The following is a 114706-nucleotide window of genomic DNA, read 5'->3' on the forward strand; positions in this document are numbered from 1 at the left end:
GACGTACGGAAGCGGTGCGGTGGGACGATACAACCGCACCACCAAGGCTCGTGATCTATTGATTCAGATCAGCGCGTCGAACAATCAGCCTCGGGTCGACGTCGTCACTGGACTCGGCACGGCGGGCACGCTCCTCTACGCGAGCGACTTCTATGGCAACCGCGTCCGGATCTTCACTACCGGCGGTGTCTGGCAGCGGGACATCAACATCACGGGCCCGGGCGCTCTCGCACTGGATGGCGCAGGCAATGTTTGGGTCGCGCAGAAGAGTGAGGGCTCGATCGTCGGGTTCAGTCCGACCGGCGCCCTGTTGAACACCATCCGTATGCCAAGTGGGTCGCTGCCATCGGCGCTCTATTTCGATGCGTCGTCGGGGCAGCTCATGGTCGGCGACGAAGGTCCCGATATGAATATCAAGCGCTACAAAGTTTCGGGCACACCGGCGCTGGCCGGCACGTTCGGCATTCAGGGCGGTTATCTCGACACCACGACGGGAATCAAAGGGCAGGTTGGCGACAAGCGCTTCACACGCGTCGTTGGCATCGGCAAGGACACCGCAGGCAACCTCTATGTGCTCAACAACCCGTGGGGCGGAAGCTGGGACCTCGGCCGCGACGGCGGCACCGACATTCACTCCTACAACACTTCGGGTCGCTTGCAATGGAAGCTTCAGTCTCTCAACTTTGAGGGGATCGCTGCTCCGGACCCGGGTACCGACGGCGTCTACTTCTATGGCGGCACCAACATCTACACCGGCACCGCTGGGGGAACCTTCGTAGCGAACACTGTCGATCCGATCGCCTATCCATCCGATCCGCGCATCAACATCAACGATCGCTCACGAGATGAGCACTTCGGTCAACTTGCCTCCGTCGGCGCCAACCGAATCCTTGTAGCGTCCGGCCAGAATCCCGATATCTACTACTTCTTCCACTTCAATGCTGCGAATGGCTACATTGCAATACCGGACGCCACGCTTCCCGGTCCGGCGTTCAAGACGACCGCATCGGTCAGGGACGGATTCTGCATCGACAGCAAAGGAGGCGTGTGGGCTGGCCTCGACAAGACCGGTTACATCTACCACTATCCGTTGATCGGCTTCGACGCTAGCGGCAAGCCAACATGGGGACCCGGTGTCCCTATTCGCATTCCCGATAGCATCAAGCCGTTGACGCGAATCGTCTACCTCGCGGACAGCGACACGATGATTCTCGGACAGGGCGTTGTTGGGGGGACGGACTGGACAGCGATAGGCACGCGGATCGAGGTGTATCACGGCTGGAGCGCGGGCAACACCACGACACCCAATCCGGTGATCAAGCTCCCCCATGTCGGCGCCAAGTCGATTGACGCGGCCGGCAGCTATCTCTTCGTCGGCTACTGGTTCGGCACCGGGCAAGCTTTGCCGAACATCGATGCGTTCAATCTCGCTACAGGGAATCTCGACACCACGCTGGTCAACACCAATACCGCTAAAGTCGACGCCAGCAGTGCTATCGATTCGATGTATGGCGTCAGGGCATACCTTCGATCGACGGGTGAGTACGTGGTGACGAAGAACAACGTTAAGGGGTCCAGTATTACTGTCTATCGGTGGACGCCCTGAATAGCACGAGGTTTTTCAACAGGCTGCTAGTTAAGTCCTTGAAGGAAATCGGGGACCGCGTTTTCAATCGAGGCAAGATATCCCGCCATAGCACCGGCAACTTTTCGCACGGCAGGACGTGCGGTCATCCGTTCACGCCAAGCCAGCAGGTTGGGCGTTTCTCCTGTCATCGGCGCGCCCTTGCGCGCGCCGAACAACTGCGCCATGTAAAACGCAATGTCGGCATAGGAATAGGTCTCGGCCAGAAATTCTCGATTCGCGAGAACTCGTTCCATGCGTCGATAATATTGCAACGCTTCGTTGCGCGCGGTCTGCGCCGCAGGATCATCCGGCGCATCTTCAAGACCCATCAGTCGGACAATGTGAGGGAAATAGATTTCATCGCTGCAGTGTTCGAGCTGACGCGCGATGGCGCGCGCCTTTGGATGCGCCGGCCATAAGGCGGGATCGGGCTTCAGGTCCTCAAGATACTCGAATATTTGCGTGGAATCGAAAATCTCCAGGTTGCCGTCTATCAGTACCGGCACCTGATGCTTCGGATTGACGCGCAATACATCTGGATGTTTGGGGTTGTAACCGCGCAGCTGGTCAAACGGCGCCATCACCAGTTCGAAGTCGATGCCCTTCTCATGCGCCGCGATCTCGACCTTGGCGCCGAACATGCTCAGGGGTCCGGAAATTATTTTCATTTGTCTCTCTTCAAGTGATTTGATGATCGAGCAGATTAGGGGTGTGGCAGATAATAAGTCCGTTAACATGACACCTTATGTCATGTATTTTTAGGTAGGGTGTCGTTTATGAAAGCCAGCCGCCTTTTGTCGATCATGATGATGCTGCAAGCGCGCGGGCGTATGACCGCACCGGCTTTGGCTGAAGCACTGGAGGTTTCCGAGCGCACGATCTTGCGCGATATCGATCAGCTCTCCACTGCTGGCGTGCCCATTTGGGGGGATCGAGGCCGCAATGGAGGATTTCAATTGCGCGAGGGTTGGAGTACCGATCTCACAGGGCTCACGGAGCACGAAGCGCACGCGCTGTTTCTGGCAGGTTTGCCTGGGCCTGCGACAGAACTGGGCTTGGACGGCATGGCAAGCTCGGCGCGGCTAAAGATGATTGCCAGCCTGTCTCCGGACTCGCGCGAGCAGGCTGATCGTGTCGCCAGCCGACTGCACATTGACACTGTGGATTGGTACCGTGCGCAAGAAACGCCGTTATTTCTGCGTGAAGTCGCCAATGCCGTTTGGGGCTCGTACCGTATCGAAGTGAAGTACGAGAGTTGGCAAGGTTTATCCAGCCGCGAACTTGAACCGCTTGGTTTGGTGCTCAAGGGAGGTACTTGGTACCTGATTGCCAAGATGGTGGGCAAGCCCGGCGCACTGACCTTTCGGCTAGCGAATATTAATGAACTCAAGACCTCCCGCCGTCGTTTCAAGCGTCCTGCGCGATTTGATCTGGCGAAGCACTGGCGTGACGCCATGAACCGGTACGAGACTGATCTTTATCGGCTGACGGCACATATCGCCGTGTCGCCGCGCGGCGAGAACTGGTTGGCCAACGCACGTATTAAAACCGCTCCAGTTTTGCAGGGTGCAGGTAGTGCGGAGGTGCCATCAGGATGGAAAGAGTTTTTAATGCCCATCGAATCCATCGAGCACGGCGCGCGGAAGCTGCTGGAATACGGTTCAAATTTGAAAGTCATAGGGCCGCAGGAACTTAAGAATAAATTTTTGGAAGAGTTGTCGCAGTTGAAAGCCCTCTATAAGAAGGGAACATGAGATCCGCTACGCGGCAACCACGCCGGACTGATGCGCAACGAGGCGCGCATAGACTCCTCCGGCACTCAGCAACGCGTCATGCGAGCCCGCCTCGATGACTCGCCCGGCATCCATGACCAGAATCGTGTCGGCGTTCTGAATCGTTGACAGACGGTGCGCGATGATGATCGAGGTGCGCTCCGCCATCAATTCGTCGAGCGCGGCGCGGATCTGTTGCTCGCTGATGGTGTCGAGATGCGAGGTCGCTTCATCCATGATCAGGATCGGCGCATCCTTGAGGACGGCGCGTGCAATCGCAACCCGCTGACGCTGCCCGCCTGACAACTGCACGCCACGCTCGCCCACCCGAGTGGCGAGACCGTCCGGCAAACGGTCGACGAACTCGCTCAGCGCGGCCCGGTCCAGGGCGCGGCGGACATCTGCATCGGACACGTCGCGTCCGGCGAGACGGATGTTTGCCTCCAGCGTGTCGTTGAATAGGTAGGTATCCTGTGCGACCAGCGCGATATGGTTGCGCAGGTCGGCGAGGCGCAGTTGGCGCAAATCGATGCCACCCAGCTTGATCGCGCCTTGCTGCGGATCCCAGAAGCGCAGCAGCAGATTGGCGACTGTCGACTTGCCCGCGCCCGAGGCGCCGACCAGCGCCACGGTGCTGCCGGGACGCACGGCAAAGCTCACCCGGTCCAACGCTGGGGCGCTGCGGCCCGGGTAGGCGAAGCTCACCGAATGGAGCTGCACTTGCGGATTCGCGGGCACCGGCAGGTCGCCATCGGTCACTGGCTCGGCCTCCGCTTCGACGACATGCAACCGGCGCGTGGAGGCGATCGTATCGGCCAACTGGCGCGCCACCTGGCCAATCTCCGCAACGGGCATGAAGGCGGCGACGGCGACCAGCACCAGCAACGGCAGCCATTCGTGGGCAAACCAGCCCCGCGAGGCGAGCACCGCGCCCAGCAAGGCGACCGCAAGTCCTCCCAGTCCGGTCGCCACTTCGAGGGCGGCGCTCTGTCGCGACAGGTCGTCCAGCAGCGCCGAGCGCTGCTTCTGGTAAGCCGCTATATCGGCGAGGAATACGGCGCGGCGTCGCCCCGTTGCCTGGAAGGCGGCGAGTTCGGCGAGGCCCTGGATCGTCTCCGTGAGATGCGCGCCAAGCTGCCCCAATGCAGCGCGTGCGAGGCCGCCGAGACGGTCGATCTTGCTGCGTGCGAACACCGGCGTCAGACCGGCCCACGCGAGGAAGGGCAGCAGCACCAGCGCGAGCGGCCAGGCCGCCCATGCCAGCAGCGTCAGCACGCTGGCGGGAATCAGCACCGCGACGAAAGCCGGGGCCACGGTATGCGCGTAGAAATACTCGACCGTCTCCACGTCCTGGGTGGCCAGCGCCACCAGGTCGCCGGAACGGCGGCGCAGCAGATAGGCAGGCGCGAGACGCTCGAGCTTGGCGAACAGGGCGATGCGCATTTCCGCCAGCAGGCGGTAAGCCATGTCATGGGCGAGCCAGGATTCCAGCCAGTGCAGCGTCGCCGCGACCGGGGCCGCGCACAACAGCCCGACGATCAACCCCAGGACCGGCCGTCCCGAGGCGACGCCGGCAACGATGAGCGCGCCCAGCACGCCGACTCCGATGAAGCTCAGCACCCGGCCGATGCCGCACAGCACGGTCAGCGTCAGCTTCATTCGCCATGGCCTGACGAAGCGCAACAAGGTGCGCAATGTATCGCCCCAGCCGATCGCGGCGGCGTCTTCGGAGAGCGGCCGCACTTGCGGCCCCGACGACACCGCCGCGGCGCGCGCCGGTTCGATTACCGCCGGGCGTTCGCCTGCTGCGGCGACCTGCGGTCCCATCAGGCGGCGATACGCGCCCGGACGGGCGATCAATTCGGCATGCGTGCCGCTCTCGACCACGCGCCCTTGCTCCAGCACGAGGATCCGGTCGGCGCCGATTACGCTCGACAGGCGATGTGCCAGGATCAAGGTGGTGCGGCCTCGCATCAACCGGTCCAGCGCTTGCTGGATGACCGCTTCGTTCTCGGCATCGACGGCGGACAGCGCTTCGTCCAGCACGAGGATCGGCGCGTCGCGCAACAGTGCGCGAGCAATCGCGATGCGCTGACGCTGGCCGCCGGAGAGCGTGGCGCCCCGCTCTCCGATGCGCGTCGCATAACCATCGGGCAGCGCGCTAATGAAGTCGTGGATGTTGGCCGCGCCGGCCGCGGCGATCATGTCCGCGTCGCTGGCGTCATGCCGGCCGAGCCGCAGATTGTCGGCGATCGTGCCGTCGAATAGCGTGGTGTCCTGCGCCACGATCGCGATCATGCCGCGCACCTGATCGGGGTCGAGCGTGCGGATATCGTGGCCACCAATGTTGATCGAGCCGGCCTGCGTATCGTGCTGCCGCAACAGCAGGCGCAGGATGGTCGATTTCCCTGCGCCGCTCGGTCCGACGATCCCCACCGTCTCACCGGCGGCAATCTCAAAGCTCAACCCGGCATGGGCGTCCGCGCGGCGGCCCGGATAGGCAAAACCGACGTTGTCGAACGCGATACTCGGTGTCAGGTCCGGCACGTGCGCCGCGCCTCCGGCCGGGGCGTCGCTGCGGGCTTCCAGCAGCGTATGGATGGCGTTCGCCGCCGACTGGCCGATCATGCCCTGATGCAGCACCGAGCGCAGATCGCGCAACGGCCGAAAGATCTCGGTGCCGGCCATCAGGATGATCAACAAGGCTTCCAGACTCATTTCGCCGTGCTGCACCCGCCATGCACCCACCGCAATCGCGGCCGCGGCTCCGAGCCCGGTGCCGAGGTCGGTGAAGAAGCGCGTGAGCAGACCCAGCGCGAGGACCCAGAATGTGCTGCCGGACAGGGCTCTCGCACGTTCGGCAAGCTTGCGCGCGAAGGTGTCGCTCTGGCCGAAGGCCTTGAGCGTCGGCAGACCCTGCACCGCGTCGAGGAACTCTTCGCCGAACGCCTTGAACGCAGCCGCGCGGGCGATCGCCGCGTGCTTGTCGGCGTTGTGGACCAGCATCGGCAGCGCGAGCGTCGCGAGCGCGGCGACCAGCAGTACTGCGGCGGTCGGCACGTCCCACCATGCCAGCACGGCGAAGATCACCACCGGCGCGCAGGCGGCGATGATGAGCTGCGGCACGTAAGCGCCGAAGAAGGTCTGCAACTGCTCCACGCCGTCGATGACGGCGAGCATCACGCCGCCGGTCCGCTCGGCGCCGAACCAGGCGGGGCCAAGTTCGGCGATGCGATCGAACAGGCGCGCGCGCAACACCGACTGAACGCGTCCGGCCGTGCCCTGCGCGAGGACGACCCGGCGATGGTCGAGCGCGGCCCGCAGCAGCATGCAAGCCACCGTGCCGGCTGCGGCAAGCGCAATCTGCCGCGGCGGCGCGCCTTCGAACGCCAGCGCGAGAACCCGGCCGAGGAACACGAAGCGCAGAACGCCGAAGCCCATGGCGATCAGGCCCAGGGCTACTGCGCCGGCAACGCGCAGCCGCAGCCCCGCCATCATCATCCATAGCCTGCTGTCGAAATACATTCCTGCCTCCGGTCGGATTAGTGCCATATCGGCGTTATGCGACGTTACCTCGCGCGACAGGGACAGGCAAAAGATGGTTTTTCAAGGGGTGTTGAATATCCTACAATACCTCCCTATGTCCAATATCCCTCCACTCACAGCGTTGCGCGCCTTCGAGGCGGCGGTGCGGCTCGGCGGCTTCGCCCGCGCGGCGGCCGAGTTGAATGTCTCAACCAGCGCCGTGAGCCATCAGATCCGCGGGCTGGAAGAGTCGCTGGGCGCGCGCCTGCTGGAGCGCAGCACGGGCCTCGGCGGCATTCGCCTGACACCGGCGGGGGCCAGCCTGTTGCCGGCGGCGAGCGGGGCGCTTTCGCTGCTGGAAGAGGCCTGTGCGCAGATCAAAGGCGTCGCCAGACGGCTGACCGTGTCGGCAAATGTGCCGTTCTCGACGATGTGGCTCGCTCGCCGTCTTGCCGAGTTTTCCGCCAGCCATCCGGACACGCCATTGAACGCCATCATTCAGGATGGCGAACCAGATTTTGCTGGACACGCCATCGACCTCGCCGTCGTGCACGTACCTGAACGCGCGCTGCGTCCGGATGACGTCGTCCTTTTACGGGAGGATGTGTTTCCGGTGTGCAGTCCTGAGCTGCACCCATTCGCATCCAAGGCGGTTTGTCGTTGTCGCCTGCTTCAGGAGGTGCACGAGAATGCCCCTGAAATCGATTGGCGTAGCTGGTCGGGGGAGTTCGGTCTGCCGGACGATTTTGAAACGAAGATCGTTCGCTATAGCAGCTTCAGCCAGGTGATTGGTGCGGCAGTCGGAGGCGCTGGACTGGCGCTCGGACGCTCGCCGCTGATTGACCCGGAACTGCGCAGTGGGCGTCTGGTACGCCTCTTTCCTGTTCTGTCCCGACCGGCTTCCTGGCGCTTTGTCTTGCGTCGCGGACCAACGCGCAGGCATCGAATGCTTGATACCTTGATCGAGTTTCTTCGCGCGGAGGCGACAGCGCACGGCGATGTTTAATCGGTACGCGCAGGTGGTGTGCTGCCCGAGACACCGCGTTGCGTGATGTCCTGACACAATCGATCGCCTGAACCTTTGTCCGGTGCGGTTTAAACGACGGCCCCTAAGCTAAACGAAGCCCGAGTGGCTCAGAACAATGCTGCACAGGAGATTACATGAACCCAGTTTCCGATCTTTCTGTTTTACTGAAAACCTTGGAGCCGGCGCTTAACCCGGGCGTGTTTGTGTTTGCTTCGGTCAAGGACGGTCATGCCATTGACCCAGCCGTCATCGTGGCGTCAATCCGGGAGCCGGAGGGCTTGTCGGTAATTACGAGTGAGGCAGACGCGGCGATCAGCGGCTTGAATCCGTTGTTCAAATGCGCGTGGATTACGTTGACCGTGAACTCAGCTTTGGAGGCGGTGGGATTGACCGCAGCATTCGCCACTGCATTGGGGCGTTCCGGCATCAGTTGTAACGTGGTAGCGGGCGCATACCACGATCATATTTTTGTTCCTCTCGAATCGGCACAGACGGCGATGCATGTACTTCATCAATTGCAGAAGGATGGCGGCATCGCGTAACAGCTAGCACATGGTGTTCAGTTTGTTCGAATAGAGAATCAAGAAAGTCACCGACGGACGCGAACCGGTCAGGAAGGGATACTCGACCTAGGCACATGGATCGTTGACGATTGGTATCGTGTTAAAACGAAGCAACGGAGCGTGCGATGAACAACTCGAAGAAGTTCGCTCTTATTGCCGTGGCATTCACGGCATTCGGTCTGTATAAACTGTTTGTGGTCTTTCAAGACATGCAAACTGGTTGCATCCAGTTTCAAACTCATCAGACATGCAGCTACGAAAATGCGGAGAATTTTCAAGGCTTGCTCGATCTCGAACTGATGTTCGCATGCGGTTGGGCTGCGGGTGCGGTGGTCTGCTGGATGGTCGCTGCACAGGCGAAAAAGAAGGAGCGTTAACTGCCTTTGGCGCTTGGCTGCCGGCAATACAGGAGGAAGGGCCTATGCCATAAGCCCCTTGTCTACGTTTGGCCCATCCGTTGGATATCGTGCCTTGAGGGCGCCCCATAGACTGGTCTCGTCCCGGGTGGTCCGGGGTGCATTGGGCCGCATGTCGCCCAATGCTTCACGTATGTCGATTGGGGCTCATATCATGTCAGAAATCCAACTCTTCGCATCGCGCAACGACTACTACAGTTCGCAAACCGAGGCCGGCGACCGCAGAATTCTTCGCCGTTATGGCTGGTGTGCGGCGGCCAGCGTGCTGTGGACGAAGAACGCGCTCGATCCTGCTGTCGCACCTAAGGACTCCAATCCGGACAAGTTGCGCACAGGCATCTTGCAAGTGAAGTACCGCTGGAACGTGGGAACCGAACGAGAGGCGACGCTCGACCTCCTGCAGCAGGCAGATCTGCAGGGTGCTCAGGTGGGCGATCAGGTGTCGCTCACGGCATTGTTCGGAATCGTCTTGGCCACACCAGGGGTGTACCTGATCACCAACGATACCCACGTGATGGCGGTGGACACGCGCGTCGGGCGGCTGGACTTCTACGACATCGAGGAGGGTCTGTTCCAATATGGCAGCACGGCTGAATTGGAACAGGGCATAAGGGCACGTTATCAGGATCCGCGTTGGGACGTTTACAGCGTCGCGCATCACTGAGTCGCCGGGAAACTCAAGCGGCCGTCACTTTTGTGTCGGCCTCTGCGCTTGCCTCAAATTTTTGTGGCTTATGTGCGCACCGGGAGCGCTCGGCCACAAGCTGCTGATCGATTGTCTCGTTCAATCGAAACCGCGGCAACCATGCAGAGGACCCGTCCTCGCGTCTTCCTGTGGGACTACCCGGCGGAGCTTACTATCGCCTCCTGCTGTTGGAGTCTCACCGACAATTGGGCCAGACGCTCAACGGCTGATGCAAAAGAATCATTGAAATACAGCCGGGGAGAACCGCTTAACAAGCGTTACTTTTGTATAAGCAACGCTAAACCCGGCCCGTTCAGTATTGCGAGCGCTAGTGTTGTAAGGCCGAGCGGTAATGCTCGCCATTGCGCAGCCCGCTTGCCGTGCTGCGGCCAGTCTCGCACGGATTAGTGCGAGTTGAATTCCGCGACCACGATGGGCAGGATGCGTGCTGGCAATGTAGAGATGCGCGATTTTTCCCACGGGCGTTTCAATGACGCTCATGCCGCCGGTGCCCGCGAGAGAGCCGTTTAGCTTTGCTGCAAACAGCGTAGTATCCGTTCTCGCAACGGCGATCTTCGCCAGTGCTTCAAGCAGGATTGGCGATCGACGTCCCGCCTGTATTTCAAACCCTGCAATCGAATGTGCCGCAAAGACGTCCTCGACGACAGCGCGATCGGTCACGATCTCGATCCCGTCAGGCGGCCGTGCCGTGAGATCCTCATCCAGAAGCATCCGGACTTAGGTGTTGCTGAATGCTTTGGCCGCGTATCCACGCGCTGTCAGCACGGCGAGCGCAGTGTCATCTGCATGCGGGCAGAGATCGATCTCTACATCGAGCGCCCGCTCGTTATAAGCCGTTTCAAGCCGCTCAACAGCGTCCGCGCTGACCGGCGTACCCATACCAAGGCCCGTGACGTGATTCAGCTTTCTCCCGAAGACATTATCAGTCAGCGCTGCAATACCTCCGCAAACCTCGAGCGTACGGATGTCCTTACGCTTCGTCAGTCCACGGTAAGCTTCGACTTGCAGCGCCAAATGCCGGGCCTCGGCATTCTCTAGTGCAAAGGCAACTTCAGGGCCGGTCAGAATCATGGAAATCACATTGGGACGTTTCGAAACCCAGAAATTTATCACCAATGCCGCACCAGCTTGACGGTCTTTTCTGACTGGATGATCTTCTGCGCAATCTCTCAAGATATCTTGCCGAGTGCCGTAAAGGATGATTAGACGCGCTTGCGTGTTCGAGCGCGGTTACGTGATTTTGGTCTGCACATATCCCTAATCAATAACCATGAAATTTAGCGGCAGCTAATAAATTCGGGGAACATCGATGTCGTTGAGCTCTTTTCGCTGGACCGTCTTTCTCCTCACGGTTCTGTCGGGATGCACTTCTATCTCCAGTACTTCCAGCCTCAACAGCCGGCCGTCTGCACCGGCATCAGTTGTGAGTGTTCGATACATTCAGAATTCGTTGCGAGCGACAAACTCGCGCATGCCCGGCATCGCATATTCGCCTTCCGCACTACTTGAGAGAGATGGTTACTATGACCTCGGCAATGAGATTAGAGTCATCGCCCCGGAAGTTGCAAGTGACAGAGGCCTCGAAGCAGACGTCACCGTCTCGGAGGCCGATATTCGGCGGAACAATCATACGAGTGGGGTTGGTGCGAATCCCTACGCTTCCCGGGAGAGCAGCAAGGAACTCGTGCTGTTTGTCAGCGGTGGGCGGTCAACGCAAAATTCGGCCGATGTCCAGTTTGTGTTCCACGCAATTTTTCGCGACACCCCGCCAGGCACCGAGTATTGGCATGCGGACTACCGGGTAAAGGTCAGTACGCTAACGCCATGGGATCCGGCATTTGATAGCGATACGGTGAGGAAACTCATCTCCAGAATCTTTGACGACCTTGAGAAGAATGGATTAGTCCTTGGAGCACGACAACAATTTGCCACCGCGTCCCCGCAGCAGCCTGTGGTGACGCAGTCGCAGCCCTTCGTGCCAGAAGAAAAAACAACCATCCCCCAGGGCCCGGTCCCCTACATTGATGCGCGAGGGCAAGAGGGCTACCGTAAATGGTTAGCCGGTGGGCTGCATCGAGCGTTCGCGATATCGACCGACGGTCACTGGGGATATTCAGCGGATGCAACTGAGGTTTCTGGTGATAAGCGGGCCGCAGAGCAGCGTGCAATTTCCATTTGCCAGATATTGGCGAAGACGGAATGCTTCATTTATGCGCTGGACGACCGTATCGTTTGGCATGGTGCCGATGGGAGCACAGAGCCGTCAGCCAACCGCTGACGCGAATCTCGAAAGGCGACGATCAACGACCTCATGACTCGCGGTGTCAGCACACGAAGACGAGAAGTTTTCTATCGCAGCCTTGCCTGGAAAAACTGCACCACATCGGCGTTGAATTGTTCATGGAACGCCGCGCGGTCGAAGCCCGGCAGGCTGTCGCAGACTTCTGGCTTCTTCCCGGACAGACCCGCGTCACAGGGTGGCAGGAAGTCGTAATGGCCTGCGTTGGCGACCACGTGGTATTCGGGCGTTCGGGGCAGGTCGGCGCGTATGGCCTCATCGTAGTACGGGTGCGGCTGATGACGATCCTCGGCAGCTCGCCAGAGCTGGATCGGAGCGCGCACGCTGCTTAGCCCTGCGCGGCCGAACGCGAAGCCGAACGCGGGCGCGGCGATGACCACAGCCTTGATGCGCGAGTCGTGGATCCAGCCACTGGCGGGAACATCCGCGCCGACATGGGGATCGACGCCGGCATGCTTCAGAGCAGCGCACAGATCATGATCAGGGTGTGCCTCGCAATATGGGGCGATCTCCGACAGGTCTGGGACCCCGCCTGCGGCCACGAGCACGGTGAAGCCGCCGTTGGAAAAGCCGAACGCGCCAATGCGGGCCGCGTCCAGCCGCCGGCGCCAACGCCACTCGTCGAGCATGTAGTCAACCAGCCGGCGAAGCTGGGCCGGACGGCGCCACAACTGCAAGACGCCGCTCTGGTCATCGAAAGTGTCGCCGGCGTGACTGACCGCCGCCACCACGAAACCCGCGTGAGCCAAGGCGAGAGCCGTGTCGTAATGGCCGCCATACCACCCTGCGCCGCCATGCGACATCACCACCAGCGGCAGTTGTTGGCCGATGATCGGAGCATCCGGCGCCACAGTCTGGGTGAAATTGCCCAAGGCGTGCGGTGTCGCCGGCGCGTTAGTCGGGTACCAGATTCCGGCAGTTAGCGGCCGCTCCGCACCGTTCGATATCTTGACCTCCTCGAAGCCGACATCGGCGGCGAGGGCCGGCGCGGCAACAAGGGCCAAAAGGATGGCGATCATGGCCATCAATTTCACAGTTGTCTCCTTTGTTGTCGTCGCTCAGGCCGAATCCAGATGCAGATCGAGCTACGATAACTCATTCTGAAGAAGGACAAAGCTGAACTGCATCTGTCGCAGAACAAGAACCATAAGGCATCGCTAAATAACGTAGCCCACCTCATGGTCGAAGACGCAACTGTCCTTTATGAGCACTGCACGACCCACAACGTTCGGATCATCAAGGCCTTGCGCGATGCTGAGTTCGGGCTCAGGTGTTTCGTGCTGGCAGATCCTGATGGGAATCGCATCGATATTGGCCAGGTTCTCCCAAACCCCGGGGGCACGGCCTGATCGCTGCGGATGAACGCATGACTGGTGGAAAAGCGGTGGATGCGCGATTGACGTGACGACGTCGATCGCGCATTACGCCTGCACGTCGATCAACACACCGAGCGGCCGCCATTGAACCCCCTTCGTCTCGTCTGACAATCCGTCGAGCACCGCAACTAGCGAGACTTTCGCGTTCGCATCCTGCGCGAGCGTCGTGACGTGATCCCGTAACGCCTGATTCAATTGTCCGATTGCGGCTGTCATCGGGTCGCCTGACTCTGTGACGGCGCTCGGTGTGTTTTCGAAATCGTCGATATCGAAATCCCATTCGTCCGTATCGTTATCGTCGTCGCTTACTACCGTGCGGGACGTCTTCGCCAGATCGGCAATCTGAGCGCCGAGATCGCGATAGCCGCTTACGGCCGAACTGGATGGCTGGATATCTGTTGCGGGGGAAAGCGCGTCTTTCGTTTCCTTACCCGACGTGCTCAGGCCGTTAGCCACGGCAATTGACCGCTGCAGCTCGAGCGCCTGATAGAGCGCCGCGACCAGTGACGTGCTCGAGGCACTCACACGCCTGTGCAACAAGGCGTCGGAGTCGTCGTTGGTGCTGTCGCTGATGGCTAAGCCCGTTGATGCATCGATGCCGAGCCGCGTCAACGTCTGCTTGAGTGCTGTTATCAGTGCATCGTTGCTGCGGTCGGACGTGCTGGCTGTCGACGATGCATCCTTTGATGGAGGAGGCTCGGGTGGTGGCGGTGTGGTGACTGACGTGTTCGTGTTGATCGGATCAGGCGACATGGGCTGACGCTTCCTTTGTCCCGCGCTTGGCGAGACGGTCGAAAATCGAATGCACGGTAGCGACGTGCAATCGAGTTATCGGGACCATCGCGCGAGACTTGATGTTTTGTAAGTGCGCGAAAGGAAGCCAGCCGTGCTTGTCCAGAGCAATAGAGTGATAGAAGAGCTTATACCCAAAAATAAGGCGCCTGTCCCAGCCAATGTCACCTTCGTGTTCCTGGCGTCTCGATCAAGAATCCCTTGCGTTAGTCGAAGGTGGTCGGCGCGACGCTGAAGTGCTGGTCGACAGCTTCCAGGGCGCAACGCCAAATCATCCCATCGAGACAACCGGTGTGCCCGATGTCTCGGAAGGTGCATATCGCGCGGTAGCAAGTACCTGAGGCGGCACAGGGACGTGTGCGCGTCTGACCAGGGATCCTGCGCGAAACATGAGCAGATCGCCCGGCTGGCACGTGGTCCATGCTTCATCGGTGAGTGGTGTCGTCGCGATCACTGCCGTGTAGTCTTCCGAGGTCGCATAAGCGGAGAAGTCGACCGACATATCGGCATCGACGAGTCTCGCGCTTGAGAACGGCCAGCGACGCATCACGTAGGCCAGTCGCGTGGAGCAGTAGGCAAACTGCGATTGTCCGTTCGACAGCAGGAAGTTGAAAATTCCATACTGATTCAGGTTGCGAGTGATGTCCTCTATTACGTCGAACAGTTCGTCTGGCGTGGTATCCCGATCGACGCCACGCTTGTGGATCACATTCATGATCGTGCAAAAGGCCGTTTCGCTATCGGTTGTTCCCACCGGCGCGTAAGGACCGGACACCCACCAGTTTCGCTCCCGCAGGTCACCGTTATGTGCGAACACCCATTGCTGTCCGTTATGTTCGCGCATGAAGGGATGACAATTCTCGGCACTGGCGCCACCTTGCGTCGCTTTCCGGATGTGCGCGATGACATTGCGCGATTTGATCGGATAACGCTTCACAAATTCGGCCATGGGCGAACGGCAGGCAGGTTTGTCGTCGATGAATAAGCGGCATGCCCGCTCCTCATAAAACGCGATTCCCCATCCATCCACATGGTGATCGGTCAGACCGCCTCGCGCCGCAAATCCCGTGAATGAAAAGGTCACATCGGTCGGCTCAGCACAACTGAGAGCAAGGAGTTGGCACATGGGTAAAGTTATGTAATGGGCGGTAAGAATTAACTATTGCATTCGAAACGATAAACGAATGCTACCTTTCCTAATTAGTCTTCAAAATAGAACGTTATTTCAAATTGATCTATTTGAACGAAGGGTTTTAGTTTTTTCTTCTCCCGGCCCCGCGATACAGTGATTCCCGTTCCCCGATGGACGGGAATGCAGCTCCGAACCCGGTGTGCAGCGCATTGCGGCATCACGCGGGTTCCGGTCTGGCTTCTATGGGATCCACACAAAAATATCGCACATGAAATCAAGATTCTTTTTCGGGTTTGGAGTTTTAGGGATGACTGCGATGCTGGCAACATCGGCGGCGCGAGCGGACAACAGCGTGACGCTCTATGGGCGGATGGACAACGGGGTGAGCTATATAACGGACACGGGTGGGCAACACCAATACAAGATGGACAGCGGTGTTGTGTACAGCAACTACTGGGGGCTGCGCGGCACGGAAGATCTTGGTGGCGGCACACAGGCCGTATTCGACCTTCGCTCAGGCTTTCGTGTGACCGATGGTAGTTCGAAGCCCAGCAGCGGCTATATGTTCGGCAAAACTGCACTGGTGGGACTGAGCAACTGGCTCGGCACGCTGACGCTCGGCAGGCAATACGACTTCATCAACGACTACACGTCTCGCTATAACATCAGTCAGGACGGCGACGGCTATGCGATTCACCTCGGCGACCTCGACCGCATGAGCGGCGACACAATGATCAACTCGGTCAAGTTCGCAAGCAAGAGTTTCGACGGTCTGAGCGCGGGCGCGATGTATTCGTTCAGCAATACGGCCGGCAGTTTCCATACAGGTTCAGCGTGGAGTGCCGGCGTGCTTTACACCGCGGGCGCGTTCAGTGCGGCAGCGGCATACTCGCAGCTGAACAGCACGACAATCGATCCGTACAACGCGCTCGGCCTGTCGTCATTCCTGGGCACCACGACCGCCAGGGTCAGCAGTTCGACCGGTCAGCTCACGTCGCTGTATTCGAGCACCGGACTGACGGTGAGCCACCTCGATACGGGCGGGATCGGCGCAAGCTACAGCTTCGACAAGCTCACGATCAAGGCCAACACGACCCTGACCAAGATCACGTCGGCCGATGGCAATGTGTCGTCTTTCATGCACGTGTACGAAGCCGGCGGCGCGTATCAGCTCTCGCCTGCGCTGGCGCTCCGCTCGGGCTACCAGTACACGACCTTCGAGCATCACCACTGGAACGAACTGTCGGTCGGTCTCTACGAGAGTCTGTCGAAGAGTACGCGGATCTACACGTCGGCGGGTTACCTCCGCGCATCGAGCGGTGTGAATGCGGTGATCGGCTATGCATTCACCCCGTCGAGCACGCAGACACAAGCCAACGTGCGCGTTGGTATCGCCCACAACTTCTGAACTTCTGAGTGACCCTGTGCTGGATCCCGGCCGTGGCGCGCGTGCCGCAGCCGGGATCAAGTCAAACGAGAAACATCCAATGAAACTGCGATTTGCCGCTATTGCGTTGCTCATGGTTTTGCCGCTTGCGAGTGCCTTTGCGAAGCCGTTGGTCGTCTGCACCGAAGCCAGTCCGGAAGGATTCGACCCGGTGCGTTACAGCACGCTGACCATCACGAATGCGTCTGCCGACGTTATTTTCAACGGGCTCGTCACGTACGACGATGCCACCGGCACCGTGCAGCCAGCGCTCGCGCAGAGTTGGGACGTCAGTCAGTCCGGCGCGGTCTATACGTTCCATTTGCGTCCCAACGTCCATTTCCAGACGACCGATTACTTCAAACCGACCCGGACGTTCGATGCCGACGACGTAATCGCCACGTTCGACCGCATGCTGAATCCGGACAACGCATGGCGCAAGGCGTTGCCGACGGTGGTGATGCCGAACGTACAGTCGATGCAGATCACGAAGCTGATCAAGTCGGTCGACAAGGTCGACCCGCTGACGGTCCGCATCGTTCTCAATCATCCGGACGCCACCTTGCTGCCGATCCTGACGATGAGTTTCGCCTCGATCTATTCGAGCGAATATCTTGCGCAACTGCTAAAGACTAACGCGATCGCAGACCTGAACGCCAAGCCGGTATCGACGGGTCCATTCGTTCTCAAGAGCTATCGTCCGGACGCGACGATCCGCTACACGGTGAACCCAGACTACTGGGGGCCGAAGCCCAAGGTCGATGGACTGATCTACGCGATTACGCCCGATCCGACCGTGCGAGCTCAACGGGTCAAGGCCGGCGAATGCGATATCGCTCTCGCGCCGAAGCCGGACGACATTGCATCGGCGCGCCGGGACCCGTCGTTGAAAGTACTCGACGTGCCCGGTTTCATGACGGCGTTCGTCGCGCTCAATACGCAGCGTCACGGTCTGGATAGTCCGGTGGTGCGCCGCGCGATCAATCTGGCCTTCGATCGCGATACGTACGTGAAGACGTTGTTCGGCACCAGCGCAGTTCCCGCGACGGATCCGTATCCCAGCAGCACGGAGGCGAAGACCGGCTATGCGTACGATCCGGCGCTCGCGAAAAAGCTGCTGGCCCAGGCGGGCATGGCGAATGGATTGAGCCTGACGATCTGGACCCGCTCGACCGGCAGCACGCTCAATCCGAATCCGAAGGTGGGCGCCGAACTGCTTCAGGCTGACCTCACCAAGGTAGGCATCGACGCACGGATCAAGACCCTGGAGTGGGGCGAGTTGCTTCATGAAATCAAGCAGGGACAATATGACCTGCTGTTCATGGGATGGGCCGGCGACAACGGCGATCCGGATAACTTCCTGTCACCGCTATTCTCATGTGACGCTGTGAAGGGCGGTACCAACTTCCAGCGTTACTGCGATGCGTCGCTGGATGCGTCGATCGCGAGCGGGAAAGCTACCAGCACCGCGTCGGTTCGCGCGCAGGACTACGACCGTGCCGTGAAGATCGCGCACGATCAGGCGCTCTGGATTCCGCTTGCGCATCCGCTGGTGGCTGCGATCACGCGTCCGAACATCGATGGCTATCACGTCAGTGCGTTCGGCCGTGTGAACTTCGGGGCTGTGTCGATTCGGTAACAGCGTCCGGAAAACCTTCCCATATCGCTCTTTCACCGGATGACGGTCGTGCAGTTGCACGACCGTTACTGGAGACTTGCGCGCGTTTTCTCTGCGCCACGCCATCCGTATACGCAAACCTTGATGGCCGCCACGCCCAGGCTCGATTTTTCTGCCTCGCAGGAGTCGCGGCATCGAGATTGCTGGAATAGTCGGCAAATTCCCCGGACATCAAACCATTTAGCGAATTTTTGTGCGATTATTTATGCGGTGGCTTTCAGAAAGACAGGTGCCTCGAGACGCAGTCTGAAATAAATTTGGCGCCTCTATGATTGTGGCTTCAATCGAAAAGGGGATTCGCCGTGGGAGAAAACCGTCGTAGGGCACTCATCAAGTCGACCGCCGCGCTCGGTCTGGTTCATCTTTGTGGCCTTGGAAGCCTGAGCGCTTTGGCAGCGTCGGCTGCATCAGGCAAACACATCACGCCCGGCAGCAAATCCGCATTGATCGTCGTGGACGTGCAAAATTGTTTCATCGATGGCGGAACGCTGCCGGTGAAAGGCGGCGCCGAAGTCGTGCCACTTATCAACGAGTTGGCTGGCAAGTTCGAGAACATTGTCATTACGCAGGACTGGCACACGCCGGGACACGCGTCGTTCGCCAGTTCCCATCCTGGTAAGAAGCCGTTCGAGACGGCGCAGTTGTCGTACGGTACACAGGTCTTGTGGCCGGATCATTGCGTGCAAGGCACTGACGACGCCGCGCTCGACAAGGACCTTAAACTGCCGACTGCGCAAGTCATCATACGCAAGGGCTTTCACAAGGACATGGACAGTTATTCCGCGTTTGAGGAAGCCGATCACAAGACAGAAACCGGCCTCTCGGGATATCTGAAGCAGCGGCATATCGACACCGTGTTTGTGACCGGACTGGCGACTGACTTCTGCGTTGCATGGACAGCAATGGACGCCCGCAAGGCAGGGTTCAAAGCTTATGTCATCGAAGACGCAACGCGCCCGATTGACCTCAACGGCTCACTTGCGGCGGCGCGAAAAAACATGGATCGCGTGGGCGTAAAGCGGATTCAGTCAAAGGATATCTTGTCGACGTGAGTGGGCGGCTCAGATCACTGCCGTGGATATCGCACACGCGTCGCGGCTTCGTATGCCCGTCCTCGACAACCACGCGCAGCCAGCCAACTTGACTGCGCTCCGGAATGCCGAGGACGGTGGCACTCGTCACTACCCTTACTGCTGCTTTGTCAGATCCTGCCCAATTACGGCGACAACTGCCTGCTCGCAATCCTTGAGACCTGCGACCGACTGATCGAACTGGTCGATCAGGGTGCCGAAACTGCCATAGTGATATTTAGCGTCCGCTTCGACATGAACAGAGTTGGCCTTGATGTCCCAGCCGCAGGCGAATGTCTTGAAGTACAAGTCTTCCTTGGACTTCGAGTCAAGCAGGCGAGCACGAACGACGACCCACGGAATGAAATCGCTCGATTCCGGCGGCGATACGTAACCAAACGAAGTGATCCACACGCTCAGGATGGCGTCGGCGTTGGTCTTGACATCGGAAAAGTCGTCGGACTTGCCGTCGCTCGAAAGCTTGGCATGCTGGTCGTGCAACGCAACGATTTCATAGCCGTTACCGGACAGTCGGGTTGTCAGGCTATCGTTGACGACGGGAGCGAAGGTGATTTTTCCGCTCGCCACTTGCTGCGTGTACGTACTCGTATGATTGGCGTTGATCCCGGCTTGCACCAGTCCACCAACCAATCCAAATGCTCCGCCAGCACCACCGAAGTTGACCACACTCTCTCCGTGCGGTTCATTGACGTCCAGCACAGCGATCGAATGGAGCTTTTCACGATTGCTGGCGGCGAGATCTGTTTTCGGAAGCGTAGAACAGCCCGTGAGTAGTGTTGTTGCAACAATAAAACCCGCGAGTGCAGAAGTTGAAAGCGTTTTGTTATTCATGATCTTTTAAGTGTGGATTGAGAGCGCGGACGCCATTGGCCAGTGTCTTTTGTTGGGGGCACCCTCACGGAAAATTCAAACACGGGCGAACTATTTATCGGCGCTGTTTGCGTGAACTTTAGATTTTCAACTGAGGTGTATTACGCTCGATAAAAGGCCATGCGCTATTGCTCGTTGGCGGAAAGTAAATCGGTGGCGGTCCCGTGGCAGGCGTGCGGAAAGTTGATTGTTTCTTGTAGGGTGGATTATGCTTTTTGCATTGAATGCGCGGCCTAAACGATCGTTGCGCCTGATCGTCGGGGCGAAGTTTGGCGGCAACCGGTCGTTCGACATCCCCGCTCAGATCGCTGACAATCTCCTACGCGCACCCGAGTCCACCGGCACAACTTTGAATCCAAAAGAGCCTTAAATGACGGGAATATCCATCAGAACCGCAAATATCGACGATGCTCAAATGATCGCCGATTTTCATGTGAAGGTCTGGAGGCAGACCTACCAGGAGCTTGCGCCAGCGGAAGCATATGCCGTCCTCGACGAGCAATATCGTGGCAAGCAGTGGAAGGAAAAACTGTCCGCGAATGACAGCAGCCAGGTCGTGCTCATTGCTGAGATCGACGGTAGAACCGTTGGCATCGGAGCCGCCGGGAGGCCTTCAGAATCGATATTCGACGGTCGCGGCGAGATCAAATTCCTTTATGTCGATCCTGACTTCAAGCGCCGCGGCATCGGCCGCGAGTTGCTTGCACAACTTGCAACTCATTTGAGGAAAATGCACTACCAAGGAGCCGCTTTAAGCGTCGTCAAGGGAAACGAATCCGCGATCGCCTTTTACGAGGCGCTAAATGGCCGACCGGCAGGCGAATACATCGATCCGGGACCGATGTGGCGATCGGAAAACATCGTCTTTGCGTGGGACGACGTTGCGAGTCTGATTGGTTGAGAGACGTCGTCAGAGTTCTCAAATGATGAGAAATCGACGGACTAACTTTCAATCAGAACTCCGATACGCCCACGCTTGTTGCTTCGAATCCACCCGCCGCCAGCCTCACCCCACCCCCAGCCGCAATTTCCGGTAAGTCCCGCAACTTTCGCGATGCGACCGAACAGACGGACACACCGCGCCGGATTTCTCTAGAGTTGAATGTCGGCAGTCAATCCTGACTGACGATGCTGCGCTGACTTTCCAGCGTAAGTTCAACTTAAGGGAACCCAAATGAGAACGTCTCCTCAACAGGAAATTACGATCGATTTCGATGAGCAGGCCAACTCCAGTCTGCACCCCAATAGTGCGCCTTTGACGCTCAAACACACCATTCACCCAGAAGAGATAAGGGACAACCTGTCAGCGGGCCAAGGTGGCATTGGGTTTCTGTTTCACGCTACGGACTGGGATACGCTTTCATTTTCATTTCATAATGTGAAACGCAGAAATGCGTCATTTGAAGAAGAACTTTGGAAAGCAAAGCCTTTTATCGCATCGCCTATCTATTCGGGATCTCAGGTCATAGGGGCCAATATTGCGTGTCCAGTTCCTCTCGAGTTGTGGCTTGGGAGCCCGCGCGGTATCAAGCGGTTTCGGGAGACGCAATTTTTTCCGGCTCTGGAACTGGCAAGGCAAGCGGGATTGAGTATGGTGGCGATGGGCGCGTCCACGCCCTATGCCTGCAACTATGGCGCACTCCCCCGGCATACGAAGCCGCCCCACATCACCACGGGTCATGCCGCCACCGCCTCGATGCTGAAAGACTGGGCCATCCACTGCTGCAACGAACTTGATCTCGAATTCGGCAAGACGAAGCTCGCTCTATTCGGCGCCGCTGGGCGACTCGGCGTCACGGCGGCTAAATACCTGCTTTACAAAGATGCACCGAAAGAGCTTGTTCTGATCGATTTGCCGGACAAGGTGAACCTGCTCAAGGAGCAAGCAAAAGAACTGCTGGCAACTGATCTGCTGGGACGAACCCGGATTTCGGTACACACCTTCAGTCCGGACACGCCGTTGCCGCAGTTCGATGGCGCAATCCTCGTCAGCAGTACCAGCGTTCCCTACCTCACGTCTTCTGACCTCAAACGGGCGCAGTTCTGGATCGATGATTCTCATCCCAGGGCAGCGAGCGTCGAGGCTGAACTCGCGTCGCGGGCCCACACGCTATATATTGAGTGTTTCGCCCGTGGCCCTGCCGGACTCAACACCGTGTTTCCGTTCAGACTGCCGACCACCCGCGATTGCTATACCTGTTTCGCCGAAGGCTACGCAGCCTGGCAGGAAGGCATTGCTTCCGATTTCATCATCGGCAGCCCTCCTGTGTGGTCCGTTTCATATACTCACGGTCTTCTGAAGAAGTACGGGTTTTCGGTCGGACCTTTTCACGGTAAAGACGGTTCGGCGATCATCCAGAGTACCCAGCGTCGTGGCAAACACGAACTGATAGGGTCGTGAACGTCATTGGAGGCCAGATGGTGATGCCGCGCGAGAGCATGCGGGATTTGCTGGAACGAAGCCGGCTTGCAATTCGATGGGGAGGCATACTTGGCCTCCTGTGCCACCCCATTTACTACGTCGTCTGGACCTATGTCCTGCCGCAGCCGTACGACAACCTTTTCCTCCGGTTGAGTGCGGCTGTGATCTGCATTCCCTTGATCTTTCAGGCGCGTTGGCCGAGGCGATTTAACAATTACCTGCTGATCTACTGGCATTGCTGCCTGATCTACGTATTGCCATTCGTTTGTACTTTCCTCGCGATCAGAAATTCATTCTCCACTATGTGGATGATGACCGAGGTCATGATGCTTTTCATCATGGCGCTGTGTATCGACAACCCGCTTTTGCTGATGGGCTGCATAGGCATCGGCATTCTTTCCGGTTCGCTGGCTGCGGTGGTCAGCTCACCGGCTCCGATCGTTCTAAGCGCGGCCAACCGGTCGGATCTCGCCGTGCTGCCCGTCGTGGTCTTGTGCAGCATGGCTTTCAGCTATGCGATCAGCAAAGGGCGCATCTTTGTCGAAAGAAATCGAGCATTGCAGGCCCTTGCGGGCTCGATCGCCCATGAAATGCGTAACCCCCTCAGCCAGCTGAAGCACGTTCTGGATCGCGTGGAAGATGCGCTGCCTGCGAGGACTGAATCCACTCCGTCGCCGGCGTTGTCGCAGGACGGGGCGGCGTTGCTTTATCGTCATCTCGCCCACGGACAACTGTCGATTGAGCGAGGCCTGCGTATCATCGCGATGACACTGGACGAAGTCAGCGCCAAACCCATCCGCTCCGACTATCTGACCTATCTGAGCGCGGCGAGTACCACACGCAAAGCGCTGGACGAATACGGTTTCAGCGATCAGAAGGAGCGCAGCAAAGTCAGACTCGTGGTGCTGGAGGATTTCACCTTCAAGGTCGACGAAACCGTCTATCTGTTCACACTGTTCAATCTGATCAAGAACGCGCTCCATCACATTGCCGCGCATCCTCTAGCGACGCTCACACTCACGGTCGAGCGGCAAACGGTGATCGTTCACGACACAGGCCCGGGTATTGCGCCCGAGATTCTGCCGCATCTGTTCGAGCCTTTCCGCACTGCTGGCAATTCGGCGGGTACTGGGCTCGGGCTCGCGTACTGCCAGCGCGCGATGCGCGCCTTCGGCGGCACCATCGGCTGCCGATCCGAAGTCGGAAAATTTACGCAGTTCACGCTGCAATTTCCGGTCGTTTCTGAAAGCGAAGTCGCGAGCCATGAGCAGAAGATTCTCGACCACGCCACGCCATTTTTCAGGGAGAAACGCATTCTTGTCGTGGACGACGATGCCGGTCAGCGGGCGAGAACCCGTCGTGCGCTGTCGAAGGTCGGCGCGGACGTGAGCGAAGCCGCAGACGGCGAGACGGCGCTGAACATGCTTCGACAGGCAACGCCGTGGGACCTTGTGCTGATGGACATCAACATGCCGGGTCTGGACGGCTACACGACCACCGAGAAAATCCGCGCTGGCCGTCAAGAACCTAACTGGAATGTCCTGATCGTCGCTTATACGGCAGAGCCAAGCAATGTGGCGCGCGTCCTTGCACGGCAAGCCGGCATGGACGGACTCATCAGCAAATCCTGCGGCGTGGTGGAATTGGTTGGCACCTTGCAGACGATCTTCGAAAACGGCAAACAGCATCATTCGAAACAGAGCTTCGATGGGTTCGCCGGCAAAACGATCCTGGTGGCGGACGACGACACCTACAGCGGGCTGGTTGCCAAAAGTTATCTGGAGCGATGCGGCGCGAGCGTCGTCGAGGCCGAACATGGGCTGGCTGTGCTGGCGAGGCTGCAGGAAGACGACACTATCGATGCCATCGTGATGGACCTGAATATGCCAGGAATGGGCGGCGTGGAAACGACCACGTTGATTCGGGCCCGTACCGATGCGTATGCCCACGTACCGATCATTGCCTTGACCAGCCAATCCGATATGGAAGCCGTACAGGCATGTCTCGCTGCAGGCATGAACGAGGTCATGATAAAACCCGTACAGGTCGGTTCCCTGTATGCCTCCCTCGCAAGACAGTTTGCCCAGCAACGAACCTTGCACGCGCCGGCGAAGGCAGATTTATCTCAAACATTGGCCAGCCCAATCGGCAAGCCCGCCACTGTCGCGGAAGGCGATCTGCTTGACAAGAAACACCTTGAAGAGCTTATGGCGCTTGACTTGCTGGATCAGTCGTTCCTCAACGGCATTGAGCAGATTCGCGTGCTTATGGCGCAACTTACTATCAGTGTGACGGCTCGTGACCTTCAATCGGCGCGCGGAGTATTGCACCTCCTTCTTGGCGTCAGCGGCAATATCGGAGCAAAGGGGCTGCACCAATTCACGAGGCAGATTTATCCGCGAGTGGTAGAAGGCGCATGGCCTTCGGAGGCTGACTGGCTTGCGCGGATTTGCGTGTTGGGTGAGCGTTCAGCTAACGCGCTGGAGACGTATTTCGATTCGGCCAAAGCACGTCGCGATCATCGGGACGTGCTCAGCGATAGGTAACCGTCTGACGGCTACCCGGTGTCAGTGATGTGCATTCATTTGATTTCTGAAACTGGGAAACCCCATCGTCACGGTCGTGCCCACACCCAGGGTGGATTCGATACGGAGGCACCCACCGAGAGACTGCATGATGCGGTTGCAAAAGATCATGCCCATACCGTGCCCGCCGGACCCTGCGTAAGTCGTGACGGGGTCCAGCAACAGACGTGCTTTTATCTCCGGTGCAATCCCCGGACCGTTGTCGTGAATACGGATCTCAGGTTCGGGAGTGTCCACGACTTCGAGGCGCAACGAAGGCGAGGGCGCACCGTCGAGCGCACGCAACGCGTTGGATAACAGCGAAGAGATGACGAGCGCCACGCAATTGGGCATGGCGTGCACGGTAAAATCCCCTTGCACGTCGACCTGTATCCAGTCGCGCTGCGAGGCGGCAAACGGATAGGTATCGAGCAAGGTAGCGATCAATCGCGTCGCGCGGATCTCGTGGGTTCCAATGCCCGACGCGGCCTGTTGGCCTCCGTTCTTGTGCACCGCCGCCCAGAAGGACGAGATCAGCGTCAGGCAGTACTGTGCATTATTAAGCATTGACGCTGCCGCCTGGCCGATCGCCATTTGACGCTCCGGATCGTATTGCTCAGCAACGTCGGTTTCGACGCTGCGTGCAAAAAGGGAGATCGTTGCCAGCGGCGTGTTCAGCTCGTGGGCGAGGAAAGCAAGCGTCTCATCCATCGCCAACAGGCGCTGTTGACGGGCTTCTCGCTCAGCGTAGCGTGCGGTTGCCAGTTGCAGAACCTCGCGCACCGTTTCAGCCCGAAGCGGCTTTTCGAGGATTCGGAATACGTCACCGGTATTGACCGTCTGCAACAGCATGTCTTTATCAGCATACGCGGTCACAAGTATCCGCACGATTTGCGGATACTCTCGCGCCACCTGACGCAGCAGATCGTCTCCGTCGCGTTTTGGCATGCGGAAATCAGTGACCAGTACGGCAATCTCCGCTCCGTATTCACTTAGCATAGCCATCGCTTCGTCTACGCCTTGAGCGACATGCACACAGTATTCTTTACGGATCGCGCGTGCGAAGTGATTGCGCGACATCTCGTCGTCGTCGACGAAGAGAACGGAAAAAGGTGGCTGCATAGTGTCACTCATCGCGTTCCCAGCAAGTTTCGATGTTAAGCCGGCGGCGCAGCCGTGTCGGCGACATGGGCATACGGTTGGGCCACCAGTTTAATGCTCCCATCCGGTTTGCCGATGACAGCCGGCGGCATTTCGGCGCGATTTTCGTGCTTACAAAAAAGATCGACGATTTCCCGCGTCGGTATGCTTGCGACTAGCGTTGAAATTTTGGCCGGGTTGAACCACCGGCAACGCGAAATTTCGTTACGCGCTTCGGGGACCGCGTCCTGAGGAACATCGGCGCGGAAAACATGGTGGTGTTTGCTGAGGCCGCCAAACTGGAACAGGTACGTAAGTTCCACTCCAACTAGCGAAGTCTCTTCTTCCAGTTCGCGCAAGGCGGCGTCCTGCGGCGACTCGGATCTCCGGATCGTGCCACCTGGTAAAGACCACCGCGAGCGCGTGCGGGCAACGAGAAGGATTTTGCCATTCTGGACGCATACGACTGTCGATCTATCTTTCATGCTTTCCATGTAAGCATTGGCACTTCGTGAGCAAGGGCCTAATTATGAATCACGCGTTGGGTGTTCAAACCGCCGAATAACCTGCGCTTTGATGGTCAGTGTTAGGGTTCAAGCGATGGTACAAAACCCTATCGGTTAATACCTCCAAAATACGCTAATCTAAAATAATAAGATCCGTTATAAAGGGGGCGAAAGCAAAATGAAAACCCGCTCGCCACTCACTATCTGTTTGCCGCTTGCGATATTTGTCACCGCATGCGTTCTGTCGCTTCCGACTCTCGTGATCGCCGTTGTCTGGATGACAATTGGTGTGATGGCGCTCGGCCATCGCAGCCTTGAAAGCTTCCCTGTGACTGGCATAAGCCGCAAGTGGCTCCGGGGATACCGCGGAGCATGCCTGTGGTTCTGGCATCTGGCCTGGTGGCCCTGGTACATGCGTTCGTCTATCCACGATGTCGCCGGACAGATCGGAAACTCGCTGCATCGAACGAGGAAATCAGGGGATAAAGAGCCGAGGCGTTCGTCGGACCGGCGGTCAAATGGCGACCATGATTGACATTGGTAGACAAAAGGCAATCAAGACTCGGCGGGGCGTGCGTCAACGGTGTTGCTATCGAGGTTGCCGTGCGTACGACACCCACAGTAGCGAAGAAATTCAGTGCTTCCAGGGCGCGGGTTGGTTTCATTGGGCATAACCATCGGACGTTGCACGTCGCATTGGTCAGCAAGGTCCGTTCCTGGGGGATAGGTGTCGGCTGCGCGCGACCGACACATTGGGCGCCGCCACTGATGGGTCGAAGTCGGCGAGCCCAGTTGTCTTCGGCCTCGCCCACTCCGTTTCTGACTACGGCGGATTACATGCCGCCAAATGGCTTCTTCACCGTCAGCTTGTTGGTCACTGACATCACGCCGGGAACGCCTCGAGCGATCGCCTCGACCTTGCTGATCTGGGTAGCTTCCGTGACCGTGCCATTCAGTGTCACCGCGCCGTCTTTCGCAATGACGCTGATGTCTCCGGCGTTGATCTCCTTGTATTTCCCGATGGCGGCATAAATCTTCCGGCGCAAGGCACGATCCGCTTTCCTGCCCGCGGGTGCCGCTGCGCCCGTTCCCGCCGTCGTGGACGCACCTTGCGCGCTGGAAGGGCTACTGGCTGCTTCACCGGCATGGCACCACGTGGTCACGGACATTGCAACGAACAATGTGGCGACAGCCAGCCCAAGTGTCTTGATTGTTTTCATGGATTGCTCCGCTTGAAGAGTGTGACGGAATCAGAAGTTATGGCGGAGGCCGATCATCGCGGCAGTGGTGGACATGCCTGGCGCAACCGGTGCCCCATAGATGATCGTCTGGTTCATCGTCCCCTTGTTGTCGACGTAGCCGACTTGCGCGTATACCTTGGTCCGTGGGGACAGGTTGTATTCGGCACCCACTGCGATTTCGCTCGAGTGATTCGCTGAATGATTCCGGTCCTTCAGGTAGTAGTAGCCGGACGTGATCTTGAGTTGCGGATTGAACTGGTAGCCGAGGCCACCCGACACCATTTCGAAGTCAGCAGTGTTGCTCTTCGCCGGGTTTTTGCCGATGCCGTACGAGGCGGACATAGAAAATCCACTGATCGTGTACATCGCACCGAAATAGTAGAAGCGATTGTTGCTCTGGCCTGTCGCAGGCACAGCCGGCGCCGCCGGATAGGTCAGCGGGAACGGATTGGTGTCATGTCCGTTGTAGTACACAGCGGACAGGTTCAGTCCGTAGTTCGAATATTTGAGCACAGCCGATTCACGCGTGCCGCCCTGGAACTGTCCGGCGACGCCACCCGGCGCGTACTCAAGCGCAAGCGATGCACCATAGAATTTCGGCGAATTGTAGACCAGCGCGTTGCTGTCATAGAGGGCGCCGATTGGAGCGTTCGTGCTGGTGCCGGGCCAGCCGGCCGCCTGGTTGATGCCGAGCCACGCAGTCAGGATGCTGCCGAAATACTGTGCGCCGCGTACGTCGGTTTCCGCCATGGCGTAGATCATCGGGATGATCTGCCGGCCGGCGTCGAACGTGCCGAACGGCCCGGTTGCCCCGATCGTTGCGAACTGGTTGAAGATTGCGGTCGTGCCCGGCGTATCAGACAGCCCGGACTTGCCGTTCGTGGTGTTAAACGTGCCTTGCAGCTTGAAGGTGATCTTGTAGCCAGCGCCGATGTCCTCGCTTCCTTTCAGACCCCAGTAGCTGGAATAGATGCCACCGTCCTTGAGTTGATAGGAATGCCCCTGGTTTCGCGCGGTCGGCTGGAACGTTGCCGCCGAGGTGCTTTGATACAGGAGTCCGCTGTCGAGTACGCCATAGAGCGTGACTGAAGACTGGGCGTGGACCGCGCTGGAAAAAACTATCAGCACTGCCAGGCTGCTTGATTTCAATTTCATTGTGTCTCCTCCTGGTTTGAGGCGTGCCGGGTGGACCCGGCAGTTTATGGTTTGTTACTCGAATGAAACTGTGTTGCTGCCGTGCCAGTGTTTCAGGCCGACAGGTAGTAATCGCCGAACTGATCCCGCAACCGGTTCTTGAGGACCTTGCCCGTTGCACCGAGCGGAACCGAGTCGACAAACACAACGGCATCGGGCTTCCACCACTTCGCAAGCCGGCCGTCGAAAAACGTGAGCAGTTCGTTCGGGACGAGCGCGCTGCCAGGCTTCTTCACGATCAGCAGCAGGGGCCGCTCGTCCCACTTCGGATGCCGCGCGGCGATGCATACCGCCGTCGTGACTTCGGGGTGCAGGTACGCGATGTTTTCGATGTCAGTTGAACTGATCCATTCGCCACCGGACTTGATGACGTCCTTGCTGCGATCTGTAATCTGCATGAAGCCGTCGGGATCGATCCTGGCCACGTCGCCGGTCGGGAACCAGCCGTCGCGCAGCGGCGGTGCGTCGTCACTGCCGAAATATTCCCGCGTGACCCAATGACCGCGCACGAGAAGGTCGCCCGTTGCGGCGCCGTCCCATGGCAATGCCTCGCCTTCCAGGTCGACGATTTTCATGTCCGTGCCGAATACCGGGCGACCCTGCTTCGCTTGAAGTGCGTAGCGCTCTTCCACCGGCAGAGACGCCTGATGTGCCTTGAAACTGCAGATCGTTCCGACCGGGCTCAATTCCGTCATGCCCCATGCGTGCACGACATTGACGCCATAGCGCTCCTGGAACGCTGTCGTCATCGCTGTCGGGCAGGGCGCGCCGCCGATAATCGTGCGCTTCATTGACGAAAACGAACCCGTGATCGCGTCGACATGTGCAAGCAGTCCCTGCCAGACTGTCGGCACGCCGGCCGACAGCGTGACCTGTTCATTCTCGATCAGCTCATGGAGCGACTTGCCGTCCAGCGCCGGCCCTGGAAACACCAGCTTCGCACCGACCATGCAGGCGATATAAGGCAATCCCCACGCGTTCACATGGAACATTGGCACGACGGGGAGGATCACATCGCGGGCCGAACAATTCAGCGAATCCGGCAGCGCCGCGGCGTAGGTGTGCAGCAGGGTCGAGCGGTGGCTGTATAGCACCCCTTTAGGATTGCCTGTCGTACCGGACGTGTAGCACAGCGACGAGGCGCTGTTTTCGTCCAGCAACGGCCAGTCGAATGCGTCACTGTGACCGTCGACGATATCCTCGTAGCACAGCAGCGTCGCCGACAGGCCATGGTCTCGCGGCATGTGCGCGCGATCGGTCATTGCAACGAAGATCTTTGGGCTCCTGACCCGCGGCGCGACGCTCTCGATCAGCGGCAGAAACGTCAGGTCAAAGAACACCACGCGATCTTCCGCATGTTCGATGATGTACGCGAGCTGGTCGACGTGCAGCCGCGGGTTGAGCGTGTGCAACACGGACCCGGACCCCGACACCGCGAAGTACAGCTCCATGTGCCGGTAGCCATTCCATGCCAGCGTCCCCACCCGCTCGCCCGGCTTGATGCCGAGGCCTGCCAGCGCGTTTGCCATGCGGCGCGCGCGTTGCGCAAGATCCCGGTACCGATACCGGTGAATGTCACCTTCGACCCGTCGCGACACGATTTCCTGTTCGCCGTGATGGCGTTCAGCATGCGTGAGCAGCGAAGCGACCAGCAGCGGTTGTTGCATCATCAAACCTTGCATCCTTGTTCCCCTGAATGGATGTGTGTTCCCGCGCGGCCCGGATCACGATGCCGCATTGCACGCCGGTACCGGCGCGGGACTGGCGACTGGATCCTCGAGACTCACGAACAGCTTTCCGTCGATGGTCCGGACTGGGAATGTCGTCAGGCTCAACCCACTTACACCCGGCATGCAGCCGGTGCGGAGGTCGAAGCGCAGGCCGTGCGCCGGGCAGCTCAGCACGCACCCGTCGAGATGGCCGTTTGCGACCGAGGCCCCCTGGTGGGGACACGCGTTGTCAATCGCGTGGATCGTGCCGTCGATGTTAAAAAGGACAACGCCGCGGCCATTGATGAAGGCGAGTTTTCGCTGGCCTGGTCCGAGTTCATCGACCGCACCAACCGGTATCTGATCAGACGAGTTCATGGATCAGTGTCTCCGCCATGGGCCATTCACCAAACCCTGCGGCCGGATTCAGGTGACCGACTTCGCCAAGGTCGACAAGACGGCTACCCCAGTGTTTCGCCATCGCCGCCACACGCTCGAACTGCGCAAGCGGATCGTTGCGGCTCGCGCCGACGATGCTCGGAAACGGCAGCGGCTTTCGTGGAATCGGATGCCAGCCGTTCCCGGCCAGTGCATCGATGTCCGGATAGCCCGCCGGCAGCGGCGTCTCGAGATCGGCGGGAGCGGCGAGCAGCGCACCGTGAATCTTGCGGCTGTGCTGCTCGGCCCAGTGCACCGTAATCATCACGCCTGCACTGTGCGCGACCAGGATCACCGGGCCATCGATTTTCGCGAGGGCAGCATCGAGCGCCGCAACGCGCGCAGCGCAACTGAGTTTGTCGTGCTCGAGCGGTGGCACCGAGGTGGCCTTGGGCAACTTCCGCTCCAGCAGTGTTTGCCAGTGCTCCGCGACGTGGTCGCGCAAGCCGGGCACCATCAGAATGGTCGGCGTCGTATCGAGAGTCATGAAGCGATCCCATGCAGGTGGTTGCGGTCCGATCAGTACGGCTTGTCGCCGACAATTCCGGCGCGCTCCATCTTGCGGTGACACGGCGGGTAGTCCATCACCGCATAGTGCTGCGTGCTGCGGTTGTCCCAGATCGCGATGCTGTTAGGTTTCCAGCGCCAGCGGACCTGGTACTCGGGGATGTAGGCCTGGCTGATGAGATAGCGAAGCAGTTCACCCGCACCCGGATTGGCGTCCTGCCCGAAGCGCACGCGCGCCGGTGTGTGGTAATTGGTGAAATGGGTGGTGAAGGCGTTCACGAACAACACCTTCTCGCCGGTCTCCGGGTGCGTGCGCACGACCGGATGCTCCGCGTCAGGGAATTGCGCTTTAAGAGAGAGACGTTTTTCGATCGGCATTGCGGCGCCGAAGCTCGCCTCGATGCTGTGGCGGGCGCGCAGGTCCGCGATCTGGGTCTTGACGTGGTCCGGCAGGTTCTCGTAGGCGAGGACCATGTTTGCCCACATCGTGTCGCCGCCGACCGGCGGGCACTCCACGCAGCGCAGGACAGCGCCGAACTGCGGCGCCTCGCGCCAGGTGGCGTCCGCGTGCCACGCGTTTTCATACCGGTCGTTGGGCTGGTCCGGGTTCTTGTAGATGCGCACGAGGCCCGGATGTTCCGGGTCGCTGCCGGCGACGGGATGGTCTTCCAGCGCGCCGAAACGGCGAGCGAATGCGACGTGCTCGCCGCGCGAAATGTCCTGATCGCGCAGGAACAGCACCCTGTGCTCCAGCAGCGCCGCCCGGATTTCGGCAAACAGGCTGTCATCGTGAATGGCATCGGCGAGATTCACCCCGACCAGTTCGGCACCGATCGCACACGTCAATTGTTCGACTCGCATGACCTGCTCCTCAGATAACGAAGACCGACGAGCCGGTCGTCTTGCGCGATTCGAGGTCGCGGTGGGCTTGCGCCGCGTCCTCCAGTGCGTAACGCTGGTTGAGTTCGATCTTGATGCGGCCTGCGGCGACATGCCCGAAGAGTTCGCCGGCAAGTTCGTTCTTCTCGACGGGGTCGGCAATGTAGTCCGCCAGCGCGGGCCGCGTCAGGTAGAGCGAGCCCTTCATCGCCAGCATCTGCGGATTGAACGGCGGGATGGGCCCGGACGCCGTGCCGACGCATACCATCAGGCCACGGCGCCTGAGCGAATCGAGCGACGCCTCGAAGGTATCCTTGCCGACGCTGTCGAACACGACGTCCACGCCCGTTCCGTTGGTCAGTTCGCGCACACGCTTCGCGACATCTTCCCGGCTGTAGTAGACGATGTGATCGCAGCCATGCGCGCGGGCCACCTCGCCCTTGGCCTCGTTCGACACCGTGCCGATCACGGTGAGACCCAACAATTTCGCCCATTGCGACACGATCAGACCGACACCGCCGGCGGCGGCATGCAGCAGGATGGTGTCGCCCGCCTTGAAGTCGTGAATGCGGCGCATCAGGTACGAGGAGGTCAGGCCTCGCATCGTCATGCCGGCAGCTGTTTCGCAGGAGATCGCATCAGGCAGCTTGATGAGCGACGCGGCCGGAATCAGGCGTTCTGTACTGTAAGCGCCTAGCGTGTTGAGAAAGCCGGTGTAGGTCACGCGATCGCCGACGGCGACGTTGGTCACGTCGGGACCGATGGCCTCGACCACACCTGCGGCCTCAACACCCATGCCCGCAGGCAGCGGTACGGGGTACAGGCCGGTGCGGAAGTAGGTGTCGGCGAAATTCAGGCCCACTGCTTCATGGCGCAAGCGAACCTGTGCGGGGCCGGGGTCGCCCACTTCAACGTTTTCATAGCGCAAGACTTCGGGACCGCCGGTTTCATGGAAGCGCACTGCTTTTGCCATGTCAAATCTCCTATTCATTACTCGAACTGCAAATTTATTTCGCCTGTGAAGTGCTGCCCGATTTGTTCTCGGGCGCACTTGCCAGGTCTAAAGCTCGCGGGTGACCGTCGAGTCAGCTCCCGGCCTGCTCACGCAGGGCACTCAAGCGATCGAGGTCGACGCCATAGTTCCGCTTGCCGATGAAGAAGGCGACTGCCGCGACGAGAGGTGCGAACGGCACGAGTTGCAACGCGCCGAGCAACCCGATCCGGTCGGCCACGATGCCCGTCAGGACCGCAGCAGGTGCCAACCCCAGCAGGTTGTTCGCCAACGTCAGGGTGGCAAACGCCGATGCATGGATCGATGGTGGGGTGAGGTTCGCCACCATCGCACCCGAGGGGCCGGTCGCACCGGCACAGAAGAACATGCCGGCGCCGATCACGACGAGCTGTGCCGGCCCCGCCGGCATGCGGAAGCCGATTGTGAGCAGCACGAAGCAGATCAGGCAGAAGGCGACGGCGGTGCTCCACTTCCTTTCCCGCGCATGCTTGCTGAGCCGGTCGGCCAGGTTTCCGCACACCACCATGCCGAACGCGGTGGCCAGCACGAACACGGCCGCGCCCATGGCCGCCTTGCCGGCAGGCATACCGTAGTAGCGGTTCAGGAAGCTGGGCATCCACGCCCATACAGCGGCCGGAACCAGCAGATGGATGCCGCTGCCGACGTAGGCACACACGACCGACTTTGTTGAAAAGAGTCCTTGGATCAACGTGCGCAAGCTCATGCACACACCGGCGCCCTGTGCCTGACGACCCACGTTAGCCGGCTGCAGCGGCGCGAGTCGCTTTTCGGTGATGGCAAACCGGTAGAAAACGACCAGCATGATGCCAAGCGCCGCCATTGCGCCGAACGCCGCGCGCCAGCCGAAGTGAGCCGCGACGGCACCGCCCAGCGCCATGCCCAGCACTGAACCAAACGCTCCGCCAGCCATGAACGCGGCGGTGAGCGTGGCGCGCAGTCGCGCCGGAAAGATGCTGAGGACGACCGCGATGCCGACGCTGCCGTAGGCGGCTTCACCGATACCGACGAAGGCGCGCGCGAGCAGCATCTCGCCATAGTTCGTCGCGAGCGCGCAGCCGAGCGTCGCGAGACTCCACATCGCCGCCATCAGGACAATGCTCTTCACGCGGCCCCAGCGGTCGGCGAGTACCGACAGCGGAAAGGTGAGCACGCCGACCATCAGCGCGACCACGCTGCTGAGCGAACCGAGCCGGGTGTCGGAAAGGTGCCATGCCGCCTTGAGCATCGGAAACACCGCATTCAACACCTGCCGCGACATGTAGTCGGATAGCAGCAACCCCACCGTCAGGACGAATACCACCCACGCATACGCGGGTACGCCTTTTTGCGTTGTCGAAATATCGCCTGTCATGGGCTCGGCATGCGTGAACATGAGTTGTCTCCTTCGTGTCCAGCTCGTTGGCGACCGCCTTTGCCCTACAGGACAAAGGCAGTCTTTATGGATACTGCAAAACTCTCCCCGGCCTGGCCGGCGAGCCCTGCCTTTGAAGCGCGGCGTCCGCTAAACGTCAGCCGCGCTTCAATCCCTTACGCCGCGCGCAACGGCAGGTTCTTCACACCGGCTTTGCGATTCGGCGCCATGCCGTTGGCCGCGAGTGTCTCGTCCACCGTCTTGTACTGCACGCCAATCTTGTAGATTTCGCGCGCTTCTTTGCCGCTCGCGATTTCACGGCCCAGTTCGCGCGCCACGCGCACACACTGCTCGATCTGCTGCACCGAGCTCATGCGATTGCCGTGCTGGTCAATGATCGTGTCCTCGATGCCGCAGCGCGGATGCAGGCCCATGGCCATCGCCATCATGTTGAACGGCAGCACGTTCTTCAGCAACGACTCGGCTGTGATCGTGCCACCGTCCGGCGCACGGTGGACGAAGTTGAAGAAGTTGTGCGGGTTCGGACCGTCGAAGCCGCCGCCGATGCCGATCCACGTCAGGTTCAGCGGCCCCTTGTAGACGCCCTTGCGCACTAGGCGGTCAAGTGTTTCAAGCGCATGGATACCGGTAAGCTGGAAGTGCGGCTGGATGCCCGAGGCCTGCAGGCGGCGCAGATGCTCCTCAACCCAGGCCGGACCCGCGGGCACGGTCATTTCGCTGTAGGCGGCCATCAGCGCAGGATTGGACAGCGACGTGCCTTCCAGGTACTCCGGATAGAGCAGCTCCATGATGTTCATCTGCGTGGTGTTGATCGCGACCGTCACCTGATCGGGCTTCGGGTCGAGATCGGCGAGCATGTGACGCGTGTCGTCGGACAGCCACTTCGCGGCCTGGCCGTCGTCTTCCGGTGCAAACGAGATCGAGCCACCCACCTGGATGATCATGTCCGGCACGGCCGCCCGCACACCGGCGATCAGCTCGTTGAACTTCGACAGGCGCTTGGAGCCCTTGCCATCCAGTTCGCGCACATGCAGGTGCAGCACGGTCGCGCCGGCCTCGTAGCAATCGACGGCCTTCTGGATCTGCTCCTGCATCGTTACCGGAATGTCTTCAGGAAAGTCCTCGGGCATCCATTCCGGGCCGTACGGAGCGGTCGTGATGACAACCTTGTCCTGGTTCTCGGGGTGCAGCGAATCGTCGAGGAATTGCATCGTGTTCTCCAATATGAGTACGGTGTTCCGACGCTCGCGACACGGCTGGCCGCATGAAAACTGGTCGGAACATGATGAACCGTTGAGATCCCACGATACGGCAATCCTGCAGTAGACTTTTATGATATGGCGCCATTCTTTTAGCTTTTCATGCCACTACGCGTTAACACCGGTGCGTGCGGCAGACATTCCAATACCGGACGCAGGAAGGCCGCCTGTAAGGCGTCCGCGGAGACAAAGCAATGGAAACGATGTTGCGCTCGGTGGCCATGAGCGGCTATTTCGATGTGACGCGGCGGGTCGGACTGAACCCGGTCGAGCTTGCACAGCAGGTCGGGATCGATACCGCGGCGCTTGCGAATCCGGACGACCGCATTCCGGCAACCGCCGCGTGCCGGCTGCTGGAACTGACGGCCGAAAAGGCGTCATGCCCAACTTTCGCGCTGCAGATGGCCGAGACCCGCCAGAAGTTCGGTACCGGTGTGATCAACGTCCTGCTCGCGCACAAGCGCACGCTGCGCGAGGTACTGCTGGCCACGGCTGAATACCGGCATCTGTTGAACGAAGCCCTGGCTGTGTATGTCGAGGACGTGGGCGAAACGGTTACCATCCGCGAAGAACTGGTCGTCGAACCGGGTACCCCGACGAATCAGGCGATCGAGCTCGCGGTCGGTGTCCTCTGGCGCCACTCCAGCGCTCTGCTTGGCGATCACTGGAAACCACGCTCGGTCCATTTCGTTCATCAGGGACCGAAAGACCTGACGTTTCATCGACGATTTTTCGGCTGTCCACTGGAGTTCGGCAGCGACTTCAACGGCTTCGTGTGTGCGGCCGCCGATCTCGACTACCCGAATCCCTCCGCTGACCCGGAACTGGTGCGATATGCCGAGAGCCTCGCGGATTCACTCAACGTGACCGGTGTCGATTCGACCGCGTTGGAAGTGCGCAAGGCGATCTACTTGTTGCTGCCCGTCGAGCAGGCCACCGTCGAACTGGTTGCCCGCCATTTACGTCTGAGCGTTCGCACCATGCAGCGCCAACTTGAACTTGCGCATACCAGCTTCTCGCGTCTGGTCGAGGAAGTCAGGGGCGAGCTTGCCGTGCGCTATATGAGCAACCCACGCTATCCCATTGGGCGGGTTTCCGCACTGCTTGGCTATTCGCAGCAGGGCTCTTTCACAAACTGGTTTAGTTCACGCTTTGGTGTGACGCCGCGTGACTGGCGCAACAGCCATTTGAAATGATTGCGCCGGTCCGGTCGATGGGCTTCATTGAATCAACCCGCTTTCACCGGCCGCGTCCCCCAGAACAACACTGCCTCGATCGCGAAGAAAGCAACGAGCGGCACAATCGCGCCCACCGTCCCCGCGATCTCACGCCCGAATCGGCTTGTCACGTACAGCAACGCGATCATGCTGACCGCCATACCCGGCGCCCCGAGTCCGCGCAGCGCAGCGCTGCGATGGTAGCCGAGCCAGAATGCGCCTCGCGCGACGATCCAGACCACAGTCGTCGCCACGACCGCGCGCATGGACGAACCATCGGGGCAGTAGGCTGCCAAGCCGAACAGCGCCGCTGCGAACACGATGATCTGCTCAACCGTGTTCTGCAGGTATCGTTGATTGACGCGCAACCTGCGTGTCTCGAAGCCCGCCAGCGGATCGAATGCGGGCGAGGTCAATCGTTCGTGCGCCACGGCTTCGATGCCCGTCACCAGGCAGAACAGCACCGCGACACAGCAGCATTTGAGCGTCAGAAGCATCCGCGCGCCGAGGCTGTCCATGCCCGGCGGCGGCGACATCAAAAGATCGATGCCGAACCAGAGCCCCGAGGCAAACAGCGACGCGACTGCGATGCCGACAATACCGACGCTGCGCTGCTGTCGAAAGTCGGGCGCGTGATAGGTCGGGTCGGTCATGGATTTTTCCTCCGGGCGTTTCATACGGGGGCATCAGCATTGGCCACCCGCGGAAGGATAAACCCACTCCTTTAGACGAGCGCAATTTTGCCGGTGGCGAGGTCGTACATGCCGCCGACAATGTCGATCTTCTTGCTCTCGTAAAGCTTCTGGACGATCGGTGGTGAGCGCTTCAGTCGAGCCACTTGGCGTCGCACGTTCTCGGCGGCCGCGTTGTCCAGCAAGTTGCCGGTCTTCGTTTTCTCGGCGGCGATGACGGCAGGCTTGATCGCTGAGATGAGTCCCGGCAAATGGCCGGGAAGGACCGCTTTGGCCTTCAACACTTTGATTGCGGCATCGACCGCACCGCATCCGGTGTGGCCCAGCACCATGATGAGCGGCACCCCCAGGAACTGCGCGCCGTATTCGAGAGAGGCAAGCAGATCCGGGTTCACGACATTGCCCGCGACGCGTAAAACGAAGAGATCGCCCGGCCCCTGATCGAACGCGAACTCCGGCGCTACGCGCGAGTCGGCGCAACTCAGGATCGTGGCGATCGGATACTGTGCTTGCACACGGGCGGCACGACCTGATGAAAAGTCGCGCTCGTTCGGCGCGTTGGCGGCATAGCGCGCGTTGCCATCCATGATTCGCTTCAACGCGTCCGCAGGCGGGATCGAGTTCGGCGGTGGCGATGCGCCGGGTGCCGGCGGCTCGGCCGCGAGGGCGGCGCTCACGCTCCACGGCAGGAGTGCCGCGAGTGCGCCAGTCTTCAGGAAATCCCGGCGCGATACTTGAGGCTCGTGCTGCGCATCACCACAGACATCACACATTTGAATGTCTCCAGTCATTGCTGGGCGCATCCGGCCGCAAACAGGCGCCTTGCCGCATCGCAACGCAAATGGCACAGGTCACCTGCTATGTGCACCTCACGCGGTGGTCCAGCGCCACGCGGCGGATCAACCAATGTGCATAGATTTGAGTCTATACCGTCGTCAGGCGCAGTGTCCGGAAAATCCCGCGGCTGCGGGGAGCGGGCCGCCCTTACGCGAACGTCACGCGGCGCGACGCCGAGGTCGACGCCGAAGCCGAAACCGAGGCCGACGCGAACGGTGTACCGCCGCTAGCTTCAGCGTCGTCCACCTGGAATGCAGCGGCGGCGCGTTGCAGGCTCATCGCCTGCTCCTTCAGCGACTGCGCCGCGGCCGCCGCCTGCTCGACGAGCGCCGCGTTCTGCTGCGTCATGCTGTCCATCTGCGTGACCGCGAGATTCACCTGATCGATGCCGGCGCTCTGTTCCGCCGCGGCCGCCGCGATCTCCTGCACGACACCGGTCACACGCATGATCGCGTCGCGCGCTTCGTCGATCGTCGAGCCGGTGTTTTCGACCAGCGTCGCGCCACTGCCGACGCTGCCCACCGCATGACTGATCAGCTCGCGGATTTCCTTCGCCGCGGTCGCGCTACGCTGCGCGAGGCTGCGCACCTCGCTCGCGACGACCGCGAAGCCGCGACCCTGCTCGCCCGCGCGTGCCGCTTCGACCGCTGCATTGAGCGCAAGAATGTTGGTCTGGAACGCGATGCCTTCGATCGTCGCGATGATCTCGACCATGCGGCCCGATTCGTTCGAGATACCCTTCATCGCCGCGACGGCCTGCGTGATCATGTCGCCGCCGCGGTTCGCGATTTTCGCGGCGCCGGCCGCAAGCTCGCTGGCGGTGCGCGCGTTGTCCGCAGTCTGGCGGACCATCGCCGTCATCTGCTCCATGCTCGACGCCGTTTCCTGCAAGGAGGCCGCCTGGTTCTCGGTGCGCGACGACAGATCCGCATTGCCGTTCGCAATCTCGTTCGCGCCGCACGCGACGTTGTCGGATGCATGCTTGATCTGACAGATGGTGCTGGTCAGCGCGTCACGCATCCGCTGCATTACGTGCAGCAGGCTCGACGTGTCGCCGTCGCGCGTGCGGATCGCCACGGTCAGGTCGCCCGATGCGATCGCGTCCGCCACATTCGCCGCGTAGGCCGGATCGCCGCCGACCGTGCGTGCGATGCTGCGGTTCGTCACCGCGACGAGCGTCACGAGCACCGCCGACACCGCCAGGAAGATCGCGCCGATCAGCCACAGCGACGCCATGAACGCAGCGTCGATGTCGTCGACATAGGCACCGGTCGCGATGATCCAGTCCCACGGCGCATAGCGCACCACGTAGCCGATCTTGCCGACCGCCTGTGTCGACGCCGCACCCGAATGTGGGAACACATAGTCGACAAAGCCGCCGTCCGGCGCCTGCGCAGCCGACGCGAACGTCACGTAATGGTGGCGGCCATCGGCATCGGCGCTGCCTGCGAGATCCTTGCCTTCGAGTGCCGGCTTGATCGGATGCATCACCATCTGCGGCTTCGAGTTGATCACGAGGAAGTAGCCGTCTTCGCCGTAGCGGACGCCGCGAAGTCGTTCGAGTGCCTGCTTGCGGGCATCGGCCTCCGGCAGCGCGCCGCTTTGCGCCAGCGCGGCATACTCCGTCACGATGCTGAGCCCGACGTGTGCGATATTCGTGAGGTCGTGCTTACGTTCCTCAATGCGCGTCTCGCGCGACTGCCACGCCGCCGATACGGAGACGGCGAGCAACGCGACGAGGCTGATGATCAGCGGCAGCCACAGCTTCTGCTTAAAACTGAGCTTGTGCATCCTGAGTCCTCGAGCAAACGAATGGAAATCGCGCAGGGCTGCCGCGCGAAGTGGCACGTGAATGGGCGCGCCGGGCGGCGCCGGTGGACTGTCCGGCGGCCGTCCAGGTGGTTCCTGCTCGAGTTATCGGCGGATGCGAGTGAAAGTTTTGTCCTGTGAAACCCTCGGTTAACAGCTTGCCGCTGCCTCTACCCCGGCTTCGCGCAGAAAATGCGTGATCGTCTCCTCGATCACCGATCTGGCGAGACCTTGCACGATAAACACGAGCCGTGTCGTGTGATCGTCGTCAGGCCACGCTTCGAGTCGCAACGGTTCATGCAGCAACTGCTGCACACCATGGAACACGACAGGCCGGGATTCGCCGATGAAATTGCCGATTCCCTTAACCCGCAGGATCCGTTCGCCGTGATAGCCGAGCAGCACGGTCAACGCGGTTTCGAATGCCTGCATCGGCAATGCCTGCGAGTAAGTCAGTGAGAAGCTGTCGATGTCTGGATGGGCCACGCGTGACGCCGTCGCGCCACGCATCAGCAACTTGCGCGGCGCAGGCTCGGCGCGCAACCAGGGCCGCAAGGCACGCGGTGTCAAGATGTCGAGCAGCTGTTGTGCGTCAATCTCGCCGTTGCGCACCGGGATGCGTGGCGCACCCGGATTCAGCGCCTCAAGCGCCGCCTCGAGGTCTGCCAGCGCAGCCGCATCGACCAGTTCAGCTTTAGTCAGCAACAGCCGGTCGGCCACGGCCACCTGCTGACGCGACTCCTCATGCCGGGCAAGTTGCGCGGCGCCGTGTTTCGCATCGACGGTCGTCACGATGCCATCGAGCTGCAAACGACCTTCAAGCGCCGGGTCACCCAGCAGCAACGAGATCACCGGGCCGGGCCGCGCCAGCCCAGTGGTCTCGATCAGAATCCGCTCGAAGGCCGGAATCTCGCCACGCGTGCGGCGCTGCAGCAGATCGGTGACGGTTGCAGCCAGTTCGTCGCGCACGCCGCAACACAGACAGCCGTTTTCCAGCAGGGCGATGGTTTCATCGCGCGAGGTGCTGACGAACAGATGATCGAGACCGATCGCGCCCAGTTCATTGATCACCACCGCACAACGGCCCAGCGCGGGCTGCGGTAGCAGGCGATTGAGCAACGTGGTCTTACCCGAACCGAGAAAGCCCGTCAGCAACGTCAAGGGAATCGCAGCAGATTGCATGGCAGCTTTTCCCGACACTCAAATAACCTGCAGGTCTTTGCCGACGATGATCTGTCCGTCGAAATGCTTGCGCGCATCGGCGGCCCACATCTCGTCGGTAATCGCGGGGTCGCCGCCCGGCACGAAATGGCTCAGCACCAGCGTCTTGACGCCCGCCGCCGCGGCGATCTTGCCGACCTGCTCGGTGCTGGTGTGGCTCTTCATGAGGTGATCGAGCAGCGTCGGTGCGTTGTCGACGGTCTTCATCAGCTTTTCGAGCGCGGGCAGGTACATCACTTCATGCACCAGGACGTCGGCGCCTTTGGCGAACTCGGCAAGCGCCGGGAAATAGGTCGTGTCGCCGGAGAAAACGACGGTGCGGTCCCGCGTTTCGAAGCGGTAAGCGAACGCCGGCTTGATCGTGTAGTGATCGACCAGTGTCGAGGTGACGCGTACGCGGTCGTCTTCCATCACAAGGCGCGGGCCGTCGAATTCATGGATGTTGATCAGCGGGCGGAACGGCGGACGGCCTTCTTCGCGCATGCGCACGTCGAGGTCGATCGCGTTCATATCGACGAAGTCGTCGATCATCTTTGTCATGCGTGGCGGCCCGTACAGATTGACGGGTGTGTGCAGGCCGGTGGCCCACGCGAGGAACACGAGGTTGCCGAGGTCGGCGTTGTGATCCGAATGATGGTGGGTCAGAAAGATGTCCCGGATGCCCGGCAGCTTGATGCCGGCTTTGGTCAACTGCAGCGCGACGCCGTTGCCGCAATCGACCACGTAAGGCTGACCATCGACCACCAGCACGTTCGCCGGCGCCGCGCGCAGGTCAGAAGGCGTAGGGCCTCCCTTGGTGCCAAGCAGAATCAGTTGTGTGCCTTTTGTCGAATGTCCCGCAGCGGGTGCCGTGGTTGAGGAGTTGGCCGGTGACTGCGCGTGGGCGTCCTGCATCCACGGCAGCGCCGCAGTCGTGCCGGCTGTCACGGCAATACGCATGAAATCACGACGGGAACGTCCGAACGGCTGATCACTCATGGTTCTGTTTCTCCTGATATTTTTGGTTGAGGTCTGCTCGATTTTGCTGGGTTAATCCCCTGCGGGCAACACATCGGCCAGTATGCCCGGGATCCAGACCCTGTCCTGCCGGTTACGGTCCGTCGCTGCTCCGGGACAAAATATGTCCTTGAGAGGCGCATAATCCTGGATGAGTTGCGTTCCGTTTGGTCGGCGGACGCGCCGCAAGCGGTCCGCCCCTTACCTGCAACGCTAGTGGACTGACGAGAATCCTGAATCCAAAGGAGTTCGAAAATGACACTTAACGGCGCAACTCCGATCGAACCAATCAACATTGGTCAATTGAAGATTCAGTACCTGATTGATGGAACTGCTACGGGCGGGATGGGTGTTTTCGAACTGACTGTGGGACCGGGTTCACAAGTCCCGCCGCCACATAGCCACACGCGTAACGAAGAGTGTGTCTACGTGCTGGAGGGCATGCTTCGGTACTCGGTCGACGGAGTAGTCCGAGACCTGGTACCAGGAGAATGGATGTTTACTCCGCGTGGGTCGGTTCATCACTTTAGCAACCCGCACAATGACACGGCCCGCGCGCTGATCGTCCTTACGCCCGACATAGGCGCTCAGTATTTTCGTGATGTCGGAGCAATCGTAAGCGCAGGCGGACCGCCCGACCGCTCAAAGCTTATCGATGTCATGTCGAGGTACGGGCTGGTGCCGGCGGCTAGAACCGGTCCGCCCTGAACGGCCGGGTATCTACAAGGGGCTCCTCGCCGGTCATCATCTCCGCGATCAGCCGTCCTGTCACAGGACCCAGCGTCAGCCCGTGATGCGCATGACCAAATGCAAACCACAAACCCTTGTGCTTTGCCGCCGGTCCGATGATCGGCATCATGTCCGGCGTACATGGGCGGCGGCCCATCCACGGTTCGGCGTCCAGACGCCCAGCAAGCGGGAACAGCGTGCGGGCGGAGGGCTCGACGGCGTCAAGCTGGTTGGGCGTCTTCGGTGCGTCGTGCAGCGCGATTTCGGCGCCGGTCGTCAATCGGATACCTTTGGCCATCGGCGCCAGCAGGTAACCGCGTTCGACATCGAGGACCGGGTGATTCAGACGCGCGCCTGGCTGCGCGCCATAGTGCATGTGATACCCGCGCTTGGTGCCGAGCGGCAGGCGATAGCCCAGCCGTGAACTGAGTTGATCCGACCACGGGCCCAACGCGACCACCGCCGACGATGCCATGATGGTGCCCGCCGATGTATCTACCGCCCAATGATCGCGCAACGTATTCGCATCGCCGATGAAATAACGCCCGCCTAGCTGCTCGAAGTATTCTGCGTAAGCCGTGACGAGCGCGTTCGGGTCACTGACGGAATCGGATGCCGTGTAGCGCAACGCGCCGATCAGGCTGCGGTCGAGATCAGGCTCCATCTGTTGCAGACTCGCCGCGTCGAGCGATTCGAATTCGACGCCGTATTCGCGATGCCACTGCTCGACAAGCTGCGTTTCACTGTCGCGAACCGCTTCAGTGCGGAATACCTTCATCCAGCCGATCGGACGCAATAATGCGCTCACGCCGGCATCGGCGGCTAACGCGCGGTGCTCGCTCACGCAATGTTCGATCAGCGTCGAATACGACCGCGCAATCGCCGCATGCTTCACCGGATGAGAATTGCGCCAGTATTGCCACAGGAACGGTGCGGCCTTGAGCATCGCGTTGGCGTGAAATCGAACCTCCGGCGACCGGTTGCGCGCGTATCGCATCAACGTGCCGAGTTCGCGCGGAAACGCATACGGATACACGCCCTCGCGCTGGATCAGCCCCGCGTTGCCAAACGATGTCTCGTTGCCGGGCGGCTTGCGATCGACCAGCGCAACCCGCTGGCCGCGCTTCTGAAGATGGACGGCGACGCACACGCCGACGATGCCCGCACCAAGAACGACGGTATCGAATTTCATCATGCTCATGAGCTCACAGACTGACGATTACGCCGACAGTGCCGTCACCGCGACTTCGACATCGCAACCCGGTTTCATCAGCAGCGCCTGGACGCAAGCGCGGGTCGGCGCATGGCCGGCAGGCACCCAGACGTCCCACACCGCGTTGAATTCGGCGAAGTGCTTCGGATCGCTCAGCCAGATATTCGCCGACAGCAGGTGTGTACGGTCAACGCCGGCCGCTTCGAGCAGCGTGTCAATACGCGCGAGGATTTCGTTGGCCTGTTCGGTTACGGAGACGTTGGCCGTGTCAGGCACCTGGCCGGCCAGATACACCACGCCGTTGGCGATCACCACCTGGCTCATGCGCGCGTTCGTTTGCAGACGTTTGATTGGGTTCGACATGTGTTTAGACCGTTGAAATGCCGGCGCCATTCGGGCCGGACTCGTTGAAAAGAGGCGGCGCCGTCACGATCGACTTCAGCGACGGATCAGCCTGCGTGAGCTTCGACAGATCGGGACGCGGCCGGCGCAAAACCGGCGACTGATCGAAGACCTGTTCCAAGGCGTGCGCGACGGCGAGCGTTTTCCGATCGCCATGAAACGGGCCGACGATCTGCAAGCCGAACGGCATGCCCGCATGATCGACACCGCAGGGCAGCGACACGGCGGGATGCGTCGTGAGTGTGACGACGTAGGTCAGCGCGAGCCAGCGATAGTAGTTGTCCTGTTCGCGTCCATCGATCTGCGCTGCGTACAGTTGTTGCCAGGGGAACGGTGAAACCGGCGTGGTGGGCGAGAGGATCACGTCGTACTGTTCGAACGCACTCTGGAAGCGTTTGAAGATGCGGGTCTGCTCGGCTTGGGCCCAGGCGCTGTCGCCGAGGCTCATGCTCGCGCCCATTTCGTAGTTCGCCCGCGTGTTGGGTCCGAGCAGGTTCGGATCGCGCGTATAGGCATCGTGCAAGCCGGCGACGAAGCTCTCCGCGCGGATCACGTCGAAGCAACGGTGTACGTCGCCGAGATCGAAGCTCACCTGCTCGCAGGAGCGGAATGACGGCGCGATTAGCGCGATGCGCTCGCGGAACACTTTGCGGATTTCGTCGTCGACGTCGCAACTGCTGAAGTCTTCAGTCCAGCCGACTCGCAGCGAGCCGAGGTCGATATCGTCAGGCCGCGCGAAGGCCAGTGGATCGACGTGAAAGCTGAGCGGATCGCCGGCGGAGATGCCCGCGCTTGCGGCGAGCTGCAGGCAGGCCTCGGCGACGGTGCGGCCCATCGGCCCGACCACCGAGATCGGCGACCAGCCGACCAGCTTGCGTGAATTCGGCACGAGGCCGGGCGTCGGACGAAAGCCCACCACGCCGCATTTCGACGCCGGAATCCGCAAGGACCCGCCGGTATCGGAACCGGTGCAGACCGGCAGCATGTCGCACGCGAGCGCGGCGGCCGAACCGCCTGACGAGCCGCCCGCGTTCAACGTGGGGTTGAATGGATTGCCCGTTGCGCCCCACACCGGATTGCGCGTATTGGCGCCCGCACCGAGCTCCGGCACGTTGGTCTTCGCTGTGACGATCGCGCCGGCGGCGCGCAGGCGCTCCACCAGCACCACGTCTTGCGTGGGAATGTTGCCGCGCGACATGGGCGAGCCATAAGTCGTCAGCAGACCGGCTGTATTTTCGAGGTCTTTGACGCCGAGCGGCAAGCCATGCAGCAAGCCGAGCGCTTCGCCGTCGAGAACCTGTTTTTCGGCGCGCTTCGCGGCTTCTCGCGCGGCCGGGAAGTCCGTCGCGGTCACTGCGTTGACTGCGGGATTGATCGCCTCGATACGCGCAATGCAGGCGTCAAGCAGTTCGACCGGCGAAATCTCTTTTGCACCGATCATGCGGCGCAGCTCAACGGCGCTGCGTCCAACCAGTTCATTATCGTGACTCATTGCATCCTCGATTCATCAGGCGAGCGCTTCGCCCGTACGGTCCTTCAGCCAGATTACCGGCACCAGCGAGATGGCGCACGCGGTGGCCACATACCAGGCCGGCGCGAGCGGGTTGCCGGTTTGCGCGACCAGCCAGCTTGCGATGAACGGCGAGAAGCCGCCAAAGAACGATGCGCTCACTACGTAGGTCAGCGCAATACCCGTTGCGCGGACATGCTTTGGAAAGAGTTCCGGGATCATCACGAGCACCGGCACGATCTGCCCCGCGACAAACACGGCGAGTACGGCCGATACGATGCACAGCGCGGTCATCGACGGATGCGCGCTGAGGAAGGCAAAGGCTGGATAGACGAGCAGCAGCATCACGACGCGCGAAATAACCAGTACGCGCTTGCGGCTGAAGCGGTCCGCGAGCATGCCGGCCAGCGGCGCCGCCGCGAACAATACAAGCGAGCTGACAATGCCCGACGTGACAGCCGCGGTGGAGGAGAGATGCAATGTACGCACCGCGTGGCTCGGCAGGAAAAACGCCGTGATGTAGACGGACACGGAGCCGCCCAGTTCAGCAAACGTGCCGAGTATGGTGAGGTTCAGATGCGTGGTCAGCGCCGCTTTTAGCGCGCCGCGCGGCGGCGCTTCGCCTGGCTTGCGCTCGGCGAGCGTTTCTTCGAGCCGCTTGCGGATCAGCATGCCGGCCGGCGCGGCGACGATGCCGAGCAGGAAAGGAATCCGCCAGCCCCAGTCGAGGATCGCCTGTTTGGGCAGCGTGGCGTTGATCAGCGTGGCCACGAGCGCACCGAGCACGAGACCGGCGGCAGTGGCCGCGAAGTTCCAGCTGGCGAAGAAGGCGCGCGTGTTGTCGGTCGCATATTCGACCAGTAGGGTGGTGCCCGGACCAAACTCGCCGCCTGCGGCGAAACCCTGGATCAGGCGCGCGCTCAGCACGATCAATGGCGCCGCGAGCCCTGCCACGGCGTAGGTCGGCGCACAAGCGATCATCGCGCAACTCAGCGCCATCAGCATGATGGTGAGAACCATCGCCTTCTTGCGGCCCGCGCGGTCCGCGTAGGCGCCGATCACGATGCCGCCCAGCGGCCGCACCACGAAACCTACGCCGAACACGCCGATCGACAGCAGGAACTGATTGACCGGCGAAGCGCTCGGAAAAAACAGTTGCCCGATCTGGATCGCGAAGAAACTGTAGATCGTGAAGTCGTAGAATTCGAGCGCCGTGCCGATCGTGGTGGCGGTGATAACGTGGGTTTTCGTCAGACCGGACTTACTCAGAGCAAGGGTAGACACGATAGGGTTCCCACAGGAAGGGTGGAATCGACGTGAGTTATCATATACGAGAAAAAATAAATTCTCGTATGTGAGAAAATTTTCTGTGGAAGTGAGTGAAATGGCCAAAGCAGCAGTGAGGGACAACCAGGCCGAGGCGCCGCATGAGAGGCACGAGGTGCATGAGGCGCCGCCTGCGCTCGACCACAAACTCGTAGGCGGCCATTTGCGGCAGGCGCGCAAGGCGCGCGGGCTGACGCTGACGGAATTGTCCGAGCGCTCCGGCATCGCCGTGTCGACGATCTCAAAGGCCGAGCGCGGCGATATCGCCCTGACTTACGACAAGTTTGCGGCGCTGGCACATTCGCTTGAACTGGAGTTCGACGCGATTTTCAGGCGCAGCCGCAAACTCAATCAGCCGGCGCGCGTGATGAAACCGTCCTTTACGGCGAACGGCAAACAGGAGATCTACGATACGCCGAATTACGAGTACGGCATGCTCGCCAACAATCTGACCGGCAAGCGGATGGTACCGATGCGCGCACACATTCGCGCCCGCGCCGTCTCGGACTTCCCGGAGTACATCCGGCATTCAGGCGAGGAGTTCGTCTTTGTGCTGGCAGGCCAACTGGAATTGCGCTTTGAAAAGGGCAAGTCGTTCAAGTTGATGCCGGGCGATAGCCTGTATTTCGACAGCTCGATTGGGCATGTTTACCTGAGCCTCGGCAAGGAAGATGCGGAGGTGTTGGTGTGCTGCGTAGATACGGATGAGCATCGGCCGAATGACGCCATCTGAGCGGCGTGTCGCAACTCGGGCGCTGAGCCGCTATTCGGCCAGCGCCGCGAGCAATTGATTCTTGACGATCGCGGTGGCCAGTGGCTGCCGCCCGAATTCATACCATCCAATGTGCCGGCGCCACGCCGTGCCCGGAATCGGCCTCACCGACAGCAGCGGATCTTCGTCCCAGGCGGCGTGCCGCAAACGCGGCACGATCGACACGCCCACGTTCTGCCGCACCAGATCCGCGATCGCGGCGATCGAATTCATTTCCAGAATAGGGTTGACCTCGGCGCGCAGCCGCCGAAGCAGGCTCGCCACATGGGTGCCTGTCAGCGATGCGGCTTCGAAGCCGATGAACGGATGACGCTTAAGCAGTGAGGTCACCGACGCATCGTCGGCGGCGATCGCCGGATTGACCAGCAATACCAATGGTTCGTCGTAAAGGCGCTCCCACAACTCGGGTAGCGTGGTCACCCGGAGTTCGCTGACGATCACCGCCGCATCGATTTCCCCGGCGCGCACCTGGCGCCCCAATTCGGCGCTGTCGCCGTGCGTGAGACGTACCTTCAGGCCAGGGTAGGAGACCCTCAGCTGGATCACGTTGGCTGCCAGAAACCCCATCGACGACGCGGTCGAGCCGATCGTGATCGAACCTTCGATGTTGAGTTTGTCGGCCACGCCGCGCAACAGCGAGTCGTACGCGGCCACCACCATGCGCGCCTGCTCGATGATCGAACGGCCGGCATCGTTCAACTGGATGCTGCGCCCGCTGCGGTCGAACAACTGCCGCTGACACACGCGCTCCAGCGTACGCATCTGCGCGCCGACCGCGGCGTGCGTGAGCGCCATGCGATCGGCAGCCGCCGCCATGGTGCCGTGTTTCTCGATGGCGAGAAACGTCCGCAGCATTCGAATTTCACTCATGCGGGATCTCCTTCAGGGCCCTCGGGATGTGCTCGGATTGCACGATTTTTTCCCGTCTCCGCGCGTTGCATGATCGCACGAAACGAAAATTTTTCTTTCCTTTTGGTAAAGAAAATAACGCTTTTTATTTTGTTTGTGGCCAATGAAAATCGATCTGTCACAAATCAGGCCGATGGCGTCAGCGCGGGCTTAGTTCCGCTTCATGTCGTCGGTGGCAGCCAGGGTGAGGAGTCCCACACATGTCGCAAATCCAGCAGTTTCCATTCGTCAGCGTGTCCGGCAAACCGTATGAGCGCGGTTTGCAATATGGCCGTGCGGCGGCGGCGCGGGTGCGCCTGAGCGCATCCCGCTACGGCCAGACGCTGCGCAATCTCGGCTACAGCGAAGCGTCGCAGACGGCGCTGATCCGCTCGCTCGAACAGGTCATCGGCGAATTTCAACCGGAGTATCTAGACGAGATGCGCGGCATCGCCACCGGTGCGGAAGTGCTGTTCGAAGACATCGTGATGATCAATGCCCGTACCGAGGTGCTGGCCAAGGCGCGAGCCGAAATGGCGCTGCAGGCCGACGACGAAGACGGCTGTACCGGCGTGCTCGTGCTGCCGTCGCGCACGTCGACCGGGCAGTTGATCCATGCACAGAACTGGGACTGGAAGGCCGATTGCGTCGATACCGGCATCGTCTTGCGCGTACGCAACGATAACGGCCCCGATTTCCTGACCTTCGTTGAAGCGGGCGGCCTCGCACGCAGCGGGTTCAATGCCGCGGGCGTGTCGATCACCGCGAACTATCTCGAGTCCGAGCGCGACTTCATGCAACTGGGCGTGCCGCTGTCGCTGCTGCGTCGGCGCGTGCTGGAAGAGCCGGTGTTTGCGAACGCGTTGCGGGTGATCGCCACCACGCCGAAATCGTGTTCGAACAACATCATGCTCGGGATGGCCGAGGGCTTCGGCATCGATTTCGAATGCGCGCCGAACGAAGCCTTCCCGATCTATCCGGACGACGACCAGATGATCGTGCATGCGAACCATTGGATCAGCCCGGTCGCCCGCACCAAGTTGCTGGATACCGGTTGCGAGAGCTCACCGGACAGCTATTACCGCGACTGGCGCGTACGTCAGTTGCTGACGGCCGCACCGAAGGTGGATCGCGATGCGGTCAAGGCCGCGCTGTTCGACGCGTTCGCCACGCCGTTTTCGGTGTGCCGTCCGCCGCGTCCGGGTACACGTCACACGATGACCGCGACGGTCGCGATGATCGTCATGGTGCCGGCCGCTGGGGAAATGGATGTCGCACCGATGCCCGCGCTCAATCGCATCTTTACCCGTTACAGCCTGCACCACGAGCCGCTCGCCGAAGCGGCTTGAGCTGTGAACAAACACGCGTGCCTCGCAGCGCGAGGCATACACGACACCGCTGAAATCGTCAGAGAGGAATGACAGATGTTCGAAGCAGAGACGCGATCCGCTCCGGGTCACGAGAAAGCGCAGGCGCTGTACGACCTGGGTTCGACCACCGTGTACGCAAGTCGCCACGATTCGCGCTTTCCGTATGTGCTGTACGTGCCGCCCGAAGTCCTGACACCCGGCAACGATGTGGAACTGGTCGTCGTGATGCATGGCACGGGGCGTCAGTTCACGCAGTATCGCGATGCGTTCGCGCCTTTCGGCCGTTGGAACCGATGCATCGTGCTGTGCCCGTTGTTTCCGGTGGGCGTGCGCGGCGATGGCGAGCGCAGCGGCTTCAAGCGCCTGATCGAAGGCGACATCCGTTACGACAAAGTGCTGCTCGACATGGTGACCGAAGTGGGCGAGCGTTATGGCAAGCACTTCGACAAGTTCGCACTGTTCGGCTATTCGGGCGGTGGGCAGTATGTGAACCGCTTTGCGTACGCGCATCCGGAGCGGCTCTGGGCCGCGTCGATCGGCGCACCGGGCAACGTCACCGTGCTCGATGACACGAAAGACTGGTGGCTAGGCACGGGCGGTTTCGAGCGCCATTTCGGCAAGCCGTTCGATCTGGCCACCTTGCAACGTGTGCCGGTGCAGATGGTGGTGGGCCGTGCAGATCTGGAAACCTGGGAAATCACGGTATCCGAAGATAGCCCGATGTATATGCCAGGTATCAACGATGCCGGCGCGACGCGCCCGGAACGGCTGCGTACGCTGAAGGCGTCGTTCGAGGCCGCCGGCATTCGCGTGCGTTTCGATGAGATGGCGAATATCGCCCACAACGGCATGCAGGTCGTCGAGGTGGTTCAGGAGTTCTTTGCGCAGACGTTGCGCACCCTGCGGGCCGGAGGATAAACACATGAACGCCCAAAGCGACTCAGGGAAGGTCTGGAAAACCATCGTATCGACGGTGATAGGAGGCACCTTCGAGTGGTTCGACTTCATGGTGTACTCCTATTTTTCGAGCACAATCGCGCGGGTGTTTTTCCCTAACGTCGATCGCAGCGGTGCATTGCTGCTAACGTTCGCGACCTTCGCGGTCGGTTTCCTGGTCCGTCCGATCGGCGGCGTGGCGATGGGCATGGCCGCTGACCGGGTCGGGCGGGTGAAGGTACTGTCGTGGATCATGGTGCTGATGTCGGTGGGCTCGCTGATCCTGGGGCTGACCCCGGGCTTCGCGACCCTTGGGCTCGTCGCGCCTCTGCTGGTGGTGATCGGCCGCCTGGTGCAAGGCTTCGCGGTGGGCGCGCAATTCGCGCTGTCGTCGGTGACGATTTACGAGGTTGCGCCGCCCAACCGGAAGATGTTTTACGGCAGCTTCAATATGCTGTCGATCGGGATCGCCGCGATGTTGTCTTCGGGATGCAGTTACCTGCTGTCGCGTCACCTGTCGCATGCGGAACTGGATAGTTGGGGATGGCGCGTGCCGTTCATGATCGGCGCGCTGGTCGGGCCCATCGGCTTTTACATCCGCCATCATGTCGCCGAATCGGATGAATTCAACCGCTTGCAGGCGCGCCCCGCGGCACGGGCGCCCATGGGCGAGCGGCTACGCGATTTCGTGCGCGAGAACGGCGACGCCGTAGTGTGCGCGATGGGCGTGATGATCGCCGGCACGTCGCTGAACTATGTGTGGAATGCCTATCTGCCAACCTACGCGCAGATTCAGTTGCATCTGTCGCTCAGTTCGTCGCTGCAAGGGATATTCGTCACGAGTATCGTGATGTGCGTTCTGTCGCCGGTATTCGGCATGGTGGCGGACCGTGTCGGCGCGTATCGGCTGTTCTTTTTCTTTATCGTGGGCTGGCTGATCTGCGTCTTTCCGTTGTTCGCGTACTTACTGGCCGACCCCACTGAAAGCCGTCTGATGATCGTACGGATTGTCGGCATCCTATTCCTGACGCTGCAGGGTGCCGCGCATCCAGGGATGCTGGTCAAGATTTTCACCGTGCAGGGGCGCTCCACCGGCGTGGCTATTTCGTATAACACCTCGGTCATGCTGTTTGGCGGGTTGGCGCCGTTCTATATCTCGCTGGTGGCGCGTTTCACGGACGGGCACTTCATTCCACCGAGCTACCTGCTCGGTACGGGGTTGCTAGCGATCACGCTGGTGCTCGCTTCGCGCACCGGGCGGCGGGTGTTGCAGGAGGATCGGCTGGAGCGCCGGCAACGGCGTGCGGCACGCGAGGCAGGTATGCAGCGGGCGAATTCGGGCGATCCGGCGGCTTAGGTCGCGCGGACTGGCCGCGCCTGCGGCGTTTCTCACCGTCCGGATCGACGAAGACACCCTCAGGCAGCCAGATGGTTTCTAATTTTCTAATGTCCACCCGCCATCAATACGGCGCTGAAAAAATCAGACTTGCACGCGTCCGCCATCAACGAACAGTTCTATCCCGGTGATATAGCTGGCATCGTCGGAGGCGAGAAAGGAAACTGCCTTGGCGATTTCATCGGTGCTGCCGACACGGCCAAGCGGTGTCGTTTCGGCAACCTCTTTGCAATAGGCTTCGATCTGTTCGTCGCTCAGCTTGAGTTCGGTCTTGTACGCAGGCGTGACGACGACACCAGGCGCGACCACATTGACGCGGATGTCGCGGCCTTTGAGATCCGATGCCCAGGTGCGTGCGAAGGAGCGCAAGGCGGCCTTGGTGGCGGCGTAGACACCGAACGCCGGTACCCCTTGTATCGATGTGATCGATCCTGTGATTACGATGGCGCTACCGGCCCGCATGAACGGCAATGCACTCTGCACGGTTTGCAAGGTGCCTTTCACGTTGATGTCGAAGTACTTGTCGAATTGCGCTTCGGTGATCTGTCCAAGCGGGGAGAACTCGCCGCCGCCCGCATTGGCAAAGAGAATGTCTATCCGCTGATGTTCCGCGGACACCGTGTCGACGACTTTCTTAAGGTCCTCCGCCGACGAAATGTCGCCACGAATCGCGCGTGCCCCGTGCCCGATTTCAGATACCGCAGCGTCTAATTCCGCCTGGCGTCGACCAGTGATAAACACCGTTGCACCTTCGCGAGCGAGGCGTTTGGCGGTAGCGAGGCCGATTCCGGTGCTGCCGCCGGTTACGAGCGCCACCTTTCCCGCATGCTTGGTCGAATGGATGTTGTCGTAGAGAGACGTTGTCATTTCAGGGCTCCTGCTTGAGCTGTGTGGTTCAGTTACGTGGATCGGTTACGTGGATCAGTGAGCCCAGCTTAGTTTAAACACCCACGCAGATAAATATGTATATTGTGGTTTATCTATCCACATGGATGGATAATCGACGAGGTAGATCCATGGATCATCTGCAGGCCATCCGTATTTTTGTTCGCGTTGTCGAGACAGGAGGCTTTGGGCGGGCGGCCCTTTCTCTGAATATGCCCAACGCCACGGCAAGCAAATGGGTCCAGTCACTGGAAGCGCACCTTGGCGTAAAGCTGCTGGAGCGCAATACGCGGCGCGTCAGTGTGACGACCTATGGCGCGGCTTACTATGAGCGCATGCGGCAACTTCTCAGCGAGCTCGATGACATCGAGGCGACGCTGGGTCGGGAGGAGGCGAGCCCGCGTGGTGTGCTCAGAGTCGACGCTGGCGGATCGACAGCAAGCGGCATTCTCATTCCCGCGTTGCCGACCTTTCTCGAGCGTTATCCGGACATACAGGTCCAACTAAGCGTCACTGACCGTACCGCGGATCTCGTCGCCGAAAACATAGACTGCGCAATTCGCAGTACGGCCGACGATCCGGATCTGGTGACGCATCCGATCGGGAAGCTTGCGTGGACCACATGTGCGAGTCCCGCGTATCTCGCGAAGTACGGCACGCCGAAACACCCTCAGGAAATCGTGGACAACAAGCTGCCTGTTGCGGGATATTTTTCTGCCAGTACGGGTGTGACGCAGCCCCTTGTATTTTGCAAGGACGAGGAGACGATCACGCTTGGCCGTGTACGCAATGACGTTCTTGTCAGCGAGAGCAATTCACACATTGCAACTGCACTGGCTGGTTTGGGGATCGTGCACACATTGGACTTCATGGCTCGCCCGTTCATCAAGCAGAAGAAACTTGTACCCATTCTCACGCGATGGCGACCGGACCCGCTTGAGATCTATATCGCGTATCCGCCTAGCCGACGATATAGCACCAAGGTGAGGGTGTTTGCCGATTGGGCCGCTGCATTGTTCGCGTCTGCGTGACTTATGGCTTGCGGCCCGCTTTCTTTTTCTGATCGTAGATCGAAGCGCCAGTTTCGACAGGTATAAACGGTGCTTGAAACCGATCGATCAGAAAGTCGATGAATGCGCGGGCGCGGGCCGTCTGGTTTCGCTGGCTCGGATAGTAGACGAAGAGGTCCGCTGAGGGCAGCACCGTTTCCGGCAAGACCAGTTTGAGCCGCCCACTTTGGACATACTTCGCGAGATCCCATTCGGAACGAATCAATATCCCATGCCCGTCGAGCGCCCACCTCAGCACAATATCGCCATCATTGCTCGATAGTGCGCCTTTGACTTTCAACGCCTCGGTGTGGTCCCCCTGCATATACCGCCACACGCCATAGGCATCATCGTTCTGCCGATGAATGATGCAACGGTGCCGAACGAGATCTTCTACACGCTCCGGTGTCCCGAACCGCTCGAGGTATTTCGGGGAGGCGCAAAGAAAACGACGATTGCTCATGATGCGCCGGGCGCTAAGCCGGCCGTCGGGGAGCTCGCCAAAACGGATCGCCATATCGAACGCTTCCTCCACCAGATCGATAGGCCGGTCGGTTACTTCGAACTGGATCTCCACGTTGGGAAAGCGCTTCGCGAATTCGGACACAAGCGGTGCGATGGTCGTGCGCCCGAAGCCGAGCGTCGCATTCACGCGTAACAGTCCGTGGGGATCGGATCGAGCCCCCGATATCTCGTCCTCCATCTGCCGGACTTGCCCGACGATCTGTGTCGCGTAGCGCAGATAGGTCTCGCCCTCGGGCGTCAGGCTGACACTCCGCGTTGTCCGGTTGACTAAGCGCGCCCCCAGTCTTTGTTCCATCAGCCCCAGGCGTTTGGTCGCGGCCGGCGGGGTGAGATCGAGCGCCCGCGCCGCGCCCGACAAGCTCTTGAGTCTGGCGAGGAGGATGAAAAACTCGAAGTCGGAGGCTGAGTCAGTTGTCACTTCAGTTGTTCACCTAAAGTAAAAAATGAAATGAATTGAAGTGAATTCTAATCTCTCCTTTCGCGGATAAGCTAGTTTCCATTGCAGCCGGACGCATGCAAAACGTGCCCAAAACTCAGGAGACACCGTCATGAGAATCGTTGAAATCCGCGAAAAAACCGTTCCGATCAGTTCCCCGATCCGGAATGCCTATATTGACTTCAGCAAGATGACGCTGAGTCTCGTCGCCGTGGTGACGGATGTCATCCGGGACGGAAAGCCGGTTGTGGGTTACGGCTTCAACTCCAACGGCCGCTACGGCCAGGGCAAGCTGATGCGCGAGCGTTTCATTCCGCGCATTCTCGAAGCCGATCCCGCCACGCTCGTCAACGATGCCGGCGACAACCTCGATCCGCACAAGATCTGGGCGACCATGTTCACGAACGAAAAGCCGGGCGGTCATGGCGAGCGCTCGGTCGCCATCGGCACGATCGACATGGCGATCTGGGATGCGGTGGCGAAGATCGAAGGCAAGCCGCTGTTCCAGTTACTGGCCGACCGTTACGGCAATGGCCAACCCGATCGCAAGATCTTCGTGTACGCGGCCGGTGGTTACTACTACCCGGGCCAGGATCACGAGAAGCTGAAAGACGAAATGCGCAGCTACATCGACCGAGGCTATACGGTGGTGAAGAAGAAGATCGGCGGCGCTTCGCTCGATGAAGATCTGCGCCGCATCGACTCGATCCTGAGCGTACTCGGTGATGGTCAGAAACTCGCTGTCGATGCCAATGGCCGCTTCGACCTCGACACCGCGATCCAGTACGCGAAGGCGCTGTCGCAATACGACCTGTTCTGGTACGAAGAACCGGGCGACCCGCTCGACTACGAGTTGCAGGCTACGCTGCGCAACTACTACGACAAGCCGATGGCGACTGGCGAAGACCTGTTCTCGATGCAGGACGCACGCAACCTGATCCGTTACGGCGGGATGCGTCCGGATCGGGACTGGTTGCAGTTCGACTGCGCGCTGAGCTATGGCCTGGTGGAGTATCTGCGCACGCTCGACATGCTGCGTCAGCACGGCTGGTCGCCGAGCCGCTGTATTCCGCACGGCGGACACCAGATGTCGTTGAACATTGCGGCTGGACTCGGTCTAGGTGGCAATGAATCGTATCCGGACCTGTTCCAGCCTTATGGCGGCTTTCCCGACGGCGTGAAGGTGGAGAACGGCTTCATCACCATGCCGGATCTGCCCGGCATCGGCTTCGAAGGAAAAGCGGATCTTTTCGCCGAAATGCAAAAGCTGTCCGCATAAGCCTTCAAACGGCAAAACGCGCCGACAAAAGCGCCGGCGCAGCGTTCATAAGAATAGACAAAACGAACGCACGCGAAGTCAGTTCGTGCTCGCCGCTGCGGTAGATCCCGCTGCGGCGACTGGTCCTGACTTTCATTAAAAGATGCCACGCATAGGAGACAGTCATGCGGGTTTCAAAGATCGGAAAAGCTCTTTCCAAGCTCTACGTACAGGTTCTGATTGGCATTGTTGCCGGTGTCCTCGTCGGCCATTTCTACCCTGACATCGGTTCTCAGCTCAAACCTCTCGGCGATCTGTTCATCAAGCTGATCCGGATGCTGCTTGCGCCGATCATTTTCGCGTCCGTTGTGGTCGGCATTGCACGCATGAATGATCTTCACGCGGCCGGTCGCGTTGGCGTCAAGGCGGTCGTCTACTTCGAAATTGCATCGACGATTGCGCTCGCTGTTGGCCTTGTAATCGTGAACGTCATCAAGCCGGGCAGCGGTATGAACATTGACCCCGCGCATATCGACAGTTCGGCCATTTCCAGCTACACCCATGCGGCACAGCAGCATGGCATGCTCGATTTCTTCATGAGCATCGTTCCGAACAGCATTGTCGGAGCGTTCGCAAATGGGGATATCCTGCCCATCATCTTCTTTTCGCTCCTGCTCGCCATCTCCCTCGCCAGGCTTGGTCCTCGCACCGCGCCGTTCGTCGATATGCTCGACATGTTCCTTCAGGGCATGTTCGGTGTCGTGCGAATCGTGATGTATGTCGCGCCCATCGGCGCCTTTGGCGGCATGGCATTTACCATTGCGAAGTACGGAATTGGCACGCTGGCATCGTTCGGCCAACTGATGCTGTGCCTCTACCTGACCTCGATCTTCTTCGTGGTCGTTGTACTTGGTGCTGTCATGCGGATGAGCGGACTGTCGCTGTGGAAGTATCTTCGCTACATCAAGGACGAGATATTCATTACCCTCGGTACAGCGTCGACTGAAGCGGTGCTCCCGCAGATGCTCATCAAAATGGAAAAGTTGGGGTGTTCACGCCCCGTGGTCGGGATGGTGCTGCCCACGGGCTATACCTTTAACGCCGACGGCACGGCGATCTATCTGACCATGGCCTCGATGTTCGTTGCGCAAGCGATGAATATCCACTTGACTATCGGAGATCAGTTGCTGCTCCTCGGAGTGCTGCTGCTGACGTCCAAAGGGTCTGCGGGCGTGGCCGGAGCCGGATTCGTCGCGCTGGCTGCCACGCTGGCCTCGATGCACAAAATCCCTGTGTCTGGACTGGTGCTGCTGCTAGGCGTCGATCGCTTCCTCAACGAAGCTCGTGCCGTTACGAACCTGATCGGCAACGGGGTGGCGACGATTGTGGTCGCTCGATGGGAAGGGGCGCTCGATATGAACAAGGCCCGCGCGATGCTCAACCGCACTGACTCGAGCATCGATGCGTTGGAGTCCGCCGACGAGGTGCCGGTGGATCGGACACCTCCGAAAGACGCCGTTGTTCGGTCCCACATGCATTGAATCGTCGGGGTAACTTGATACTGGGCAGATTCCTTCGTCGCGAGTAGCGCAACGCTGTCGCAAGCACTCGTAGAAACAGATCCTTGGCGTATGGCCGATCCATGCACGTCGTGCGATTTTCGCCCCCAAACACCTCGGCGTGTTCCTACAAGCGCTTGCGGCAACCGTCTACGAAAGAACGCGAACGGTAAGGCCGCAGAGACAGAGAGGGTGATTCCGGCCGACTCATTTAGACCCTCGCTCTGCGACCTCGAAATTCTGTCATCAACGGTATAACGAATTTATAAAACTACGGGGTGAGTAGCATAAAGTCAGCATATCTAAGCGCACGTTTTGCTATGGCGCCCGACCCACATACCTTCTTTATCAAGAAGCTCGCTCTTTATACAACGGCTTTAGACACAGCTCGATATCATCGCTCCGCTTGACGCCGCTGCTCTACAGCCAGGCGTCATTCTTCGGAGAAAAATCATGTTTGAAATTGGAAAAGAGTATTCCCGGGAAGACATTCACAGGGTGACGGGAGGATGCAAGCAGGCATTCTTGCCTACGAAGGGCGGCAAGGTCGTCGCTGCGCGATTGCGTCAGGACCTCAACCCCTATGCCCCGGATGTGATCGTCTGCGATAGCAGCGCCGCCGCACGTGCGGCCGGCCGCACGCTCGCGCGACAGACCGAGCCGCTTCCTGTTTTTGTCCGAACAGCAACTGACCGATTCCGTTACATGGGCGAGTACGTCACCGATGAATCGTTCACTGCGCCGCTCGACTACGCCAAATATGTGCAGAACACCGGATTTACGCTGGGTCAGATTTCGCGCGTGATTAAAATGAAACGCCGTTGATCACAACGGCGTCTTCGAGTCGTAATCGTCTCTTCGCCGGCTGGGTTGCTGCTCGAACCCAACCGGCGATTGTCAATGACGCGCCAGACAGCGCTCACTCCTCGCACTTCACATCCTGCCGTCGCACGACGATGATCACCGGGTAAGTCCCGTGCTCGAGTTCCACGCGCGCGACCACGGCCATCGTCGCATTGTCGACGTCGTCGTACACACTGACTTTTTCATTCCGAAGGTTTGTCACGCCGGTACAGGCTGACGCGCGACCTTCGTCTGAGATTTTGCATTGAATCGGGTTATCAGCAACGTAGCGGTACTTGTCCCGGTCGGGGGTCGCAAGATATTCACGAAAACTCTGCGCCGATCCGCCGACGCCGGTGACATACCCGATGGCGCACTGCAGTTTGGGTGTGTCGCTGCCCGCGGAGGTTTGGGCGGTCGCGATCGTGCTGGCGGTTGCAATGACCGCGGCGAGTGTCAATGCAAGGGGATATCTCATGGCGCAAATCACCGTTGTCGGTTCGAAGTGCTGGATTGTAATGGCATCTTGCCCAATGGGTCGGCAGGCAGTGATCTGGGCGCCGGCATGAGATCACTGCTGCTTGCGCGGCTTTCCTTTGCTCGTGGTTTGCGCGGGAGGCGTGTGCGCCTCGTCACGTTCCCGGCTCCAATGCTCGAGCAGCGTGCGAGTCTGATCGCGGACGGTCGCCGTGAGCAGTGCCGCCTTCTCCGCGTCGATGCTCTTCCAGCCGAGCATCGACAGTTTGGACGGATGCGCGAGGTGAAAAATCACCAGTTGCCCATGCAGGCTGAAGGTGCGGATCAAGATGACCGGATCGTCGACAGCGCGCCCGGAAATTCGCGCCACTAGCGCCACGCTGACGTCGTTGAGCGGCTGGCGGATCCGGCAGCCGAAAATCTGCATGGCGCTCTGAGGTTCATGTCCCGCCTGCTCGCGTGCGAAGAACATCCGCCGGCCGGGCTTGCTTGCCTTGACGAAAGCGCCGTGCGCGATCGCTGTCTGAATGCCGATGAAGGCGTCGATCAACGCCGGCGTGTCGGCGTTTTCACGCAGCGCTTCCTGCGCATGTTCGATGGCCGGGCCGAATGTCTCCCATGCGTCGTCAGCGAGCATCTCGACGCAGGCGCGATACACCCCTTCCTTATTCTCGAAGTAGTACTGCAGCGCGGGCGCGTTGACGCCGGCGCGGGCCGCGATGTCGCGTGTCGACGCGCCCTCGAAACCATGTTCACCAAACAGTTCGATCGCCGCCTCGATGATCCGGTGCCGCGTTTCGTCGCCGCGTGCATAGCCGCCTTCCGGCGAGCGGCGCAGCTTCTTTGCGGTGCTCATGCATCTTTCTCCATTACGCGTAGTGCGGGAATTCGTAAGAAATATATCACTTGACACAATTTGATCAACTGGAATAATTGTGCCACGTGGAAACAATTGGACCGATACGATGTCAGCGACTGCAGGCTCTCCCTCCCGCCCGATACCCGCCGAAGATTCGCCCGCAGCAGGCGCGAGGCGTCCCAGCCGGCGCACGGTGCTGATCGCGCTCGGCGTGGTCGCGCTGATCGTCGGCGCCGTCTGGCTCGCCCGCTGGTGGACCGTGGGCCGCTTCATCGAAAGCACCGACGACGCCTATCTGCAGGCCGACAGCGTCACCGTGGCGCCCAAGATTGCCGGTTACGTTACGGAAGTTTACGTCGCGGACAACCAGGTCGTGAAGCCGGGCGATCCGCTTGTTCATCTCGACGCCCGCCAGTATCAGGTCGCGCTCGACCAGGCGCGGGCCACGATCGATGCCCGCAAGGCCGACATCGAACGCGCGCAGGCCGACATCAAGCAGCAGCAGTCCAACATTGCGCAGGCCCAGGCGCAGCAGCAGGTGGCGCGCGTTAGTGCGCAGCATGCGAGCGACGAAGTGCGGCGCTACGCGCCGCTCGTTGCTACCGGCGCTGAAAGCAGCGAACGGTTGGCGGAATTGACCAGCAGCCGCGATCAGGCGAATGCCACGCTTGCCGCGAATGCGGCGGCGGTCGAGGCCGCACGCTCGCAGATTGGTTCGGCTACCGCGCAGCTCGCTCAGGCGCGTGCGCAACTCGAAGCGGCCCAGGCCAGCGCACAGCAGTCGCAACTCGATCTCGACAACACCGTGGTGCGCAGTGTCCTTGGCGGCAAGGTCGGCGATCGCACCGTGCGCGTGGGTCAGTACGTGCAACCCGGCACGCGGATGCTGACGGTCGTGCCGGTCCAAAGCACCTATTTGCTGGCGAACTTCAAGGAAACGCAAGTGGGTGGGATGCGCGTCGGTCAGCCGGTGGAAATGCATGTCGACGCGTTGCCCGGTCATACGCTGCACGGCGTGATCGACAGTTTCTCGCCAGGCACGGGCTCGCAATTCGCATTGCTGCCGCCGGAAAATGCCACGGGCAACTTCACCAAGATCGTGCAGCGCGTGCCCGTGCGGATTCGCATCGACACGGGCACGGAGACGCGCAGCGTGCTCTTGCCGGGGCTGTCAGTAACCGTGGATGTCGACACACGTTCGGCGCGCGATCGTGACGCACGTATCGACAGCGAGAACCATCGTGGCTGAATCGGGAACCACAACTCCCGCCGCCGCACCGCGTGGGGAAGAGCGAGCCAGCGTCGGCGACTGGATCGCCGTCGCCGCGGGCGCGCTCGGCGCCCTGATGGCGACGCTCGACATCTCGATCACGAACTCCGCGCTGCCGCAGATCCAGGGCGAAATCGGCGCCACCGGTACGGAAGGCACCTGGATTTCGACCGGCTATCTGATGTCGGAAATCGTGATGATTCCGCTGGCGGCGTGGCTTACTCGCGTGTTCGGCCTGCGCAACTTTCTGCTCACCAATGCGGCGCTTTTCATTGCCTTTTCGATGATGTGCGGCTGGTCGCACACCTTACCCATGATGATCGCCGGCCGAATCGGCCAGGGCTTCACGGGCGGCGCGCTGATTCCGACGGCGCAGACCATCATCCGCACACGCTTGCCGCTATCGCAGATGCCGGTCGGCATGACCATGTTCGGCTTGATCGTATTGCTCGGGCCGCTGCTTGGACCGGTCGTCGGTGGCTGGCTCGCGGAGAACATCAGCTGGAGCTGGTGCTTCTTCATGAATCTGCCGATCTGCCTTGCGCTGATGACGCTGTTGATCGTCGGCCTGCCGTCAGACCGGCCGCACTGGGAGGCGTTTTTCAAGGCGGATTGGCTTGGCATCGTCGGTCTGGCGATCGGCCTCAGTTCGCTCACGGTCGTGCTCGAGGAAGGCCAGCGCGAGCGCTGGTTCGAATCGTCGATGATTGTGTCGCTCACCTGCGTGTCGCTCTTCGGCATGATCCTGATCGCCGCCTCGCAAATGACCGCAAAGAAGCCGATCGTGCGCCTGGGTCTGATGCGCAACCCGAACTACGCCAGCGTGATCGTGATTGTGTCCGCGGTCGGCGCAGCGCTTTATGGTGTCTCGTATCTGCTGCCGCAGTTTCTCGGGGTGGTCGCGGGCTACAACGCCGAACAGTCCGGCGCGATCATGCTGCTTTCCGGGCTGCCGGCCTTCATGATCATGCCGATCCTGCCGCGGCTGCTTGGCAAGGTCGATTTCCGCGTGCTGGTGATTACCGGGCTGGTGTTGTACGCAATCAGTTGCATGATCGACATTGAGTTGACGGCACAGAGCGTCGGGCACGATTTCATCTGGTCGCAACTGATACGCGGCACCGCCCAGATGCTCGCGATGATGCCGCTCAATCAAGCGTCGATGGCGGCCGTGTCGCGCGAAGATTCCGGCGACGCCGCCGGTCTCTACAACATGGCGCGCAACCTAGGCGGATCGATCGGCCTTGCGATCATCGGTACCGTGATCGACCGGCGCACGACCTTTCATACCGCGATGATCCGCGAGTCGGTCAGTGCCAATTCGCTGATTGGGCAGGAGAGCCTGACGGCGAACGCGGCGAACTGGTTCGCCCATACGGGCGACATGGCGTACTCGCAGGTGCGCGCGCTTGGGCAACTCGGCGCGCAAATCCAGCAGCAGGCCATCGTGATGACCTATTCGGAGACCTTCTATCTGCTCGGCATCGCGCTGATCGCCTGCATTCCGCTTGCGCTGCTTCTGAAAACACCCAGCCGGAACGCACCGCCGCCTTCTTCCGCCGGACACTAATGTTTTTTCATCACACCATGATGTTCAACCGTCCCTCGTCTATCGCACTGGCCGCCGCCGTGCTTTTGTCCGCCTTGTCGGGTTGCACGGTCGGCCCGGATTATCACGGCGCGCCGCCGGTTGCGCAGGACGCCCGCAGCAGCGCGACCTTCGTGCGTGCGCCGGCTGCCGGTACGACCGCGACGCCCGCGCCGAACCAGTGGTGGCTCGCATTCAACGATCCGCAGTTGAACGATCTCATTGCCGCGGCCTTTGCGCATAGTCCCGACGTGCATATTGCGCAGGCCCGCTTGCGGGAATCGCGTTCACAACTGCAGAAGCAACGTGCGAACGAATTGCCGAAAATCTCCGGCGATGCTGCAGCGCTGCGCATGCGCTCGCCTGATCTGAGTTCGCTCAGCTCAGGCAGTAGCACATCGTCGGGTCGCGGCCCGTTGCAGCTCTACACCGCAGGCTTCGACGCCACGTGGGAAATCGATCTGTTTGGCGGCACGCGGCGCGCTATCGAAGCGGCGTCCGCGGATGCGGAAGCCGTCGACGCCGATCTCGCGGACACCCAGGTGTCGCTCGCGGCTGAGGTTGCGCAGGTCTACATCGAACTGCGCGACCAGCAGACGCGGCTTGAACTCGCGCGGCGTCAGGCAGAGACCGAACAGAAGATGTTGACGCTCACGCAGCAGCGCCGGGAGCGTGGCACGGCAGCAGACCTCGATGTGGAACGGCTGAGCACGCAGGTTGAAAACACACGCGCAACGCTGATTCCGCTTGACGCGCAACTCACCGATTCGCTCGATCGTCTCGCCGTACTGACCGGCCGTGAGCCCGGCGCGCTAGACCAGCAACTCGCAGGTACACGGCCGCTGCCGGCGTTGCCCGGGACAGTGGCGATCGGCGATCCGTCGGCGATGTTGCAGCAGCGTCCCGACATTCGCGCGGCGGAGCGGCGGCTTGCGTCGAGCAATGCGCAGATCGGCGAACACATCGCGGATTTTTTCCCGAAGGTGACGTTGCTCGGCGATATCGGCTTCAGCGCGGGCGATCCGGGGCATCTCGTGCGCAAGAACAATTTCAGTTGGATCACCGCGCCGTATCTGCAATGGAACGCGTTCGATTTTGGCCGCACACTGGGCAGCGTGCACGCAGCCGAGGCATCGCGCGACGAAGCCGAGGCGCGTTATACGAAGGCCGTGCTCGGTGCGCTGCAGGACGCGAACTCGTCGCTCTCGCGCTATGGGCATCAGCGCGATCATGTCGTCACGCTGCAAAAGGTGGAAACCTCAGCAAGCCACTCGGCCACGCTGATGCGGCAGCGCTATTCCGCCGGTGTCGCCACGCTGATCGATCTGCTCGACACGCAACGCGAAGAATTCACCGCGCAGCAGAATGTGGTCGCGGGACAGGCCGAATTGCTCAAGGACTTTGTGTCACTGCAGAAGAGTCTTGGCATCGGCTGGCAAGCGCAGCAAGGCTAGTGCGCGGGTTACGCTTTAACGGTAGCGGCGCCCTGCGGATTCGCACGGCGCGCCGCTTTTGCCGCAGCCGCGATACACGCGGCGAGACGTTGAGTAGCAGTTTCAATTTCGGCGTCGCTGAAACCGCCGAGACCCAGTATCAAACCCATTGGACCTTTTCCACCTGAATACATGGGCGACACCGCTCGTACAGCAACGCCGCGTTCGCCCGCTAACGACGCGACCAACCTGTCGTCGACATTCCCTCCGAGCCAAAGCACAAGGTGCATGCCCTGATCGCTCGGCTGCAACCAGGCGACCTCTTTCGGCAGCAGTCGCTCGAGCGTCTCGATGATGCACGCGCGGCGATCCGCATAGACGCCGCGAATACGCCGGATGTGACGATCCAGATGGCCTTCCGCGATGAAAGCCGCCAGTACATGCTGATCTGCGTTCGGGGGATTGCGATCCATGAGCACGCGCGCGCCGCAGAATGCCTCCACGAGGTTCTGCGGGACGACGGCATAGCCGAGCCGCAATGACGGAAACAGGATCTTGCTAAAGGTGCCGAGATAGACCACCCGGTTAGGGTCGAGTCCCTGCAGCGACGGAAACGGGTGTCCCGCATAACGCAGCTCGCTGTCGTAGTCGTCTTCGACCACCCAGGCGTTGTTCGCGCGGGCCCACGCCAACAGCGCGTTGCGCCGCGCCATGCTCAATGGCATTCCGAGAGGATATTGGTGCGACGACGTGACGAATGCCGCCCGTGCGTGTGGTGCCAGCTTGATACCCTCATCGACGTTGAGGCCCTCCGCATCGACGGGTACCCGGATCATGCGTTCCGGGCGACCGGTGCTTTCCAGAATAGCCGTAATGCCCCGATACGCCGGGTCCTCTACCCACGCCGAGGCATCGCCATCGAGTAGTACCTGGCATGACAGGTAAAGGCCTTGCTGTGTGCCGCTCGTGATGATCACCTGTTCCGCCTCGCAACGAACCGAGCGCGATTTCCTGACGTAGTCGGCCACTGCTTCGCGCAGCGCCAACGCTCCTTGTGGGTCGCCATACCCCGCCGGCGCGCCGGGTCCGCGGGCGCGCAGCCGGTTGCCGAGCCGGCGCCAGATATCGTCCGGAGCGGCAGGGCCAATGGGTACTGAAACTGCAAAAGGCGCTTGCGGCACGGCAGAAAATTGACGTGCAACCTGTGCGAAAAGATGGGCGCGTTCTGGAAGCGGGGCAGTTTCAACGGATGAGGACCGCCCTCGGACATCGGCAGGGAGCGTCAACGATTGCGCCACGCGCGTGTCGGAGCCAGGCTGCGATTGCAGAAAGCCTTCGGCGATCAGTTGCTCGAATGCCTCGACGACGGTTCCCCGTGCAACATGCAAGGACGCAGCTAAGGTGCGCGTGGAGGGGAGCACTTCACCGGGTTTGAGGTCGCCACGGCGGACGGCCTCGCGGAGTGCCTGGGCGAGCTGGCGACCCAAATGGCCCGCGGCTCGATCCAGCATGCCGATCGCCGGAACGTCCACCGCTTTCGGTTTGCGAGCCATGGCTTTCTGGTCCAAAGAAAATGATCCAAACTGGTTCTACAATATAAACCAGTTTGCCGCCACAATTCTTTCCAGGCCTGCCGCACCGGCGTTGCCTGCAATGAGGGTTAGCGCATCGCTGCACTCATCACGGAGCCCCTATGTACGTACCCACTCATTTTGATGAACCGCGCACCGAGGTGCTGCACGCGCTGATCACAGAGAATCCGTTCGGCACGCTGATCACGCATGGCAAAAGCGGTCTGGACGCCAACCACATTCCGTTTGATCTGAAAGCCGGCGAGGGCGCGTACGGCGTCCTTCATGCTCACGTGGCTCGCGCCAATCCGGTCTGGCAGGACGTGGCCAACGGGGACGAGGTACTAGTCGTGTTTCGCGCGGGCGACGCTTACATCTCGCCCAACTGGTATCCGAGCAAGCACGAGTTGCACAAGCAGGTGCCGACATGGAACTACAGGGTGGTCCACGCGCACGGCCGGGTGACCATCCGCGATGACGAACGCTATGTTCGCGGGCTTGTCGCTCGCCTCACACGGACTCATGAAGCCTCCCAGACTCGTCCGTGGAAGATGACGGACAGCACCGCCGACTACATCGATATGATGCTCAAGGCGATCGTCGGCGTTGAGATCGAAATCACGCGCCTGGTCGGGAAGATCAAGCTCGGCCAGAACAAGGAAGTGCGGGATATCGAAGGGGCCGGCGCTGCTCTCAACGAGCGGGGAGAAAACGTGATCGGCGAAGCCATGCTTGAGTGCGCCGCCATAAAGGCTGCGAAGGCGGGTGATTCCCCCGCCTGACGCTCATCAAAAACCGCGGCCAGCGCCGGTCTCTGATGCCGGGCAGCAAGGGGACGTAGCTCAGGCAGAAGGGAGCGCGAGCCGCGCGATTTCAGCAAAATATCGCGCACCGGTGAGCAAGATCTCGTCGTTGAAATCGTAGGTGGCGTTGTGGAGTGGCGTACTCCCTTCCTCCCCCGTCTCGCCATTGCCGATGAAAATGAAGTTGCCCGGTACTGCCTGAAGGAACGCGCCGAAATCCTCGGAGATCATCATGGGTTGCACGCCGGCGTCGACGTTATCTGCGCCTACGATATTGCGCGCGGCCGAAACGGCAAGGTCCACATATTCCGGTGAATTCACCGTAGGCGCGAATTCGTGCGTGTATTCGAACGCACATTCAGCCCCGTGCGCGTGGCAGATCCCTTCGCTGATTTCTCGCATGCGGTTTGCCAGCATGGTCTGGACTTCGGGCATGTAGCTGCGTGTGTCGCCCTTGATCGTTACGTTCGACGGGATGACGTTGCGGATGCCATCCGTAATGAACTCCGTGCAGGAGATCACCGCCTGCAGGCTTGGATCGAGGTTGCGGGACACGATTGTCTGCAATGCCAGCACGATTTGCGACGCGATCACAATCGGATCGACGCCCATGTGCGGTCTCGCTGCATGCGTGCCACAGGCTTTGATATGGATGACGAAATTGTCTTCGCTGGCCATAATGCCGCCCGCGCGTGTCGCGAAGGTTCCGGCGGCCATACCGGGCATGTTGTGCGCGCCAAAGATCGCGTCGACAGGATATCGCTCGAAAAGCCCGTCGTTCATCATTGCTTTCGCACCGCGGCCATGTTCTTCGGCCGGTTGAAAAATGAATCGTACGGTGCCGTTGAAATTCTTCTTTTCGGCAAGCAGGCGCGCCGCGCCGAGAATCATCGACATATGTCCGTCGTGTCCGCAGGCGTGCATCTTGCCTTGCGTTCGCGAGGCATACGGGCGGTCCGGTGCGTTCTCCGCGATATTCAGTGCATCCATGTCGGCGCGCAGACCAATCACACCTCGGCCGTTGCCAACCGTAAGATTGGCGACGAGTCCGGTGCCGCCGATTCCTCGGTGCACGTCGAGGCCGAGGGCCTTCAAGGCGCGCGCGACATAGTCCGAAGTCGCGACTTCCTCGAAGCCGGTTTCCGGGTTCTGGTGCAGATGCTGACGCCAACTCTTCAACTGCGATTGCAAGGCGATTTCCATAGCGTCTACCTCTTTTTCGGTGACCATTCAGCTTGTCTTATCGAACCGCGGCTTCGAGCCATTGAGCCTGACGTGAAAGCACCGAGTCGGCCGTTTCACCCACGCATTCACGGTAGACCGACGGCGCCGTTGCTCCCTCGGTGCTGATCACGAGAACGCGCGAATCTTTAACCAGGCCGGCGGCGCGTGCCAGTTGCGAATCCTGCATGAGGACTTCGAGGCCCGCGTAGCCCGCTGCGCCGGATTCACCGACTACCAGCGGAACATCCGCATCCGTTCCAACTGCGAGCGTGCGCATCGCGGTAATCGCGTCTTCGTCGCTGATCGTCATGAAATCGTCGACGCACGACTCGAGGATTTTCCACGCGAGCGGTGAAGCTTCGCCGCATGCAAGGCCGGCCATGATTGAATCGACGGAGCCGGTTGCTTTCGCCGCCCGGCCTTCGCGTGCACTTTGATACAGGCAGTCTGCCTGCTGCGGCTCGACAACAACGAAGCGTGGGCGTTTGCTGCCGTGAATTTCCCAAAGATAGCTAGCGACCCCGGCGGCAAGACCGCCGACACCGCCTTGCAGAAATACATGGGTGAAGGCGCATTCGTCAGCATGACTTTCGGATTGCTCGACGATCTCGGCCGCGATCGCGCCGTAGCCCTGCATGACGTCGCGAGGAATGGCTTCATATCCTTCATAGGATGTGTCTGAGACCACATGCCAACCGTCGTCTTTTGCGAGGCGCGCAGCTTCTTCGACCGACTCGTCGTAGTTGCCCTTGATACGAATGATCTGCGCACCGTATGCGGCGATGGCCTGCTCGCGTTCAGCGCTCACGTTGGCGTGCAGGACGATCACGCAGTTGCATCCGATTGTTTGTGCCGCGGCGGCCAGGGCTTTGCCATGGTTGCCGTCGGTCGCGCTGATCACGACGAAGTTTGTGAGCATGTCCTTGTAGCGTCCCTGGATCAACCCCTTCGGGTCGAGATTGTGCTCGGGCCACAAACGCAAAATCAGGCGCACGAGCGCAATAGGCGCGCCCAGCGCCTTGAAGCTACCGAGTGGAGAGCGGACGGATTCGTCTTTGATGCACAGACGCGCCACGCCAAATCGCGCCGCCGCATCGGGAAGATCCCATAGCGGCGTAGCGGAGGAACCGAGAAGCGCCCAGTTCTTTAGCCATGCGCGGCTCTGTTCGGCGGCCTCTACGTTGAGAACTACCTTCAGCTCGTTCGGGTAGTCGGTGTGCGACGCGCGCTCGTTCGCGATCAGCATTGCGGTGCGGCTCCTGTTAATGAATGTCGGGCAGGACCATCAGATTCCCCGCCACGGGGAATCGATACGTCAACCAATGCCAAAATAATATTGCTTGACGTGCTCAAATTAATCCCTAAATCTGGGGCCCCGGCGCAATAATTTCTCGCTTTCGCACAAGGACCCGCCTCATGGCTATCACTCTCGACGCTTTCGATCGCAAGCTGTTAGCCGAGGTCCAGCAGGACGCTCAACTCCCGCAAAACGAACTTGGCGCCCGGGTCAACCTCTCGACTGCCGCGGTGAACCGCCGTTTGCGCCGCCTCGCCGAAGACGGCGTGATTGACCGGTACACAGCGATCGTTGCGCCCGAAAAGGTGGGCTGTCCTCTCACCATCGTCTCCATGGTGGAAGTCGAGAGCGAGCAGATCGACCTGCTCGATTCCATGAAGCGGACCTTTGAGCAATGCCCGCAGATCCAGCAGTGCTACTACGTCGCGGGGGAATGGGATTTCGTCTTGATCTTCACAGTGCGGGACATGGAGCAATACAACGACCTGACCCGGCAGTTGTTCTTTTCCAATAACAATGTGAAGCGCTTCAAGACGCTCGTGAGCATGAGCCGCGTGAAGGTTGGATTGGGCGTGCCTGTCGATATCGATGACTGACGCACACCGCTGCACTACACATTGAGCTAACGCCGCCGCGAGTGTCCGCGCGATTGAGTTTCAGCCTGCGTCTCCACCGCAGCGAGAAGATGCCGGCGACCCTCGTCAAGAATTTCATCCGCGAGCGGCGGGTCAACATCTGCAACAGCACGCGAAAGCAGCAGCGCGCCGACCATCTGACTAAACAAAGTGATCGCCTTGCTGCGACCGCCTTCGCTGATCCCCTCGGTCTCTTCGATGACCTTGGCGAATCGGTCGAGGTTCACCGCGAGCCCCTCTGCGTAAGCGCCGCGTGCGACGTCGTCGAATCGGCGGGCGTCGCCTACAAAACCCGACCACGGGCACCCCGCCTCAATATTCGCGCGATGCTCGGGAGACAGGTACCACTCAATGTTGTACTTGACCGGGTCAGCGCCAGATGACTTCGCGCCGTCGATCAGGGCGGCATAAGCCTCTCCCCCTTCTTCCATCGCCTTTTCCATCACCGCGGCGACCAGCGCGTCTTTTGATTTGAAGTGGTTGTAGAAACCGCCCTGCGTAAAGCCCGCCGCCTTCATCAACTCGGCGAGACCGACCGCATCGACGCCACGCTCGCGAAACAGCTTTTCAGCCGCAGCCACGATTGCGTGCCGGTTTTCCATCGCTTGCTGCCTGGAAACACCCACTTTCCCTCCCTTTGGTCGATAGCGACCTAATAAGACCGATCGAAAAATACAATGGTGATCACCATTGACATCGCCAGAGCGGTCGCCCACAATCCGCTTCAATGACAATGTCATTCACCATTGTTTTAAGTATAGCGTTCTTTACCTGAGTGTCCAGGCAACAGGAGGCACCACGGTTATTCGACGCCTGAGTGCGTCGTCACCTCACTCTTGAAAGAGGGCATCACCATGACGAAGACAACCCCTGAACAGAACAAGGCGCTCGTGCTGGAAGCATTCGACACCCTGTTCAACAAGCGCGACTACGCAGCCGCTGAGCGCTTCTGGTCCGATCGCTACATCCAACATAGCGCTCATATCGCGCCAGGACGCGACGGCCTGTTCGGCCTGATTCGCACGCTGCCCGACACCTTGCGCTATGAGAACCAACTGATCCTGGCCGAAGGCGACTACGTCATTGCACATGGGCGCTTCTCGGGACACGGCCGGCCCGCTGCGTGGATAGCAGCCGACGTCGTCCGCTTTGAAAACGGCAAGCTCGCCGAGCACTGGGACGTGCTTCAGGACGAAGCGACCCGGGCCGAATCAGCGAGCGGTCTGCCGATGTTCGGCGACAGCTTCCCTGCCTGACTACGCCCACCTCATCTACAGCAAATCAACTTCATCAGGAATACGATCATGAAACTCACCGGAAACACGATCTTCATTACGGGCGGCGGTTCTGGCATTGGCCGCGGGCTTGCCGAAGCACTCCACAAGCGCGGCAACAAGGTCATCATCAGCGGCCGCCGGCGCGGCCACCTCGACGAGGTGGTGGCAGCGAATCCCGGCATGTCTGCAATCGAGCTCGACATTGCCGACCCGGCCAGCATCGAGAAGGTAGCGGCGCAACTGATCGCGGACTATCCCGACCTCAACGTGCTGATCAACAACGCTGGGATCATGGAGCCCGACCAGGCGGGCGGCCACATCGACGACGCGCTGCTGGTGTCCACCGTCACGACCAATCTCATCGGGCCGATCCGCATGACGTCCGCGCTGCTCGATCATCTCAAGACCCGGAACGACGCTGTCGTCGCCTATACGAGCTCGGTCCTCGCTTTCGTTCCGTTGGCCGTGACGTCGGTGTATTCGTCGACCAAGGCGGCGCTGCATTCGTACGTCCTCTCGCAACGCTTCATGCTGCGGGACACGAAGGTTCGCGTACTCGAAATCGCACCGCCCTGGGTGCGCACGGACCTCATGAACAGCCGCGAGGCCGAACAGGCAATGCCGCTTGACGCCTTCATCGACGAAACGATCGCTGTCCTCGGAACGGACGCGGATGAGGTACTGGTTGAAGGGGCGAAGGCGTTCCGCGCGAACCCGGGACCCGGAGAGCACGCCTTCGTCAATAACTTCAATGCGCAGATGATGGAAGTGTTCGGTGGGTGAGTGACTGCTTGCCGAATACGCGTCGCAGGCAAATCGGCGCGTATCCGGTGGCAGCAGCATCGAGCTTCAGCCGCGCCGGGTAGTGGCAAATCGTGAGCGGAGGCGACGTGACCTTCGTTCAACCTCCCTCATCCCGATCCCACGGCGGCACGCCGCCGAACGCCTCGATCAGAAAATCGACCACCGCGCGTATCTTTGCACTCAGATGCCGACGGCTCGGATACAACGCAAGTACGTCGATGTCAGGCAAGCGATAGTCAGGCAATACCTGAACCAGCTTGCCGGTGCGCAGGTCATTGCCGATAAGAAAGGTGGGTTGCCAGATCACGCCTTGCCCGGCGAGCGCAGCCGCACGTGCGGTATCGCCGTTGTTGGTATGCATGTGGCAGTTGACCTTCACGGTGTGCGCTTTGCGCTCACTGTCCATCAGTTGCCACTCGTCACCGGTGGCGGCGTACGAGTAGCCGATGCATTGATGCTCGATCAAGTCGGCTGGCTCAGCAGGGTATCCGCAACGCGCCAGGTACTCCGGCGACGCACACAGAATGTTTCTCGATGTCGCCAGCTTGCGTGCTGCGTGGCTGGTCGAACCGGCGCGTGAGATGCGGATGGCGAGGTCGTAGCCTTCCTCGACGATATCGACGACGCGGTCAATCAGCGCGACATCGAGTTCCACGCCGGGATATTTCCGCATGAACTCGGGCCATAGCGGCGCCAGATGCAGAATGCCGAAGCTCACAGGCGCATTGATGCGCAATCGGCCGCGCGGTTCGACCGAGGCCGATGACACAAGCCCTTCAGTCTCGGTGACGTCGTCGAGAATCGATTTGCAGCGGGCGTAAAGGGTCTCGCCGCCCTCGGTCAGCGAAAGCCTGCGCGAGGTGCGATTCAGCAGACGTGTGCCCAGGTGCGCTTCCAGCTCATTCACGTAGCGGGTCACGTTGGCGGGCGACGTCTCGAGCGCATCGGCGGCGCGCGTGAAGCTGCCGCGGCTCACCACGGTCACGAAGACTTCATAAGCACGCAGCCGGTCCATGTCTTTCCCCGATCATTCACAAATGCTGAATGATATACCCATGTTTTGAGCCTTCCTGCGATAGTGACTGAAGCCTATATTGCTTCTCACGGACCAAGGCACTGGGCACTGGTCAACACACTGCAGCAGGAGATTGAACATGCAACGCTTATCAGGAAAAGTCGCGATCGTGACCGGCGCCAGCGCGGGAATTGGCCGTGCCACCGCAAAACTGTTCGCCGCGGAAGGCGCAAAAGTGGTGATCGCGGCGCGCCGCGAAGCTGAACTTGAAACGCTCGCAGCCGAAATTGCCAGCGAAGGCGGCGAGGCCGCGTTTCTGGCGGGCGACGTGCAGTCAGAGGACTACGCGAAAGCGCTGGTCGCGCTCGCTGTGAGCCGCTTCGGCCGGCTCGACATTGCCTATAACAACGCCGGCACGCTGGGCGAAATGGGCCCGACCTCGAGCGTGTCGGAAGCGGGCTGGTCGGCTGCTTTGGCGACCAATCTGACGAGCGCCTTTTTGGGTGCGAAGCACCAGATCCCCGAGATGGTGAAGCACGGTGGCGGGTCGGTTATCTTCACGTCGACGTTCGTTGGCTACTCATTCGCTTTCCCGGGCACCGCGGCATACGCCGCGAGCAAGGCCGGTTTGATTGGGCTGACGCAAGCGCTGGCTGCCGAGTATGGCCCGCAAGGTGTGCGCGTCAACGCCATTCTGCCTGGTGCCGTGGACACGCCGATGTATCGCGACATGAACGACACCGCCGAGTCGCAAGCCTTCGTGACCGGCTTGCATGCGCTCAAGCGCGTCGCACGGCCGGAAGAACTCGCCCGTTCGGTGCTGTATCTCGCGTCGGATGACTCGTCCTTCGTGACCGGTACTGCTTCGCTCGTCGATGGCGGCGCATCGATTACGCGGACGTAAATCTCTTGATGGTATCTGATGTTCGGGATGCCTTCTTTGAAGAGATCCAGGCAATTAAAGAGCCGATATCGGGCGTTGAATTGACGAGCAATGCTGATTGCGCGGCTTCGCATTTACTTTTGCTCCAAAGCAGGGCGTAGTTGGGACGCGATCTTGCATGAACAAAGCTTCGTGCCGCAGTGCAACGACATTGAACGCTAGCGATAGAGAATGGTAGCCGCACTGGTCATCCCGGTGTGGCTTCTCGTCTGATTATTGAGTGTGTTCACGTTGCGAGGCAAATGACGCCTGCAAGACTCAAGCTTCGACATCTGCGCGCCGTTATACGGGTTACAACCGTAAAAACTCGGGGGAGAACGGCGATGAGCAACGATGAGCGTCTCAGGCGTGAATTCTATGTGAACCCGGCTTCCTATTGCCGGGTGATGTCCGTAGTCTCGGCCGTCACCTTCGGTGTCTACCGGGTGGAGGGCGGCGGAACGGTCGGCATGCTTTCCGTCCGCTGGGAAAAGCTGGGCAACGAGGTCGTGCCGCAACTGCATGCTTACTATGACAGTTGGCGCGTACTTGCTTCGTTCTCTGATGTTCTCGCGCGGATGAGCGAAGTGGCGGGATCATCCTGCTCGCCCGAAGACTTGTGTCAGATCTTGCTGGATTGCGGATTCGTCAATCGAATCGAGTCGAACCGGGAATGACTGATAGCGATCAACCGTCGATCACTCACCAGATATCAGTCTTAACAGGAAGGAAATCGTAATCATGTCAGTAACGGTTCGCGTGGAGTATCAGTATTGCCAACATGGCAAGAAAGCGGTTCAGACAGGAAGTGACGTGCTAACCGTGTCAGAAGATACCAAGAGCGCGATTCTCGCTATGTTGCGGCTTCTACATCCGCGTTGGGAGTCGATCAAGGTGCTGTCTACGTCTCCAACGACGCCGTCAGAAACGACTTCGAGTAGTTAAAAACGGCATCGTCGGTGAAGCGAGTGCGCGGTACTAGCCGCGCACTCGCTTCCAATCGCCTAGAAGCGCTCGCGATCGTAGCCCGGTAGCGCACGCGTTCCTTCAACAGCGACCGAGTGCAGCAGTTCAGGTTCCAGGTCGAGCAAACGCAGGATCGTCGGTGCGACCTGCGTGGTCGATACACGCTCGTCGTTGGTCCGGCCAGCGTGATGGGCGTGAGGCACGTAGACCACGAGACCAAGATGGCTGTCGTCGGGCGCGTTGCCGCCGTGCTCTTCGTCTTTAGCCGTACTCGAGGTATAGATGACCCCCGGGTTCGGCTGGACGACGATGTCAGGCGTGCGTCCGCGTGCCGGATCGCCAAACCACCCGTTCAACTGCGGGCCGTACAGAATGTACGCCTGCGGACCGTCCGCACAGATGCCGGGCGCGTTGCAGCTCAGGTTGTCTTTCAGGGTCTTCACGACTGCCGGCAATTGGCTTTGATCGCGCAACCAGATCAGGCCGACGTCGTCGGTCTGCACGAAACCCGTATCGACGAGCCCCGTTCCGTCATTGAGGTTGCCGCTTTTCGTACTGTTCTGCCCGAAGTTGCCGTTCGGGTCCAGATAGTTGTTTGCTTCAAGCAGTTTCGAAAGCGTGTCGCCGTTCTTGACCAGCTTCGAATGATCGGTCGGCGACTGCCCATGCTTCGCCGTGACGATGATCGCCGTCGACGAATAAAGGTTGTGCTGCTTGAGTTCGGACACGATGCGACCCAAGGCGTTGTCCAGATAAGCAATCGCGCCGCTTACCTGCGGGCCCGGCGTGAAGCTCGCATCCAGATAGCCGCCGCCAGCCGCGACCGTTGCCTTCTGAGCGACGCTCAGTGTCTGGAAGTTGGTGCCGAACACGGTGGGTATGTCGGCGCTGGATTGGCCGGTCGAATCCTTACCGTCGATTTCATTGATCAGCGACTGCACGTGCAGATTGTCGAACTTTTCCGTGTGCGTGTAGATGTCGATGTAGTTCGTATTGGTAGCCGGATCAATCGAATTGATCTCGGTGCGCGAAAGATCGTCGACGCCTGTGCCGGACGGTCCATTGAGCCAGTCGTAGCCCCACGCATGTTTGTCCGCCCATGCGGTGCGAGCGCCTTTCACGTTTTGTTTGACCACTTCGAAGATCGTGTTGGTCTTCACATAATTGTGCGGATAGACGGGCGTACAGACGCCATTGACCAACGCATGCGGGATGGCTTGCGGATTGAACGCGCCGCCACCGTTGAGATGGGTCAGAGCGCCGCCGTTCTCACCGTCGATGCCAGTGGTCTCGTCGAATACGACGTTCCAGCCTTGCTTGCCGGTGCAACTGCTATCGGACGGCGCGTAGAGCGTGCGGTCATACGATACGTCGTAGAAGAGGCCCGCGGATTTGGGCGAGCCACCGGTGACGAGCGCCGCGAGGCCCGGGAACGAATCCGAAAGATGTGGCGTGTGCGCGTTGGTGTAAGTCGTGCCCGACTTGGCCAGCAACGCAAGATTGGGGCATGCATTCGAACCGATACAGCGTGCGACGTCCTGCTCATGCAAGCCGTCGAAGCTAATCAGCAGCACATGTTTCACTGACTCATGCTCGTGATCGTGTTCATCGCTTGCCGCTGCACCCAGCGAGTACAGTCCGGCCAGCAAGGCAACGCTCGCGCCAATGGCGCTTTGTGTACGCTTCCATCTCCTGATCGTCTTCATCTCTCGTCCTTTTGGTTGTTGCGAAACATTTGGTAAGCGGAGATGAATGTGCAGTGGAATTGAGTCGCCTGGATGAACCGACGCTTTCGATTCCATAACGCACTGACGATTTATGCAACGGTGAGAAAATCACGTAATAGTTTGTATTGCATAAGGTTTTCTTAAGCATTGCATGGTCCGGCGAACGCCGACTTGCCCTAAAATGCCGCTTACCGCTACGTACTATAAATTCCAAGACCAACCATGCCACGCTACGCCACATCGAGTCTCCGACGCGCTTCCGCCGGCGTCATGTTGGCTACGATCTCTACCTTGGTAACCGGCTGTAGTGACGGGATATCCGAGGCCGACGCCGCATTCGTTACCACCGGGACGCCGCCCCAATTCGAATCAATGCGGATGTACGGCGCAGCGCCGGACAACCCCGCTCCGGGTAGCGGCAACACGCATGCTTCGGGCGGGCTCCGCCAGGGATGTATGGCGATCATCCGCGCGGGGGGCCGGGATGTGCGCGAAACGGTGATTCTCGAGAACGAGCCGGGTCCGTCCTTCGATCTTGATGTCATCCGTACGTCCGACGGATGGAGCGTGACTTCGGACGGACTCACACCGCCGAGCACCGACCCCGTGGGTTTCCGCACGCGTTTCACCCACTGCGTGAACGCCATCCGCGACAAGTACGCAGCTGAACCGGAAAAGGCGCCGTTCAACAAATAAGCTTTGATCGTGGTGCGCGCGCGGCCTGCTTCATTCGTGTCGGGTCTTTGACCGGCGCGACGGTTCCTGCTGTTGTGCCAGGAGCTGATTGGCCAATTCCTCGCCATCGACACACTTTCCTTGAGCCCACGCTTCGCTGAGCGTGGTGCGAAGCGTGCGTAGCGTCTTTCGCTGCAGACGCAGGGCGCTCATGAGTTGCTCGATCTCCTCGAGCCGCGTATCGAGTTTGTGCAGCAAATCCTCTTTCGGATAAAGCTCGTCACCAGAGAAGGCCTCCCGCAGTCTGTCGAGCGGAAAGCCCAGATTCTGCGCCAACTGCACCACGCGCAGGCGTCCAATGGCCTGCTCAGAGTAGACGCGATAACCGTTGGGACTGCGCTCCGGCTCGGGCAGCAAGCCGCTCTGCTCGTAAAAGCGGATGGCGGACGGTGCGAGGCCGGTCTTTTCCGCGAGTTCGCCGATTCTCATAATCGCTTGACCTTCAAGTTGACTTGAATCTTAGTATAGCGGCATCGCTCCTTTTGTATGCTGACTCCGCCATGACTACTTCGCTGTTCACACCCGTGCAGTTGCCCAACGGCAGCTGGCTGCCCAACCGTCTCGCCAAAGCGGCGATGGAAGAGAATCTTGCCGACGCGGGGCAACTGCCTGGCGAGACGATCCATCGGCTATACCGTTCGTGGGCCGAAGGTGGCGCAGGTCTTATCGTCACGGGCAACGTGATGATCGACGGCCGGGCGCTAACCGGGCCAGGCGGGATCGTGCTTGAGGCCAATACGCCTCTCGCACCCTTCACGCAGTGGTCACAAGCGGCCCGCAGCCGTGGTGCCCAGGTGTGGATGCAGATCAATCATCCGGGCCGGCAGGTGCTCGCGGCAATGGGCGGCACGGCGTGGGCGCCTTCGGCTGTGCCGATGGCGCTCGGCAAACACAGCAAGCTGTTCGCGCAGCCGAGCGCCATGAGCGAGGCTGAGATAAGCGAGACCATCGGCCGCTTTGCCGCGACGGCGCACGCTGCCGAGCAGGCGGGGTTTACGGGCGTGGAAATTCACGCCGCCCATGGCTATTTGATCTCGCAGTTCCTTTCGCCGCTGACCAATCGCCGCGCTGATCGTTGGGGCGGCGATCTTGCCAACCGCGCCCGTCTGTTGCTGGACGTGGTGCGTGCAGTGCGCGCACGGGTCTCACCGGGTTTTTGCGTGGCGGTCAAACTGAACTCCGCTGATTTTCAGCGCGGTGGCTTTTCGGAAGAGGACGCCCGGCAAGTCGTGCTGTGGCTGAATGACCTGTCGGTCGACCTGGTCGAGCTATCGGGCGGCAGCTACGAAAGCCCTGCGATGCAGGGCGACACTGCCGACGGGCGCACCCTCGCGCGCGAAGCCTATTTCCTCGAATTCGCCAAGGATCTGGCCGGTGTCGCCACGATGCCTGTCATGACCACCGGTGGCATCCGGCGCCGCGCTGTGGCCGAGCAGGTGCTGAACAGTGGTGTCGCCGTCGTCGGCATGGCCACGGCGCTTGCCGTGATGCCCGATCTGCCGGCACGCTGGCAGGCAGGCGCCGATCTGGGGGCGCACATGCAGCCGGTCGAGTGGCGCGACCGGGCACTTGCGGCAATCGCGCGCATGGCGCTCGTCAAACGCCGTCTGCGTTCGCTCGGCACGGGACGTACTGCGCCCGCTCAGTATTCCGCGGTCTTAACGTTGATCATGGATCAACTGCGCACGCGCCGCCTGACGCGGCGTTATCGGCAATGGAAGCAGGAGCACGCGTGAAGCGTTAAATCAGACGCGGCGTGGCCGATGGATCGCCATCAGCCGACGATTGACGATTCCGTCACATGCTGGCGTTTTCAACGACGCGGCCCTCCGCGCGCCAGCGGAGCATGCCGCCGGGCAGGTTGGCAACCTGCTCGAATCCGGCTTGCCGCAGCATGATCGTGGCTTGTGCCGACCGTCCGCCGGCCCGGCAGACGGTCACGATCGGGCGTTCCTTCGTGAGTTCGGCGATACGCCCGGCGAGCTCACCCAATGGAATGAGCTTCGCAACCGGGATGCGCCCCAGTGGCCCGCTGAACTCGTCGGACTCGCGCACGTCGACGACCTCGACTGCCCGCAGATTTTCCTCGAGCCACTGGGCGTTGATTTCCCAGATGCCCGCAAAGCTGCATGTCAGTGGCGCCCAATCGGGCTCCGCCATCTGCGCGGGGTAGCTTGCCGCCAGGCCGCATTTCAGGTTTGCGGGTACCGCCACGTCGATCTGCTTCGGATGCGGCAGGCGCAGGTTCGTCATGTATCCGGCGAAATCGTCTTCACACAATTCACCGCCAAGACGCGGATTGAAGCGTCGCTCCTCATCCACGCTGGTGACCGTTAAACCGCGATAGTCGTGGGCCGGGTAGAGCAGGCACGCGGCGGGCAGCGTAAAGATGTTGTTGTGGACCGCGCGAAACATGGCGTGCGCGTCACCGCGCTGGAAATCCGTTCGACCCGTGCCTCTGATCAACAGGCAGTCGCCGGTAAACGCCATGGTCTCGTTGTCGAGTACGAGTGTGATGCATCCATCGGTATGACCCGGCGTGGCGCGTATGGACAAGTACCTTGCGCCGAACTCGACCTTGTCGCCATGGCTCAGATAGCGGTCCGCACCTTCGGCGCCGCTTGCGGCCGAGATCGCAATCCGGCTACCTGTGCGGCGATTCAACATCCATGCACCGGTCACGTGATCGGCGTGGACGTGAGTGTCGATGGTGTAAAGCAGATGCAATCCAAGTTCTTCGATCAGGGCAGCGTCCCGGCGCACCTGTTCGAATACCGGATCGACCAGCACGGCCTCTCGCGTTGCGCTATCGGCAAGAAGATACGTGTAGGTTGAGGATTGCTGATCGAATAGCTGCCGGAAGATCAACACGATTTCACCCCGCGGCCCGCTTTTGCGAGCGGTTAAGGATCGCGGCTCATGGAGTGTCGCCAAACCGTACCGCAGGCAGTCGATTTGGACGCACCCCGTTCGGCGGGCCGGGCGCGTGGATGCACCCGGACTCGCATCGGCCGCCGCACTTCGACACTATCTGGCGCTCGTCGCTCCAATCAATGAGCGCTTTTACTTCGGTTGCGTAACGTATCGCAGATAAGGCTTCACGGTTTTGAAACCCTCAGGATATTTTTGCATTGCGGCATCGTTGGAAACGGACGTTGGAATGATCACGTCTTCACCCGGCTTCCAGTTTACCGGCGTCGCCACCGTATGTTTCGCGTTGAGTTGCAGGGCGTCGAGCAACCGCAGCACTTCGTCGAAATTGCGGCCTGCACTCATCGGATAGACGAGCATGGCTTTGACCTTCTTGTCCGGCCCGATGATAAACACGGAGCGAACGGTCGCGTTGTCCACCGCGGTGCGCGGGCCGCCGCCGCTCGCTTCGGGATGAATCATGTCGTAGAGCTTCGCGACCGTCAGGTCCGAGTCGCCGATCAACGGGTAGTTGACCGCGTGGCCCTGCGTCTCCGCGATATCCTTGACCCACTCCTTGTGATCGCCGACGGGATCGATGCTGAGCCCGATAATTTTCGTGTTGCGCTTATCGAATTCTGGCTTGAGACCCGCCAGGTAGCCGAGTTCCGTCGTACAAACCGGGGTGAAATCCTTCGGATGCGAAAACAGGATCGCCCAATGGTCTCCGATCCATTCGTGAAAATGGATCGTCCCTTCGGTGGTTTCAGCAGTGAAATCGGGAGCGTTTTCTCCTAGTCGAATCGACATCATCAGTCTCCATAGGTGAGTGCACCGAGGTACCCGTGCCGCGGTCGGCGTGACGTCCCCTGGGCTGCCTGGGTGTTGAGTGGCAATTGGTCTGACTAGAGACTACCCTTCGGCCGCTTACACAGTATTGCACCGGAGGACCGTCTGCGGGCGCAGCAGATTCAGAGACGCTCCCAAATAGCCGGGATGCAGGAAAGACATCGGGACGCGCTGCGGGTCGCTCCTATAGCGTATAACAAAAAAGTCAGAGCGGGATGCCGGCGACAGCCGGCTTTTCGGTGGTCGGCAGATCGAAACAGAAAGCCGTGCCCGTTCCCTCACGTTCGAGCAGGCGTATCTGGCTGTGATGCAACTGCAGCATGCGTTGCACGATCAGCAGACCGAGTCCGCCGCCGCGATGCGCGCCACCTGAACTGAACGGACGTTCGAACAGCCCTTCGCGCTGCTCCGCTGGAATGCCGGGACCCGTGTCTGTCACTGTGACCGATACCTTGCCGTCCTTGTGCGCGAGATCGACATCGATCGACCCGCCGGCGGGCGTGTGGCGAATCGCGTTGTCGAGCAGGTTCGTCAGCACACGCTCGATCATCCCCAGGTCGGCGTAGACCGCCGGCAGACGAGGGGGAAAATCGGCGCGCAACTGGATGTGCCGCGCCTCGGCCGGCAACTCGAATTTCTGGAAGACGTCCTGGACCAGATCGACCAGCGAGAACGGCTCGAGTGCGGGTTGTACGTTCCCGTGTTCGAGCCGGGCCAGCTCGAACAGCGCCTGCGCGAGCCGCCCGACCTTGACGCTCTGCGCAAGCGCAATCGCCAGATAGCGTTTGCGCTCCGTTTCGCCGAGCGTCTCGGCTTTGAGCGACAGCGTCTCGAGGTATCCATGCAGCGAGGTCAATGGCGTGCGCAGGTCGTGAGAAATATTGGCGATCAGCTCGCGCCGCTGCTGGTCCTGGCGCGTCAGCGCGCGCCACTGCTCGCCGATGCGGTTGGCCATCTGCGCGAACGTCGCTTCGAGTACGCCGATTTCGTCGCGCCGTCCGGCAGGCGACGAGCGTGGCACGGCCGGCTGGGTGTCCGGCTCGCCGTCGGCATCGAAACGGCGCATGGCGTCGGTGAGGCGGCGTAGCGGCCGCGTGATCAGGCCGAATGCCGTCAACCCCGCAAGCAATCCCAGCAGCGCGACCAGCGCCATCGACCAGAGCGTGGTCCGCAGTACCGAGCTGGCGGCCACGCGTGCAGCGAGCGCGTCGTGTTCCTCGCCGAGCAGGACCACGTAGATATAACCGGACGGCGGCTGCCCGTTCAGTTGCAGCGGCGCGGCGCTAAACACTTTTTTCCCGTCGACGCTGCGCGGGTCGTCGCCGAGAATCGGCAACGCGTCCCCGGCGATAAATTGCCGGATCGGCGCGAGATCTACCTGAGCGCGCTTGACGTGGCCCACGGGGGCGTCGTCGCCCTCGATGCGCCCCTGATTGTCAAGCAGATACACCTCGACGCTCGGATTCACCATCATCAACTGGCCGAACAGCTGGCGCACCGCGTCGGGCCGCAGGCCGTTCGCGTCCATCAGCGTGGTGCGATGCGCGATATGGTTGGCGAGATCCTTTGACAGGCGCTGCACGACTTCCTTTTCGTGCAGGTCGCTCGAACGGATCTGCAGCCACGCCGACGCGCCGCAGCACGCCAGCAGCAATGCTGAGAAGACGATCGAGAGCCGCTGGGTTAGTGTCAGGTTCACGGCGCGTCCTGAGGTGCGCCGGCGGGCGTGGGCCCGTCGCCTGGATTGCCAGGCATAGCCAGCTTGTAGCCGCGTCCCCAGACGGTCAGGATGCGCTCGGGTTGGGCGGGGTCGGTCTCGATCTTCGCGCGCAGGCGGTTGATGTGGGTGTTGACGGTGTGTTCGTAGCCCTCGTGCTGATAGCCCCATACAGCGTTGAGCAGATCCATCCGCGAGAACACTTTGCCGGGATGCTGCGCGAAGTAATACAGCAGGTCGAATTCACGCGGCGTCAGTTCAATCGGCTTGCCGTCCACTGTCGCCTCGCGCGTCAGCGGATCGATCGTGAGCCCGGCGAGCTGCAAACTGCCGGCGTCGATGCGCGAGTCTTTCGCCATGGCTTCGACGCGCCGCAGCAAGGCTTTGACGCGCGCCACCAGTTCGAGCACCGAGAATGGCTTGGCCAGGTAGTCGTCGGCACCGAGTTCGAGGCCGAGGATCCGGTGTACTTCGCTCGAACGCGCGCTGGTGATGATGATCGGCGTGTAGCGCGTCATCGCGCGGGCGCGCCGGCAGATTTCCAGGCCGTCGACGCCGGGCAGCATCAGGTCGAGGATCAGCGCGTCCCAGCCGCCTTGCTCCAGCAGGCGCAGCCCTTCGCTGCCGTCGGCGCTATGCACGACTTCGTAGCGTTCGTCGCGCAGATGAAGGCTCAGCACGTTGGCGATGTCGACGTCGTCTTCAACGATCAGGATGCGCTTCAATGGGTCCATGGAGGGTTTGAGCCGCGGGTAAGGGTGTGGTTCGGGTGTGGTTCAGGGCGGTGGAAAGACAGGGCGCCCGCAAAAACGGGCCGTTGCGCCATTGTGCAAAATTTCCGGGCGGCGAGTTATCACATTTAATTTAACTTTTCGTGAGGACTTTGACACCCCTCGCGCCCTAGGATGTGGGCACTTTCCGCTGATCTGCAGCGCACTCAAGCCGCGTAACCATCCTAACCGACTCAAAACATCGCCCGGAACCGACATGCTACTCATCGTTCTTGCCTATCTTGGCGGCGCTCTGACGATCCTCAGTCCGTGCATCCTGCCGGTGCTGCCCTTTGTCTTCGCGCGCGCCGATCAGCCTTTCGTGCGCAGCGGGCTGCCATTGCTGGCCGGCATGGCGCTGACTTTCGCCATCGTCGCGACCCTCGCCGCCGTGGGCGGCGGTTGGGTCACGCAGGCTAACCAGTATGGCCGCTGGCTTGCAATTGCCTTGCTCGCCATCTTCGGACTGACGCTGTTGCTGCCGCGTTTCGCCGATCATCTGATGCGTCCGCTGGTGAGCGCCGGCAATCGCCTGTCGAATTTCGCGCAGGGCGACGGTCAGCAGGTTCGCGCGGGATCGTCCTTTCTGCTGGGCATCGCGACCGGCTTGCTGTGGGCGCCGTGCGCCGGTCCGATTCTCGGCCTGGTGCTGACCGGCGCGGCATTGCGGGGCGCGAGCGTCGGTACCACGCTACTGCTGGTTGCCTACGCGGCCGGCGCGGCGACTTCGCTCGCAGTGGCGCTGCTGATCGGCGGCCGGGTGTTCACGGCGATGAAGCGCTCGCTGGGCGCGGGCGAGTGGATCCGTCGCGGGATCGGCGCGGCGATGCTGTGCGGCGTGGTGGCGATTTCGCTCGGGCTCGACACCGGCGTGCTGGCACGTGTATCGACCATCGCTACCGGTGGCCTTGAACAGAAACTGGTCGACAAGCTCTCGCCCGGCGCGACGCCGGCTAATCCGGTGGCGGCGGGTAATAAGACCAATGCACCAGCCAATGCTTCAGGTAGCGACGCCGTGATGACGGCCAACCCCACCGCCGATGCAAGCGACGCCGGCGCGATGATGCGCGCTTCGCAAGGCGCGTCAGGCGGCGCGGCTGCGTTGCCCGTCGAAGGTGTGCTGCCGACCTTGAACGGCGCTGTTCAGTGGCTGAATTCACCGCCGCTGACGGTTCAGGACCTGCGCGGCAAAGTTGTGCTGGTCGATTTCTGGACGTACTCCTGCATCAACTGCCTGCGTTCGCTGCCGTACGTGAAAGCGTGGGCGCAGAAGTACAAGGACCAGGGGCTCGTCGTCATCGGCGTGCATGCACCGGAATTCGCGTTCGAACGCAATGTCGACAACGTGAAGAAGGCGGTCCACGATCTCGGCGTCGACTACCCCGTCGCGATCGACAACAACTACGCGATCTGGCGCGCGCTGAACAATCAGTACTGGCCGGCCCATTATTTCGTCGATGGCAAAGGGCAGATTCGCTATCACCACTTCGGCGAAGGCGACTATGCGGAATCGGAAAAGGTGATTCAGGAATTGCTGACAGAGGCAGGGCATGCGAATGCGTCGAAGGTCGCAATCGGCATTACCGGCACGAGCGCGCAAGGCGTGCAGGCAGCGGCCGACAGCGCCGACATGCAATCGCCGGAAACCTATATCGGATACGAGCGTGCCGAGAATTTCACGTCGCCCGGCGGCGCAGCGGAAGACAAGGTTCATACCTATAAGGCGCCGTTACAGCCCGCTGTCAACGATTGGGGGCTCGCCGGCGCGTGGAATGTGGGCGCCGAACACGCGACGCTCGAGGCGGCCTCCGGACGCATCATCTATCGCTTCCATGCGCGTGATCTGCATCTGGTGCTCGGTCCAGGCAAGGACGGCAAGCCGGTTCGCTTCCGTGTCAGCGTGGATGGCGCGGTACCGGGCGCAGCGCACGGAACAGACGTCGCCGCCGACGGTACCGGCACCGTTACCGAACAGCGTCTTTATCAACTCGTGCGGCAAACCGGCGACGTTGCGGATCACACGTTCTCGATCGAGTTTCTGGATCCGGGCGTGCAAGCGTTCGCCTTTACGTTTGGCTAAGCCGAGCCTGACGGCGTGACTCAACCACTCATTGAAAGACTGACATCATGCAAACAACCTCTACTAGCAAGGTTCTCTCACGCAGGCGTTCGTCGTTTTTCCGGCTCGCGGGTTGCGTCGCCATTGCGGCAGGCGTCTTCGCCGCGCAGCGCATCGCGAACTCAGCCGAAGCAATGACGAAGATTCCGCCGCCTGCCCATGACGAGAGCGTCGGCGCCGTGCATAGCGAAACCGCAGTGTTCGCCGGCGGTTGCTTCTGGGGTGTTCAGGGCGTGTTCGAACACGTGCGAGGCGTGAAGCAGGTCGCCTCGGGATACACGGGCGGCGCGGCCGGCACCGCGCAATATGAAACCGTCAGCGAGGGCGATACTGGGCATGCTGAATCGGTGCAGGTCACCTATGACCCGACGCAGATAACCTACGGACGTTTGCTGCAGATTTTCTTCTCGGTCGCACACGACCCCACCGAGCTGAACTACCAGGGCCCCGACCACGGCACGCAATACCGCTCGGCGATCTTTCCAGCCAATCCTGAGCAGCGTAGCGTCGCGCAATCGTATATTGCGCAGCTCGACAAGGCGCACGTGTTTTCAGGGCCGATCGTCACTCGCGTGGAGGATTTCAAGGGCTTCTATCCGGCGGAAAGCTATCACCAGAATTTCCTCGCGCTGCATCCTGACTACCCGTACATCGTGATCAACGATCTGCCGAAGGTGAGCGGACTGAAGCGCATGTTTCCCGATCTGTATCGCAACGATCCGGTGCTGCTCAAGGTGAGCGGCTAGTTTCGCGAGCGAGCCGCTCAACGCTCGAATCAAGCTTTCAACGGTAGCCAGATTTCGAGTCCACCCATGCCGCTGACCGGATCGAACTTCTCGTCGTAGCGCTCGAAGTTGGGCGCATCGGCGGGAATGTGTCCCGATGCCGGCAGCCACTGATTCCAGATCGTGTTCCAGGTGCGCCGTATGGTCGAGATGTGCTCGCGGTGGCTGAACACTGCGTAGCGTTGCGGGGAAATACGCAAGCGGCTCAGTTCGGCAGGCAATGCCGAAAAGTCGCTGACTTCGACGCCGCACAGATAGTCGATATTGCCGGTGTCGTCGGCGTTGTAGCAGACGCCATATGCCACGTTGCCGACCTGGCCGGGCACTCTGCCGAAGTATTCGCCAAAGCGCTGCCACTGCGAAGGAATCGCGGCGCAGGTCTCGCTTGTATAGCGCTCGCTCAGGCCCGCGACGAGAAACGGTTTGCCGTCTTCGAAACGCGGCGGTTCGAGATGCGTGAGTAGGGTTTCGTCCATTTTGATCGGCTCCACGATAGCAATGTTGTCGAGGTGACCACGCGCGCGCAGCGCTTCGGGCGTCAGTCCGAATTGCTCGCGAAACGCACGCGTGAATGCTTCGTGAGAACCGTAACCGGCCTCGATGGCGACGGTCAGAATATCGGGTGCACCGTCGGCGAGGCGTCGTGCCGCTTCGCTCAGGCGGCGCGCGCGAACATAGCGCATCACCGAAAGCCCCGTGGCCGCTTCAAAAGCACGCGCCAGATGAAAGCGCGACACGCATCCGCAGTTGGCGATGTCGTCGAGCGTCAGCTCACGGGCAAAGTGGCTTTCGATAAACCAGAGCGCTTTTCCAACGGGGTTCATTTCGGCTCTCACGTCAGCATGAAGCCAGCATAGCCAGGCGCGATGCGGCGCATTTGATCGCGCTTGCGGTTTTGCGGTGGGCGCCTTCTTGACCGCGATCGAGCTTGTTTCAGGGTGGATAGGTCAGTAGTTTTCGGTCGCTGCCGCGTTACCCGCGCCATGCGATTGTGCTGCAGTGGACCCGCCGTCACCGTGTGCATCCTCGTGCGCGTTCGCGTTCGCGCCGCCGGGTTGTCCCGGGCGCAGCAGCAAACCACCCAATACACCCGCCGCCGCCGCGAAGATCGCACCGAACAGGAACGCCACGTGATAGCCGCTATTGAGCGCTGCTACCGCGTTTTCAGACGCTTGCATTGCGTCACTGCGCGCTGCCGCCAGACTTGCGAGCACCGCGAGACCGAGCGCTCCACCCATCATGAACGACGTATTGACGATCCCGGACGCAAGGCCCGAATCGCTTGGATCGACGTCGCTCATGGCGGCCAGCAGCAGGGGATTGAATGCGATGCCCGCGCCGAAGCCGAGCAGGATCATGCCGGGCAGCACGTCGAGCACGAAGCTGCCGTTGACGGGCGCGCGTGCAAACAGCGCGAGGCCAATCGCCGCGACCAGCAGGCCGACGGCAAGCGGCGCGCGCAGGCCGAAGCGCATCACCACGCGCGCCGACAGGCCCAACGAAAAGAACGCCATGATCAGATTGGCCGGCAAAAACGCGAGCCCGACCTGCAAGGGCCGGTAGCCGAGCACGCGCTGCAGATACAACGCGGAGATGAAGAACCACGCGAACATCGCCGCTGCCCATAGTACGCCGACCACATTGGCAGTGGCGACATTGCGCAGGCGGAACAGACCGAGCGGCATCAGCGGATGCTGCACGCGCGCTTCGATTACGAGAAACACGGCCAGCAGCGCGAGCGCGGCGAACAGCAGGCCGAGCGTCTGCGCCGAGGTCCAGCCGGCTTCGTTGCCATTTACGACTGCGTACACGGCCAGCATCAGCGAAGCGGTGACCGTGACCGCACCGGCCACGTCGAGCCGTTCGCCATGAGCATGACCGCGCGCCGACGGTAGGAGCGCCACGCACAGCGCGTAGACGGCGATACCAATCGGCAGGTTGACGAGAAAGATCCAGTGCCAGCTCAGCAGGTTGGTCAGCAGACCGCCGAGCAACACGCCGATGCTGCCGCCGCCCGCGCAGACGAAACCGTAGATACCCATCGCTTTCGCCCGTTCGCCCGCTTCGGTGAACAGATTCATGATCAGCGACAGCGAAACAGCGGAGACCACTGCGCCGCCCAAACCCTGCACGGCACGCGCGCACACCAGCAGGATTTGCGAATTCGCCAGGCCGCACGCGAGCGACGCCAGCGTGAACAGCGTAATGCCGCCGAGGAACAGCTTGCGGTGGCCGTAGAGATCGCCCAGCCGTCCGCCAAGCAGCAGGCAGCCGCCGAAGGTGAGCATGTACGCATTGACCACCCACACCAGCGAGGTTTCGCTAAAGCCGAGGTCCGCGGCGATCGACGGCAACGCAACGTTCACGATCGTCGTATCGAGCACGATCATCAGCACGCCGAGGCACAGAACGATCAGCGCCAGCCAGCGTTTGTTGCCGTGGATGGAATGGGTCATGCAGGGGCTCCTTTGCCGTGGTCTATCAAGCTCAAGCAGGCTCAAGCGGGCGCCAGCGGATGCAAGCGAATGCCGGACGTTCCGCCGCTCGGCACGAATTCGAAGCCCGGTCGGCAACCCGTTGATGGCAATGGGGATTTTTAGTCTAGCACCCGCGAGTTTTAAGCCACAACTACGAATTCCTGGGCGGGGTCGGCCGTCAATCGCCGCCCAGTAGTTCGTATTTGCCGCCGCGCTCCAGCGCCCGCTGATAGGCCGGCCGCGCGTGAATGCGTTTCAGGAAATCGACGACGGCGGGAATCTGCCCTTCCATGCCGCCGCGTGCGGTGGCGGCTTCGAGCGGAAAGCTCATCTGAACGTCGGCCGCCGTGAAGTCGTTGCCGACGAACCAGCCGGTCGCGCTCAATTCCTTGTTGATGAAACCGAGGTGCAGCTTCAACTGCGGATCGATGAAGCTCGATTGGAGCGTCCATGCGATCTTGCGGGCGATGGGCTTGGCGAAGAACGGCATCGGCGCACTGGCGATGCGCAGGGCGACCAGTTTCAGCAGCAGCGGCGGCATGGCCGAGCCTTCCGCATAGTGCATCCAGTACGTGTAGCGCAGCCGCTCCGGTGTGCCCGCTGCGGGCGCGAAGCGGCCTTGACCGTACTTGTCGACCAGATACTCGATGATTGCGCCGGATTCGGCGAGGGTCTGGCCATCGTCCGTAATGACGGGTGACTTGCCCAGCGGATGCACTGTGCGCAACTCGGGCGGCGCCAGCATCGTGTTCGGGTCGCGCTCGTAGCGCTTGATCTCGTAGGGCACGCCGAGTTCTTCGAGCAGCCACAACACGCGTTGCGAGCGGGAGTTATTCAGATGATGGACGGTCAGCATGGGTCGAGGGAGGTTGGCCGGTGAAGCGTCACATCATAGGGGTGTTGAGCCGAGGTGGGGCTCTATTTGCTTGCCCCTGAATTCGCCCTCCTGCGCGCCCCCGGCCACACCTTACACGCGCGACTTCGTGCCCATCAGCTGGTTCGACGGCAAGGTCTCGTCTAGCAGCTTGCGCGCGCTTTCGATGCCGGCCACCGGCAGTCCCTCGGGATTCAACAAGCCGACCTGCACCAGCACCGATGCCTGATCCCAATAGATGTGCTCGTTGTACAGCTTGTCGCCGCGAAAGCACACCACGGCCAGCATCGGTACTTCGAAATACTTACCGGTTGGCGCGACGCCAGGCAGCAGCCAGTCGATTTCGCAGCTGTGCGTGCAGCTGAAAATGAATTCGTCGACGATGCGATCCGCGCCGATCGTGCGCGAAATCGGAATCAGCTTCGTGTCGGCAGGGTTCGAATTGACGAAGTGATGCGTATAGAAACGTTTGAGCTTGTCATGGCCTACACCGCCGGTCATGGTCGGGACATGGTTGACGTAGGGTTGCGCGACCATGGTCGGCATAACGGCGTCGACGTCGCGCGTGGCGAACTCGTAATAGCAATGCGCTTCCCACAACGCGTTCAGATCGTAGACCGGACCCAGCACCTTACGGAGCAGGGCAAGCGTGCGCGAATAGGCCATCATCGCGGCGGGTTTGTCGTATTGCGGACGCGATGGTGCGGCGAATGCATGATCGCAACCCGGGTACACGTACTGCTCGATCTGCGGACGCGTGCGCAACGCGGCGCTGATTCGCTCGCGCGTTTCGGGTGGGCAATGTGCGTCGTTTTCAGGGAAGTGAAACACCATCGGGCAACGCACGGCCGGCACTTCATCCAGATACGCTTCGAGGCCAACGCCGTAGTAACTGACCGCGCAGTCCACGTCGGTGCGTGCCGCGCTCAGGAATGCGAGTTTGCCGCCGAGACAGTAGCCGACTGTGCCTACCTTGCCGGCCTGTTCGGGCAACGTGCGCAATGTGGCGACCGTTGCCGCGATATCGTCGACGGCGAGATCGACGTCGAAGCGCCCGAGATAGTCGAGCGCCTGCTTCATATCCGCCTCGCCATAGCCGAGCGAGATGCCTGGCTTGATCCGCCAGAACAGATCCGGCACCAGCACGACATAACCTTCTTCTGCGAAGCGGTCGGCCATCGATTTCATGTAGTCGTTGATACCGAAGATTTCCTGCAGGAGCACGAGCCCCGGGCCCGAGCCTTGCGCCGGACGCGCGACGTAGGCGTTGAAACGGCCGCCATCCTGGGCGACGACTTCGATGAAAGAGGCGGCCATGCGGTGTGTCTCCGACAGGAAAGAGGGACTACATGAGGGGCTACCCGAGCGTACGCAACTCGAAGCGTTTGATCTTGCCGGTTTCGGTGCGCGGCAGCGCCTCGATGAACGCGATAACGCGCGGGTATTTATACGGCGCCACGCTATTTTTCACGAAATCCTGCAGTTGCGCGACCATTTTGTCGTCAGGCGCATAACCTGGGTTCAGCACCACGAAGGCCTTGACGATCTGTCCGCGCGTCTCGTCGGGCACGCCGATCACGCCGCATTCGGCCACCGCGTCGTGTTGCATCAACACGCTTTCCACTTCCGGGCCGGAGATGTTGTAGCCGGCGGAGACGATCATGTCGTCGGCGCGGGCCTGATAGAACACGTAGCCGTCTTCGTCGAGATAAACCGAGTCACCGGGAAGATTCCAGCCGTCGCGAACGAACTTCGCTTGCCGCTCGTCAGCGAGATAGCGGCAGCCCGTCGGCCCGCGCACCGCGAGTTTGCCGATTGTGCCTGCCGGCACCGGTTGCATGGCGTCGTCCACGGCCTGTACGACGTAACCCGGCACCGCGCGGCCGATGGCATGCGGGCGGATCGCATCGCCTTGCGCCGAGATGAAAATATGGATCAATTCCGTACCGCCGATCCCGTCGATCATCTCGATGCCGCTTGCGTCGTGCCATAGGCGGCGCGTCGAATCCGGCAACGCTTCTCCCGCCGAGACCGTTTTCTTCAAGCTTGAAATGTCGTGATGCGCAACGAGCGGAGCCATCTGCCGATAGAACGTCGGCGCGGTGAACATGATCGTCGCGTGAAAACGCCCGACGGTTTGCAGCAAGGTCTCGGGCGTGAGCTTCTCGATCAATACCGTCGACGCACCCACTCGCAGCGGAAAGCACAGCAAACCGCCGAGGCCGAACGTGAAGGCGAGCGGCGGCGTGCCGCAAAACACATCGTTCGACGAAGGTTTCAGAACATGGCGCGGAAATAGATCACACATCGCGAGGACGTCGCGATGAAAATGCATACAACCCTTCGGCGCGCCCGTCGTGCCGCTGGTGAAGGCGATCAGGCAGACGTCGTCAGCGGCGGTGTCGCAAGCGGTGAAGTGGTCCGGTTTGTTGATCGCGAGGCTGTCGAGCGAATCGGCGGAATCATCATGAAACAGGCGTGTTTGTTTCAAACCCGCGCAGTAGAACTCGTCCTTGGGATCGTTGCAGCGCGCGAGTTCAGCGGTCAGGCGCGAGTCGCATAGCGCGGCGCTGACTTGCGCCTTCTCGATGATCTGCTTGAGTTCTTTCGCGCGCAGCAGCGGCATGGTTGGCACTACGACCAGGCCGGCCTTCAGCGCCGCGAGCGCCGTCACCGCCATGTGCAGGCTGTTCGGTCCACGCAGCAGTACGCGGTTGCCCGGCTGCAAACCCATTTCGCCGACCAGCACATGCGCGCTGCGATTCACCAAGGCCAGCAACTCGCCATACGTGGTCGCCCGCGGTTTCCCATCCACGTCCGACCAGATCGCCGGACGGTCGCGATGTCCCGCTTCGATCGTTCTGTCGAGCAATTCCGTCGCGCAATTGAAGCGCGCCGGGTAAGCCACGTCCGGGTTGTCGAGCAGAAAGACAGGCCATTGATCCTGCGGCGGAAGATTGTCGCGCGCGAAGGTATCGACGTGTGCTGACGGTTCCATCATGGTCTCCCGGGCGTTGAGCCGGCTGAATGCGCTTCGGTTGGCTTGGTGGGTTATGTTGCTTCGTGCTTCGTATTTCGTGCGCTTACTGGGGAACCACGGCCGTGGCTTCGATCTCGACTTTCGCTTCGTCTTCGATCAACGCGACAACCTGTATCGCGCTCATCGCGATGTCGTAGTCGCCGATCAGCTCTCGAAACGCACGGCCGATATCTTTCAGCGAGGCGAGATATTCGCGTTTGTCCGTGACGTACCACGTCAGGCGGACCAGATGCTCGGGCTTGCCGCCCGCTTCGTGCAGGACGGCGAGGATGTTCTTGAGCGCCTGAATCGCCTGCTGTGCGAAGTCGGTGGTCTGAAAACGCGCCTGTTCGTCCCAGCCGATCTGGCCGGCGATGAATACTTGTGTGCCGGCTGCTGCAACGCCGTTCGCGTAGCCGCGCGGCTTGATCCAACCGGCGGGAAGGAGAGCTTTTTTCATGAGCGATGCGCCTCGATGGATTCAGGTTGTGGGACAAACGCCGCGAGCGCGCTCGCGATGTCTGCGGGAATGTCGATGGATGTGCCGCTTTCGAGCGATGTGGTCACGAGCACCTGTTTCGCGCTGAAGCGGATTTCGCCGCCGTGCCGGCCGACGATCTCGATGCTGATCGAGCGGCGCCCGACCTTCGTGACGCTGAGTGACAGCGTGATCGTTTCGCCCATCTGGCTCGGCCGCGAAAACTCGCAATCGAGTTTGACGATCGGCAAGCCGACCCGGCGTTGCGCGATCATCTGCGCATAGTCGATCTGCATGCCTTCGTTGAACCAGTCTTCGACCAACGCGTTGGTCATCACCAGATATTGCGGAAAGAACACGATGCCAGCCGGATCGCAGTGCTGGAAGCGGATGCGGACAGGCCGTTCGAAGGTCGCGTTCATTTCGCTGCGTCCTTGATGGCTTCCGCGGCGTGCGCCTTCAGAAGGTCGCGGCCGACAATCAGCTGTTGCACTTCAGTCGCGCCTTCATAGATCCGCAACGCACGAATTTCGCGGTACAGCATCTCGACGGCGGTGCCGCTTTGCACGCCCATACCGCCATAAAGTTGTACGGCGGCGTCGATCACCTGTTGCGCGCCTTCGCTTGCGTGCCACTTGGCCATTGCGGCTTCACGCGTGACCTGTTCACCCTGATCGCGCAACCAGGCTGCGCGATAGACCAGCAATGCACTGCTGTCGATCGTCAATGCCATCTGTGCGAGCTTGGCTTGCGTCAGCTGAAAATCGCCGAGCGTCTGTCCGAACATCTTGCGCGACGATGCGCGTGAAAGACCTTCGGCCATTGCATGCCGCGCGAAGCCCAACGACGCTGCCGCGACCGACGTACGGAAAATATCCAGCGTACGCATCGCGAGTTTGAACCCTTCGCCGGGTGCGCCGAGCATCTGGCTGCGCGGTACGCGTGCGCCGGCAAAGTGCAAACGTGCTAGCGGATGCGGCGCGATCACGTCGATGCGTTCGGCGATTTCCAGACCCGGCGTGTCGGCATCGACGATGAAGGCGGTGATGCCGCGTGCACCTGGTGCTTCGCCGGTTCTGGCGAACACCACGTAGAAATCGGCGATGCCGCCGTTGGAGATCCACGTCTTGTCACCGTCGAGTACGTAGACGCCGCCGTCTTCGCGTGCTGAGAGGGACATCGCAGCGACGTCGGATCCCGCTTCCGGCTCCGACAAGGCGAAGGCGGCGATAGCGGTACCGTTCGCCACACGCGGCAAGTACCGCGTCTTTTGCTCATGCGTGCCGCCGAGCGAGATCGCGCCGGAGCCGAGGCCTTGCATCGCCAAAGCGAAATCCGCGAGACCGGAATGTTTGGCGAGCGTCTCGCGCAGCAGACACACGGCGCGTGTGTCGATCGTGTCGCCATTCCCGCCATAGGCAACGCCGCCGACACCGTATTTCAACCAGCCCGCCGAACCGAGTTCGCGCACCAGACGGCGGCAGGTTGCATCGACGTCGTCATGCTCTACGTGCGAGAGATTCGCGCGGCACCATGCTTCGATACCCGCGGCCAGTTCGCGATGGCGTGGTTCGAAAAACGGCCAGGCCAGTGCGCTGTGCAGATCCAGATCGCTGTTGGTGCTCAATTCAATCTCCCTCGAAGACAGGGCGCGACTTCGCGGCAAACGCGCTATACGCACGTTCGAAATCGCGTGTGCTCATGCAGATCGCCTGTGCTTGCGCTTCCGATTCGATCGCTTCGTCGATGCTCATGCTCCATTCCTGGTGCAGCATCTTCTTCGTGATGCCGTGCGCGAAGGTCGGACCGGCGACGAGATCGGCGGCGAGCTTCTGTGCGTCTGCGATGAGCGCTGCCGGTTCGCACAGGCGGTTATAGAAACCCCATGCGTGGCCTTCCTCGCCACTCGCTGAGCGGCCGGTGAACAGCAATTCGGCGGCGCGGCCTTGGCCGATGATGCGCGGCAGGATCGCGCAAGCGCCCATATCGCAACCGGCGAGGCCGACGCGAGAGAACAGAAACGCGAGCTTGCTGCGCGCGGTGCCGAGCCGCATGTCGGACGACATCGCCAGGATCGCACCGGCGCCGGCGCAGACGCCGTCGACCGCGGCGATGATGGGTTGCGGGCAGTGGCGCATCGCTTTGACCAGATCGCCGGTCATGCGCGTGAACAGCAGCAGTTCCGGCATCGGCAGATCGATTAGCGGGGCGATGATGTCGTGCACGTCGCCGCCGGAGCAGAAGTTCTCGCCTGCGCCGTGAATCACGATTGCCTTCACGTCGGTCGCGTACGTGAGTTGCCGGAACAGATCACGCAACTCCGCATACGATTCGAACGTCAGTGGGTTTTTACGTTCGGGCCGGTTCAGCGTGATCGTCGCGACCTTGTGGGCGACCGACCAGCCAAAGTGCCGCGCCTCGTAACCGGCGAGCGTCAGGCGGTTGCCGGCCAGTAGGGCGTCGGCGTTGGATCGTGTCATGAGTGTCTCCGGTGCAAGGCTGGGTTCCGTGCAAATCAGTCTTTCAGACTGTCGAGCAGATGTTGTTTGAGTTTGCCGAGGCGCTGATGGGTGCGCGATTTTTCGTCGAGGCTCAAGCCGCCGAACAGTTCGACCACCCATTGCTCATGCGCAATGGCCATCTTGTCGAACGCCTTGCGGCCCGCGGGCGTGAGGCACACGCTGATCGAGCGACGATCGTTGGGATCGGTGCCGCGCGAAACCAGACCTTCTTTCTCGAGCTGATCGGTAATGCCGGTCACGTTGCCGCCCGTCACCATCAAACGGCGCGACAGCTCAGTCATCTTCAGGCCTTCCGGATGACGTTCGAGTTGCGCCATCAAGTCGAAACGCGGCAACGTGGTGTCGAATTCATTGCGCAGGCGCTTGCGCAGTTCGGCCTGCACGAGATTGGTCGTGGTCAACATGCGCAGCCACAAACGCAGGCCCATGTGGCTATCGGCGCCGGTACTCATTTCCAGATCCACGACGTTCTCCGCTGGTTTGGCGACGCCTTTGCGCGGCGGCTTTGCGTCAGCCGTCGTAGTCTTTTTAAGGTTCGATAACTTGGTCACATTACTTCTCCACCGGAGATGGAAATGGATTGCCCCGTGATCGCATCCGAGCCGGGTTGGCAGAGCCATAGCACGGCGTTAGCGACCTGTTCCGGGCTTACGAAGCGACGCTGCGGATTCGTGCGCAGCAAGGTTTCGCGCGCCTGCTGTTCGGTGCGGGAGGTCTTGCTGGTGATCTGTTCGAGCGATGCGTGCAGCAGTTCGGTTTCGGTGTAGCCGGGGCATACGGCGTTGACGGTGACGCCTTTCGTTGCGACTTCCAGTGCGAGCGAACGTGTCAGGCCGATCACGCCATGTTTCGCGGCGCAGTAAGCGGCGACATAGGCGTAGCCGATTTGCCCCGCCGTGCTCGCGACATTGACGATGCGGCCGTGGCCGCGCTCGAGCATGCCGGGCAACACGGCGCGCGTGCCGAGGAAGACGCCGGTGAGGTTCACGTCGAGCATGCGCTGCCAGAGCGCCATGTCGGTGTGAGTGAAGGGCGCAGCTTGCGCCTGGCCGGCGTTGTTGACGAGGATATCGATTGCGCCGGCTTGTGCGAATGCCTTCTCGACCGATTCTTCGCTTGTGACGTCGACGCTGATGCAGGCGACGTCGCCGAGTCCGTTGAAACTTTCCCGCTGCGCATCGAGACGTTGCGCGTTGCGTCCCATCAAGGTGACGCGCGCACCGGCACGCAGCAGCGCTTCGGCCACGGCTGCGCCGATGCCGCTGCCGCCGCCTGTGACGACAGCGTGCTGTCCTGCGAGGGTCGTGTTGGGCGTATTCACGTGGTTCCTTCAGCGCGTTGCGCGCGCTCTTGCGGCGACAAGCCTGCGTTTGCGGCGGCCTGTGCACGTTCACGTTCGAGATTGCGCTCGAGTTGCGACTTGGCTGCCGTGTACGGTTTCGGCCACGTCACGTCCAGATAGCCGATTTTTGCGGCTTCATTCAACGTCCACGACGGATTGGCCAGATGCGGCCGCGCGATCGCACAGAGATCGGCGCGGCCCGCCGCGATGATGCTGTTCACGTGGTCCGCTTCCGAGATCGCGCCAACGGCGATGGTTGCGATGCCGGCTTCGTTGCGCACGCGGTCAGCGAATGGCGTCTGGAACATGCGGCCAAACACGGGCTTTTCCTGCTTGCTGACCTGGCCCGACGAGACGTCGATCATGTCGGCGCCTGCCGCCTTGAAGGCGCGGGCGATTTCCACGGCGTCGTCGGGCGTGGTGCCGCCTTCGACCCAATCGTTAGCGGAAATACGCACGGAAATCGGTTTGTCTTGCGGCCAGACGGCGCGGATCGCCTTGAAGACCTGCAACGGGTAGCGCAGACGATTTTCGAGCGAACCGCCATATTCGTCCGTGCGCTGGTTGGTCAGCGGCGACAGGAAGCTCGAGAGGAAATAGCCGTGTGCGCAGTGCAGTTCGAGCCAATCGAAGCCTGCCTCGGCGGACATTTGCGTGGCGCGTACGAACTGCGCTTCGATTTCTTTAAGTTCGTCTCGTGTGGCTTCATGCGAGGTCTGACTGACGCCGCTTAAATATTGCTGCGGTGAAGCGGACACCAGCGGCCAGTTGCCTTCGTCAAGCGGCTGGTCGATGCCTTCCCACGCAACGCGCGTCGAACCTTTTGCGCCGGAGTGCCCCAGCTGAATGCCGATCTTGGCGTCCGACTGAGCGTGCACGAGATCCACGATGCGCTTCCACGCCGTGAGATGCTCTGGCGCGTACATGCCGGGACAAGCGGGCGTGATCCGCGCTTCGGGCGACACGCAAGTCATTTCCGTCATGACCAGCCCGGCGCCGCCCATGGCGCGGGCACCAAGATGCATCAGGTGATAGTCACCGGCGATGCCGTCGACGGCTGAGTATTGCGCCATCGGCGAGACGACTACGCGGTTTTTCAGCGTGACGCCACGCAACGTGAAGGGCGTGAACATCGGCGGAACGGAGTGCTTCTCAGGCGCGCGGTCAATGCCTGAGCGGTGTGCGAGCCAGTCTTCGAACGTCGAGAGATAGGTTGCGTCACGCTCCCGCAAGTTCTCATGCGAGATGCGCTGCGAGCGTGTGAGCAGCGAATACGCAAACTGTTCCGGCTCGAACGAAGTATAGCGATCGACATGCTCGAACCACTCCGTCGAATTGCGCGCGGCGTTCTGGATACGCAATACGTCGATACTGCGGACATCCGTGTAGTGCTGCAACGCAGCGGGCAAATCACCCGGATGCGCGCCGATGCTGTTGGCGAGTTCGATCGAATCTTCGAGCGCGAGCTTGGTGCCCGAGCCGATCGAGAAATGTGCGGTGTGCGCCGCGTCGCCCATCAGCACGATCGGCGTTTGCGAGCCGTCGGCGTTGCCGCGCCAATGCACCCATTCCTCATTGACGACGCGCGGGAAACGAATCCACTGCGACGACCCACGCAAATGCGCGGCGTTCGACAGCAACGGGTTGCCGTCCAGATACTTGGTGAACAGCTTCTCGCAGAACGCGATGCTGTCTTCCTTGCTCATTTCGTCGAGACCGGCGGCGCGCCACACGCGCTCCGGCGTTTCCACAATAAACGTCGAGGTCTGATCGTCGAAGCGGTAGGCATGCGCCTGGAACCAGCCGAACTCAGTTTCTTCGAAAGCAAACGTGAAGGCGTCGAAGAGTTTTTTGGTGCCGAGCCAGACGAAGCGGCAATCGCGCATGTCGATCGCGGGCTTGTAGGTGGCGGTGTACTTCTGACGGATGGCGCTGTTGGCGCCGTCACAGGCGATGATCAGGTCGGCTTCGTAGGTGGTGTCGTCCGTAACCTGGGTTTCGAAAACCAGTTTGACGCCCAGTTCTTCGCAGCGCGCCTGCAGGATATTCAGCAGACGTTTGCGGCCGATGCCGCAGAAGCCATGGCCCGACGAGCGAACCTGCCTGCCGCGGAAATTGATCTCGATGTCGTCCCAGTGGTTGAAGGCGTCGAGGATCGCATCTGCGCTGGGGGCGTCGGCGGTGCGCAGGTTGCCGAGCGTCTGGTCGGAGAACACCACGCCCCAGCCGAAGGTGTCATAGGGCCGGTTGCGCTCCACCACCGTGACGTCATATGCCGGGTTCCGGCCCTTCATTAACAGGCCGAAGTACAAGCCGGCCGGGCCGCCGCCGATACATACGATGCGCATGTTGACTCTCCATGTGAACCTGCTCTGGAGGGTAATTTAGGCGTCGATAGTTTAGATGTCAAGTAAATTGTCGGAAGGCTCCTATGCCCGTTGCCGTCCAATCTGCAACATCGCGATACTGGCAAGAATCAGGGCGATGGCGGCCACTTCCAATGCGCCAACCTTTTCCCCGGCGACCCAACCAATCAGAAGCGCAACGGTAGGTGTAATGTAGGTTGAGCCCGAAGCGGCAACTGCGCCGAGCTCCTGCAGCAGGAAGTAGTAGATCAGAAAGGCAATGCCGGTTCCCAGGACACCAAGTCCGACCACGACACCGGCGGCCGCCCGCCAATCCTGCAGTATGTGCCGCATCCCGGTGAAGTCTGTGAGCAAGATCAGTATGAGCAGGGCCAGCCCCATCTGCCACGTGACCAGCGCCAGGGGTGGGAGGTTGAATGGCGACAGAAAACGGCGGACGTAAACATACGACAGCCCGAGGGTGATCGCACCTGCCAACATCCAGAAAACGCCGGCAAGATCGATGGGGTTGTCTGCACCTTCCCAAGGCCGAGCAATCAGAACGATGCCGGCAAATCCCAGAACCACGCCTGCCACCATCAACCCGTTCACCTTCTCGGTTCGCAGGAGCAATAGTGAGGAGATAGCAGTGAATATGGCAATGGAGCCGCCCAAAACGCCTGCGGTGCCCGAAGGAAGCAGCGCAGTGCCTTTTACGATGGCAACATAGTAGAAAGCTGTCGCCACAGAGGCCATGACGAAGAAGTGAGGCAGATGACGCACCTGGCTACGGTTGATCACTCCCTGATGCCAGGCGGCGAGTGCCAGTGGCAGGAAGCCGAAAAGTACCCGTAAAAACGCGATCTGCATTGGGCTGATCAGGGTCACCGCCCACTTCATGTAGATAAAGTTCGATCCCCAGATGAAGCCAAGAAGGACGAAGGCAGCCTTGGTAAGCCTCATAGTGCATGCCTCGCCGACCAATGAGATTGATCGTCAGTACATCAAGGCCGAAAATCTGCGGATAGAACAAAAGCGGCATCGCCGTAGGACGTACTGGTCGTGATTCGGCGGCCGCATCGCATGTGCGTTTCCAATTACGCATCCGTGTCGAGAACCAGAACTACGGCACGCACGGTGCTTGACTCCCCGTCGGCTCTACTGAACGATTCGATAGATGGTTGGCGGTAGCGTTTCGCCTGCCGCGGAAAGCGTGTATGCGCGCTGCACCTCCGCCACCGCATGCGCCGCTTCCTGGGCGCTGTGTGCGTGCACGAAGCCAAGTGGCTGCCCGACGTCCACGTGTTGTCCAAGCGGTACGAGTTCCGATAGGCCGACAGCGTAGTCGATCGAGTCTTCCGCCCGCACCCTGCCTCCACCCAGTTCTACGACTGCGACGCCGAGCGCGCGGCAGTCGATCCGCTCTACCTGTCCCTCCCCCGGTGCAGGAACCGGAATCCTGATCTGCGCTTTGGCCAGATAACGCGCAGGCGCGTCGATCAAGTCGATGGGGCCGCCCAGCGCCGCCACCATTTTCGCGAAGCGCTCCGCGGCCGCACCGGAGTCGAGCACCGCCTGCAACTTGACTCGCGCCTGCGCGTGGTCGGTAGCAATGCCGCCGTTGATCAGCATCTGCGCGGCGAGCGCTATCGTGACGTCGTGCAGACGATCTGGACGCGACTTACCTGTCAAATAATCGATTGCGCACGCCACTTCCAGCGCATTGCCCGCGCACGGCGCGAGCGACTGGTTCATGTCGGTCAGCAGCGCCGTGGTCTTCATGCCTGCGCCGTTGCCGACGTCGACGATGCTCCTCGCGAGTTCGAGCGATTTTTCCGGAGTCGGCATAAACGCGCCCGAGCCTACCTTGACGTCCATCACGAGACCTTCAAGCCCTGCTGCAAGCTTCTTCGACAGGATCGACGCAGTGATCATCGCGACGGATTCGATCGTCGCCGTGTTGCCCCGGATCGCATAGATGCGCCTGTCGGCGGGCACGAGCTGCGCAGTCTGGCCGATGATCGCCACGCCGACGTCGCGTACTGCGTGCTGAAATTCGTTTGTATCGGGCGTCACGTTATAGCCCGGGATCGAATTCAGCTTGTCGAGCGTGCCGCCCGTATGTCCGAGCCCGCGTCCGGAAATCATCGGCACATAAGCCCCACAAGCGGCAACCATCGGACCGATCAACAACGAGGTCAGATCGCCGACGCCACCGGTCGAGTGTTTGTCGACGATCGGTCCATTCAGGTTCAACGCATGCCAGTCGAGTACCTGCCCCGAGTCGCGTTGCGCAAGCGTGAGCGCGACGCGTTCGTCGACGCTCAGGTCGTTGAAATAGACTGCCATCGCGAATGCTGATACCTGCCCCTCGGTGACGCTGCCATCCACCACGCCGCGAACGAACGCTGCAATTTCGTCCCGCTCGAGTGGCTGCCGGTCACGTTTCTTGCGAATGAATTCCTGGGGCAGGAACATGACGACTCCTTCAATATCAATGCAAGGAAAAGAAGAGACCGGCAATCGCCGCGCTCATCAGATTCGACAGCGTGCTGGCCGTCAGCGCGCGCAGACCGTGGCGCGCCACTTCCGAGCGACGCTCCGGCGCTACAGCACTGAATCCGCCGGCCAGAATCGCGATCGACGAAAAATTCGCGAAGCCGCACAGCGCAAACGATACGATCGCAATCGTCTTGGGATCAAGAACCTGCAGTCCCGCCGCGGCGACCTGCGCGGTGTCCTTCAGGTACGGCGACAGGTCTCCGTAGGCGACGAACTCGTTGAGAATCAGCTTCTCGCCGATGAAGTTGCCGGCTAGCGACGCATCGTGCCACGGCACGCCTATCATCCAGGCAAGCGGCGCCAACAGGCCGCCCAGCAGCCCCTGCAGCGTGACGTTCGCAAAGCCGAACAATGCGGCAATGCCGCCCACGCCCGTATTGACGAGCGCAATGAGACCGATGAAGGCAATCAGCATCGCACCGACGTTGATGGCGATCTTCAGTCCGATCATCGCGCCCGAGGCGGCCGCCTCGATGACGTTGGCTGAACCCTTCTCGTCGAAATCCAGCCCGTCGATATTCATCTGGGTTGGCTCGACAGTCGGATACAGCAGCTTGCCGAACAGCAGGCCGCCCGGCACGGCCATGAACGATGCAGCCAGCAGATACTCCATTTTCACGCCAAGGCCGGCATAGGCAGCAAGCACGGACCCTGCTACCGAAGCCATCCCGCTTGACATCACGGCAAAGATCTCCGCGCTGGTCATTTGCCGCACGAACGGTTTCACGAGGGCCGGCATTTCGCTTTGACCGAGGAAGATGGTTGCGACTGCCGAGCACGCTTCAATGCGGCTCACCGCCAGCAATTTTTCCAGCGCCATACCGACGATGGTGACGATCCACTTCATGATCCCGACGTAATAGAGTACCGCGATCAGCGCGGTCACGAAGATGATCATAGGCAGCACACGCAGGCCGAACACAAAACCGCCCGCACCGAAAAGCTCGAACATCTTGCTGTCGACCAGCCCGCCGAAGATAAACGACACACCATGGTTGCCCATTTCGAGCACACGGTTGACAGCGGTGGCAACGACCGCGAGCGCGCTACGTCCGAACGGGACGAACAGCACGAGTGCGCCGATTGCCAACTGTGTCGCAAGCGCGGCGAAAAGGGTCCGGGGCCGCACCGCGCCACGGTTGTTCGATAGCAAATAGGCAATCAACAGCAGTATCAACATGCCGCAAAGGCTGCGCACGATATCCACGTAGTTCCCCTTCGAAGTTAGGGAAATAAGAACGCCCCGGATTGAGGCGGACGGCACGACCGGAGGCGGACATCTTTTCCACCGGTCGTGAGAATCAACACGGTGTGTTTAATTGGCCGGTACGCCGTCTTTCCAGTGCTTCCAGTCCTTGACGATCGCAGCCACGAGCGGCGAGCCGGTCAGATAGAGGTTGTTGAGCGCCGGGACAAAGCCACCTTGATTCTGGTAATCGAGCAGGTTGTCGACGTTCGAGACGCCTTGTGGCGGGCGATCGAAGTCCGAACCGGCACGCAACACCGCTACGCGCTGCGTATCGGCGAGGCCCGCCGCCTGCGCACGCTTGATGACCTCGAAGGTCGCGTTGTCTTCCTGCTGCGTCGTGCAGTACACGCCCTTGCCGTCGGTCAGAAGCCTGGTCCAGTCGCGGGCGCGCTGCCCTAAGGCATTGCCCGAGAACCACGTATCGCCCGCGAGGGTGTCGCACCGGATGACGGTCGGACGCTGATTGGCCGGCGCGCTCTGATATTTCGCGCGATAGGCGACTGCCTGCGGGCTGTCGGTCAGCGTCACGTCGCGCGAAAGACCGTAGGCCTTTTGCAGCAGCGCCTCGTTCAGTTGAAACACTTCGGTGCGGTAATCCAGCGGCGGTTTTTCGTTTTCGCTCTTTGTGTTGATGCCGAGATAGCCGGACTTCCATCCCGTCGGAATCTCACGCGCATCCAGTTCCCACTGGATGCCGAAATCCACCAGATAGCGCGCCCAGGCGGCTGAGCCAAGCGTTCCCTGCGCGGGGTCGATTCCGGCGATGCCCGATACGAGGAAGTACGTCTTGCGTAAATCGAATTTTCTCGAATACACCAAAGCGGACATCGAGGCCGCCGCGTTCGTGTGGCCCATGCCGGTCGTCAGGACACACACGCTGTCGTGGTTGCACTGGACGTCGGGATAGTCCGCGGACAGACCCGGTACCTTGACGTGTTCCATCGGACCCAGGTGGTCCAGCCACACTTTGCCTTCCGGCCCGAACATGCTGATGATGAGGACCTTCACAGGCCGCGGACGTTGCGTGGCGTCACCCGCGGAATGGGCGCTGGTCACCAGCGAAACCGCGAATCCCAATCCCGCAAGCATTCGCCAAAATTTTTGCTTTAACATGAAATCGGTGTCCCTGATCGTTTGTGAGGTTTGATCTGGTTTGTGTTGTCTATGCGATCAGAACTGGTAACCGACGCTGGCGTAATAGCCCCAACCGGTCGAACGGTTTGCAAACGGACCATCGCCAAAGTTGAGGTCTCCGCCAGCCCATTGACCGCCGTTGTGGAAGTAGCGGGCCGCGGTCCAGAAGCGCCAATGCGTAAACGAGTAGATCAGCACGTTTGTTGCGACGAAGGCCGTATCGGTCCGGGTATCGTCACCCGTCTTTTCGCGCAGCCGGGAGCCGAAGTCATAGTTGAAGAAGCCGACATAGGTCAGATTGCCGCCGTGGAACGTGCCAAGCGGATAGATGTACTTCATCTGGGCGCGATAGCCGTCCCACGAGTTCTCGTTCGCAGCGCCGTAGTTTTCCCATTGACGCTTCACATACAAATTAGCGGACAGAATCAGTGGGGTGTGTGTGTCGATATCCGTGCCGATGCCGCTGTACAGGGTGTTCTGGCGGCCACCGATGTTATAGCCCTGGTCGTAAATCCAGTCGAACGCCAGATACCATTCCTTGAATGGGCCAAAGCCAAGGTGCTTGCCAACGAGGTCGTCGATCGATACGCGCGGCTCCTGCTCGCTGAAGACAGGTGACCCTCTATCCCACACGCCGGAGTCATGCGTACTGCCCACGCCGAAGACCTTCGGCGCATCCACGTAACCGTACAGATCGAACGGACCCTTGCGGCCGAAGTATTCGTACTCCAGGTACACGTCATTGGTCTTGTACGGACCGAAGCGAATGTCTTTCGAGCCAATCACGCCCAGACTCTGGTGAAACCAGCTCGACACATAAGGAGAAGCCGCCGTTTGCGGCGTCGGATTAGTCACGACAGCACCGCTTTCCGCAAGCGTCGAGTCAGTGGAACCGTCGGCCCAGGCCGTTTGCGCGACCAGCAGGCTGACCGACATCGCCATACCGATCCAGGTCGCAAGCGCGCCACAGCGCCTTGCGCGAGCCATCCATTTCTTTCCGTCCATTTCTTTTGGATACCTAATGTTAGTCATCGGATCGAATCCTTACTGTCGTTAATATTTTCGATGAGCCACTGCTATGTGAATCTCTCCAAACCTCGGCAGGAGCACCGCTAAACTGCAGACCGCATGTTCTGCGTGCACTGATGCCCCAATGTTGACCGGTCAGTCAGCTTTAAACGCCAATACCCATGCAGGCCGCGAGTAAATGCAGGAACCATGCCAAAGTTGTCTGATCGGTCAGGATTTGGATTCGCGCCAGGACGGCGCAGTGCATGTAGGGAGTTCCCTACGGAAATTTCCGTATCAACCTAGCGAAGTTTCCGAGAGTCCTGACTGCGCGGCACCCGCCGCGGATCTACCATCTACATACGGTGACGTTTGTTGCGTCTGTGCGCTGCGCGGGGCCTTCGCAGCAGGGACGATCCGGTCGGTATTGCGGGGGGAGTTGAAATGGAACACGACGCGCACCGTCTGATACACGAGATAAATCTTTCCTATCTTCTCCTGACCCGGCGCCTACTCGTGGAAGACAAAGCTTCGGGCACGAGCAGTCTCGGTGTGCTGCCGGAGGTGGCCGATGTTCTGATGGCGCTTTCGCCCGAAGAGATCGAGAGGCTCGCCTCTACTTCTCAGATACTTTGCTCGTTCCGCTTTCATGACCACACGGTGCTGTCCGCGCTAACACACAGTCAGGTTGAGGTTGCGGTCATGGCGCGTTCGCCGGTGTGCCAGCCGGTCGGGCAACGCGCTTAAGCCGAAACCATTTCTCCCCGGTCTTCGCGCCCCACCGCACAGCAAAACGCCGCATTGGTGGAGGAAAGTGCCGCAGCGGCTCAGAGTGTTGAACATCAATCGCGCTTGTTACTTGAAGCCGTCTCGGTCCTTGAGCCGGATGGCTTGGCTCAAGCCGGTGAGCGCCGATCGTTCTCCTGTCTGGGACCGCATGGGTACGGTCCCATCGGTGAGTTATCAATCACTCGTTCTGCATACGATGCACTTTACTGCCGAAGATCTTCGTCTCGTGCTGGAGCTGGTCGAACTACTCGGCAGGCCCTCGCCCGAGAATCTTATCGATCGCCCAGACGTAATTCAGAAACTTGCGTCTCTATTTCACGCAGACTTCATCGGACACGCCATTTGGAGTCGCGACAATGGCCAATTCGAACAGGCCACTCACTGGGGCCGCGACGCTCACATGGCTGTGGAATACGAACAGCATTTTCAGTTTCTTGATCCAATCTCCCCCCTGCTAATTGGGCGCGAGGACGCGGTTCTAAGCGACAGTTTGATCGATCGTCGAACTTTCCGTAACACAGAATATTTCAGTGATTTTCTTTCACGTTACCGGGTGTATTCCGGCGTCGACCTGTACCCGCACGAAGCCGGGCACGTTCAGTTTAACTATCGGTTTTGGACTAGCAATCAGAAAAAGCGCTTCGGAGAGCGCGAAGTTGCTTTGCTCAATATGCTGCGTCCTTACCTGATCAACGAATACCAATTACGCCACGTAGTGCGCACCAACAACCAGACGGATACAGCCATAGAAAATTACGCGAGCTTCCTGGTTCAGGAATCAGAAAAACCGAAACCCAATCAAAAGGCTCATAAGCTTCTGGCTGGTCTGCAACCGGCTGAAAGGGATGCGTTGTGCCGTCTGATATCCCGGATCCCGTATGAGCCATCTGCGACCGCGCAATGGAACGGTTTCGACCTTTGCGTCGAGTACGCTGCCGATGAACGCAAGAAGGGACGTGCGTACATGGTTTACCTGTTGGCACGTACGGTCGGTTCAGGCTCCTGGTTTCAGCAACACTTTGACCTCACTCTTCGTGAAGGCGAAATTTGCCCCTTGCTGCTCAAGGGTCTGGCCGACAAACAGATAGCAGCCATCCTGAAGATCAGCTACTGGACTGTGCGCATTCATGTCGGCCGAATACTTGAAAAACTGGCGATCGATTCTCGCGCCGGCATCGGGCTTGCCGTGCTCAAGGCGAGCCACAACACCAGGGCCGACAAAGCGTATCTACCGGACACGTCATCCATTGTGATTCCGTCCTAAGGCGGTTACCCCGATGCGATAAAACACGTCCCGCATGGCTAGGATTAGCTATTCAGACCCCGTACACGTTGCCGTTACTTCCTATACAACTCGCGTCAGCAAGCGGAAGGTCTTGTTGCGGTATTCGGCAAGCCCTGGTGGAGATCAATGTGCTCCCGCTGGCGCCGGGAATGCCATCAACTCGCGCTACGCGTACCACGGATAGGAACAATCAGTGAACTTAAGCATTCGAAACCGGCTCATCGCCATTGTCACGAGCCTCGTGCTCATCACGCTCGCCTTGAGCACCTTCTTTCTCATGCGTCTTAGTGCCGCTGGAAATGAATTGGAATCGATGTACAGGGAGGATTTTTCTGATGCGGCGTCAGTTAGCGAGATCGATGGACTACTCACTCGGAGCGACATCAACATTCTCCGGATGATCGCGATTGGGGACCCTGCCTCTATTGCCGGATGGAAGCAGGAAAATACAGAGCGGTTTAGCCAGGTCGACAAAGTGATAAGCGAACTGGCAAGCCATCGCGATGGAGAAAAACTGGAGGTGGTCAAGGGGCTACAGGACGCCTACCAGAAAATGCAGGCTGGGATGAAGCATCAGGTGGAGCGTATTGAGGCCGGGGATGTGAAAGGCGGTGCCGAAGTGAACAGGCTGGAAGTCAAGGATAACGCGAACCACGTTTTCGGCATTCTTGCCAAAATGAAACAGGATTTGCGCACGACGGCTCAGGCGCGTTTCGCTGCACAGCAAGTTGCTATTGTGACTACTCGCTACATTTCTTTTGGCGTGATCGCCTGTGCCGTGCTTTTCGCTGTTGGCGCCTTGATCTATTTGCTGCGTGCAATCCTGATACCGTTGAACACGTCAGTTAGCATTGCCGAGCGGATCGCAACTGGGAAGCTCGGGAACGACATCCCGAACCAATCGCAAGACGAGTTCGGGCAACTTCTCTCGTCCCTCAAGAAAATGGATCAGCAGCTGAGCGATACGATTCACGGGATCAAGATATCCGCAGAATCGGTCACGGTGGCGTCGCGGGAAATCGCAAGCGGTAACACCGATTTGGCGGCCCGTACCGGGCAACAGGCCGCATCGCTGGAGGAAACGGCAGCGAGCATGACGCAGTTGACCGAGACGGTAAAACAGAATGCCGACAATGCCCGCCAGGCTAATGCGCTGGCAACGCGCGCTACCGACATAGCTGACGCTGGTAATGAAACCGTACAAGGCATGGTAGGAACGATCGAGAAAATCAGTGCGAGTTCGAGCAAGATCTCGGAGATTACCGGTGTCATTGAAGGCATCGCGTTCCAGACCAACATTCTGGCGCTGAATGCAGCGGTGGAGGCCGCGCGTGCGGGTGAACAGGGGCGTGGTTTCGCTGTCGTCGCCAGTGAAGTTCGCAGTCTGGCTCAGCGCTCTGCCGCCGCTGCGAAAGAAATCAAGGAATTGATCGGCTCCTCGGTGGCAACGATTCAGGACGGCTCCATGCAAGCCGTGGAGGTCAGTTCGACCATGGGACAGGTCAAGCAGGCGATCAAGCAGGTGTCCGATATTGTCGGCGAGATCGCTGCAGCGTCCGAAGAGCAAAGCCGTGGCATTGAACAGGTGAATCAGGCGGTCGGCCAGATGGACGAAGTCACACAACAGAACGCGGCGCTCGTCGAGCAGGCAGCGGCCGGCGCAAAATCACTTGAGGAACAGGCAACCAGATTGAAGGATGCAGTCTCGGTGTTTGAGGTGGCCGGCGGCGCAGCTCACATTGAGCCGCGAGTGGTTCTGCCGCAGAGCAGGCCTCGACTGCCTGCGTCGAATGCTCAAACGACGCGTCGCGCACAGCCCACGAAGCCGAGGATTGCGCCCGTCACTATTGCCGACAAACCGGCAATGGTCGCCGTGGATACGGCCGGCTCGGACTGGCAAACCTTCTGACCAGAACCCAAACCTATGTATAACGACTCCAAAATGCAGAGCGACGATGCACAACAAGCCGACGCCGCGTCGGCAGAACAATCGCCACTTGCCCTGGCAGTTCAAATCCGCAAGGAGAGTGACCACGCGTTACTCAACGCCCTCACTGCGCTATCGAAGGTAAATGGCCTTACTGTTGTTCAGCATGATGCGCGCCTTGCAGTCATCGGCGAATTGCTGGTTTCCTTGCTGACGCACTTGCCCAACGCCATGCGGTCCGACATTGCCGCCTCGTTCCGCGGCAGGATTGAAGATTTGATGAGCCTCAGCGACGACCGGTGCTTACCGGAAAAATATCACTCGTCGCTCTTAACCGAGGTCAATCGGTATCTGAATGCACTCCGATAGAAGGAGAGGCCGTGGACCACGCCTTCGCCTTCGAGGGTGAAGGAGCCACGCTGGTACTAACCCAGGAGCGGCGGCAATTCGTCCTTCAGGAAATCGACGAAGGCGCGTACCGCAGGCATCATGCCGCGGCGCGTCGGAAACAGCACGGCCAATCGTCCCTCCCGCGAGCGAAATTCCGGCAGTACGAGGCTCAAAGTCCCCATCTCGATCTCCCGCGTGCAGGCATAGAGAGGCAGGCTGGCGATGCCCATTCCTGCCAACGCGGCTTCCTTCAGCGCCGCGATATTGTCGCTCTGCAGGCGGGGCTAAATCGTCTGCATGGAGACATCGCCATTCGCGCCGATCAGGCGCAATACGGTCACTGGCCTACTGATCGATTCGTAGATCAACAGATCGTCGCGAGGTAGCGCATCAGGCGTACCAATCGTCCCGGTCTTCGCCAGATACACAGGACTGGCCACCAACCCCCAGCGCACCGTGCCCAGCGGCGCCTGAACCAGGCTGGAAAGCTCGACGTCAAAACCTAGACCTCGTATCACCACATCGACATGTTCTTCAAGAAGGTCGACCTGTCGATTACTTGCCTCGATGGCCAGCCGGACCTTCGGGTAGCGCAACATGAAGCGGGGCAGCAGCCTGGCCAGCAGGATGTCTGTAATCGCGACGGACATGCTGGCCCGCACCAGCCCCGAGGGCTCGGCAGTCCGCCGCCGAACCGCTTCCTCACCAGCCTGCGCTTCGGCAATCATGGCCCGGCAATGTGCGTACAACTCTTCGCCGGCGTCGGTCAGGCTAAGCCGGCGTGAGGTTCGGTGAAGCAGCCGAACGCCGAGCTTGGCTTCCAGATCGGTGATCCGGCGGGAGATATGGGATTTGCTTACGCCAAGCGCCTCTCCCGCGGCGGTAAAACCGTGGTGCTCGATCACCTGAGCAAAGAGATAGAGGTCGTTCAGGTCAGAAGAGACGGGGTTCATCCGACGTCCGGTAGTCGTTGGGTAGGTCTATCGATCGTTGCCTGTGGGAAACGATAGGTTGAGAAATACCATATTTATCGATCGTCGTTGCGGAAATATGATTCCTCTCAACCCGGCGCAGATGTGCACCGGACGGTCCGGCAGGACGGTTCTACGTCGTTGCCGCATCCAAAATGCCAACGTTAATCAAGACCATGAAAATCCTTAATCTCCTGAAAGCTGTCGTTCTTCCCCTGGCGATCGTCGCCACCTCTGCCGCCACGATCCAGACGGCCAGCGCAGCGCCCGCGACGAGCGCAGTCGCTCCGTCGGGCGCACCGTACTCGTTGCTGTCGCGGGACAACACGGTGCTCGTGCTGGTTGACCACCAGGTTGGCCTGTTCACCGGCGTGCGTGACATCGATACTGGTGAGCTCAAGCATAACGTCGTGGCGCTCGCCAAAGCCGCGAAGACGCTCGGCATCCCGGTCATTGTCACCGCTACGATGCCTGACGGCATGTGGGGTCCCACGATCCCTGAACTGACTGCCGCGCTTCCGGGTGTGCCGGTGATCAGCCGGACCTCGATCAATGCATGGGACGATCCGAATGTGCGCGCCGCGATCGAGAAGACCGGCCGCAAACAGATTCTGATCGCCGGTGTTTCGCTGGAAGTGTGTGCCACGTTCCCGGCGCTGTCGCTCAAGGCTGCAGGCTACGATCCCCGCGTGGTGCTCGACGCATCGGGTACGTTTAGCGATACCAAGCGCACGGTGGGGCTGCAGCGTCTGGCAGGCGCCGGCATCCCGGTGACCGATTACGCCACGGCTGGTGTGGAAATGCTGCACGGCAACGACGACCCGAAGGCGCAGCAGGTGTACGCCGATCTCGACATGCCGTTTGCCAACCTGGTGTGGCAGCTCAAGAACGCTTCGCGCAAGTGAGGCAACAACCCGGTCCGGCGAGGGCGAACTGCGTCCTTGGGCGCCCCCGCCATCCATCAACAAAAGTGCCATTGAATCTGACTTTTGTGTAGGGACGCGCGCTCCGTCGTCAAATATTCTTACTCCATCGAGTCGATACGTCCTGCGCGGATTCCATCCAGCCGCCGGCGACGACAAGTCCGCAATCATTTTGCATGGGACCGGAGTGAGCTCTAAAGCGCCAACTCCGGTCAACATAGGAGAGGAAGTTGACCAGGAAAGTCCCGCTCAAGATTGCAATCGCTGAGCACCCCCACACATCGGCCATTCGTAACGGATCCATTTCCATCGAGGGTGTGGATGCCGAGTTCATCACAGTCCAGCCGCAAATTGGCGCATTTCGCCGGATGGTGCGCGACGTCGAATTCGACGTTTGCGAGTTGGCGCCGACAACCTACATCATCGCCCGCGCCTATGGTGCGCCGTTCGTCGGATTGCCGATATTTGTCGTGCGGCGTTTTCACCACGGCGGTTTGCTGGTGCGCCCGGACGCCGGGATCAAGACCCCCAAGGACCTGGAAGGTAAGAAGGTCGGCGTGCGCGCCTATTCGGTCACGACCGGCGTGTGGACGCGCCAGGTCCTGATCGACGAGTTCGGCCTCGATTCTTCCAGGGTGACCTGGGTTGTCGATGACGAGGAGCATGTTACGCAGCTCAAGCTGCCGTCGAACGTCATCCATGCTCCGGCTGGAAGCTCGTTGGCGGAAATGATGGCGACAGGCGAATTGTCGGCGGGTTTTGCCGCCGCCGCGGGTATCGGCCGCACCGGCGCGCCCACGGGTGGATGGAAGGAGGTCGAGGCCGACTATCCCGATCTGTTGCCCAATGCGACCGAGCTCGAAAGCGAGTACTTCGCCCGCACCGGGGTCTACCCGATGCACGGCACTGTCGTCGTTAAGGACGCGGTGCTCGCCGAGCATCCGTGGATCGCGAAATCGATTTTCGACGCCTTCGCACAGGCGAAAAAGGAATGGCTGGCGCGCCTCGATGCCGGCGAGGCGACGAGCGCCAGCGATAAGAAGTACCTCGAACTGCGCAAGATCGTCGGACACGATCCGCTGCCGTACGGTCTGCAGGAAAACCTCAAGACGATCGAAACACTTGAAGCCACCGCGTTCAAGCAGGGTCTCACGCCGCGCCGCATGTCCATTGACGAACTGTTTGTGGACCCATTGGCCCGCTGACCCGCACGCAACTGATCTTG

Annotated in this window: 106 protein-coding genes and 1 pseudogene (1 of these 107 cut by a window edge); 44 read left to right on the top strand and 63 right to left on the bottom strand. The window is 60.5% G+C overall.

What is annotated here, in order from left to right; all coding sequences use genetic code 11:
- On the top strand, nt 1-1606 hold the 3' portion of the coding sequence (locus tag KHO30_RS03530) for an NHL repeat-containing protein (protein WP_211700065.1). It extends 335 nt beyond the left edge of the window; the window shows 1606 of its 1941 coding nt (coding positions 336-1941); the start codon falls outside the window, past its left edge; the stop codon is at nt 1604-1606.
- Nucleotides 1607-1632: 26 nt separating this feature from the next.
- Here KHO30_RS03530 and KHO30_RS03535 read toward each other — a convergent pair whose 3' ends face one another.
- Nucleotides 1633-2295: a glutathione S-transferase family protein gene (locus KHO30_RS03535; protein ID WP_211700066.1), complete on the bottom strand. Its 663-nt coding sequence runs from the start codon at nt 2293-2295 to the stop codon at nt 1633-1635.
- Between the two features lie 108 nt (nt 2296-2403).
- On the opposite strand from KHO30_RS03535, the gene KHO30_RS03540 reads away from it, so the two are divergent.
- Nucleotides 2404-3381 carry a helix-turn-helix transcriptional regulator gene (locus KHO30_RS03540; protein ID WP_211700067.1) on the top strand — a complete coding sequence of 326 codons (978 nt, stop codon included), beginning with the start codon at nt 2404-2406 and terminating at the stop codon, nt 3379-3381.
- 6 nt (nt 3382-3387) lie between these two features.
- On the opposite strand, the gene KHO30_RS03545 is transcribed toward KHO30_RS03540, so the two are convergent.
- Complete coding sequence (locus KHO30_RS03545; protein WP_211700068.1) at nt 3388-6924, bottom strand: ABC transporter ATP-binding protein; 3537 nt, start codon at nt 6922-6924, stop codon at nt 3388-3390.
- Nucleotides 6925-7039: 115 nt separating this feature from the next.
- On the opposite strand from KHO30_RS03545, the gene KHO30_RS03550 reads away from it, so the two are divergent.
- From KHO30_RS03550 to KHO30_RS03565, 4 genes are all read left to right on the top strand, one after another.
- A complete protein-coding gene (locus KHO30_RS03550; protein ID WP_093636673.1) occupies nt 7040-7930 on the top strand; it encodes a LysR family transcriptional regulator in 891 nt (296 codons plus the stop codon).
- Nucleotides 7931-8085: 155 nt separating this feature from the next.
- The gene (locus KHO30_RS03555; RefSeq protein ID WP_093636675.1) at nt 8086-8493 is read left to right on the top strand and encodes an ACT domain-containing protein; all 408 of its coding nucleotides are present in this window, start codon (nt 8086-8088) and stop codon (nt 8491-8493) included.
- Nucleotides 8494-8639: 146 nt separating this feature from the next.
- A complete protein-coding gene (locus KHO30_RS03560) occupies nt 8640-8891 on the top strand; it encodes a hypothetical protein (protein WP_093636678.1) in 252 nt (83 codons plus the stop codon).
- A 193-nt stretch (nt 8892-9084) separates the two neighbouring features.
- Nucleotides 9085-9594: a hypothetical protein gene (locus KHO30_RS03565; protein WP_054033822.1), complete on the top strand. Its 510-nt coding sequence runs from the start codon at nt 9085-9087 to the stop codon at nt 9592-9594.
- A gap of 261 nt (nt 9595-9855) precedes the next feature.
- On the opposite strand, the gene KHO30_RS03570 is transcribed toward KHO30_RS03565, so the two are convergent.
- Both KHO30_RS03570 and KHO30_RS03575 read right to left on the bottom strand, forming a co-directional pair.
- A complete protein-coding gene (locus KHO30_RS03570; protein ID WP_211700069.1) occupies nt 9856-10347 on the bottom strand; it encodes a GNAT family N-acetyltransferase in 492 nt (163 codons plus the stop codon).
- A 6-nt stretch (nt 10348-10353) separates the two neighbouring features.
- Complete coding sequence (locus tag KHO30_RS03575; RefSeq protein WP_211700070.1) at nt 10354-10707, bottom strand: hypothetical protein; 354 nt, start codon at nt 10705-10707, stop codon at nt 10354-10356.
- A 400-nt stretch (nt 10708-11107) separates the two neighbouring features.
- On the opposite strand from KHO30_RS03575, the gene KHO30_RS03580 reads away from it, so the two are divergent.
- Nucleotides 11108-11914 carry a hypothetical protein gene (locus KHO30_RS03580; protein WP_211700071.1) on the top strand — a complete coding sequence of 269 codons (807 nt, stop codon included), beginning with the start codon at nt 11108-11110 and terminating at the stop codon, nt 11912-11914.
- Between the two features lie 71 nt (nt 11915-11985).
- Here the strand turns inward: KHO30_RS03580 and KHO30_RS03585 are convergent, their stop codons facing one another.
- The gene (locus KHO30_RS03585) at nt 11986-12960 is read right to left on the bottom strand and encodes an alpha/beta hydrolase family protein (protein WP_211700961.1); all 975 of its coding nucleotides are present in this window, start codon (nt 12958-12960) and stop codon (nt 11986-11988) included.
- 96 nt (nt 12961-13056) lie between these two features.
- Between KHO30_RS03585 and KHO30_RS39695 the strand changes: the two genes are divergently transcribed.
- A complete protein-coding gene (locus KHO30_RS39695; RefSeq protein WP_425312888.1) occupies nt 13057-13284 on the top strand; it encodes a VOC family protein in 228 nt (75 codons plus the stop codon).
- Between the two features lie 72 nt (nt 13285-13356).
- Here KHO30_RS39695 and KHO30_RS03590 read toward each other — a convergent pair whose 3' ends face one another.
- Nucleotides 13357-14064 carry a hypothetical protein gene (locus tag KHO30_RS03590; protein ID WP_093636684.1) on the bottom strand — a complete coding sequence of 236 codons (708 nt, stop codon included), beginning with the start codon at nt 14062-14064 and terminating at the stop codon, nt 13357-13359.
- A 310-nt stretch (nt 14065-14374) separates the two neighbouring features.
- Nucleotides 14375-15229 (bottom strand): class II glutamine amidotransferase, encoded by an 855-nt coding sequence (locus KHO30_RS03595; protein ID WP_128575980.1) that lies wholly within the window; start codon nt 15227-15229, stop codon nt 14375-14377.
- Between the two features lie 274 nt (nt 15230-15503).
- Here KHO30_RS03595 and KHO30_RS03600 point away from each other — a divergent pair, with 274 nt between their 5' ends.
- The 4 genes from KHO30_RS03600 (at nt 15504) to KHO30_RS03615 (ending at nt 19391) form a co-directional block, all read left to right on the top strand.
- Nucleotides 15504-16643 carry a porin gene (locus KHO30_RS03600; RefSeq protein ID WP_211700072.1) on the top strand — a complete coding sequence of 380 codons (1140 nt, stop codon included), beginning with the start codon at nt 15504-15506 and terminating at the stop codon, nt 16641-16643.
- Nucleotides 16644-16722: 79 nt separating this feature from the next.
- A complete protein-coding gene (locus KHO30_RS03605; protein ID WP_211700073.1) occupies nt 16723-18300 on the top strand; it encodes an ABC transporter substrate-binding protein in 1578 nt (525 codons plus the stop codon).
- A gap of 39 nt (nt 18301-18339) precedes the next feature.
- On the top strand, nt 18340-18594 hold the full coding sequence (locus KHO30_RS39700; protein WP_408309371.1) for an ABC transporter ATP-binding protein: 255 nt from the start codon (nt 18340-18342) through the stop codon (nt 18592-18594).
- 47 nt (nt 18595-18641) lie between these two features.
- Nucleotides 18642-19391 (top strand): nicotinamidase, encoded by a 750-nt coding sequence (locus KHO30_RS03615; protein ID WP_054033812.1) that lies wholly within the window; start codon nt 18642-18644, stop codon nt 19389-19391.
- A 135-nt stretch (nt 19392-19526) separates the two neighbouring features.
- On the opposite strand, the gene KHO30_RS03620 is transcribed toward KHO30_RS03615, so the two are convergent.
- The gene (locus KHO30_RS03620) at nt 19527-20261 is read right to left on the bottom strand and encodes a hypothetical protein (protein WP_244863930.1); all 735 of its coding nucleotides are present in this window, start codon (nt 20259-20261) and stop codon (nt 19527-19529) included.
- A gap of 409 nt (nt 20262-20670) precedes the next feature.
- On the opposite strand from KHO30_RS03620, the gene KHO30_RS03625 reads away from it, so the two are divergent.
- The 3 genes from KHO30_RS03625 (at nt 20671) to KHO30_RS03635 (ending at nt 25268) form a co-directional block, all read left to right on the top strand.
- Nucleotides 20671-21201, top strand: coding sequence for a GNAT family N-acetyltransferase (locus KHO30_RS03625; protein WP_200652902.1), 531 nt, complete (start codon nt 20671-20673; stop codon nt 21199-21201).
- A 273-nt stretch (nt 21202-21474) separates the two neighbouring features.
- Nucleotides 21475-22701: a hypothetical protein gene (locus KHO30_RS03630; RefSeq protein ID WP_211700075.1), complete on the top strand. Its 1227-nt coding sequence runs from the start codon at nt 21475-21477 to the stop codon at nt 22699-22701.
- 17 nt (nt 22702-22718) lie between these two features.
- Entirely contained in the window at nt 22719-25268 is a 2550-nt protein-coding gene (locus KHO30_RS03635; protein ID WP_211700963.1) for an ATP-binding response regulator, read from the top strand.
- A 21-nt stretch (nt 25269-25289) separates the two neighbouring features.
- Here KHO30_RS03635 and KHO30_RS03640 read toward each other — a convergent pair whose 3' ends face one another.
- From KHO30_RS03640 to KHO30_RS03690, 11 genes are all read right to left on the bottom strand, one after another.
- A complete protein-coding gene (locus KHO30_RS03640) occupies nt 25290-26420 on the bottom strand; it encodes a hybrid sensor histidine kinase/response regulator (RefSeq protein ID WP_211700076.1) in 1131 nt (376 codons plus the stop codon).
- Nucleotides 26421-26443: 23 nt separating this feature from the next.
- Nucleotides 26444-26911: an NUDIX hydrolase gene (locus tag KHO30_RS03645; RefSeq protein ID WP_093636724.1), complete on the bottom strand. Its 468-nt coding sequence runs from the start codon at nt 26909-26911 to the stop codon at nt 26444-26446.
- Nucleotides 26912-27765: 854 nt separating this feature from the next.
- Nucleotides 27766-28152 (bottom strand): BON domain-containing protein, encoded by a 387-nt coding sequence (locus KHO30_RS03650; RefSeq protein WP_211700077.1) that lies wholly within the window; start codon nt 28150-28152, stop codon nt 27766-27768.
- 30 nt (nt 28153-28182) lie between these two features.
- Nucleotides 28183-29328: a porin gene (locus KHO30_RS03655; protein ID WP_211700078.1), complete on the bottom strand. Its 1146-nt coding sequence runs from the start codon at nt 29326-29328 to the stop codon at nt 28183-28185.
- A 92-nt stretch (nt 29329-29420) separates the two neighbouring features.
- A complete protein-coding gene (locus KHO30_RS03660) occupies nt 29421-31049 on the bottom strand; it encodes a 3-(methylthio)propionyl-CoA ligase (protein WP_211700079.1) in 1629 nt (542 codons plus the stop codon).
- A gap of 42 nt (nt 31050-31091) precedes the next feature.
- Nucleotides 31092-31454, bottom strand: a complete 363-nt coding sequence (locus KHO30_RS03665) for a Rieske (2Fe-2S) protein (RefSeq protein ID WP_211700080.1) — start codon at nt 31452-31454, stop codon at nt 31092-31094.
- Nucleotides 31441-32001, bottom strand: coding sequence for an RBBP9/YdeN family alpha/beta hydrolase (locus tag KHO30_RS03670; RefSeq protein WP_093636739.1), 561 nt, complete (start codon nt 31999-32001; stop codon nt 31441-31443). The genes KHO30_RS03665 and KHO30_RS03670 overlap by 14 nt, the downstream gene beginning before the upstream one ends.
- Nucleotides 32002-32033: 32 nt before the next feature.
- A complete protein-coding gene (locus KHO30_RS03675; RefSeq protein WP_093636742.1) occupies nt 32034-32882 on the bottom strand; it encodes a TauD/TfdA dioxygenase family protein in 849 nt (282 codons plus the stop codon).
- Nucleotides 32883-32892: 10 nt separating this feature from the next.
- Complete coding sequence (locus KHO30_RS03680; RefSeq protein WP_211700081.1) at nt 32893-33873, bottom strand: quinone oxidoreductase family protein; 981 nt, start codon at nt 33871-33873, stop codon at nt 32893-32895.
- A 112-nt stretch (nt 33874-33985) separates the two neighbouring features.
- On the bottom strand, nt 33986-35305 hold the full coding sequence (locus KHO30_RS03685; protein ID WP_211700082.1) for an MFS transporter: 1320 nt from the start codon (nt 35303-35305) through the stop codon (nt 33986-33988).
- Nucleotides 35306-35460: 155 nt separating this feature from the next.
- Complete coding sequence (locus KHO30_RS03690) at nt 35461-36516, bottom strand: beta-keto acid cleavage family enzyme (RefSeq protein ID WP_211700083.1); 1056 nt, start codon at nt 36514-36516, stop codon at nt 35461-35463.
- 242 nt (nt 36517-36758) lie between these two features.
- On the opposite strand from KHO30_RS03690, the gene KHO30_RS03695 reads away from it, so the two are divergent.
- Complete coding sequence (locus KHO30_RS03695; protein ID WP_211700084.1) at nt 36759-37760, top strand: AraC family transcriptional regulator; 1002 nt, start codon at nt 36759-36761, stop codon at nt 37758-37760.
- A gap of 32 nt (nt 37761-37792) precedes the next feature.
- On the opposite strand, the gene KHO30_RS03700 is transcribed toward KHO30_RS03695, so the two are convergent.
- From KHO30_RS03700 to KHO30_RS03720, 5 genes are all read right to left on the bottom strand, one after another.
- Nucleotides 37793-38434, bottom strand: a complete 642-nt coding sequence (locus tag KHO30_RS03700) for an MAPEG family protein (protein ID WP_211700085.1) — start codon at nt 38432-38434, stop codon at nt 37793-37795.
- Nucleotides 38435-38505: 71 nt separating this feature from the next.
- Nucleotides 38506-39060, bottom strand: coding sequence for a carbonic anhydrase (locus KHO30_RS03705; RefSeq protein ID WP_342345950.1), 555 nt, complete (start codon nt 39058-39060; stop codon nt 38506-38508).
- A 397-nt stretch (nt 39061-39457) separates the two neighbouring features.
- Nucleotides 39458-41101 (bottom strand): methyl-accepting chemotaxis protein, encoded by a 1644-nt coding sequence (locus tag KHO30_RS03710; RefSeq protein WP_211700087.1) that lies wholly within the window; start codon nt 41099-41101, stop codon nt 39458-39460.
- Between the two features lie 168 nt (nt 41102-41269).
- The gene (locus tag KHO30_RS03715; RefSeq protein ID WP_211700088.1) at nt 41270-42301 is read right to left on the bottom strand and encodes a CobW family GTP-binding protein; all 1032 of its coding nucleotides are present in this window, start codon (nt 42299-42301) and stop codon (nt 41270-41272) included.
- 18 nt (nt 42302-42319) lie between these two features.
- On the bottom strand, nt 42320-43279 hold the full coding sequence (locus tag KHO30_RS03720; RefSeq protein ID WP_211700964.1) for an MBL fold metallo-hydrolase: 960 nt from the start codon (nt 43277-43279) through the stop codon (nt 42320-42322).
- Nucleotides 43280-43591: 312 nt separating this feature from the next.
- Here KHO30_RS03720 and KHO30_RS03725 point away from each other — a divergent pair, with 312 nt between their 5' ends.
- The gene (locus KHO30_RS03725) at nt 43592-44044 is read left to right on the top strand and encodes a cupin domain-containing protein (protein WP_211700089.1); all 453 of its coding nucleotides are present in this window, start codon (nt 43592-43594) and stop codon (nt 44042-44044) included.
- Here KHO30_RS03725 and KHO30_RS03730 read toward each other — a convergent pair.
- The 4 genes from KHO30_RS03730 to KHO30_RS03745 are packed head-to-tail and all read right to left on the bottom strand — an operon-like array spanning nt 44025 to nt 48474.
- Nucleotides 44025-45257, bottom strand: a complete 1233-nt coding sequence (locus KHO30_RS03730) for an NAD(P)/FAD-dependent oxidoreductase (protein WP_211700965.1) — start codon at nt 45255-45257, stop codon at nt 44025-44027. The two genes, KHO30_RS03725 and KHO30_RS03730, sit on opposite strands and share 20 nt — an antisense overlap.
- Before the next feature lie 27 nt (nt 45258-45284).
- Nucleotides 45285-45641, bottom strand: coding sequence for a RidA family protein (locus KHO30_RS03735; protein ID WP_200651807.1), 357 nt, complete (start codon nt 45639-45641; stop codon nt 45285-45287).
- 4 nt (nt 45642-45645) lie between these two features.
- A complete protein-coding gene (locus KHO30_RS03740) occupies nt 45646-47172 on the bottom strand; it encodes an amidase (protein ID WP_211700090.1) in 1527 nt (508 codons plus the stop codon).
- 15 nt (nt 47173-47187) lie between these two features.
- On the bottom strand, nt 47188-48474 hold the full coding sequence (locus KHO30_RS03745) for an MFS transporter (RefSeq protein ID WP_211700091.1): 1287 nt from the start codon (nt 48472-48474) through the stop codon (nt 47188-47190).
- A 100-nt stretch (nt 48475-48574) separates the two neighbouring features.
- On the opposite strand from KHO30_RS03745, the gene KHO30_RS03750 reads away from it, so the two are divergent.
- Nucleotides 48575-49249 carry a helix-turn-helix domain-containing protein gene (locus KHO30_RS03750; RefSeq protein WP_200618967.1) on the top strand — a complete coding sequence of 225 codons (675 nt, stop codon included), beginning with the start codon at nt 48575-48577 and terminating at the stop codon, nt 49247-49249.
- Nucleotides 49250-49279: 30 nt separating this feature from the next.
- Here KHO30_RS03750 and KHO30_RS03755 read toward each other — a convergent pair whose 3' ends face one another.
- Nucleotides 49280-50158 carry a LysR family transcriptional regulator gene (locus KHO30_RS03755; protein WP_244863932.1) on the bottom strand — a complete coding sequence of 293 codons (879 nt, stop codon included), beginning with the start codon at nt 50156-50158 and terminating at the stop codon, nt 49280-49282.
- 239 nt (nt 50159-50397) lie between these two features.
- Between KHO30_RS03755 and KHO30_RS03760 the strand changes: the two genes are divergently transcribed.
- The 3 genes from KHO30_RS03760 to KHO30_RS03770 all read left to right on the top strand — a co-directional run bounded on the left by KHO30_RS03760 (nt 50398) and on the right by KHO30_RS03770 (nt 53839).
- Nucleotides 50398-51525 carry a C45 family autoproteolytic acyltransferase/hydrolase gene (locus tag KHO30_RS03760; protein WP_211700092.1) on the top strand — a complete coding sequence of 376 codons (1128 nt, stop codon included), beginning with the start codon at nt 50398-50400 and terminating at the stop codon, nt 51523-51525.
- Nucleotides 51526-51711: 186 nt separating this feature from the next.
- Nucleotides 51712-52464, top strand: coding sequence for an alpha/beta hydrolase (locus KHO30_RS03765; RefSeq protein ID WP_200651824.1), 753 nt, complete (start codon nt 51712-51714; stop codon nt 52462-52464).
- 4 nt (nt 52465-52468) lie between these two features.
- Nucleotides 52469-53839 carry an MFS transporter gene (locus KHO30_RS03770; protein WP_211700093.1) on the top strand — a complete coding sequence of 457 codons (1371 nt, stop codon included), beginning with the start codon at nt 52469-52471 and terminating at the stop codon, nt 53837-53839.
- 123 nt (nt 53840-53962) lie between these two features.
- Here the strand turns inward: KHO30_RS03770 and KHO30_RS03775 are convergent, their stop codons facing one another.
- On the bottom strand, nt 53963-54745 hold the full coding sequence (locus KHO30_RS03775) for an SDR family NAD(P)-dependent oxidoreductase (RefSeq protein WP_093636790.1): 783 nt from the start codon (nt 54743-54745) through the stop codon (nt 53963-53965).
- A 149-nt stretch (nt 54746-54894) separates the two neighbouring features.
- Between KHO30_RS03775 and KHO30_RS03780 the strand changes: the two genes are divergently transcribed.
- Entirely contained in the window at nt 54895-55794 is a 900-nt protein-coding gene (locus KHO30_RS03780) for a LysR family transcriptional regulator (RefSeq protein WP_211700094.1), read from the top strand.
- A 1-nt stretch (nt 55795) separates the two neighbouring features.
- Here KHO30_RS03780 and KHO30_RS03785 read toward each other — a convergent pair whose 3' ends face one another.
- Complete coding sequence (locus KHO30_RS03785) at nt 55796-56755, bottom strand: LysR family transcriptional regulator (RefSeq protein WP_211700095.1); 960 nt, start codon at nt 56753-56755, stop codon at nt 55796-55798.
- A gap of 130 nt (nt 56756-56885) precedes the next feature.
- On the opposite strand from KHO30_RS03785, the gene KHO30_RS03790 reads away from it, so the two are divergent.
- A complete protein-coding gene (locus tag KHO30_RS03790) occupies nt 56886-58052 on the top strand; it encodes a mandelate racemase/muconate lactonizing enzyme family protein (RefSeq protein WP_054033760.1) in 1167 nt (388 codons plus the stop codon).
- A gap of 4 nt (nt 58053-58056) precedes the next feature.
- On the opposite strand, the gene KHO30_RS03795 is transcribed toward KHO30_RS03790, so the two are convergent.
- Nucleotides 58057-58218: a hypothetical protein gene (locus tag KHO30_RS03795; protein ID WP_211700096.1), complete on the bottom strand. Its 162-nt coding sequence runs from the start codon at nt 58216-58218 to the stop codon at nt 58057-58059.
- Between KHO30_RS03795 and dctA the strand changes: the two genes are divergently transcribed.
- Together dctA and KHO30_RS03805 are read left to right on the top strand one after the other, a co-directional pair.
- Nucleotides 58217-59572, top strand: a complete 1356-nt coding sequence (gene dctA / locus KHO30_RS03800) for a C4-dicarboxylate transporter DctA (protein WP_200618972.1) — start codon at nt 58217-58219, stop codon at nt 59570-59572. The two genes, KHO30_RS03795 and dctA, sit on opposite strands and share 2 nt — an antisense overlap.
- 471 nt (nt 59573-60043) lie before the next feature.
- Nucleotides 60044-60415 carry a DUF6697 family protein gene (locus tag KHO30_RS03805; protein WP_054033757.1) on the top strand — a complete coding sequence of 124 codons (372 nt, stop codon included), beginning with the start codon at nt 60044-60046 and terminating at the stop codon, nt 60413-60415.
- Between the two features lie 94 nt (nt 60416-60509).
- Here the strand turns inward: KHO30_RS03805 and KHO30_RS03810 are convergent, their stop codons facing one another.
- Together KHO30_RS03810 and KHO30_RS03815 are read right to left on the bottom strand one after the other, a co-directional pair.
- On the bottom strand, nt 60510-60911 hold the full coding sequence (locus KHO30_RS03810; RefSeq protein WP_211700097.1) for a hypothetical protein: 402 nt from the start codon (nt 60909-60911) through the stop codon (nt 60510-60512).
- Between the two features lie 93 nt (nt 60912-61004).
- The gene (locus KHO30_RS03815; RefSeq protein WP_211700098.1) at nt 61005-61766 is read right to left on the bottom strand and encodes a CerR family C-terminal domain-containing protein; all 762 of its coding nucleotides are present in this window, start codon (nt 61764-61766) and stop codon (nt 61005-61007) included.
- A gap of 109 nt (nt 61767-61875) precedes the next feature.
- Here KHO30_RS03815 and KHO30_RS03820 point away from each other — a divergent pair, with 109 nt between their 5' ends.
- The 3 genes from KHO30_RS03820 to KHO30_RS03830 are packed head-to-tail and all read left to right on the top strand — an operon-like array spanning nt 61876 to nt 66081.
- On the top strand, nt 61876-63018 hold the full coding sequence (locus KHO30_RS03820) for an HlyD family secretion protein (RefSeq protein ID WP_234486619.1): 1143 nt from the start codon (nt 61876-61878) through the stop codon (nt 63016-63018).
- Complete coding sequence (locus KHO30_RS03825) at nt 63011-64609, top strand: MDR family MFS transporter (RefSeq protein WP_211700099.1); 1599 nt, start codon at nt 63011-63013, stop codon at nt 64607-64609. The genes KHO30_RS03820 and KHO30_RS03825 overlap by 8 nt, the downstream gene beginning before the upstream one ends.
- 17 nt (nt 64610-64626) lie before the next feature.
- Complete coding sequence (locus KHO30_RS03830; RefSeq protein WP_093637180.1) at nt 64627-66081, top strand: efflux transporter outer membrane subunit; 1455 nt, start codon at nt 64627-64629, stop codon at nt 66079-66081.
- An 8-nt stretch (nt 66082-66089) separates the two neighbouring features.
- Here the strand turns inward: KHO30_RS03830 and pdxR are convergent, their stop codons facing one another.
- Complete coding sequence (gene pdxR / locus KHO30_RS03835) at nt 66090-67613, bottom strand: MocR-like pyridoxine biosynthesis transcription factor PdxR (RefSeq protein ID WP_211700100.1); 1524 nt, start codon at nt 67611-67613, stop codon at nt 66090-66092.
- A 140-nt stretch (nt 67614-67753) separates the two neighbouring features.
- On the opposite strand from pdxR, the gene KHO30_RS03840 reads away from it, so the two are divergent.
- Nucleotides 67754-68413, top strand: coding sequence for an FMN-binding negative transcriptional regulator (locus tag KHO30_RS03840; RefSeq protein ID WP_200651798.1), 660 nt, complete (start codon nt 67754-67756; stop codon nt 68411-68413).
- Nucleotides 68414-68473: 60 nt separating this feature from the next.
- Here the strand turns inward: KHO30_RS03840 and KHO30_RS03845 are convergent, their stop codons facing one another.
- Nucleotides 68474-69637 (bottom strand): M20 aminoacylase family protein, encoded by a 1164-nt coding sequence (locus KHO30_RS03845; RefSeq protein ID WP_211700967.1) that lies wholly within the window; start codon nt 69635-69637, stop codon nt 68474-68476.
- A gap of 37 nt (nt 69638-69674) precedes the next feature.
- The gene (locus KHO30_RS03850) at nt 69675-70904 is read right to left on the bottom strand and encodes a diaminopropionate ammonia-lyase (protein ID WP_211700101.1); all 1230 of its coding nucleotides are present in this window, start codon (nt 70902-70904) and stop codon (nt 69675-69677) included.
- Between the two features lie 170 nt (nt 70905-71074).
- Between KHO30_RS03850 and KHO30_RS03855 the strand changes: the two genes are divergently transcribed.
- Nucleotides 71075-71551: an Lrp/AsnC family transcriptional regulator gene (locus KHO30_RS03855; protein WP_093636822.1), complete on the top strand. Its 477-nt coding sequence runs from the start codon at nt 71075-71077 to the stop codon at nt 71549-71551.
- Nucleotides 71552-71577: 26 nt separating this feature from the next.
- Here KHO30_RS03855 and KHO30_RS03860 read toward each other — a convergent pair whose 3' ends face one another.
- Nucleotides 71578-72216 (bottom strand): TetR/AcrR family transcriptional regulator, encoded by a 639-nt coding sequence (locus tag KHO30_RS03860; protein ID WP_211700968.1) that lies wholly within the window; start codon nt 72214-72216, stop codon nt 71578-71580.
- 228 nt (nt 72217-72444) lie between these two features.
- On the opposite strand from KHO30_RS03860, the gene KHO30_RS03865 reads away from it, so the two are divergent.
- Both KHO30_RS03865 and KHO30_RS03870 read left to right on the top strand, forming a co-directional pair.
- A complete protein-coding gene (locus tag KHO30_RS03865; protein ID WP_200618979.1) occupies nt 72445-72846 on the top strand; it encodes a nuclear transport factor 2 family protein in 402 nt (133 codons plus the stop codon).
- 48 nt (nt 72847-72894) lie between these two features.
- Nucleotides 72895-73650 carry an SDR family oxidoreductase gene (locus KHO30_RS03870; RefSeq protein WP_211700102.1) on the top strand — a complete coding sequence of 252 codons (756 nt, stop codon included), beginning with the start codon at nt 72895-72897 and terminating at the stop codon, nt 73648-73650.
- Between the two features lie 118 nt (nt 73651-73768).
- On the opposite strand, the gene KHO30_RS03875 is transcribed toward KHO30_RS03870, so the two are convergent.
- The gene (locus tag KHO30_RS03875) at nt 73769-74686 is read right to left on the bottom strand and encodes a LysR family transcriptional regulator (protein WP_211700103.1); all 918 of its coding nucleotides are present in this window, start codon (nt 74684-74686) and stop codon (nt 73769-73771) included.
- Nucleotides 74687-74825: 139 nt separating this feature from the next.
- Here KHO30_RS03875 and KHO30_RS03880 point away from each other — a divergent pair, with 139 nt between their 5' ends.
- Together KHO30_RS03880 and KHO30_RS03885 are read left to right on the top strand one after the other, a co-directional pair.
- Nucleotides 74826-75590 (top strand): SDR family oxidoreductase, encoded by a 765-nt coding sequence (locus tag KHO30_RS03880; protein WP_211700104.1) that lies wholly within the window; start codon nt 74826-74828, stop codon nt 75588-75590.
- Between the two features lie 362 nt (nt 75591-75952).
- Nucleotides 75953-76285: a hypothetical protein gene (locus KHO30_RS03885; RefSeq protein WP_211700105.1), complete on the top strand. Its 333-nt coding sequence runs from the start codon at nt 75953-75955 to the stop codon at nt 76283-76285.
- Nucleotides 76286-76612: 327 nt separating this feature from the next.
- On the opposite strand, the gene KHO30_RS03890 is transcribed toward KHO30_RS03885, so the two are convergent.
- A complete protein-coding gene (locus KHO30_RS03890; RefSeq protein WP_211700106.1) occupies nt 76613-78280 on the bottom strand; it encodes an alkaline phosphatase family protein in 1668 nt (555 codons plus the stop codon).
- Between the two features lie 477 nt (nt 78281-78757).
- Between KHO30_RS03890 and KHO30_RS03895 the strand changes: the two genes are divergently transcribed.
- Nucleotides 78758-78997, top strand: coding sequence for a hypothetical protein (locus KHO30_RS03895; protein ID WP_200618985.1), 240 nt, complete (start codon nt 78758-78760; stop codon nt 78995-78997).
- A 30-nt stretch (nt 78998-79027) separates the two neighbouring features.
- On the opposite strand, the gene KHO30_RS03900 is transcribed toward KHO30_RS03895, so the two are convergent.
- Entirely contained in the window at nt 79028-79465 is a 438-nt protein-coding gene (locus KHO30_RS03900; RefSeq protein WP_211700107.1) for a MerR family transcriptional regulator, read from the bottom strand.
- A 71-nt stretch (nt 79466-79536) separates the two neighbouring features.
- Between KHO30_RS03900 and KHO30_RS03905 the strand changes: the two genes are divergently transcribed.
- Entirely contained in the window at nt 79537-80772 is a 1236-nt protein-coding gene (locus KHO30_RS03905) for an NADH:flavin oxidoreductase/NADH oxidase family protein (protein WP_200618986.1), read from the top strand.
- 61 nt (nt 80773-80833) lie between these two features.
- Here the strand turns inward: KHO30_RS03905 and KHO30_RS03910 are convergent, their stop codons facing one another.
- The 4 genes from KHO30_RS03910 to KHO30_RS03925 all read right to left on the bottom strand — a co-directional run bounded on the left by KHO30_RS03910 (nt 80834) and on the right by KHO30_RS03925 (nt 85246).
- A complete protein-coding gene (locus KHO30_RS03910; RefSeq protein WP_211700969.1) occupies nt 80834-81904 on the bottom strand; it encodes a rhodanese-like domain-containing protein in 1071 nt (356 codons plus the stop codon).
- A 195-nt stretch (nt 81905-82099) separates the two neighbouring features.
- A complete protein-coding gene (locus tag KHO30_RS03915) occupies nt 82100-82756 on the bottom strand; it encodes a peroxiredoxin (RefSeq protein WP_200619035.1) in 657 nt (218 codons plus the stop codon).
- 244 nt (nt 82757-83000) lie between these two features.
- Nucleotides 83001-84494 (bottom strand): sensor histidine kinase, encoded by a 1494-nt coding sequence (locus KHO30_RS03920; RefSeq protein ID WP_211700108.1) that lies wholly within the window; start codon nt 84492-84494, stop codon nt 83001-83003.
- On the bottom strand, nt 84491-85246 hold the full coding sequence (locus KHO30_RS03925) for a response regulator transcription factor (protein ID WP_054033720.1): 756 nt from the start codon (nt 85244-85246) through the stop codon (nt 84491-84493). The genes KHO30_RS03920 and KHO30_RS03925 overlap by 4 nt, the downstream gene beginning before the upstream one ends.
- 253 nt (nt 85247-85499) lie before the next feature.
- Here KHO30_RS03925 and KHO30_RS03930 point away from each other — a divergent pair, with 253 nt between their 5' ends.
- Together KHO30_RS03930 and msrA are read left to right on the top strand one after the other, a co-directional pair.
- Complete coding sequence (locus tag KHO30_RS03930; protein WP_211700109.1) at nt 85500-87362, top strand: cytochrome c biogenesis protein DipZ; 1863 nt, start codon at nt 85500-85502, stop codon at nt 87360-87362.
- Between the two features lie 47 nt (nt 87363-87409).
- Entirely contained in the window at nt 87410-88147 is a 738-nt protein-coding gene (gene msrA / locus KHO30_RS03935) for a peptide-methionine (S)-S-oxide reductase MsrA (protein WP_211700110.1), read from the top strand.
- Nucleotides 88148-88176: 29 nt separating this feature from the next.
- Here the strand turns inward: msrA and KHO30_RS03940 are convergent, their stop codons facing one another.
- The 17 genes from KHO30_RS03940 to KHO30_RS04020 all read right to left on the bottom strand — a co-directional run bounded on the left by KHO30_RS03940 (nt 88177) and on the right by KHO30_RS04020 (nt 107175).
- Nucleotides 88177-89010, bottom strand: a complete 834-nt coding sequence (locus tag KHO30_RS03940; RefSeq protein WP_200618991.1) for an AraC family transcriptional regulator — start codon at nt 89008-89010, stop codon at nt 88177-88179.
- A gap of 123 nt (nt 89011-89133) precedes the next feature.
- On the bottom strand, nt 89134-90642 hold the full coding sequence (locus KHO30_RS03945) for a DHA2 family efflux MFS transporter permease subunit (protein WP_093636884.1): 1509 nt from the start codon (nt 90640-90642) through the stop codon (nt 89134-89136).
- A gap of 199 nt (nt 90643-90841) precedes the next feature.
- Nucleotides 90842-91519 carry a glutathione S-transferase family protein gene (locus tag KHO30_RS03950; RefSeq protein WP_211700111.1) on the bottom strand — a complete coding sequence of 226 codons (678 nt, stop codon included), beginning with the start codon at nt 91517-91519 and terminating at the stop codon, nt 90842-90844.
- Nucleotides 91520-91630: 111 nt separating this feature from the next.
- A complete protein-coding gene (locus KHO30_RS03955) occupies nt 91631-92854 on the bottom strand; it encodes a dienelactone hydrolase family protein (RefSeq protein ID WP_211700112.1) in 1224 nt (407 codons plus the stop codon).
- 40 nt (nt 92855-92894) lie between these two features.
- A complete protein-coding gene (locus KHO30_RS03960; RefSeq protein ID WP_211700970.1) occupies nt 92895-94535 on the bottom strand; it encodes an AMP-binding protein in 1641 nt (546 codons plus the stop codon).
- 85 nt (nt 94536-94620) lie between these two features.
- Nucleotides 94621-95016 (bottom strand): RidA family protein, encoded by a 396-nt coding sequence (locus KHO30_RS03965; RefSeq protein ID WP_211700113.1) that lies wholly within the window; start codon nt 95014-95016, stop codon nt 94621-94623.
- Nucleotides 95013-95456 (bottom strand): acyl-CoA thioesterase, encoded by a 444-nt coding sequence (locus KHO30_RS03970; RefSeq protein WP_200618994.1) that lies wholly within the window; start codon nt 95454-95456, stop codon nt 95013-95015. Before KHO30_RS03970 ends, KHO30_RS03965 begins: the two co-directional genes overlap by 4 nt.
- Entirely contained in the window at nt 95453-96661 is a 1209-nt protein-coding gene (locus KHO30_RS03975) for an acyl-CoA dehydrogenase family protein (RefSeq protein WP_200618995.1), read from the bottom strand. Before KHO30_RS03975 ends, KHO30_RS03970 begins: the two co-directional genes overlap by 4 nt.
- A gap of 1 nt (nt 96662) precedes the next feature.
- Complete coding sequence (locus KHO30_RS03980; RefSeq protein ID WP_200651781.1) at nt 96663-97514, bottom strand: enoyl-CoA hydratase family protein; 852 nt, start codon at nt 97512-97514, stop codon at nt 96663-96665.
- A gap of 35 nt (nt 97515-97549) precedes the next feature.
- The gene (locus KHO30_RS03985) at nt 97550-98107 is read right to left on the bottom strand and encodes a MarR family winged helix-turn-helix transcriptional regulator (RefSeq protein ID WP_054033708.1); all 558 of its coding nucleotides are present in this window, start codon (nt 98105-98107) and stop codon (nt 97550-97552) included.
- Nucleotides 98104-98877, bottom strand: a complete 774-nt coding sequence (locus tag KHO30_RS03990) for an SDR family NAD(P)-dependent oxidoreductase (protein ID WP_200651780.1) — start codon at nt 98875-98877, stop codon at nt 98104-98106. Before KHO30_RS03990 ends, KHO30_RS03985 begins: the two co-directional genes overlap by 4 nt.
- Entirely contained in the window at nt 98874-101246 is a 2373-nt protein-coding gene (locus tag KHO30_RS03995; RefSeq protein WP_200651779.1) for a bifunctional salicylyl-CoA 5-hydroxylase/oxidoreductase, read from the bottom strand. Before KHO30_RS03995 ends, KHO30_RS03990 begins: the two co-directional genes overlap by 4 nt.
- An 81-nt stretch (nt 101247-101327) precedes the next feature.
- Nucleotides 101328-102206 carry a DMT family transporter gene (locus KHO30_RS04000; protein ID WP_211700114.1) on the bottom strand — a complete coding sequence of 293 codons (879 nt, stop codon included), beginning with the start codon at nt 102204-102206 and terminating at the stop codon, nt 101328-101330.
- Nucleotides 102207-102401: 195 nt separating this feature from the next.
- Nucleotides 102402-103721, bottom strand: a complete 1320-nt coding sequence (deoA, locus tag KHO30_RS04005) for a thymidine phosphorylase (RefSeq protein ID WP_211700115.1) — start codon at nt 103719-103721, stop codon at nt 102402-102404.
- A gap of 16 nt (nt 103722-103737) precedes the next feature.
- Entirely contained in the window at nt 103738-105012 is a 1275-nt protein-coding gene (locus KHO30_RS04010) for a NupC/NupG family nucleoside CNT transporter (RefSeq protein WP_093636918.1), read from the bottom strand.
- Nucleotides 105013-105120: 108 nt separating this feature from the next.
- Complete coding sequence (locus KHO30_RS04015) at nt 105121-106143, bottom strand: purine-nucleoside phosphorylase (protein ID WP_425312889.1); 1023 nt, start codon at nt 106141-106143, stop codon at nt 105121-105123.
- Between the two features lie 81 nt (nt 106144-106224).
- Nucleotides 106225-107175: a nucleoside-specific channel-forming protein Tsx gene (locus tag KHO30_RS04020; protein WP_093636923.1), complete on the bottom strand. Its 951-nt coding sequence runs from the start codon at nt 107173-107175 to the stop codon at nt 106225-106227.
- 465 nt (nt 107176-107640) lie between these two features.
- Between KHO30_RS04020 and KHO30_RS04025 the strand changes: the two genes are divergently transcribed.
- The 4 genes from KHO30_RS04025 (at nt 107641) to KHO30_RS04040 (ending at nt 111566) form a co-directional block, all read left to right on the top strand.
- Nucleotides 107641-107943 (top strand): flagellar transcriptional regulator FlhD, encoded by a 303-nt coding sequence (locus tag KHO30_RS04025; protein ID WP_200619001.1) that lies wholly within the window; start codon nt 107641-107643, stop codon nt 107941-107943.
- A gap of 139 nt (nt 107944-108082) precedes the next feature.
- A complete protein-coding gene (locus KHO30_RS04030) occupies nt 108083-109249 on the top strand; it encodes a helix-turn-helix domain-containing protein (RefSeq protein ID WP_244863933.1) in 1167 nt (388 codons plus the stop codon).
- A gap of 214 nt (nt 109250-109463) precedes the next feature.
- Entirely contained in the window at nt 109464-111179 is a 1716-nt protein-coding gene (locus tag KHO30_RS04035) for a methyl-accepting chemotaxis protein (RefSeq protein ID WP_211700116.1), read from the top strand.
- 33 nt (nt 111180-111212) lie between these two features.
- A complete protein-coding gene (locus tag KHO30_RS04040; RefSeq protein WP_143131731.1) occupies nt 111213-111566 on the top strand; it encodes a hypothetical protein in 354 nt (117 codons plus the stop codon).
- 56 nt (nt 111567-111622) lie between these two features.
- Here KHO30_RS04040 and KHO30_RS04045 read toward each other — a convergent pair.
- A pseudogene (locus tag KHO30_RS04045) lies at nt 111623-112540 on the bottom strand (LysR substrate-binding domain-containing protein).
- Between the two features lie 194 nt (nt 112541-112734).
- Between KHO30_RS04045 and KHO30_RS04050 the strand changes: the two are divergent.
- Both KHO30_RS04050 and KHO30_RS04055 read left to right on the top strand, forming a co-directional pair.
- Complete coding sequence (locus tag KHO30_RS04050) at nt 112735-113463, top strand: isochorismatase family protein (RefSeq protein WP_200651773.1); 729 nt, start codon at nt 112735-112737, stop codon at nt 113461-113463.
- 248 nt (nt 113464-113711) lie between these two features.
- Entirely contained in the window at nt 113712-114686 is a 975-nt protein-coding gene (locus KHO30_RS04055; RefSeq protein WP_200619005.1) for a PhnD/SsuA/transferrin family substrate-binding protein, read from the top strand.
- Nucleotides 114687-114706: the final 20 nt, after the last annotated feature.

It is taken from the genome of Paraburkholderia aspalathi, assembly GCF_905220735.1.
GTDB classification, from domain to species: Bacteria; Pseudomonadota; Gammaproteobacteria; order Burkholderiales; family Burkholderiaceae; genus Paraburkholderia; species Paraburkholderia aspalathi.

Excerpts from the sequence above, each read along its gene's own strand:
- KHO30_RS03535 (WP_211700066.1), bottom strand. The coding sequence starts at position 2,295 with ATGAAAATAATTTCCGGACCCCTGAGCATGTTCGGCGCCAAGGTCGAG.
- KHO30_RS03540 (WP_211700067.1), top strand. The coding sequence starts at position 2,404 with ATGAAAGCCAGCCGCCTTTTGTCGATCATGATGATGCTGCAAGCGCGC.
- KHO30_RS03545 (WP_211700068.1), bottom strand. The coding sequence starts at position 6,924 with ATGTATTTCGACAGCAGGCTATGGATGATGATGGCGGGGCTGCGGCTG.
- KHO30_RS03550 (WP_093636673.1), top strand. The coding sequence starts at position 7,040 with ATGTCCAATATCCCTCCACTCACAGCGTTGCGCGCCTTCGAGGCGGCG.
- KHO30_RS03555 (WP_093636675.1), top strand. The coding sequence starts at position 8,086 with ATGAACCCAGTTTCCGATCTTTCTGTTTTACTGAAAACCTTGGAGCCG.
- KHO30_RS03560 (WP_093636678.1), top strand. The coding sequence starts at position 8,640 with ATGAACAACTCGAAGAAGTTCGCTCTTATTGCCGTGGCATTCACGGCA.
- KHO30_RS03565 (WP_054033822.1), top strand. The coding sequence starts at position 9,085 with ATGTCAGAAATCCAACTCTTCGCATCGCGCAACGACTACTACAGTTCG.
- KHO30_RS03570 (WP_211700069.1), bottom strand. The coding sequence starts at position 10,347 with ATGCTTCTGGATGAGGATCTCACGGCACGGCCGCCTGACGGGATCGAG.
- KHO30_RS03575 (WP_211700070.1), bottom strand. The coding sequence starts at position 10,707 with ATGATTCTGACCGGCCCTGAAGTTGCCTTTGCACTAGAGAATGCCGAG.
- KHO30_RS03580 (WP_211700071.1), top strand. The coding sequence starts at position 11,108 with ATGCCCGGCATCGCATATTCGCCTTCCGCACTACTTGAGAGAGATGGT.
- KHO30_RS03585 (WP_211700961.1), bottom strand. The coding sequence starts at position 12,960 with ATGGCCATGATCGCCATCCTTTTGGCCCTTGTTGCCGCGCCGGCCCTC.
- KHO30_RS03590 (WP_093636684.1), bottom strand. The coding sequence starts at position 14,064 with ATGTCGCCTGATCCGATCAACACGAACACGTCAGTCACCACACCGCCA.
- KHO30_RS03595 (WP_128575980.1), bottom strand. The coding sequence starts at position 15,229 with ATGTGCCAACTCCTTGCTCTCAGTTGTGCTGAGCCGACCGATGTGACC.
- KHO30_RS03600 (WP_211700072.1), top strand. The coding sequence starts at position 15,504 with ATGAAATCAAGATTCTTTTTCGGGTTTGGAGTTTTAGGGATGACTGCG.
- KHO30_RS03605 (WP_211700073.1), top strand. The coding sequence starts at position 16,723 with ATGAAACTGCGATTTGCCGCTATTGCGTTGCTCATGGTTTTGCCGCTT.
- KHO30_RS39700 (WP_408309371.1), top strand. The coding sequence starts at position 18,340 with ATGACGGTCGTGCAGTTGCACGACCGTTACTGGAGACTTGCGCGCGTT.
- KHO30_RS03620 (WP_244863930.1), bottom strand. The coding sequence starts at position 20,261 with ATGAATAACAAAACGCTTTCAACTTCTGCACTCGCGGGTTTTATTGTT.
- KHO30_RS03625 (WP_200652902.1), top strand. The coding sequence starts at position 20,671 with ATGACGGGAATATCCATCAGAACCGCAAATATCGACGATGCTCAAATG.
- KHO30_RS03630 (WP_211700075.1), top strand. The coding sequence starts at position 21,475 with ATGAGAACGTCTCCTCAACAGGAAATTACGATCGATTTCGATGAGCAG.
- KHO30_RS03635 (WP_211700963.1), top strand. The coding sequence starts at position 22,719 with ATGGTGATGCCGCGCGAGAGCATGCGGGATTTGCTGGAACGAAGCCGG.
- KHO30_RS03640 (WP_211700076.1), bottom strand. The coding sequence starts at position 26,420 with ATGAGTGACACTATGCAGCCACCTTTTTCCGTTCTCTTCGTCGACGAC.
- KHO30_RS03645 (WP_093636724.1), bottom strand. The coding sequence starts at position 26,911 with ATGAAAGATAGATCGACAGTCGTATGCGTCCAGAATGGCAAAATCCTT.
- KHO30_RS03650 (WP_211700077.1), bottom strand. The coding sequence starts at position 28,152 with ATGAAAACAATCAAGACACTTGGGCTGGCTGTCGCCACATTGTTCGTT.
- KHO30_RS03655 (WP_211700078.1), bottom strand. The coding sequence starts at position 29,328 with ATGAAATTGAAATCAAGCAGCCTGGCAGTGCTGATAGTTTTTTCCAGC.
- KHO30_RS03660 (WP_211700079.1), bottom strand. The coding sequence starts at position 31,049 with ATGCAAGGTTTGATGATGCAACAACCGCTGCTGGTCGCTTCGCTGCTC.
- KHO30_RS03665 (WP_211700080.1), bottom strand. The coding sequence starts at position 31,454 with ATGAACTCGTCTGATCAGATACCGGTTGGTGCGGTCGATGAACTCGGA.
- KHO30_RS03670 (WP_093636739.1), bottom strand. The coding sequence starts at position 32,001 with ATGACTCTCGATACGACGCCGACCATTCTGATGGTGCCCGGCTTGCGC.
- KHO30_RS03675 (WP_093636742.1), bottom strand. The coding sequence starts at position 32,882 with ATGCGAGTCGAACAATTGACGTGTGCGATCGGTGCCGAACTGGTCGGG.
- KHO30_RS03680 (WP_211700081.1), bottom strand. The coding sequence starts at position 33,873 with ATGGCAAAAGCAGTGCGCTTCCATGAAACCGGCGGTCCCGAAGTCTTG.
- KHO30_RS03685 (WP_211700082.1), bottom strand. The coding sequence starts at position 35,305 with ATGTTCACGCATGCCGAGCCCATGACAGGCGATATTTCGACAACGCAA.
- KHO30_RS03690 (WP_211700083.1), bottom strand. The coding sequence starts at position 36,516 with ATGCAATTCCTCGACGATTCGCTGCACCCCGAGAACCAGGACAAGGTT.
- KHO30_RS03695 (WP_211700084.1), top strand. The coding sequence starts at position 36,759 with ATGGAAACGATGTTGCGCTCGGTGGCCATGAGCGGCTATTTCGATGTG.
- KHO30_RS03700 (WP_211700085.1), bottom strand. The coding sequence starts at position 38,434 with ATGACCGACCCGACCTATCACGCGCCCGACTTTCGACAGCAGCGCAGC.
- KHO30_RS03705 (WP_342345950.1), bottom strand. The coding sequence starts at position 39,060 with ATGGATGGCAACGCGCGCTATGCCGCCAACGCGCCGAACGAGCGCGAC.
- KHO30_RS03710 (WP_211700087.1), bottom strand. The coding sequence starts at position 41,101 with ATGCACAAGCTCAGTTTTAAGCAGAAGCTGTGGCTGCCGCTGATCATC.
- KHO30_RS03715 (WP_211700088.1), bottom strand. The coding sequence starts at position 42,301 with ATGCAATCTGCTGCGATTCCCTTGACGTTGCTGACGGGCTTTCTCGGT.
- KHO30_RS03720 (WP_211700964.1), bottom strand. The coding sequence starts at position 43,279 with ATGCGTATTGCCGTGACAGCCGGCACGACTGCGGCGCTGCCGTGGATG.
- KHO30_RS03725 (WP_211700089.1), top strand. The coding sequence starts at position 43,592 with ATGACACTTAACGGCGCAACTCCGATCGAACCAATCAACATTGGTCAA.
- KHO30_RS03730 (WP_211700965.1), bottom strand. The coding sequence starts at position 45,257 with ATGAAATTCGATACCGTCGTTCTTGGTGCGGGCATCGTCGGCGTGTGC.
- KHO30_RS03735 (WP_200651807.1), bottom strand. The coding sequence starts at position 45,641 with ATGTCGAACCCAATCAAACGTCTGCAAACGAACGCGCGCATGAGCCAG.
- KHO30_RS03740 (WP_211700090.1), bottom strand. The coding sequence starts at position 47,172 with ATGAGTCACGATAATGAACTGGTTGGACGCAGCGCCGTTGAGCTGCGC.
- KHO30_RS03750 (WP_200618967.1), top strand. The coding sequence starts at position 48,575 with ATGGCCAAAGCAGCAGTGAGGGACAACCAGGCCGAGGCGCCGCATGAG.
- KHO30_RS03755 (WP_244863932.1), bottom strand. The coding sequence starts at position 50,158 with ATGAGTGAAATTCGAATGCTGCGGACGTTTCTCGCCATCGAGAAACAC.
- KHO30_RS03760 (WP_211700092.1), top strand. The coding sequence starts at position 50,398 with ATGTCGCAAATCCAGCAGTTTCCATTCGTCAGCGTGTCCGGCAAACCG.
- KHO30_RS03770 (WP_211700093.1), top strand. The coding sequence starts at position 52,469 with ATGAACGCCCAAAGCGACTCAGGGAAGGTCTGGAAAACCATCGTATCG.
- KHO30_RS03775 (WP_093636790.1), bottom strand. The coding sequence starts at position 54,745 with ATGACAACGTCTCTCTACGACAACATCCATTCGACCAAGCATGCGGGA.
- KHO30_RS03780 (WP_211700094.1), top strand. The coding sequence starts at position 54,895 with ATGGATCATCTGCAGGCCATCCGTATTTTTGTTCGCGTTGTCGAGACA.
- KHO30_RS03790 (WP_054033760.1), top strand. The coding sequence starts at position 56,886 with ATGAGAATCGTTGAAATCCGCGAAAAAACCGTTCCGATCAGTTCCCCG.
- dctA (WP_200618972.1), top strand. The coding sequence starts at position 58,217 with ATGCGGGTTTCAAAGATCGGAAAAGCTCTTTCCAAGCTCTACGTACAG.
- KHO30_RS03795 (WP_211700096.1), bottom strand. The coding sequence starts at position 58,218 with ATGACTGTCTCCTATGCGTGGCATCTTTTAATGAAAGTCAGGACCAGT.
- KHO30_RS03805 (WP_054033757.1), top strand. The coding sequence starts at position 60,044 with ATGTTTGAAATTGGAAAAGAGTATTCCCGGGAAGACATTCACAGGGTG.
- KHO30_RS03810 (WP_211700097.1), bottom strand. The coding sequence starts at position 60,911 with ATGAGATATCCCCTTGCATTGACACTCGCCGCGGTCATTGCAACCGCC.
- KHO30_RS03815 (WP_211700098.1), bottom strand. The coding sequence starts at position 61,766 with ATGAGCACCGCAAAGAAGCTGCGCCGCTCGCCGGAAGGCGGCTATGCA.
- KHO30_RS03820 (WP_234486619.1), top strand. The coding sequence starts at position 61,876 with ATGTCAGCGACTGCAGGCTCTCCCTCCCGCCCGATACCCGCCGAAGAT.
- KHO30_RS03830 (WP_093637180.1), top strand. The coding sequence starts at position 64,627 with ATGATGTTCAACCGTCCCTCGTCTATCGCACTGGCCGCCGCCGTGCTT.
- pdxR (WP_211700100.1), bottom strand. The coding sequence starts at position 67,613 with ATGGCTCGCAAACCGAAAGCGGTGGACGTTCCGGCGATCGGCATGCTG.
- KHO30_RS03840 (WP_200651798.1), top strand. The coding sequence starts at position 67,754 with ATGTACGTACCCACTCATTTTGATGAACCGCGCACCGAGGTGCTGCAC.
- KHO30_RS03845 (WP_211700967.1), bottom strand. The coding sequence starts at position 69,637 with ATGGAAATCGCCTTGCAATCGCAGTTGAAGAGTTGGCGTCAGCATCTG.
- KHO30_RS03850 (WP_211700101.1), bottom strand. The coding sequence starts at position 70,904 with ATGCTGATCGCGAACGAGCGCGCGTCGCACACCGACTACCCGAACGAG.
- KHO30_RS03855 (WP_093636822.1), top strand. The coding sequence starts at position 71,075 with ATGGCTATCACTCTCGACGCTTTCGATCGCAAGCTGTTAGCCGAGGTC.
- KHO30_RS03865 (WP_200618979.1), top strand. The coding sequence starts at position 72,445 with ATGACGAAGACAACCCCTGAACAGAACAAGGCGCTCGTGCTGGAAGCA.
- KHO30_RS03870 (WP_211700102.1), top strand. The coding sequence starts at position 72,895 with ATGAAACTCACCGGAAACACGATCTTCATTACGGGCGGCGGTTCTGGC.
- KHO30_RS03875 (WP_211700103.1), bottom strand. The coding sequence starts at position 74,686 with ATGGACCGGCTGCGTGCTTATGAAGTCTTCGTGACCGTGGTGAGCCGC.
- KHO30_RS03880 (WP_211700104.1), top strand. The coding sequence starts at position 74,826 with ATGCAACGCTTATCAGGAAAAGTCGCGATCGTGACCGGCGCCAGCGCG.
- KHO30_RS03885 (WP_211700105.1), top strand. The coding sequence starts at position 75,953 with ATGAGCAACGATGAGCGTCTCAGGCGTGAATTCTATGTGAACCCGGCT.
- KHO30_RS03890 (WP_211700106.1), bottom strand. The coding sequence starts at position 78,280 with ATGAAGACGATCAGGAGATGGAAGCGTACACAAAGCGCCATTGGCGCG.
- KHO30_RS03895 (WP_200618985.1), top strand. The coding sequence starts at position 78,758 with ATGGCGATCATCCGCGCGGGGGGCCGGGATGTGCGCGAAACGGTGATT.
- KHO30_RS03900 (WP_211700107.1), bottom strand. The coding sequence starts at position 79,465 with ATGAGAATCGGCGAACTCGCGGAAAAGACCGGCCTCGCACCGTCCGCC.
- KHO30_RS03905 (WP_200618986.1), top strand. The coding sequence starts at position 79,537 with ATGACTACTTCGCTGTTCACACCCGTGCAGTTGCCCAACGGCAGCTGG.
- KHO30_RS03915 (WP_200619035.1), bottom strand. The coding sequence starts at position 82,756 with ATGTCGATTCGACTAGGAGAAAACGCTCCCGATTTCACTGCTGAAACC.
- KHO30_RS03925 (WP_054033720.1), bottom strand. The coding sequence starts at position 85,246 with ATGGACCCATTGAAGCGCATCCTGATCGTTGAAGACGACGTCGACATC.
- KHO30_RS03930 (WP_211700109.1), top strand. The coding sequence starts at position 85,500 with ATGCTACTCATCGTTCTTGCCTATCTTGGCGGCGCTCTGACGATCCTC.
- msrA (WP_211700110.1), top strand. The coding sequence starts at position 87,410 with ATGCAAACAACCTCTACTAGCAAGGTTCTCTCACGCAGGCGTTCGTCG.
- KHO30_RS03940 (WP_200618991.1), bottom strand. The coding sequence starts at position 89,010 with ATGAACCCCGTTGGAAAAGCGCTCTGGTTTATCGAAAGCCACTTTGCC.
- KHO30_RS03945 (WP_093636884.1), bottom strand. The coding sequence starts at position 90,642 with ATGACCCATTCCATCCACGGCAACAAACGCTGGCTGGCGCTGATCGTT.
- KHO30_RS03950 (WP_211700111.1), bottom strand. The coding sequence starts at position 91,519 with ATGCTGACCGTCCATCATCTGAATAACTCCCGCTCGCAACGCGTGTTG.
- KHO30_RS03955 (WP_211700112.1), bottom strand. The coding sequence starts at position 92,854 with ATGGCCGCCTCTTTCATCGAAGTCGTCGCCCAGGATGGCGGCCGTTTC.
- KHO30_RS03960 (WP_211700970.1), bottom strand. The coding sequence starts at position 94,535 with ATGGAACCGTCAGCACACGTCGATACCTTCGCGCGCGACAATCTTCCG.
- KHO30_RS03965 (WP_211700113.1), bottom strand. The coding sequence starts at position 95,016 with ATGAAAAAAGCTCTCCTTCCCGCCGGTTGGATCAAGCCGCGCGGCTAC.
- KHO30_RS03970 (WP_200618994.1), bottom strand. The coding sequence starts at position 95,456 with ATGAACGCGACCTTCGAACGGCCTGTCCGCATCCGCTTCCAGCACTGC.
- KHO30_RS03980 (WP_200651781.1), bottom strand. The coding sequence starts at position 97,514 with ATGACACGATCCAACGCCGACGCCCTACTGGCCGGCAACCGCCTGACG.
- KHO30_RS03995 (WP_200651779.1), bottom strand. The coding sequence starts at position 101,246 with ATGCGCATCGTATGTATCGGCGGCGGCCCGGCCGGCTTGTACTTCGGC.
- KHO30_RS04000 (WP_211700114.1), bottom strand. The coding sequence starts at position 102,206 with ATGAGGCTTACCAAGGCTGCCTTCGTCCTTCTTGGCTTCATCTGGGGA.
- deoA (WP_211700115.1), bottom strand. The coding sequence starts at position 103,721 with ATGTTCCTGCCCCAGGAATTCATTCGCAAGAAACGTGACCGGCAGCCA.
- KHO30_RS04015 (WP_425312889.1), bottom strand. The coding sequence starts at position 106,143 with ATGCTTGCGGGATTGGGATTCGCGGTTTCGCTGGTGACCAGCGCCCAT.
- KHO30_RS04020 (WP_093636923.1), bottom strand. The coding sequence starts at position 107,175 with ATGGCTCGCGCAAGGCGCTGTGGCGCGCTTGCGACCTGGATCGGTATG.
- KHO30_RS04025 (WP_200619001.1), top strand. The coding sequence starts at position 107,641 with ATGGAACACGACGCGCACCGTCTGATACACGAGATAAATCTTTCCTAT.
- KHO30_RS04030 (WP_244863933.1), top strand. The coding sequence starts at position 108,083 with ATGGCTTGGCTCAAGCCGGTGAGCGCCGATCGTTCTCCTGTCTGGGAC.
- KHO30_RS04040 (WP_143131731.1), top strand. The coding sequence starts at position 111,213 with ATGCAGAGCGACGATGCACAACAAGCCGACGCCGCGTCGGCAGAACAA.
- KHO30_RS04050 (WP_200651773.1), top strand. The coding sequence starts at position 112,735 with ATGAAAATCCTTAATCTCCTGAAAGCTGTCGTTCTTCCCCTGGCGATC.